Origin of the sequence: Wocania arenilitoris (assembly GCF_021728535.1) — a bacterium.
GTDB classification, from domain to species: Bacteria; Bacteroidota; Bacteroidia; order Flavobacteriales; family Flavobacteriaceae; genus Wocania_A; species Wocania_A arenilitoris.
On sequence record NZ_JAKKDU010000002.1, the window covers coordinates 57,672 to 173,014 of the forward strand.

Consider the following 115,343-nt stretch of genomic DNA (forward strand, 5'->3'; position numbering starts at 1 on the left):
CGTTAAGTTTTATTGAAAACAATAAAACGGACCCTTTCTTTTTGTATCTGTCTTATACTTTACCACATGCAAACAATGAAGCTTGGTATTTAAATGAAATAGGAATGGAAGTGCCAGAGTTAATGGGGTACGATACTTCTCTTTCTGAAATGAAACCAGTTCAGCAGGCATTTGCAGCTTCAGTATCTTATCTAGATCGCGATGTGGGGAAAATAATTTCTAAACTAAAAGAGCTTGGAATAGACAATAATACGTTGGTAATATTTGCTTCAGATAATGGACCCCATGAAGAAGGAGGTGTAGATTCCAAAATATTTAAAAGTTCAGGATCTCTTAGGGGTATTAAAAGAGACCTTTATGAAGGAGGTATTCGTGTGCCAATGATAGCTTATTGGCCAGGTAAAATTGCTCAAGGCTCTCTGTCTATGCATGCCTCAGCATTTTGGGACTTCCTACCTACAGCATGTAATATAGCTGGAGTAGAGCCTCCTAAATGGACTGATGGAATTTCCTATTACAACGAATTGCTTGGTAAGCCCCAGAAAAAACACGAATTTCTCTATTGGGAGTGGTCTTCTGAAGGAGGCAAACAAGCCGTAAGACTTGGCAACTGGAAAGGTGTGCGTTTAAACGCCTCAAAAGGTTCCGATGCACCAATTGAACTTTACAATCTCTCAAAAGATATTGGTGAGTTAAAAAATATAGCAGAAGAATATCCCTTAGAGGTAAGTAAAATCTCAGAAATAATGAAAAGGGAGCATACTTACTCTAAAGACTTTAATTTTGATTATGAGATTGATTAAAGAAACTAGAAATTTATGTTCCAATTTCTGTTAATTTGTCTTTTATTAACTCAAAGATTAAATCTGTGGCTTCACCTATTGAAAGATGCTCGTTAATTTCAATATCTGAATGTGTTGGTGCTTCATAAGGCGAAGAAATGCCAGTCATATTTTTTATTTCTCCAGCTCTAGCTTTTTTGTATAAACCTTTAGCATCTCTTTTTTCGCAAGTTTCTATACTGGTATTTACATAAACTTCTATATAGTTATTTGAAGAAACAATGGTTTTAATAATATCTCTATCTTTTTTATAAGGTGCTATAATAGCAGCTAAAACAACTACACCTGCATCAATAAACAATTTTGAAGTTTCTGCTACCCGTCTATTATTTTCAGATCTGTCCTCTGGACTAAAATCTAAGTCCTGATTAATCCCTTTTCTAATACTATCTCCATCTAAGGTATAGGTATTAATGTTTTTTTTAAAAAGTAAATGCTCTAAACTATTTGCTAAGGTTGATTTACCAGCACCAGATAAGCCAGTAAATAAAATAAGAAATGAATTATGACCATTAATGTTTAAGCGTTCTTTTCTAGTTATTTTATAAGCGTATGTTTTTAAATTGTCATCCATTCTTTTTTAAATATTACAGTATCATTGTAAACTATAAATTCATTGTTTAACAAGTTGGGTTTATTGTATGCTAAATCTTTAAATGTATTTTTAGATATAACTCGAATACCAACAGCCTCACAAATGGCTTGACCTGCAGCTGTATCCCATTCCATGGTAGGAGCAAATCGAGGATAAATATCTGCTTTGCCTTCTGCTATTAAACAAAATTTAATAGAACTGCCTTTTGATACAATATCTATTGAAGCATAATTGTTATGTAATTTTTTTATGAATTGTTTTGTTTTATCATTCATATGAGATCTACTTCCAACCACCTTTATTATTGATTTGTTTGTATTTTTTGGCAATAACCTATATGCATCATCAAACCAATTTTTAATACTGTTAAACTCTTTGTCTAGAGTTATTTTATAAGCTTTTTTATCTCCAACATTACCATAATAAAGCTCTTTTGACGTGGGAATAAAAATAACCCCAAGAATAGGTTTATTATTTTCAATCAAAGCAATATTAACTGTATACTCTCCATTCTTTTTTATAAACTCTTTTGTTCCATCTAGTGGGTCAACAATCCAACATTTTTTCCAATGTTTTCTTTCATTATATATAACTTCTTTATTTTCTTCACTTATTATTGGAATTGAAGTCGATTTTAACAATGTGTTTATTATGTTGTTTGATGCCTTATCAGCTTTAGTTAAAGGGCTATTATTGTTTTTAATTTCTAATTCAAAATCATCATTTTTATAAATATCTTCAATTACAATTCCAGCTTTAATAGAGGCTTTAATAGCAAGTTTTAATAGTTCTTTCATATTAGCATCTAATATAAAACATTCTTATAAAAGGGTGTTTTTAAATGTTACACTTTATAATTGAGCTTAAGCATGTAAAGTAGAATAATTTTATTTATAAGTAATTTAATTAGTTAAGCTTATAAGGGTCATTTGTTCTTATTAACCAATCCGATAAAACGGTTTTAAGACTATCTACTAACTTGGGATTTTGATAAGCAATATTCTTCATTTGGTAAGGGTCCTTATGGTTATCAAAGAGTAGTAAGCTATCTGGAATATGTATTGGAGGATTATTATTGACAACGAATGTGTATCTTTTGGTTCTTACTCCCCTTAGTCCTGTGTTAGTTCTTTCTCCAACCCAAATATACAATTGAGATTGGGGAATCTCTCCTTCTCCTTTAAAAAGATAATTAGTAAAATTAGTGCCGCTTACTGCTTGTGGGATATCATTTTCAAATCCCATAAGCCCCATTAAGGTAGGGTAAATATCGGGTATTGATAACATTAAATCTTCTTTCCTAGGGCTAAGTTTTTCTGGATATTTAATAATTAATGGAATACGCATAGCTTCTTCGTATGGGAGGTCTTTTCCTCGCTTATTATGGCTCCCCATCAATTCACCATGATCGGATACTACCAAAACTATGGTATTCTTGTCTAGCTTTTGTTGTTTTAAAGTTTCTAGTATTTTCCCTATTTGATCATCAACTCCAGTGACCATTGTGAAATAATCTTTCATGTGCCCTGTAACCCAATCAGACCATTCTCCATTTTTTAATTTGGCATTGGGGCGATTTGCCAGTTCTGTATATGTCTTGTCTTTATAATATTTTTGATATTTCTTGGGATATGCCTTATAGTCTCCAACACCATCATCATGAGGAGGATTCATGGCCACTACCAAAGCAAAGGGTTTAGAAGAATCTCTATAGTTATTATCCTTATTTTCTAGATATTTTATAGCTTTGTCGGCTTCCTCAATTGGGCTCCATCGATCTACATAATGAAATTCATTTCTTTTTGCATCTGTGGACCAATATAGCGGATTCATATGGTAATCATAAGTATTGTAAGCATACCAATAATCGAAACCATGTCTATTATTGGGAGGTGTCCATTCATTCCATTTATTTCCTTCTTTATCATTATTGTTTAAGCAATCTATGTAAGGTTTTTTGGGTTTACTTAAATGCCATTTTCCAATGTATCCCAAATTATATCCTTTTTGTTTTAGAATGTCAGACCAACAGATTTCTTCTTGCTTGAGTTCCATGTTTTCTTGGTAGATTGGTTGTCCTTCATATTCCATACAATTATTGATAACTCCATTCTCAAAAGGATATTTACCAGTCATAAGCATGGCTCTCATAGGGCTACAAACAGGATAGTTGGCAACTGCATTAGTAAATACAATACCCTCGCTTGCAAGTTTATCTAAATTAGGTGTAATTACGGGGTCTTGATTCATGAATCCCATGGCATGTGCTCTCCATTGATCGGGAAAGAAAATGACTAAATTTGGAGGATTCTCCCTTTCTGTTTTCTTTTGCTTAGAATAACAACTAGTAAGTAGTATGATGGAAAATAAGATTATAATATTTAGCTTTTTCATTGTTATAGATATTTTATTATTTGGACAACATAAAATCTTCTTTGAATATTTTAGTTAAATAGAGAATTAATTCTTCAGCATTTTCTTGAGTAAAAATAATAGGAGGCTTTATTTTTAACACATTATGGTCTGGTCCATCGGTACTCATTAAAATACCATAATCTTTCATGCGGTTTGCTAAATAATCCGTTTGAGCGGCTAACGGGTTTAAGTTGGCGTCAACTAATTCAATACCTAAAAATAAACCTTGCCCTCTAACATCTCCAATTATAGGAAATTCTTTCGCAAGTTTTTTAAATTCTGCTTTTAAAAATTCACCAAGATTCAAGGCGTTTTGTTGTAGGTTGTCTCGCTTTACTGTTTTTAAAACTTCTGCTCCAATAGCACAAGAAACGGGATTACCTCCAAAAGTATTGAAGTATTCCATACCATTTGCAAATTTATTAGCAACTTCTTGGGTGCAAGCTACTGCGGCAAGGGGATGCCCATTACCTAATGGTTTTCCAATGGTAACAATATCTGGAGTTACATTATGAAGCTGAAAGCCCCAAAAGGTTTTTCCTAAACGACCACATCCTACTTGTACTTCATCAGAAATGCATAAACCTCCAGCAGCTCTTACTTTTTTATAGGCCTTAGCCAAAAAGCCTTCAGGTAATTCTACTTGTCCGCCGCAACTAATAATAGGTTCTATAATAAAGGCTCCAACACCTCGTCCTTTTTTATGTACAATGTCTATTTGCTTTTGTACTTCTTCTGCATATTTATCGGCAGTATTTTCACCGCGGTACTTACCTCTAAAAGCATCAGGTAGCGGAAAAATATGAGTGTGCTCTGGAGCACCTTTACCACCTTTACCGTCAAATTTATATGAAGACATATCAATACACATATTGGAGTTTCCGTGATACCCTATTTCTGAGGCAATAATGTCGCGTTCACCAGTTGCTGCTTTAACCATTCTAATAGCCAATTCGTTAGCTTCGCTTCCTGAATTCACAAAATGTAAAACATTTAGTTCGGGTGGTAAGGTTTCAATAAGTTCTTTTGCTAGCGCATTGATGTTTTCATGCAAATAACGCGAGTTGGTATTTAAAAGAGCCATTTGTTGTTGTCCAGCTTTAACAACATTGTAATTTTCGTGCCCTACATGAGCCACATTGTTTACTGTGTCTAAATATTTTTTCCCATATTGGTCTATGAGGTATTGGCCGTTACCACGTACCATTTTTATGGGTATTTTATACTGTAGGCTTAAACTTTTTCCTAAGTGTTCCTTTCGGTAGTTAATTAGGTCACTATTCGAGATCGTGTTTTTAGGTTTAAGTGGTTTTAATTTAAATAATAAATTTGGATCTGGACAAATACTTTTCCAAACCTCTAACTGACTGAAATAGGCAACCCCAGGGAAATCGGTTTCATAATCTAGTAGTGATAACATGATTTGAAAATGCAAATGAGGCACCCAATTGCCATTTTCTGGATAACTACCTAATTTACCAATAATTTCTCCTTTTTTAATGTGGTCTCCAATTTTATGCTGGGTAGCACTTTCAACATCTAAATGTCCGTAAAGCGAATAAAAAGTTAAGCTTTCTGTATAATGCTCTAATATTACTAAACCACCATATTCTTTATCACCATTATTATTAATAGCCATGGCTATTTTTCCATCCAATACTGCACAAACAGGAGTGTTATAAGGCAACCAGAAATCTATTCCTAAGTGAATGTTACGATTTTCTGTTCCTCTGTTTCCTACTTTGTTATAGGCTTGAGAGGTATAAAGTATCCTAGGCTCTAAATAACCACCTGCAATGATACGGTTGGGAACCGTTTTTTGAAGTCGATTAATTTTAAATTCAAATAATTCTAAATCGTTGAAATCTTCTTGATGACCTATCCATTTGCTTGAAACGCTTAAATCGATAGCTTGTATTTCATTTATTCCAATGCTAGGGAATAAGTCAGATAATTTAAAAGAAGTATTTTTTGCGAAATTTTTAAATTTATTTTCATTGGGGTGTGCAATAAAACCACAAGCCTTCCTAAAACTATAGCCTGCATATTCATCAGAGATTAAATGCCATTTTTTTAATACTTCCCATGCGGATTTTTCACTAATAAGCAAATACTTATTGTCTGGTTCTTTAATTTTATTTATTGCAGATTTAGTTACCGAAATAACCAATCTCATAGCGATGGCGATATGCAAATGGTCCAACTCTTTTTCCTGTAATGGAAAAGTACTATGATAGCCCTTTACAATGGGTAGAGACGCCTCTAGAGGGTCATTATGTTTCATTATTGCGTAAGCACATGCAATAGCTAGATCATTTATAATTTGGGTGTGAATAGCGTCTCCATAGTCTATAGCTGCCTTTACCACTGGATTTAATAAGTCTTCAGAAACAATAACATTGTTGTCGTTTGCATCGTTATGAACAACACATTTTCTTAGTTTGGAATAGGCATTTAGCTTGTCTTCAAATTTATTTTGAAATGCAGAAAGAATCTTTTTTTCTTTACCATTAAATAAATTAATATATTGATTAGTCCAAAGAGATTGAGCAATATCCCATTCAAATTCGCGATGGGCTTCTTTATGGTTAAAACCTTGTAAAGTTTTAGTTAAAAGCCCACATTGTTCTCCTAGGCTATACCGTAAATTATCTAATTGCGGATTGACATTGCTCCAAACTCTACCAGAAACCCATGATAGTAATCGCACTTTACGTTTGTTTCCATAGTCATCAATTATTTCAGAAATGGCATTTCCGTTTATATCTGCAACAACTTTTGGTGCTATAAGATTGTTTCCTTGGGCTTCACAATATTGTAATAGTTTCTGTTGAAAATCGAGGTAGTTTTCGTTTTCGTCTGGTCGTGATATCTTTAAAATATAACCTTCTTCATGAGCTATCTTAATTCTAAAATTAAAATCTACTTCACCAGGAAGTGCAGAAGCATGTCCTTTAATATTAAAAAGATTGAAAAGAATATTTTCAGCTTGTTGGGTATTTATTTGTAATTCACAATAGTTAATCATTCTTAAACCGTTTTTGTCATTTAATTTATTCAATACCATAATTCTCTAAGAATTTCAGGCTCTTTTATTTTGGTATTTCGGTTCGAGTTTCATTATTTTTTTGGTAGCAACATTTATAAAATCATTTAAAACCAACAATTTAATATTTCTTAAAATATATTTTTAAGTTTTAGGGATTAATGTAATAAAAATATATTAGAAATTAAAAACAATTCCTTGGGCTAAATGTGCTTCTTTTCCATAATTAACTGTACAGGTTTGTCTTCTCATATAAGCTTTCCATGCATCAGAACCACTTTCTCTACCACCTCCAGTTTCTTTTTCGCCTCCAAAAGCACCTCCTATTTCAGCGCCAGAGGTTCCAATATTGACATTGGCAATACCACAGTCAGAACCAGAATACGATAAGAATTCTTCACTCTCTCTAATATTAAGTGTAAATATTGAAGATGATAAGCCTTGAGGTACAGAGTTTTGAATTTTTATAGCCTCAGTAAAATTAGTATATGTCATGACATATAAAATTGGAGCAAAGGTTTCGTGCTTTACAATGGTCATGTTAACATTAGCTTCAATAATAGTTGGTTTTACATAACAGCCTGATAAATATTGTTCGCCAGCTAATACTTTATTCCCAGCAAGAACTTTACCGCCTTGTTCTATTGCTTTCTGAATAGTGTTTTTATATTCTTCTACTGCTTGTGTATCAATAAGAGGGCCTACATGATTAGATTCATCTAAAGGATTTCCAATATGAAGTTGTTCATATGCTTTTACTAATTGATTAACCAAATTATCATATTGACTCTTATGAATAATTAATCGTCTTGTTGATGTGCATCGCTGACCTGCTGTTCCTACGGCACCAAAAACTATAGAAGGGATTGCATGCTTTAAATCAGCGTTCTCTGTAACAATAATAGCATTATTTCCTCCAAGTTCTAGTATAGACTTACCTAATCTTCTAGCGACTGTTTCTGCTACACTTTTGCCCATTCGTGTGGATCCTGTTGCAGAAACTAATGCAATATCAGGATGCGAAGCCATCTCTTGTCCTATGTCTCTTCCTCCTATTATTAGATTACTTATACCTTCTGGTAAGTCATTATCTAATAACACTTTCTTTATTATTTGTTGACAAGCTAAAGCAGTAAAAGGAGTTTTTTCTGAAGGTTTCCACACACAAACATTACCACATATCCATGCTAAAGCTGTATTCCACGCCCATACTGCAACAGGGAAATTAAAAGCAGAGATAATACCAACAACACCTAAAGGATGCCATTGCTCCATCATTCTATGTCCTGGTCTTTCAGAATGCATTTGTAATCCGTAAAGCTGACGAGACAATCCAACAGCAAAATCACAGATGTCAATCATTTCTTGTACTTCGCCATAACCTTCTTGAAGACTCTTACCCATTTCGTAACTAACTAAAGCTCCTAAGTCTTCTTTATTTTGTCTAAGGGCTTCTCCAAATTGTCTTACTATTTCTCCTCTTTGGGGAGCTGGTATCGTTCTCCAAATTTTAAAAGCTTCTTTAGATTGATTCATTACATTATCGAAATCTGAAATGGTTCCTCCTTGTACATGACCAATTTCTAGACCATCTACAGGGGAATTTATTTTAAATGTGTCTCCATTTCCTTCCCAACAAGTTTCTCCTGTACTTACACTGTAATAAGGAGTCTCTAAATTAAATTTTTTAAGTATACTTTTCATGTGTTTATATTTATTGTTATTCAACGGTCACATGTAACATCCTAAATAATCATTTGGTTGTGTGATTAAATATTAATCATGGATGTTTCATTACTATATCTTTTCTAATACTATAGAAATTCCTTGCCCTACTCCAATACACATTGTGCAAAGAGCTTTTTTTGCTTTAGAATTTTCCATTTGGTACAATGCGCTTGTAACAATTCTTGCTCCACTCATACCAAGGGGGTGTCCAAGTGCAATAGCTCCTCCAAGAGGGTTTACTCTAGGGTCGTCATCTTTTAAATTTAAAGCTCTTAAACAAGCTAAGGATTGTGCAGCAAATGCCTCGTTAAGTTCTATGATATCTATGTCATTTAGAGTTAAATTAAGCTTTTCTAATACCTTTATTGTTGCAGGGACTGGCCCCATGCCCATAATTCTAGGTAAAACTCCAGCTGTAGCCATTCCTAATATTTTTGCTTTTGGAGTCAGATTAAATTTCTTCACTGCTTCTCCTGATGCCAAAAGTAAAGCAGCTGCCCCATCATTTATTCCCGAAGCATTGCCAGCTGTAATACTACCATGTTCTCCACTAATAGATTTTAAACTATTTAGTTTTTCTAATGAAGTTAAGCGTAAATGTTCATCGTCTAAAAACTCTGTTGAATATTTCTGTTTGCTTTGTTTAGGTATAAAAACTGGAGTTATTTCTCTAGAAAGATTGCCGTTTTTTTTTGCTTTATCAGCTTTCTCTTGGCTGCGCTGTGCAAATGCATCTTGATCTTCTCTACTAATATTAAAATCTGTTGCAATATTTTGAGCTGTTTGAATCATTCCCTCTGTTCCATACATTTTGTTAAGTTTTTCATTAACAAAACGCCAACCAATTGTTGTATCGTAGGTTTTACTTTCTCTTGAAAAGGCCTGAGTTGATTTTCCTGTAACAAATGGAGCTCTTGACATGCTTTCTACACCACCTGCTATCATAATTTCTGTTTCACCAGATTTAATAGCTCTAGCAGCTGTACCTATTGCATCCAAACCTGAACCGCATAACCTATTTACCGTTGAGCCACTAATGGTTTCTGAAAACCCAGCTAATAATAATGCCATTCGAGCGACGTTTCGATTATCTTCTCCTGCTTGATTAGCGCATCCTATAACAATATCATCTATAGCATTCCAATCCATATCAGGGTTTCTATCCATTAATGCTTTTAAAGGAACAGCACATAAATCATCTGCCCTAACTAAAGATAATGAGCCTCCGTAACGGCCTATTGGTGTTCTAATCGCATCACAAATAAATACTTCCTTCATGTTTTTCATTACGTAATTGCCTTTTATATTATCTTAATAGTTTTGGTTTGATTAATCTAAATCCATTTAATAAAGCTTGCGATAAACGATCAATTTCTTTTTGTTCGAGTGTAGTTGCGAACATGCAAGCACAGGTGTTAATCATTATAATATGTTCTTTTAAAAACATGTAATCTAAAAGTTCTGTTACTATATTTTTAATTTGCTTTGGTTGATAGGCCTCTCTATATAATCTTGGAGCGGTTTCTGTAAAGTGCAATCTAAACATTGAACCATCTCCTGTTATAGAAATTGGTACATCGGCTATTTTAATTGATTCTTTAATTTGATAAATCGCTTTTTTTGTTAATTCATTTAATCTTAAAATTGCATTTTCATCAAACATCTCCATAGCTATTCTTCCTGCAGTAGTAGAAATTGGATTTGCTGAAAAAGTTCCTGAATGTGGATGCTTTAATATGGCTTGCCTAGGGTTTAAAACCTGCATTATTTCTGATTTCCCAGCTAATGCTCCAATAGGAAATCCGCCTCCAATTATTTTTCCCATAGCTGTTAAATCTGGTACTACCGAATAATTATCTTGAGCCCCCCCATAATTAACCCGAAATGTCACAACTTCATCGAATGCAAGTATTGCATTATTTTTACGAGTCCACTTATAAATAGCTTCAATAAATTGATTACTGGCAGGAAATAACCCAATACGATGCGGAACAGGGTCTATAAGCACACAGGCTATTTTATCAGCATTTTGATCTAATATGTTTAAGGTTCGTTCAATATCATTAAATGGAAAAATAACAACATCATCCACCACACCTTGAGGAGTTCCATCTACTAGGGGGACGGTATTTGGTTTATTAATGTCTCCCCAATTACTTGGGTTAGCTGTTTGACTCATCTCTGCATAATCATAGGTTCCATGATATGCACCTTCTGCTTTAGCTATTTTAGGTTTACCAGTATATGCTCTTGAAGCTTTTATCATGGTCATTACTGCTTCTGTTCCAGAATTAACAAATCTAATTTTTTCAAACCCAACAGATCTATTAATCAACAATTCAGCAAAATCTACTTCAGATTCGGTTCCCATTGTATAGGCTGTTCCTTTTTTTAATTGTTTGGTTACAGCGTTTGTAATATTTGGATGGGCATGCCCATGAATTAAGGATGCCATATTGTTAGCAAAATCAATACGCTCAACACCTTTAATATCAGTGATATAACTTCCTTTTGCGTGCGACACATAATACGGGTGAGGCTCTCTAAAAATGGTGTTTCTACTTACCCCTCCAGTAATAACTTTACAAGCACGACTATAAATAGCAGTGTTCTCTTTTCCTGTTTTATTTTTTGTTAAACTTTTAGATTCCATAATGAAAGTAAAAAAAGTAAATTTTCTAGTATTGTTTTAATTTTGGTTCTGTACGTTCTTTAACGTAATCTAAAGTTACATTTGGGCCTAATTCTTTAACAAACAACCCATTCTTTGTTACATCAATTATTGCCAAGTCTGTGTAAATTCTTTTTACAACTTGTTTACCTGTAATTGGAAATGTACATTTTTTAAGAATTTTTGGTGCTCCATGTTTTGTAACATGTTGAGTAATTACAAAAATTTTTTTTACGCCTGCCACTAAATCCATAGCTCCACCTACTGCTGGAATAGCATCTTTTGCACCTGTTGACCAGTTTGCCAAATCACCATTTTTAGAAACTTGCATAGCCCCTAAAACACATATGTCTATATGGCCTCCTCGAATCATCGCAAAACTATCTGCATGATGAAAATAACTAGCTCCCGGAATAGCTGTAACACATTTTTTACCTGCATTAATTAGTTCTTTGTCTTCATCTCCCTGATTAGGTGCTTTCCCCATTCCTAACAATCCATTTTCAGTTTGATATATTACTTCTCTCCCTTTTGGGACAAAATCAGCTATCATTTCTGGAATTCCAATGCCTAGATTTACATAGGATCCATTAGGAATATCAAGGGCAACTTTCTGTGCCATTTCTGCACGATTCCAACCTATTTTTTTACCTGTTGTTACCATGGGTATTTTTTTTCTTGCTCTACTAAACTAGATTCATGAGCTGGATTATTTACTTCTATTACTCTATTAACAAAAATTCCTGGAGTAATCACTTCTTCTGGATTTATATTACCAGCATCAACAATGGTCTTTGCTTGAACAATAGTAACGGTTGCAGCTGTGCACATAATAGGTCCAAAATTTCTAGCTGTTGCATGATATGTTAAATTTCCATATCTATCAGCTTTATCACATTTCACAAGAGAAAAGTCAGCTTTTATTCCATACTCTAAAACAAATTTTTGATTGTTGAAGTCTCGGGATTCCTTACCTTCTGCTAATAAAGTGCTTACTGAAGTAGCTGTGTAAAATGCAGGAATTCCTGCGCCTCCTGCTCTTATTCGTTCTGCTAACGTTCCTTGAGGAACTAATTCTAATTCAATATTTCCAGCTCGATACAATTCTGGAAAAACCATAGAATTTGCGGTTCTTGGAAATGAACAAATCATTTTTTTTACTTGCTTGTTTTCAATTAGAGCGGCAAGTCCAACATGACCACTTCCAGTATTATTACTAATCACAGTTAGGTTTTTTGCTCCGTGATCTATTAATGCATGAATTAATTCAATAGGGCTACCTGCCTCACCAAACCCACCAACCATAACTGTTGCTCCATCGAATATATCTACTACTGCTTCGGATAATGAACTAGCTTGTTTATTAATCATTTTTTGTAATTTATATTAGCTATCGCTCCAAATAGTTCAATTTTCCTTCTATGCCGTCCCATTTATCGGCATCAGGTAAAGCTTCCTTAACTTCTGTTATTTGAGGCCAGATATCTGAGAGTTCAGCATTTATATCTAAAAAATGTTCTTGATCTTCAGGGAGGTCATCTTCAGAATATATAGCACCAATTGGACATGCAGGAACACACTCTTCACAGTCAATACATTCATCGGGATTAATAACCAAAAAATTAGGTCCTTCGTAAAAACAATTTACGGGGCATACTTCAACACAACTTGTGTGTTTACAATTAATACAATTTTCTCCAACTACAAAAGCCATAATATATATTTATTTAGAATTCTTGATAGTTCACCAAATGGTGGTGTAATCTTTAATTTTTACTACCTCTTAACTAACACTACTAGTTTCCTTCATAGATTCTGTAAATAATCCAGCTTCATCAATAATCACTCTGTCTTCGTATCCACTAAACCATATCGCTTCTGGGTTTCTGCCTACAATAGCCACTTGACCTTTGTTTTTTGCATCAGCAGTTCCACGCAACAATTTAAAAATCACTACACCGTTTTCGGTACCTGGTATACCTGGTATTGGCTCATTTGTTACTGCTACTACCTCTGTTTTACCTAAGTAATGTGTAATTGACAATCGGGCACTAGCTTCAACACCAGACAATCCCTTTTGCGAGTCATTTAATAATTTCCATGCATCTTCAATGGTGAGGTTAAATGCTTTGTGACCAATAATATCGCGTCCACAGAAAAAATAATGATTGTTAATTCTATTTCTTTTTAACTCACGTTGCATAATTCTTATATCATTAGGATCTTCATTAATTCCTTTTATAAACGGTGCTTGATTCTCAATTATAATAAATTTTCTATCAGCTAATTCTTTAACGGCATGTTTCGTGTTTTCAATCCAAAGTAGTCCGCCTTCTGGATTTTCTATATAATTTCCATTATCATCCTTTTGTAAAAACTCATCTGGATGATTAAAATGAACCATAACTCTTAATTGCACTTCAGGGTATGCGGCATGAAAATCATCTACCATGTTAAAAAAAGTACGATCAAATCGATCTGGATAAAAGGCAAGCTCTTTAGTTCCTAATCTTATACTTTCAATACCTGCATCAGCTAGTGCAGAAAACCATTCTGCCAAGTTTTTGTTACCAAGAACCATAGCATCTCCACCAGACATTAAAATTTCTCTTAATTTTTCTCTATTTGTTTCAGGGTGCTTTCCTCCGTTTTCTTCAACTAGTTTATTATGTTCTTGAATATAATTAACTAGTTCTGGGATCTTTGCTAAACCTTTTGAGGCAACTGTGCCATCTTCTCTAAGAATTTCTTTTTTAGCTATTAGCTCTTCTCTATAGCAAAATCGACAATGCGCCGAACAGGTATTAATCACATATATAAGCCCTAATTCATATTTATGAATTAAACCTTCTATAGGGCTATATGACATCTGATTTCCAGGGTCTGGAGCGCCTTCAAGGTCAAATGTTTCTTTAGGACTAGCCTTAACTAACGTTTGTACAGCTTTACTATTTTTTGCTATTTGATAATAATGATTAGTTATTTTTACTGGCATACGCGCTTCAACGTCTCGGTCCGTGTTTTTCATATCAATTAATACTTGCAATTCTTCTTCCGAGTAGAAATCTTGCATGTCTTCAGATACCTTTTTATCTATATACTTTTTAAGCCCAGTTATAATTCCACGATCATATTTAGCATTTTCAACTTTGGCTAAAAAGGCTTGTGCTTTCTCTGTAGGTTGATATTTTCTTTGAGTTGGCATAGTGTTTTGTTTATTTTTTTATTAAAAAATTTTTATTTCAGCAAATATAGAAGTAAGTTTGAGTAGCTTTAATTTTTATTTAGTATCAAATGTTAAGTAAAACAAATCAATTAGAAATTCGCCATATTCGTTATTTTTTAATTTTAGCAGACACATTACATTTTAGAAAGGCAGCGGAAAAAATATTTATATCGCAATCTGCATTAAGTCAACAAATAAATTTATTAGAAACTATATTAAATGTAAAATTGTTTGAAAGGACGAATAGAAGAGTGTCATTAAGTGTTGCGGGGGTTCTTTTTTTAGAGGAAGCAAAAGGGATTATGAATTATTTTGATACTTCATTGAAGCGATGGCAACAATCACTAGATGGCAATAATGGACAACTAAAAATAAGTTTTGTAGGCTCGGCAATGAAGAATTATTTGCCCCCAATTATAAAACAGTTTACAAACGATTTTTCTAATGTTAGATTGTCTTTAGAAGAACTCACTAATTCAGATCAATTAAGAGGTTTAGAGCAAGACAATATCGATATCGGTTTTATGCGATCAAACAAAGTTTTACCTCATATGAATATTAAACCTGTTTATATTGAGAATTTTTCTTTAGTGCTACCACAAGACCACCCAATAAATGGAAAGAACTTTAATAATATAGGTCAATGCGCTAATGAATCTTTTATTTTGTATCCAAACGAAAGTAGCCCAATGTATTTTCAGCAAATCCTTAACTTATGTTCTAAGCATAATTTTAGTCCAAAAATTTCTCATAGAGCTATACACGGAGGAACAATATTTAAATTAGTGGAGAATGGAATGGGTTTGTCAATTATTCCTAATTCATTAAAAGACGAAAATAATTATAAAATACGTTTTATAGAATTAAATAATTCTGAATTAAAAACAGAATTATTTGCTGTTTGGAAAAAAGATTACAAGAACCCCGTATTAAAGTCCTTTTTAAAGCGTATTTAAAAAGAATAAATTGGGTATAAGATAATAGTTAAATGTTTTACGGTTAAAATAGTTGTGTTATGAAATTAAAATTAATAATAATGTTTTTTTTTATTGGTTCAATAGCTTATTCACAAACTAACATTTGGGACGAAAATCCAAACGATTCACAATTTGAAATGGACAGTCTATTAACTATTTTGCCTAAATCAATAGGTAAAGACAAAATACCTTTATTAAACAGGGTTTCTGAAATATATTGGTTAATAAATCCAGATAAAACTATTGAATATGCTACAGAAGCATTACAATTAGCAAAACAATATAATGATAAAAAACAAGAGGGTTTAGCTCTTATTAATCTGTGCCAAGGTTATTTGTTTAACGATTTTTACGATAAGGCCTTAAGTTATGGCTTAAAATCTCTAGAGATAAGGAAAGATATTGGGAATGATTTTGATTTGGCTTTTACATTACGAACACTAGGGTGGCTATATTATGACATAGGTTATTTTGATAAAGCTTTAGAATATCATAAAGAAGTACTTGAAATACATGAAAAAATAAATGATAAACAAAGAATTGCATACAGTTTAAATAGTATCGGTTTAATTCATGCTAAAAATGATGACTGTAATTTAGCACTGTCTTTTTTTAGAAAATCATTAGAGTTAAAGAAGTCATTTAATAATAAAGACAGGATTTCTGAAACCATGAAAAACATGGCAATTTGTTATCGTAAAATTAATGAGTTAGACTCTGCTAAAGAACTATTGGAGACCTCACTTGAGATGGTAAATGAAATTAAAGATGAGCAAAATAAGGTTGAAATATTAAACGAACTTGCCTTAGTAAATTTAAAACTATTAAATTTTGATAAAGCCTACCAACTTTTAAATGAGTCCAGATTAATTATGGAAAGGCTAAAAGATAATATAGAATGGATTGTAGAAAATTATAGAATAAGATCTGATTATTTTTTGGCGTTAGGAAACTATGAAGAAGCTTATAATAATCATAAAAAATATGATGAACTTAAAAGTAGTATTTTTTCAAATGATAAAAGTCAGAAATTAGCCGAAATGAGAATATTATATGAAGCAGAACGGAGAGAGTCTGAAATTAAATTATTGGAACAACAACGAAATATAGAAGCTCAAAAAAAGCGAGGTATTTTGATTGCTTCCATTTTATCATCAATAATTGCTCTTTTGATTATAGCATCACTTTGGAATAATATTAAAAAGAAGAAAGCTATTTTTAGGCAAAGCGAAAAACTATCAGAAGAGCGCGAAAAAACACAGTTGCTTTTAAGAGAAAATCTAGAGCATAAATTAGAATTTAGGATGAAAGAATTAACTAATTTAGCGTTGTTTATCTCGCAAAGATCTTCTTTGTATAAAGAGCTAACAAGATCTTTTAAAAGTATAGAGTTTAAAGATGTTAATGAGATTAAAAAAAGAGTAGCGTCGTTAATAAAAGAATATACATTTAAACTAGATTTAAATGAGGATATCCAAAAGTTTCATGCAAGTGTTGAAACATTGCAAAACGACTTTTTATTCAAACTAAAAGAAAAACATCCTAATCTTACAGAGAAAGAAGTGCAATTAGCAGTGCAAGTTAAACTTAAACTGAGTTCTAAAGAAATTGCAAATATTAATAATATTTCTGTAAATTCAGTTGAAATAGGAAGACATCGGTTAAGAAAAAAATTAAAATTAGATAGTAAAGAAAATCTTGTTGCCTTTTTAGAAAACATTTAAAATTATAATCCCGTAACCAATTTAAGTTGAACTGATTTAAACTTTTTTAGCTTTATAAAAACACTTATTTGGATGAATCTCTAACTATTAATTCTGCATCAAGAATTATTTTATTTAAAGTTTGTTTAATTTCAGGATTTGAGACACGTTCTAAAAAAGTTTCTGCAGTAAGACGACCAATATCATTGCTATGCTGGTTAACACTCGAAATAGTTGGTGAAATTAAAGAAGTAAACGGCTCGTTGCCAAAACCAACTAAACGAATTTCATTTGGTACATCAATATTGTTTTCATTTAAAACTTGCAGTGCTCCAAGAGCAGCATAATCTCCTGCAACATATACAGCATCAGGTCTGTTCTCAAAATTTAACATCTTTGCCATTTTTTTTCTTCCATCATTAAGTGTTAAATCACTTTCAATAATCAAGTTATCATCTATAGGTAAATTGTTTTTTTTAATAGCATCTATATAACCACGAATTCTATTATTAAAAATTCGGGTTCTTCTGTAGCCACCAATATGGGCTATTCTTTTACAGCCCTTAGCAATTAAATGTTCAACAATTAAATGGCTGCTATGGTAATCATTAATACCCACGTAATCTACATTTAAATCGTTTTCACCTCTATCAAACAAAATTAAAGGAATTCCTTTAGACTTTATTTTTTCATAATGTGATAAGTCTACAGTTTCATTAGCCATAGATGCTATAATTCCGTCTACTTGTGTAAATAAAAGCGTGTCGATGTTTTTACATTCTTTTTCAAAAGATTCGTTAGACTGTGTAATTATAATATTGTAACCAGCTTTGTTGAGAACAGTTTCCATACTTTCTATTACAGAAGAAAAGAAATTGCTATTGGTTTTAGGTACTATAACACCTACTAAATTACTTTTGCCGCGCCTTAAAGCACTTGCTAAATGATTAGGTTGGTAGTTTAAATTTTTTGCAACTTGCTTAACAGCTTTTTTAGTTTTTTCACTAATTCTTGAGTCATTATGCAAAGCTTTAGATACCGCCGCGGCAGAAATATTTAGTACATTGGCAATGTCTTTTATGGTAGTTTTGTTTTTTTTAGACAAATTTTTATACCTTTGCTTAATCGTTTAAACAAAGATACTATTTGAAGTAGAATAATCAAAACAAATTGTGAAATATAGGTTTTGATTTTATTTTTAATTCTAGCTTAAACGTTTAACCAATAATTAATTAAAGTAATATTTTATAAAAATGGGTAAAGTAGTAACATTTGGAGAAATTATGTTAAGATTGGCTCCACAAGGATTTTTAAGATTTTCGCAGGCTAACAATTTTGATGTTGTTTATGGCGGTGGTGAATCAAACGTAGCTGTTTCACTTGCAAATTATGGTGTAGATGTTGATTTTGTAACACGTTTGCCAAAAAATGACATTGGTGAGTGTGCCATGATGGAAATGAGAAAACGTGGTGTTGGAGTTGATAAAGTTGTTTGGGGTGGAGACCGTTTAGGAATCTATTTTTTAGAAACAGGAGCTGTGTCTAGAGGATCTAAAGTGGTTTACGATAGAGCACATTCTGCAATTTCTGAAATAGAATCTGGAATGATTGATTGGGATGCTGTTTTTGATGGCGTTGAATGGTTTCATTGGACTGGAATTACACCTGCTATTTCTCAAGGTGCTGCAGATGTTTGTTTAGAAGCGGTAAAAACTGCAAGCGCAAAAGGGGTTATTATCTCAACAGATTTAAATTATAGAGCTAAACTTTGGAAATACTGCAATGACGCTCATAGAGAAAAAATAATGACTGAAATTACTTCGTATTGCGATATCATTTTAGGAAATGAAGAAGATGCAGAAAAGCATTTTGGAATTCATCCTGAAGGATTAGATGTTCATAAGCATGGGCACGATGTAAAAGCAGAAGCTTTCTTGTCTGTTTGTAAACAAATGATGGAAAAATTCCCTAGAGCTAAAAAAGTAATTACTACTTTAAGAGGTTCTATATCAGCTTCTCACAATACTTGGGCAGGCGTTTTATATGATGGAAATAAAATGTACGAAACGCGCCAATATCAAATTACAGATATAGTTGATAGAGTTGGTGGAGGAGATTCTTTTATGGGAGGTTTAATTTACGGATTATTAAAATACCCAGAAGATGATCAAAACGCATTGGATTTTGCTGTTGCAGCATCCTGTTTAAAGCACACAATTAAAGGTGACGCAAACTTAGTTACTGTTGCTGAGGTTGAAAAATTAATGGGTGGAGATGCTTCTGGTAGAGTAGCAAGATAATAAAAGTGTTTATACGTTTATCTGTTGAGTTGTCTATTCAATTTAACAGATAAATATTTAAGCGATTTAACAAATAAACATTAGAAAAAATGGCACAATATTCAAGATTAGAAGTAGCACAAGTCATGAAGGATACAGGATTAGTTCCTTTATTTTTCAATAGTGATATAGAAAAAAGTAAAAAAGTTTTAAAAGCCTGCTATGATGGTGGGGCAAGATTATTAGAGTTTACGGCACGTGGAGATTTCGCTTTAGACGTATTTTCAGAGTTAACAAAATACGCCATTGCAGAATTACCAGGTATGATTATGGGTGTGGGTTCTGTAACAGATGCTGCTGCGGCATCATTGTATATGCAAAATGGAGCTAATTTTATTGTAACTCCTGTGTTAAGGGAAGATATTGCAATTGTTTGTAATAGGCGTAAAGTGTTATGGTCTCCAGGTTGTGGGTCGTTAACCGAAATAGCAAGAGCCGAAGAGTTAGGTTGCGAAATTGTAAAATTGTTCCCTGGTGGAATTTACGGACCAGATTTTGTAAAAGCTATAAAAGGCCCTTGCCAATGGACAAGTATTATGCCTACTGGTGGTGTGTCGCCAACAAGAGAAAATCTTGCAGGGTGGTTTAATGCAGGAGTTACTTGCGTAGGAATGGGCTCTAAATTAATAGCCAAAGATGCAAATGGTAACTTTGATTATGAAAAAATTGAAAGCATGACAAGAGAAGCATTAAGCATTATTAAAGATTTAAGAAAATAATATTATAAAATTGAAAAGGATGACTTACTTAATTTAATCTATTGAATAAAACCATTAAGTATATGATAATTAGTGCTTTCGCATTTACATTTATGAATGTTTTTGTAAAAGCATTAGATAGTTTTAGTGTATATCAAATTGTTTTTTTTAGATCTTTAGGAACGTTGTTTTTTACAGTGCCGTTTTTACTAAAAAATCAAATTTCTTTATTAGGAAACAAAAGAGGGTTATTGGTTTTAAGAAGTGGTTTTGGTCTTATTTCAATGTTGTTATTCTTTTTATCATTAAAATTTATAACTTTAGGAATTGCAGTATCGTTACGATATATAGCTCCTATTTTTGCTGCTTTTTTTGCATTGATATTACTTAAAGAAAAAATAAAACCTATACAATGGTTGTTTTTTGCAATTGCTTTTTCTGGAGTTATTGTTTTAAAGGGATTAGGTGCAGAATTAAACTTAAAAGGTGTAGTTTTTGCTCTGGTATCTGCATTATTTGCAGGCTTAGTTTATATATCGATTAGAAAAATAGGCGGTAAAGATCATCCAGTAGTAGTTGTAAATTATTTTATGGTTATTTCTGCAATTATTGGAGGTTTACTATCAATAAACAATTGGATAAACCCTAAAGGAACAGAATGGTTAGTACTACTTAGCTTAGGGGTGTTTGGTTATTTTGCTCAATTGTATATGACAAAAGCTATGCAGTTAGGAGAAACTAATCAGGTAGCTCCATTAAAGTATTTAGAAGTTATTTTTACTATAATATTAGGCTTACTTTGGTTTGAAGAAATTTATACCCTTTGGAGTTTGATAGGAATATTACTAATAATTATAGGCTTAACGCTGAATGTATTTACTAAGAAAAAGAGTTTAGCGCTATAAAATCGCTTTTGCTTTTTTTAATCAAGCTTTTTGAACCCTAATATTGAAAACTAAAACAATAAGCTAAAAATAATCAAAAAGAAAATCGCCTAAAAATTACTTTTTAGACGACTTCTTTTATAAACTTTAATGACTTTTAGTTGCCACCTGTAGTTTCTTTTACTTTGTCTTTTGCAGCTTCGGCAGCTTTATCAACTGCTTCACTTGCTTTATTAGCAGCGTCGTCAACAGCTTCTCCAGCAGCATCAACCGCTTTGTCAACTGCTTCTCCAGCAGCATCAACAACTTTTTCAACAGCGTCACCTGCAGCTTCTGTAGCTTCTTTAACAGCGTCACCTGCAGCTTCAGCAGCTTCTTCTGTTGCTTCAATAGCATTTTCTACTGCATCTTCTGATTTTTTTGTATCTCGACAAGATGTAAATGATAAGCCTAATACTAATAATAAAGTGGTACTTACTAATAATTTTTTCATTGGTTTTTGTTTTTAGTGTTTATTTGTAAAATTTAGATTAAGAATTTAATCATTTCATATTAAATTCAATTATTAATATGTTAAAAATTTTAACATATATATTAAAATCATCTTATATACGTATGTAATTAAGTATTTGGATTACCGCACCTCTATTTTCTTTGATGAATTCTAAATTATTAGACCCAGACTTATCTCTAAAGTCACTATTACTAATTAATTTGTTTAATATATCATCAAATTCTTTTTGATTGGAAATAGAAAACATGCCTTTTATATCTATCATAGATTTGGCTTCATTAAATTTAGAATGATTACTACCTATAATAATAGGGACACCAAAAGTTGCTGGCTCTAGTGTGTTGTGCAGCCCTGTAGTTCCCATGGCGCCTCCAACATAAGCTATATCAGCATAGTTGTATATTTTAGATAATAAGCCGATGGTGTCTATAATAAAAACATTTGCCTCAGTTAAGTTTTGGTTAGCCATTTCACTATACAAAACAACATGAGTATTTAACCTTTGCTTTAAATTATTTATTTGTGAAGGTTTAATATTATGAGGCGCAATAATAAATTTAACATGATTTGTAGTGTTATTATTAATATAGTTTATAAATAAGTTTTCGTCTGGTAACCAAGTGCTTCCAGCTACTACACATAGGCTTTTACCTTTAAAAGATTCAATAAAATTTAACTGATTATTTTCATTTAATTGACTGTAAACGCGATCAAAACGTGTGTCGCCAGAAACGGTTACATTATTATAGTTAATAGACTGTAATAAGGTTTTTGTGGTAGTATTTTGAGTGAAAATATGTTCAAAAGAAAATAAAGCACTTTGTAGTGTTTTGCCATAGAATTTAAAAAAGGATTGATTTTTCCTAAAGGCTGCCGAAATTAAGATAGCTCTTAAATTGTTCTGTTTTAATTCATTTAAAAAGTTTGGCCAAATATCATATTTAACAAAAATGGTAAGTTCTGGTTTTACAAGGCTTATAAAAGTTTTTGCATTCTTTTTTGTGTCTAACGGTAAATAAACTACAACATCTGCGATTGGCGAGTTTTTACGGATTTGATAACCAGAAGGCGAAAAAAAAGTAAGTACTATTTTATGCGATTTATAATGTGTGCGTAAAGCCTGAAAAACAGGGAGACCTTGCTCATATTCACCTAAAGAAGCACAATGAAACCAAAGTGTTTTATCATGTTTGTTTAGAGTGTTTTTTAAAATAGTAAAAGTTTTAGAGCGTCCTTTTACACCTAAATTTAATTTTTTATTAAAAGGAGCAACGCATTTTAAGCCAAAATCTACTATAGATATTAATAAATTATAAATTAAACTCAATTTTATTTCTTTTAATGCTAAAATACATTTCTTTAAAATAAATTCATTGTTTAGGGCATACGAATTTTGTAATTTTGCATCATTAAAAATACCCAATAGCGTATTTATTAAAATAAAGCTTATTTGTTTTTTTTAAGCAATAGGTTTAAATTTTTTTTAGATGAGGAAAATTCAAATGGTAGACCTTAAAGGTCAATACAGTCAAATAAAAGATGTTGTAAACCCTTCAATTCAAGAAGTTATTGATACAGCATCATTTATAAACGGGTCTAAAGTTCATGAGTTTCAAAAGAATTTAGAGCAGTATTTAGCCGTAAAACACGTTATTCCTTGTGCTAATGGAACCGATGCTTTACAAATTGCAATGATGAGTTTAGGGTTAAAGCCAGGAGATGAGGTTATTACTGCAGATTTTACTTTTGCTGCAACTGTAGAGGTTATAGCATTGCTTAATTTAACACCAGTTTTAGTAGATGTTAATCCAGACGATTTTAATATAAATATTGAAGCCATTAAAAAGGCTATTACTCCAAAAACAAAAGCTATTGTACCAGTCCATTTATTTGGTCAATGTGCAAATATGGAGGCTATTATGGAAATAGCAAACAAGCATAATTTATTTGTTATTGAAGACAATGCACAAGCTATTGGAGCTGCTTATACTTATAATAATGGAAAAAAAGCAAAAGCCGGAACTATTGGGCATGTATCTTCTACTTCATTTTTTCCTTCAAAAAATTTAGGATGCTACGGAGATGGTGGCGCTATTTTTACTAACGATGATGATTTAGCACATACTATAAGAGGTATTGTTAATCATGGTATGTACAGGCGTTATCATCATGATGTTGTTGGTGTAAATTCTCGTTTAGATAGTATTCAAGCAGCAGTTTTAGATGCAAAATTACCACATTTAGATGCTTATAATAAAGCAAGACAAGATGCTGCAAAAAAATACAATAAAGCATTTAGCGGTATTGATGCGATTACTACTCCTAAAGTATTAAATGGATGTACAGATATTTGTGATACTTGCGATTGCCATGTGTTTCATCAATATACTTTAAAAGTAGCAGGTGTTGATAGAGATGCTTTAGTAAAGCATTTAAACGAAAATGATATTCCTTGTGGTGTGTATTATCCAATTCCGTTACATAAACAAAAAGCGTATCAAGATTCTCGATATAACGAGGCAGATTTTACAGTTACCAACGAATTAGTTAAAAACGTTATTTCGTTACCAATGCATACAGAATTGGATGACGAGCAAATTGAATATATTACATCAACTCTTATAAATTTTATAAATGGATAAAATATTAGTTACAGGTGGTTTAGGCTTTATTGGCTCGCACACAGTTGTAGAGTTACAAAACGAAGGATATGAAGTTGTTATTATTGACGATTTATCAAATTCTACTGAAAAAGTTTTAGATGGTATTACATCTATTACTGGTAAAAAACCATTGTTTGAAAAATTAGATTTAAAAGAAAGAGATAAAGTTGAACGTTTTTTTGAAAAGCATAGCGATATAAAAGGTGTTATTCATTTTGCTGCAAGTAAAGCGGTTGGAGAAAGCGTTCAAGAACCATTATTGTATTACGAAAACAATATTTCTACACTCGTTTATATTTTAAAAGAATTAAAAAAGTTAGCATCGGTAGGGTTTATTTTTAGCTCGTCTTGTACGGTTTATGGGCAAGCAGATGAATTGCCAATAACAGAAAATGCACCTGTAAAACAAGCCGAATCTCCATACGGAAATACTAAGCAAATAGGAGAAGAAATTATTAGTGACACTTGTAAAGTAACTCCGAATTTAAAAGCTATTGCTTTGAGATATTTTAATCCTGTAGGCTCACACGAGTCGGCTAAAATTGGAGAATTACCAATTGGTGTTCCACAAAATTTAGTGCCTTTTATTACGCAAACGGCTATTGGAATTAGAGAACAGTTATCTGTTTTTGGAGATGATTACCCAACACCAGATGGCACTTGTATTAGAGATTATATTCATGTAGTAGATTTGGCAAAGGCTCATGTGGTAGCGTTAAATCGCTTATTAAAAAACAAAAATAAAACAAATTACGAGACATTTAATTTAGGAACAGGAACTGGCAGCTCTGTTTTAGAAGTTGTGAAAGCTTTTGAAAAAGTTTCTGGGCAAAAACTTAATTATAAAATTGTTGGAAGACGCGAAGGAGATATTATTTCTGCATATGCCGATACTACTAAAGCTAATAATGAGTTGGGTTGGAAAACTCAATTAACTCTTGATGATGCAATGCGCTCTGCTTGGAAATGGGAGCAGAAAGTTAGAGAATTATAGAGGTTATACCATTTCTTATTAGTAGCTTACTAAAAAGAAAACCGCCTAAAAATTACTTTTCAGCCCCCTTTTTTTATTTTCAGGATGATAAATATAATATTTTGAGATAGAGTAGTAATGATAACTCTATAATTTATGATACTTTCTTTTTTTTAAAACTAACACATACTAATATAATCATTCCAGTAGTTACAAAAAGATCGGCAACATTGAAAATACCAGTTCTAAATACACCTCCTAAATCGATGTGCCAAAAATCGGTTACAGAACCATAAACAAAACGATCAAAAACATTAGCAATTCCTCCGCCAATAATACTAGCAAAGGAAAAAAGAGACCAATTGCTTAAGGTTTTATCTTTAAAAATATAGCGTAGCACAAAGGCTAAAATTAAAACGGGTAAAATAAGTAGCAATAGTATTCTAAGGGAGTCACTTAATTCACTACCCATACCTAAAAAAGCCCCTTTGTTTTCTACGTTGTGAAGTGTGAAATAATGTCCGATAATTTCAGATTGACTTCCAGCTATTACTTTTGCCCTAACCCAAACTTTTGATATTTGATCTAAAGCAATAGTTAAAATAATAATTAGTAAAATAAAAATGGAGCGCCTAGATAATTTCATATGTTTATATGTATTGTTTTTCAAAGAACTACATGCAACATTCATGTAGTTATCTCTTTGTATATCGAAAGTTTAGTTAAAAATGCTTCATTTAGCTATTTCTTTCAAAAGTTGCAGAAGCAGTTTCAGATGCTCTGTTTATCTTTTTTACTAAGCCTTGTAAAACTTTACCTGGACCTACTTCGGTAAATAAAGTAGCTCCATCAGCAATCATTTGCTGTACAGATTGCGTCCATTTTACTGGAGCTGTTAATTGGGAGATTAAATTTGCTTTAATTTCATTTTCATCAACAACCGCTCTAGCTGTTACATTTTGGTAAATAGGGCAATTAGGTTTGCTAAATGTTGTGTTTTCAATAGCAGCAGCAAGTTCTTCGCGAGCAGGCTTCATCATAGGAGAATGAAATGCACCTCCAACGGGTAGTACTAATGCGCGTCGTGCCCCTTCTTTTTTTAAAGCTTCACAAGCATTATTTATGGCTTCAATTTCGCCAGAAATAACTAATTGTCCAGGGCAGTTATAATTTGCTGCTACTACAATACCTTTTGTTGTTGCGCATATTTTTTCAACAATATCATCATCTAAACCTAAAACAGCCGCCATGGTACTTGGTTTAATTTCGCAAGCTTTTTGCATGGCTAAAGCACGTTGAGATACAAGTTTTAAGCCATCTTCAAAATTTAAACTTCCGTTTGCTACTAAAGCCGAAAACTCACCTAAAGAATGACCTGCAACCATATCGGGTTTAAAATTATCACCTAATGTTTTAGCTAAAATTACTGAGTGCAAAAATATAGCAGGTTGTGTTACTTTAGTTTCTTTAAGGGCTTCTGGAGTACCTTCAAACATGATGTCAGTAATATTGAAGCCTAAAATATTGTTTGCTGTTTCAAATAATTCTTGAGCTAAGGCTGAGTTTTCATATAAGTCTAAACCCATTCCTGAGAATTGTGCGCCTTGACCTGGGAATATATATGCTTTCATATAATTTTAAAATTTAGTGCTGCAAAAATAGGAATATTTTTTTTAGATATTAGACCGCTTCGCCGATAGATATTAGAATCTAAACTTGTTTTTAAATTATTGAGTGTTTAGCCCTTTTACAATCCAGTACTAGCTGCTTCAGCACAACGTTCGCCATCCATAGCAGCTGAGATAATACCACCAGCATAACCACCACCCTCTCCGCACGGAAATAAACCTTCAATTTCTGGGTGTTCAAAATTGTCTTTTCGAGGAATACTTACTGGAGATGACGTTCTAGATTCTACACCAACAATGTTTGCTTCTTCAGTATAATAACCTTTCATTTTTTGTCCAAAAGCTTCAAAACCTTTTCTTAATCTGCTGCCTATTAATTTGGGTAATAATGAATGTAAGGGTGCTGGTTTTAATCCCGGTTGATATGATGTATTATTTAAACTAATTGACAGGCGACCTTCAACAAAATCAGTTAATCGTTGCGCTGGTGCTACTTGACTTCTTCCGCCAGAGGTAAAAGCTAATTTTTCTAAATTTTTCTGATATTCTAATCCTTTTAAAACGCCAAATTGCTCATATTTATGTAAATCTTGTTCAGCGTTAATTTCAACAACAATACCCGAATTTGCATAAAGATTATTACGTTTAGAAGGCGACATACCATTAACAACAACTTCGCCATTTGCCGTAGCTGCAGGAACTATAAACCCACCAGGACACATGCAAAATGAATAGACACCTCTTTTATTTACTTGTTGGACTAAACTATAGGATGCTGCAGGAAGTAGTTCGTGTCGGTTACCAGAGCAATGATACTGAATGCTGTCAATAATATGCTGAGGATGCTCTACACGAACACCCATGGCAAACGATTTTGTTTTTAATACTATTTGCTTTTTATGAAGTAAATAATATACATCTCGAGCCGAATGTCCTGTTGCTAAAATGACTCTGTTTACTGCCATTTCATTACCATTTAGTAATTGAATGGCTTGTATTTTGTTGTTTTTTACAGTAAAATTGACAACACGCGTTTCAAAATAAATATCGCCACCATAATTTAAAATCGTTTCACGAATATTCTGTACCACTTTAGGTAACTTATTGGTGCCAATATGCGGATGTGCATCGACTAAAATCTGATCGGTTGCGCCATGAAGCACTAAATTTTCAAAAATACGTCGTACATCGCCGCGTTTTAAACTCCTAGTATATAATTTACCATCACTATAAGTACCTGCTCCACCTTCACCAAAACAATAATTGGAGTCTTCGTTTACAAAATGGTCTTGATTTATAGCTTTTAAATCTCTACGACGGTCTTTTACATTTTTACCACGTTCTAAAACAATGGGCTTAAAACCAAGTTCTATACAACGTAAAGCGGCGTACATGCCAGCAGGCCCAAAGCCAATAATATGAATGGGCTTTGCTTTTGAGACATTTTTATAGTTAAAAGTGTATTCTAAATTTTTTGGTAAATCTTCATTAATATAAACGGCAAGTTTATAATTAAAAATTATTGTTGGTTTTCTGGCATCAATCGATTTACGCAATACTTTTATTCCTGTAATTTCCGCTTTATTAATGTTTAAATAACTAGCAGACTTTATAATAAGTATATTGCTAAATTCTTCTTCTTTAAGTGAAACACGAAGTTGAATTTCTTTTATCATGTAGCGAATTTAGCGAAATTAGAACAACTCACTTAGTTAAGTATTCTTTTACTCCAAACTCTGGACTAGAATATATTTTTTCCGAAATTTTTTTAAATAATCTTTACTTCCTTCCATAGAAGCTTGAGCTAAAAATATAACTTCAACATCACTTTCAATACTTTCAATTTTTTTAGCTATTGATTTTGCGTAATTTTTTAAGTCATTATTTTCATAGTATTTCCATGAAGATGAACAATCACAATTCACAATTTGAATGCTTTTATTATTGTTTTTTGCCATTTTTAAGATTAGATTCTTGCTTACTTTTTTTGTTGAATTTGCGGTATAAGCCAAACCTATTTTTGTAAAGTTTGAAACTAAAAACTTAGCAATGGGTTCATCAATTCTTTCTATATCTTTGGTTTTGTCGCATTCTTCACCGTAAGTTGAGCAGGTGCATATTATTAAATCGGGTTGTTCTTTTTTGATTTTAAAAACTTCCTCCTGAAAACTTTTACTATCTGTTTTTCCTTTTTTAAGGGCATAGCTTAAAATGTCTGCATTAACAAAATGTTTTATTTCAATATCTGAATTAAACTTCCTTACTAATTTTTCAAATTTATCAATATGAATATTTGATGTGTGTAGAAATGCTATCATAGTTTTTAAAATTATATAAACTTTAGCTATTTCCTTAGGTAAGTAATAAACGAAAACTCATACTCATGATTTTTATCTTTTTTATTAAAGGTGTTTGCTGTTTCTTTCCAAATAGATGAGTCAATTTTCGGAAAAAATGTATCCGCTTCAAAATCCTCGTGTACACGTGTTAATTCAATCTTATCTGCTAAAAGCATAGCTTGTTTGTAGATTTCACCACCACCTATTATAAAAGGTTGCGAATCGTTTTTTGCAGCATCAATAGCATCTTCTAAAGAGTTTACTAAAATAACACCATGAGGTATTTTGTAATCTTTTTGTCTAGAAATAACTATATGCTTTCTGTTAGGTAATGGTTTAGGAAAGCTCTCAAAAGTTTTACGCCCCATGATGATATGATGGCCACTAGTTAAACTTTTAAAGCGTTTTAAATCATCGCTTAAATGCCAGATAAGTTTATTTCCTTTACCAATAGCATCATTTTTTGCAGCGGCAACAATTATTGTTAATTCACTTTTGGATTTTGGGTTTTGGGTTTTGGGCGTTGTTTCGTTATAAAGATCGCTTTGCGCTATTAATGTTTCCTCTTTTACAAAGCCAGCTTTAAGTTTATCAATACGCTCTTGTTGTTTTGCAACCAATTTTTCTAATTGTTGTTTTTCCCAAGCTTTACCCATGAATTTGTGGGTTACAAACACATTAAATAAATGATATAAAAACAAGAACAGCCATATTAAAATGGCATAAACGAACCAGTTAACACCTGCTATAGTAAAATCTTTACCAATTCCTAAAACTGTGTTAGCAATAATTAGAAGCACACAGCCAATTAAAAACAATACAAAATGTACATATAAGCGTTTTTTTTGTTTGATACGTCTTTGTGCGTTTTCAATAAGCTCTAACTGATCTTTATCTATTTGCGGTTTTTGTTTTTTCTTTCCAAACATTTTAATAAAATAATGTTCGTAAAGTTAAAGCTTTTAGAAATAAAAAAGTGAATTTTAAAACGAAAACGTTTTCGAAAAATAGGTTATAAGGTTAAGTATTAAAAACGATTGATTTTCTTTAACATTTTGATAATTTATTAGTTAAAATAAATTAATCTTTTAAATTGATGTAAGAGCATATTATTAAATTGATAATTCTTTGATGTAAAGCGTTTTAAATGATTGAATACATATTATTGTTTTATAAATTTGCTGCTTAAAATAGAATTTAATCTTAAAAAAATAAATTATGGCTATTACAAAACAATATTTAAAAAGTAAACCAATATGTAAAGTTACTTTTTCTGTTCCTGCTGAGGAAGCAAAAGAAGTAGCAGTAGTAGGAAGTTTTAACGCTTGGGATACAAAAGCAACAGCGTTAAAAAAATTAAAGAATGGTACTTTTAAAGGAACATTAAACTTAGAAAAAGATAACTCTTATGAGTTTAGATACCTTGTTGATGGTGCTTATATTAATGATGAGCAAGCTGATGCTTATGCTTGGAGTGATTATGCTGCAGCAGAAAATGGTGTGCTAAACGTTTAGTTAAATCCGAAAAATTAAACTAAAAGTGCTTTCAATTTAATTGAAAGCGCTTTTTTTATACAGCAACAACTCCTTTTATATGTGGATGCGGATTGTAATCTATTAAAGTAAAATCGTCAAAAGTAAAGTCAAAAATATTTCTAACTTCTGGATTTAAAATCATTTTTGGTAATGGGCGAATATCTCTAGATAGTTGCAATTCGAGTTGCTCGTAATGATTACTATAAATATGTGCATCGCCAAAAGTGTGAATAAATTCTCCTGCTTGGTAACCACAAACCTGAGCCACCATCATAGTAAACAATGCATAACTTGCAATATTGAAAGGGACACCTAAAAATATGTCCGCACTTCGTTGATATAACTGACACGATAATTTTCCGTCTGCTACATAAAATTGAAAAAAGGCATGACAAGGTGGTAAAGCTGCTTTACCATTTGCAACATTTTCGCTAAAACTTTTTGAGGTATCTGGCAAAACTGAAGGATTCCAAGCAGATACTAACATCCTCCTGCTGTTCGGGTTATTTTTCAGGGTATTAATAACGTCTTTTATTTGATCAATTTCATCGCTGTTCCAGTTACGCCATTGGTGGCCATAAACAGGTCCTAAATCGCCATTTTCATTTGCCCATTCATTCCAAATTCTAACACCGTTTTCTGTTAAATAGTTAATATTGGTGTCTCCTTTTAAAAACCAAAGTAATTCGTAAACAATAGATTTTAAGTGTAATTTTTTTGTGGTAACCATTGGAAAACCTTCACTTAAATCAAAGCGCATTTGATGTCCAAAAACACTTTTAGTTCCAGTTCCTGTTCTATCTCCTTTTTCGTTTCCGCTTTCTAAAACGTGCTTTACTAAATCGTGATATTGCTTCATGTAAATTCTTTTTTCTGCGGAAATAAAAATATAAAAAAGCATAAAAGTTTATGCTTAAAGATTAAGATATTATAATAAAGTTATTAACCAATAATCATACCCGCAATGGTAGCAGAAATTAAAGAAGCAATCGTACCCCCAATTAAAGCTTTCATCCCAAATTTAGATAAGATTTTACGTTGCCCTGGAGCTAATGAGCCAATACCACCAATTTGAATACCTATAGACGCAAAATTTGCAAAACCACAAAGCATGTAGGTGGCCATAACTATTGATTTTTGGTAATTTAAGTGTAGAGAATTAGATATATTTTTAAGTTCTACTAATTGCATATAGCCAATAAACTCACTTGCGGCTAGTTTAATCCCTATAAGTTGCCCCATCATCATAGTGTCATTTTTGGAGACGCCAATAAGCCACATTAAAGGAGCAAAAATTGTTCCTAAAATTGATTCTAACGAAAGGCTGCTATATGGGCTATTACTAGCAACCCATTCATTAATTCCACCAACATTTCCTAGTTTTAACAAACCATAATTTATCATAGCAATAAATGCTACAAATACCAATAACATAGCTGCAACATTAGCAGCTAGTTTTAAGCCTTCAGTTGTTCCATTAGCAATGGCATCTAATAAATTTGAACCTATTTTTTCTTGAGAAACACTTACATCAGTATTAATTTCTTCTGTTTGAGGATATAATATTTTTGAAATAACAATGGCTCCAGGTGCAGCCATCACAGAAGCTGCTAATAAATGGCTTGCAAAAAATTCTCTCAGCTCAACATTATCTCCGCCTAAAAATTGAATATAAACTGCTAAAACTCCACCAGCTACAGTTGCCATGCCTCCAATCATTACTAAAAGCATTTCAGATTTATTCATTTTTTCTAAGTAGGCTTTAATCATTAAAGGCGCTTCTGTTTGTCCCAAAAAAATATTTCCTGCTACACTTAAGCTTTCTGCTCCAGAAATACCTAATATTTTTGTTAGTAACCATGCGAGTACTTTAACAACTTTTTGTATAACACCTAAGTAAAATAAAACTGAAGTTAAAGCAGAAAAGAAGATGATAGTTGGTAATATAAAGAAGATGATAGTTGGTAATATTGAAACTGCAAAATTTACTAAGGGGCTTTCTATAGTTCCAGAAACAAAAGAACTAAACAGAAACTCTGTGCCAGCTTCGGTAAAAGTTAGGATTTTATTAAATGATTTTCCTAAATATTTAAAAACTGCTTTTATAAATGGGATTTTTAATACTCCAATAGCTATTAATATTTGAAAAACTAAACCAATACCTACAGTTTTCCAATTAATAGCTCTACGTTTACTACTAAATAAAAAAGCAATAAAAACTAAAGTAACCATTCCTAAAACACCACGCCAAAGACTAGTTATTGAAAAGCCTTGATTTGGTATTATAGTATTTTTAGCTTCTTTTGAATTTGAAATTTCAGAATTGTTTTCAATTTCTGATTCAGTTAAACTAACGGTTGTTGAATCTATTAAAACAGTATCAGTTTGAGATACATTTTCAATAGTATTAGTAAGTTTTGTTTTGTCTTCTTGAGCTATTAATACTGAAGTTGAAAATAAAAAAACAGTAAGTAGCGACAAAAAAAACGATTTCATATAACTAGGTGATTGATTAACGTTTAGAAATTTCGTCTCTAATATGTGCCGCAGTTTCGTAATCCTCATTTGAAACAGCTTCATCTAATAATTTATGAAGCTCTTCAAGTGTTTTTCCTCTGTAATTCTCTCTAGGGGCATTAGGTTCTAATTCGTTTGCTAATAAATCATCAACCAAAATACTGTCTTGAAGTTCTTCTTCTTTTTTAGGATTCACTTTTAAGTAAATACCTGCTTTGTCAAGAATGTTTTTATAAGTAAAAATGGGAGCATCAAAACGAAGTGCTAATGCAATAGCGTCACTTGTTCGGGCATCAATAATTTCTTCAATTTTATCGCGTTCGCAGATTAAACTGGAGTAAAATACACCATCAACTAATTTATGTATGATGACTTGCTTAACAACAATATCAAACCTATCTGCAAAATTTTTGAATAAATCGTGAGTTAAAGGTCGTGGTGGGCGAATTTCCTTTTCTAAAGCTATGGCAATAGATTGGGCTTCAAAAGCACCAATTACAATAGGTAGTTTACGATCACCATCTATTTCATTTAAAATAAGGGCATATGCACCATTTTGGGTTTGACTGTAGGAAATTCCTTTAATATTTAATTTTACTAAACTCATAATTTACTCGATAAACGAGATTTAATTTTTAGAGCGTTACCTCTTAATAAAAGCATGTCTTAAATACCAGGTGTGTTTTTACCAAGGTAGTTTATTAAGCACAAAGAACTGTTTAAATTAGGACTTTACCAACTGCCAAAGGCAGAATTACGATAACATGCTAATTTAATCAGTTCTATAAAAACAATACAATTTATAAAAAATAATTTATTGTTGCGCTTTAAAAGCTTTTAATTTTTCGATGAGTTGCGGAACAACCTCAAAAGCATCACCTACAACACCATAGTCGGCTGCTTTAAAGAAAGGTGCTTCAGCATCGGTATTGATGACTACTTTTACTTTTGATGCATTAATACCAGCTAAATGTTGAATGGCACCAGAAATGCCAATGGCTATGTACAGATTTGATGCTACTGGTTTTCCAGTTTGTCCAACGTGTTCGCTATGTGGTCTCCAACCTAAATCTGAAACAGGTTTAGAACATGCTGTTGCAGCACCTAAAACCTCTGCTAGCTCCTCAATCATACCCCAATTTTCGGGCCCTTTAAGTCCGCGACCACCAGAAACCACTATTTCTGCATCGGCAATAGTAACTTTGTCTGCTGCTTTATCAACGGATTCTACATGAACGCTAAATTCTGGAATTGAAGGCGAAAAATCTTCCGCAGAAGCATTTCCGCTAGCTTCAACCAATCCAAAAGCATTATTAGAAACCGCAATTAATTTAACATCGGTATTAATTGTTGTGGCGTTAAAAGCTTTATTTGTGAAGGCTGTACGCTTAACTGTAAAAGGCGATGTGCTTGATGGTGCTTCTACAACATTAGATGCAAAACCAGCATTTAAGCCAACAGCCAAAAGAGGTGCTAAATATTTACTGTCTGCACTAGAACTAACAATAACAACTTTTGCATTTTCTTTTTCTGCAGCTTGCTTTAAAACATTGGCATATGCTTTAGCATTAAAGGTTTCTAATTGCGGGTTGCTTACATTTAAAACTTTATCAACACCATATTTTCCTAATTCTGAAGTATCATTAGCATTAATCGCTACCGCAGTTACTGTAGTCCCTATTTGGTTTGCTACTGCTTTGGCGTATGATGCTACTTCTAAAGACACTTTTTTAAATGCTCCTTTTTCTGATTCTGTATATACTAAAACTGACATAATTTATAATCTTTTATTTGTCATTCCCGTGAAGACGAGAATCTTATTTAATTTTACGTAAACTTGAAAAGATCCTGAAATAAATTCAGGATGATTAAGTTTAAACTAAATCACCTTAGCTTCATTATGAAGTAAGTTTACTAATTCATCTAAATTATCTGGCGATACTAAAGTAACGGCTCCTTTTGGCGCAGGCTTTTCAAATTTAATTGTCGAAGTTTCAGCAGCTACATCAACAGGTTCAACAACGGTTAAAGGTTTTTTTCGAGCCATCATAATACCTCGCATGTTAGGAATGCGTAAATCACTTTCTTCAACCAAACCTTTTTGGCCACCAACAACTAAAGGTAATGATGTTGATACGGTTTCTTTACCGCCATCTATTTCTCGGATTGCGGTAGCATTTGTGCCATTAACTTCAAGATTAATACAGTTATTTACAAAATTAGCATCAGTTAAACCTGCTAACATACCCGGAACCATACCACCATTATAATCAATTGATTCTCTTCCAGCAATTACCAAATCATAACCGCCATCTTGTACTACTTTTGCTAATTGTTTGGCTACTTGAAATCCATCTAATGCTTCAGTATTTACACGAATGGCACTATCTGCACCAATAGCTAGAGCTTTACGAAGTGTAGGTTCAGTTTCGGCACCACCAACATTTACAACATCTACACTTGCACCTTGCTTTTCTTTAAACCACATGGCACGAGTTAAACCAAATTCATCATTCGGATTTATAACAAATTGCACACCATTGGTATCAAATTTTGAGTCATCATCAGTAAAATTAATTTTTGATGTAGTGTCTGGAACATGACTTATACATACTAAAATTTTCATATTTATTGTAATTAAATTAAGACTTGATTATTTAAGAAGTTATATACTAAAAACGTTAATACTAATAGTACATTAAAAACCTAAAATTTAGGTAGCGAAGTTAAATATTTTATTTTGAATATTTGCTATGCATGCATAATAAATTTTACATAATTCTTTTAAACAAAGTATTCTATTTATTGTTATTTTTGCAATTCGATTTAAAAATGTACTTAATGAAGACAATCCAATTTAGAGAAGCTATTTGCGAAGCCATGAGTGAAGAAATGCGTAGAGACAAAAGTATTTACTTAATGGGTGAGGAAGTGGCAGAGTATAATGGAGCTTATAAAGCTTCAAAAGGGATGTTAGATGAATTTGGACCAAAACGTGTTATAGATACGCCTATTGCAGAGTTAGGTTTTGCAGGAATAGCTATTGGATCTACTATGACAGGAAACAGACCAATTGTTGAATATATGACATTTAACTTCTCGTTAGTAGGAATTGATCAAATTATAAATAATGCCGCAAAGATTAGACAAATGTCTGGTGGACAGTTTAAATGTCCGATTGTTTTTCGAGGCCCTACAGCGTCTGCTGGTCAATTAGGAGCAACACACTCACAAGCTTTTGAAAATTGGTTTGCAAATACTCCAGGTTTAAAAGTAGTTGTGCCATCTAATCCGTACGATGCTAAAGGATTATTAAAAGCATCTATTCGCGATGATGATCCAGTTATTTTTATGGAAAGTGAGCAAATGTATGGTGATAAAGGTGAAGTGCCAGAAGGTGAATATGTTATACCACTAGGGCTTGCAGATATTAAACGTAAAGGAACAGATGTTACCATTGTATCTTTCGGTAAAATTATAAAAGAAGCCTATAAAGCTGCTGATGAATTAGAAAAAGAAGGTATTTCTTGTGAAATTATAGATTTACGTACGGTACGACCAATGGATAGAAAAGCGATTGTTGAGTCGGTTAAAAAAACCAATCGATTAGTAATTTTAGAAGAAGCATGGCCTTTTGGTAATGTAGCAACAGAAATTACTTATTTAGTACAATCTGAAGCTTTTGATTATTTAGATGCGCCTATTGTAAAAATTAACACAGCCGATACACCAGCTCCTTACTCATCAGTTTTATTAGAAGAATGGTTGCCAAATAGTGAGGATGTAATTAAAGCAGTAAAAAAAGTTTTATATAAATAAATTATAAATTTTTACGTTATATAAACTTCATTAGCATGATTGTTGATGAAGTTTTTTTATACTATGAGCATACGACCACTTTTTATAATTTTCTTCTTAGGTGTTTTTTCTGCAATAGCCCAAACTAAAGTTAGTGGTTATGTGTTTGATGAATTTAACGAACCAGTTTCGTTTGCTAATGTTATATTCAAAGGTTCTACTGAAGGTACAATAACCGATGAAAATGGAAAGTTTTATTTAGAATCTGCCGAAACTTGGAAAGCTTTAATCATCTCATTTATAGGTTACGAAACACTTGAGATTCCTTTAACTCAAAAAGTAAATTATAACCTAAAGTTTACATTAAAAGAGGAAGCAGCAAAATTAGATGCAGTTGTTATTGTTTCAGGAAAGCAATCAAAAAAGAATAACCCTGCTATCGATTTACTCCGGAAAATTTGGGAGCATAAACGTAGAAATGGACTAAACCTTTACAAACAATACGAGTATGATAAGTACGAAAAAGTAGAATTCGATATTAATACTATTGACAGCGCACTTATAAAAAGTAAACTATTTAGAGGTATGGAATTTGTTTTTAAAGAAGTAGATACCTCCCGTGTTACCGGTAAAACCTATTTACCCATGTTTATTAACGAAGCGGTTTCCACAGTTTATGGTGATAACTTAATTAATAAAGAAAAAGAAGTTTTAAAAGGAAATAAAAACTCAGGTTTTAGTGATAACCAAGTGGTTATTGATTTTGTCGACGATTTATATTCCGATTATAATATATACGATAATTACCTAAAATTTTTTGATAAAAGTTTTGTAAGTCCATTATCAAAAACAGGTATCAATACTTATAATTATGTGCTTTCTGATAGTACATATATCGATAACAAATGGTGCTACAATATTATATATTATCCACGAAGAAAAAACGAGCTAACATTTAAAGGTGATTTTTGGGTAGCAGACTCAACTTACGCCATTAAAGAAATAAACCTTCAAGCCTCAAAAAGTGCCAATATAAATTGGGTAAAAGACATATATATTGAGCAAGAATTTGAAGTGTTAAACGATTCACTTTTTCTTGTAAAGCGGGACTATATGATGTCTGATTTTGCATTGAGCAAAAAAGAAAAATCGCGTGGTGTATATGGTAAACGAACCACCTTATTTAATAATTATAAATTCGATAAGCCCTTAGATAAAAAATTCTACGATCAAGAAGTTTATAATTACGATAAAGATGTTTATGATAGGAGTGATGCATTTTGGGCAGAGAACCGTTTAGAAGAATTAAATAAAGATGAAAAAGGCGTTTACAAAATGTTAGACACTTTAAAAACCGTAAAAAAGTTTAAACGACTTTATAATTTAGGAAGCATTTTATCATCTGGTTATATTGAATTTAATACATTGCCGTTAGATTACGGACCTATTTTTTCAACCTTTGGGTTTAACGAAGTTGAAGGGTTGCGTTTACGTACTGGTGGTCGAACCTATTTTGGCAGGAACGATTTATGGCGATTAGAAGGTTTTTTAGCGTACGGATTTAGAGACGATAAGTTTAAATATGGTATTTCTGGTAAATGGCTGATAGATAAAAAAAACCGACTAATTATTTCTGGTGGAAATCGGCGCGATGTCGAGCAAATAGGAGCAAGTTTAACTACAAGTACTGATGTTTTAGGGCGTAGTTTGGCATCTTCAGCTGTTGTTGGTACTAGTACTAACGATAAGTTAACCTCAATTAATTTAACAAGTTTAGCGGTAGAGTTAGAGCCTTTGCGTAACCTTATTTTTAGACTTGGTGCAAACTACCGTACTTTAGAGTCGGCATCACCAACCTTTAGTTTAGATTATGTCGATGCGAGTTCACCAACAGGTTTTTCGTCTGAAATAAAACAATTTGAAACCTCACTTTCATTATCCTATTTTCCAAAACGAAAAATGACGGGTTTTGGCGTAGAACGACGTACAGCAAACGATGGTTTTGCAAGTATTTTTGCGCAAGTAAGTCGTGGCGATAAAAGCATGTTTAATAGCAGTTTCGATTATACCAAACTACAACTATCTTACATTCAGCCTTGGCAAGTTGGTGGGTTTGGTAGGCTATCCACTACTGTTGAGGTTGGTAAAACTTTTGGTGAAGTTCCATTAGGTTTACTTAGTGTTATTCCAGGAAATCAATCGTATTTTTCAATTTATAATACCTTTTCTCAGTTAGATTTTTACGAGTTTGTAAGCGATACGTATGCATCGTTTCATTTACAACATAATTTTAACGGGCGCTTCTTCTCTAGAATTCCGTTTTTACGTAAATTAAATCTACGAGAAATAATAAGTATTCGCGGTGTTTGGGGTGGTATTTCGCAAGAAAATATAGACTTAAATACAACCAATAACCCTAATAGTATCATGCTAGTTGCACCAAGTAGTAAGCCCTATTACGAGTACAGTTTAGGTATTGGTAATATTTTTAAAGTGTTTAGAATAGACTTTAATTTTAGGGGCAATTATAAAGACGACTTATTATACCCTAATGCACGTAAATTTGGTGTAACCGGTACTTTTGGGTTTAATTTTTAAAAGTATTCTTTGGGCATTAACCTTTGGGTCACTTTTCTCTTCAATCTTTTTGTTTATGCCTCACAAACAGGGTGAAGTTTATCCTGAGCGAAGTCGAAGGGTTTGAATCGCTTACGCAGAAATTTAGGAGTTCGTTTAACGTTGAGTGTATGAGTAGTGCCTAATTTCGAAGCTCTTCCATATAAAATCGTCATAAACTTTGATGCGAGAATCAAAGTTAAATTATTGGCAGAACTCGGTATTAGTTATACAAAATGTTGTGTGTAGTTTATTCTTATCATTATGAATATCCAATTCAAGTCTCTAATTTTTATCTTATCTGTATACTAACTTCTCTTTTATATTGCTCTCTACTTTTGTTTAATTCAACAGATTGAGTACTACACTTTGTACGCAATCTATTCAGCAATTCACTTCCTTCACATTCTTCAATTAAATTGTTTTTCTCTCGGGGATCATCTATCAAGTTAAAAAGTTGCTCAAATTCTGGCTTTTTATCTAAAAAATCAATGTCATTCTCTTTGTATTTGGCAACTCCATTAAACATCCTGATATACTTCCAGTCACCTTCCCTTATTCCTTCACAAAAAGGATTGTCTCTCACGGTAAATAAGCTCTCTAAAAACAGTTCTTTTCTCCAATTCTGACTTTGTCCTTTAGTTAATGGTATAAGACTTGCGCCTTGCATATTTGCCGGGGCTTCAACTCCAGCATAATCCAAAATAGTTGTAGTGAGATCAAGACTTGAAACCAGTTCATCAATAGTCTTTCCCCGATGTTTTTTAGGAAGTCTTGGGTCATAAATAAAACATGGAATTTTTGAGACTAAATCATAAAGCAATCCTTTTCCTCCCATGCCGTATTCGCCCATTAGCAATCCGTGATCACTGGCAAAAACAATTATTGTATTATCTACTAGCCCTCTTTCTTCAAGACTGGTTATCATATCACCAATTATTTTATCCATTCCAGTAATGGTTTGATAATAACGGATATGTTGCTCTTTACATCTTTCTTTATCGTAATTATATTCATATGTCTTTTCTCTACCTTTTGATTGATCCATTATGTGTTGCGGGATCCATTTATAGGGATCTGTTGCCGTTTCATCTGGAATTTGAATGTCAATATCACGATAAAGTTGGTCGTATATTGGATGGCCTTTTAGTTGAGGATTTTCATTGGCTTGTTGTGACATACTGTGCCAATTTTCATAACCATCGTACATACTTGTGGTTTGAGTGCCATGAGGAACGTTAATGCTAACTGAAAGACAAAATGGTTTTTCCTCCGATCTTTTATTAAGAAAATCTTCAATTGCTTCTCCCATTATTGGGGTGATAATTGTATTTTTTGCTTTATGATATGGCGTTGTGCTATTTGAAGTATCATCTTTTGGGAAAAACTTAGTCCAACCATCGTGTCCCCACCAATAATCAAACTTCTCTGCAGCTTTCCCCTTAAAGGTATAATGTTCAACACCAAACTTTCCAATAAACCCTGTAAAGTATCCATTTTGACGTAATAGTTCAGGATAACTTTTACTCCATTGTTCTTCTGTCAATTGATACGAGGAGGAAAATCCAACTCCGTGCATTCTTTCATGCATCCCGGTAAACAGGGAAACGCGGCTCGGAGCACAAACTGGTTCGGCGATGTAGGTGTTACTAAAACGAATCCCGTCCTTGATCAGCTTATCAGCATTCGGGGTTTTAATAAAGGGATGTCCCATAGCACTAAAAGTATTGTCGCGTTGATCATCAGTAAGTAGGAAAATGATATTAGGCTTCTTATTTGTGTGTTTCTTGCTGGTGCAATGCAATAAGCTGATAGCGATTAATATCAAACATATACTACGTCTCATAATTCAATTGATTTTTTATTGGTTATTTATCTCTAGGTTTAAATAATTAGTGTTTATTTCCATGTTTTTTAAAATTACATATAATGCATAGATAAGGTTCTGTTTACAATGGTCTTTATCGGTTGTTACTGAAATAAGTTCAGCGAAAGTAAACAAATTTAGTTAATTTTCTGATAAAGTTAAGTAGTGCACAGTTAAGAGTATATGTCTTTTTTTGAATATGGGTATTAAAATTAAGAATGAGATTAAATCAAATTAATTTTTCTTAAGCCAATCAGTAGCATCCATTATTTTATTAAAAATCTCGGTATTTTCATAAATACCATTAAAAGCTTCTGCTCCTGGACCATAAGCAAATACAGGTATTAAGGTTGCCGAATGCCCATTGGTAGAAAAGGTTCCTGTAATTTCGGTATAATCGCTATATGTTCTGCCTTCTTCGGTTTTCTTTTGTGTCGAAGCCAAGGTAAATCCTCCAGTTTCATGGTCGGCAGTAACAATTACTAAGGTGTTACCATCTTTTTCTGCGAAATCTAGAGCTTTTCCAATAGCATCATCAAAATCAATAAGCTCAGAGATAAGATAATCGGCATCATTTGCATGTCCGCCCCAATCTACTTGCGAGCCTTCAACCATCAAGAAAAAACTAGAATTATCAGTATCTTTATTAAGAAATTGAATGCCTAATTCAGTCGCTTTAGGTAAATAATCTCCACGACCTTTTGCCACAGGTTCCAAATGGTTTTCTGCTAATATATAAGCCATTTTTTCATGCTCCTTAATCTCAGCAATGTTTCCTAAGGCATTAGTATCTATAACGAATCCTTTAGTGCTTAATTCTTTTAATAAGTCTTTTCCGTCTTTTCGTCTGTTAAAAAACTTTATACCACCACCAGCAAAAAAATCAACGTCTGATGTCACCATATCCACAGTAATATCTTCGTACATGCCTCTATTTATAACGTGTGCATAAAAACTTGCTGGTGTAGCGTGTTGTATGGATGATGTAGAGATTAATCCTGTTTTAATATTTTGAGGTGATATAATTTCAATTATGTTTTTAACATGTGTAGAATCATCGGCAATCCCAACAGCACCATTGTAGGTTTTTTCTCCTGACGAAAAAGCTGTTGCACCTGCTGCAGAATCAGTAATGTCTTGTCTTGATGATGAGGTTTTAATTAGTCCTATAGACTTAAAACGCGCATAATTTGGCATGGTATCTTTAAAATAAAACGCCGATGATATTTGTGATAAACCAGTTCCATCTCCAATTAAAAGAATGACATTTTTTGCCTTTTTAGAGGCTTCTTCTTTAACTGTTTTTGGTTTACAAGAAAACACTGTTACTAATAAAATTAGAATGATTATGCTTTTGTTAGTCATGAGTTTATGATTAAAATATGGACTATTTAAGTTTACTAATAATTGTTAAGCGAAGTTAATTTATTTTCTGATAAAGTCAATTAATAATCTATTTAGGAAACTTAGATTTAATATTGTCTAAACATAAATTATGAATGCTTCCAATATGAGAATGTTTTTTACTCATATCTGGTTTGTAAGTTCCAGCTTGTACTTGCCCTCCAATTTGTTGGTAAGCTTCTCTAAAACTCATACCATCAACCACTAAATTGTTAATATTATCAACAGTAAATAAGTACTTGTATTTATTGTCGTTTAAATCAATATCTTTTACAATGATTTGCTGAATAGCGTAATTAAAAATATCTAAAATGGTTTTTAACTCTTCAAAGGCTGCAATAGTGTTTTCTTTTAATAACTGAAAATCTCTGTGATAACCACTAGGTAAATTGTTGGTAATTAGCACCATTTCGGTTTGTAAAGCTTGTATTTTATTACACTTGCCTCTTATTAATTCAAATACATCAGGATTCTTTTTGTGCGGCATAATACTACTGCCTGTTGTTAGCTCGTCTGGAAAAGTGATGAACCCAAAATTCTGGCTCATATATAAACACACATCCATAGCAAAACGACTCATCGTATTGGCTAAACTGCCTAAAGTAGCAGCAATAGTCCTTTCGCTTTTGCCTCGACTCATTTGAGCTGCTACTACATTGTATTTTAAGGTTTTAAAACCCATTTCTTGAGTCGTAATATCCCTATCGATAGGGAAAGAGCTACCGTAACCTGCAGCAGACCCTAAGGGATTTTGATCTACTGTTTTTATAGCTGCATTAAGTAAATATACATCGTCAATTAACAATTCTGCATAAGCAGAAAACCATAGCCCAAATGATGATGGCATTGCTACTTGCAAGTGCGTGTAACCTGGTAATAATTTGTTTTTATGCGTTTTAGCAAGTTGTAATAACGTGTCGAAAAAGGTTTTTGTTTTAGCTTTAACGTCTAATAAATTGTCTTTAAAATATAAATGAAGTGCTACTAAAACTTGATCGTTTCTTGAACGCGCCGTATGAATTTTTTTGCCAACTTCTCCCAGTTGTTTGGTGAGTTCAAATTCTATTTTAGAGTGTACATCTTCAAACTGTTCATCAATCACAAATGTTCCGTTTTCAACCTGTTCTTCTAAAACTTTTAATCCGCTTAATAGTTCAACTAACTCTTCAACAGTTATAATGCCTATTTTTTGAAGCATTTTGGCATGCGCTTTTGAGGCAATCACATCATATTTTGCAATGTGGATATCTATTTCTCTGTCGTTACCAACAGTAAATTGCTCAATTTGTTTGTCTATTGTAAATCCTTTATCCCAGAGTTTCATTTTAGTAAATTTTAATTTTTAAAATTTAGAATCAAGAAAAAAGACCGCTTCGCTTTTAGAAAAAAGACTGATAGCGTAATAAATTTTGGTCTTGTTTCTTGAATCTATATTCTTGTTTCTTTTTAATACTTTTTTAAAATTGATTAAACGATTACTCGATTTAACAATTCAACATATATTTTAATACCTTCTTCTATTTCGTTTATATAAATAAATTCATCTGCAGTATGTGAACGCGTGCTATCACCAGGGCCTAATTTTAACGACGGACAAGTTAATACAGCTTGATCTGATAATGTTGGCGAACCGTAGGTTTCTCTTCCCATGTCAATTCCAGCTTTTACCAATTCGTGGTCTACAGGAATTGAAGATGAGTTTAATCTTAAACTTCTTGGGGTAATCTTATCGCAAGGTGAATTAGCAATTAGTAAATCGGCTACTTCTTGATTGGTGTATTTATCATTTACGCGAACATCAATAACCAATTTTACGTCTGCTGGAATAGCATTATGTTGCTTTCCTGCGTTGATTTGAGTAACAGTCATTTTTACATCACCCAAAGCTTGTGATGTTTTACTAAACTTAAAATCTTTAAACCATTTTAACACGTCAATCGTGTTATAAATGGCATTGTTATTATTTGGATGTGCGGCATGACTTGCTGTTCCGTGTACTTCGGCATCAAAAACCACTAAGCCTTTTTCGGCTACCGCTAAATTCATCAAAGTGGGTTCGCCAACTATGGCAACATCAACTTTAGGAATAATAGATAACATACTATTTAAGCCATCTGGTCCGCTACTTTCTTCTTCCGCGGAAGCGACAATAATCAAGTTGTATTTTAAGTTTTCGGTTTCGTAAAAATACGTAAATGTTGCAATTAGCGATACTAAACATCCTCCGGCATCATTACTTCCTAAACCGTATAATTTTCCGTCTTCAACAATGGCTTTAAAAGGGTTTTTGGTATAGCCAGAATTTGGTTTTACAGTATCGTGATGCGAGTTTAGTAATAGTGTTGGCTTACCATTATCAAAATGTTTATTGACTGCCCAAACATTATTTTTTGTTCGGTTGTATTTAATGTTACTTGCTATAAACCACGTTTCTAGAAGTGCTGCTGTTTGATCTTCTTCTGATGAAAAAGATTGTGTTTCTATTAACTTTTTTAATAGTGAAATAGCGTTTGCTGTTAATTCCTCTAGTCCCATTTACAAGGTTATTTTTGTGAAATTATCATTCTCTTGGGTTAACATGGATGTATTACCCATATTTATATTGTTAACACCACCACGTAAGGCATCAAAACAGTTTTCTAGTTTTGGCAACATGCCATCTGTAATAATACCTTTATCTAATAAATTTTTATAGATATTAGAATTGATATGTTTAATTACTGAGTTTTTGTCGTCAATATCTTCTAAAACGCCATTTAATTCAAAACAATAATAAATTGAAGTTTCGTATAAGTGACTCATGCCTATTGCTACTTGCGAGGCAATAGTATCTGCATTGGTGTTTAATAATTGTCCGCTACCATCATGTGTAATAGCACAAAATACTGGTGTAAAATCAGCTTGAATTAGTTTGTTAATGGAATTATTAGCAACTTCTTTAACATCACCTACAAATCCAAAATCGACTTCTTTTACTGGTCTTTTATCAGATTTAATACTATTTATATCGGCACCAGTTAACCCAATGGCGTTAGTGTTTAAAGCTTGTAATTTTGCAACTATATTTTTGTTTACCAAACCACCGTAAACCATTGTTATTACTTCTAAGGTATCTGCATCGGTAATTCTTCTGCCATTTATCATTTTAGATTCTATACCCAATTTCGTGGCTATATGGGTGGCTCGTTTTCCACCACCATGAACTAAGATTTTATTTCCTTTTAAATTTGAAAATAATTTTAGAAATGCATTTAAAGCGTCATCATCTTCAATAATGTTGCCTCCTATTTTTACTATGGATAATTTTTCCATTTTTTTAGCTTTTAGCTTTTAACTTTTAGCTTTTAGCAGCAAACTGCCAATTGCAAAAGGCTAACAGCCAATTATAAATCTTCTAATAGTTTCTTAAGCACTAATTGAGCAGCGTATGTTCTGTTATTGGCTTGCTCTATAACTAATGAGCTATCGCTATCTAGAACAGCGTCTTCAACTACTACATTTCTTCTTACTGGTAAACAATGCATAAATTTAGCACCACCAAGTTTAGCTTTAGTTATCATCCAGTTAGAATCAGTTTTATTCACTTTTCCATAATCTTCATAAGAACTCCAGTTTTTTGCATATACAAAATCAGCATTTTTAAAAGCTTCTTCTTGATTATGATAGATTGGCGTGTTTTTAGTGATTTCAGGATTTAAATCATAACCTTCAGGATTAGTAATAACAAATTCCACATCCATTTTTTGCATGGCTTGGATAAAGCTATTAGCCACGGCATGTGGCAGCGCTTTTATATGTGGTGCCCAACTTAATACGACTTTTGGTTTAGTAACTTTAGCATACTCAGAAATTGTGAGCGCATCGGTTAAGCCTTGTAGTGGATGACCAGTAGCACTCTCCATATTTACAATAGGTACAGACGCATATTTTTTAAAGGCATTCATTACCTGCTCACTTTCATCTTTAGCTTTATTTTTTAAGGTTGGAAATGCCCTCACTGCAATAACATCGCAATATTGAGACACTACGGCAGCAGCTTCTTTAATATGTTCTGCGGTACTCCCGTTCATAACTGTTCCATCTCCAAATTCAATTCCCCAAGCATCACCAGAAACATTCATTACAATAGGATTCATTCCCAAATTTAAAGCTGCTTTTTGAGTGCTTAAACGTGTACGCAAACTGGAATTAAAAAATAATAATCCTAGTGTTTTATTTTTTCCTAATTGTATATGCTTAAACGGATTAGTTTTTATTGCTTTAGCTTCTTCAATCCAAGAATTAATGTTGTCGATATCGTATATGGATGTGTAATGTTTCATTTTTTACTACTTTATTTTGGTAAACGGTACTTTGTTATTCATTGCATTTACTATAAAATTATCATTTAAACCATTTACTATCCATGTTTCTATATTAGCTGTTTTGGTTACCTCTGCTGCTTCAATTTTGCTTTGCATGCCACCGCTACCGTGAGAGGATTTTGAACTTACTACCTGTGCCTTTAACGCATCAAAATCTTCTACTAATTTTATAGTTTCTAGGGTTTTATCTGTCATTGATGCTTTGGTGTAAATACCATTAGTGTTGGTTGCAATAATACATAAATCAACTTCTAAAAGCGATGCGGTTAAGGCTGCTAGTTTATCGTTGTCTCCAAACTTAATTTCATCAGTGGCAACAGTATCATTTTCATTAATGATAGGGATATAATTGTTATTTACTAACACATTAATAGTATTCATGATATTGGTTCTGCTTTGTTCTTTTTCAAAATCTGAATAAGACAATAAGCATTGCGAACTTAATAAGCCATATTCTCTAAAAATCTCCTGATAAATTCGGATTAAATGAGGTTGACCGATAGATGCTAATGCTTGTTTTACAAATACATCTTGTTGCTTACTCTCAAGTTTTACAAACTGTTTTGCCACAGCAATGGCACCAGAACTTACAATAATAAATTCATAGGAATCTTGAAGTTGCGCAATTTGATTTGCGATATCTTCAATCTTACCTCTTGAGATATTATCAGTTTCTTTTGTGAGTGTATTAGATCCTATTTTTAGTAATATGCGTTTTTTCTTCATCCTGTTTTACAAGCTGCTCATTCTTAAATGCCCATTATGGGCTTATCGTATTTGTCCGTTACCATGAATGTACCATTTATTGGTCACCAAATGTTGTAAACCTATTGGTCCTCGTTGGTGTAATTTATCTGTGCTAATGGCTAATTCGCCACCTAAACCTAATTGTCCGCCATCTGTAAAGCGCGTTGATGCATTATGGTATACTGCTGCTGTATCAACGTTTTCCATGAACAGTTTCGCTTCATCTTCATTAGTTGTAATAATAGATGATGAATGTCCGCCAGAATATTTATTAATCATAGCAATAGTCTCTTGATTTGATGCAATTTCACCAATTAATATTTTATAATCTAAAAACTCTTCATACCAAATATCATCAGATGAGATGGTTTTAAGACTATTGTCTTTTGAAATGATTTTGTCTCCTAACACTTCAATTTTAAAAGCCTTTAATTTTGAAACCAATGTGTTTACAAACTCATGTTTATTCGGAAGATTTCTATCTATTAAAACCTTATCAACAGCATTACACGCTGATATTTTAGACTTCCCATTCATAATAATATCAATAGCAATATCTAAATCAGCTTCTTTATGAACATACACAAAATTATTACCTCGACCACTAATAATAACAGGGCAAGTAGCATGTTGTTTTACAAAAGCTATTAAGCGTTCGCCACCACGAGGTACAATTAAATCAACCTTTTGTGTTGGTTTTTCAAGAAATGCTTGTGTTTCTATTCTATTAAATTGTAAATACTCTACCCAATCAGTTGAAGTATTTTCTTCCTCTAATGCTTGGTGCCAAAGCTCAACAATTTTTAAATTAGAACGCAAGGACTCTTTTCCGCCTTTTAATAAAATCTTATTCCCCGATTTAAAAGCAATACCAGCAGCTTCAACGGTTACATCTGGTCGCGATTCATAAATAATCAACACTGTACCAAAAGAGGCTGTTTTATTATACACCTGCATGCCATTATCGTGCTTAAAGCTAAAACGTTTTACACCAACAGGGTCGTCTTGAGATGCTAAATGCGTTACCGCTTTAATCATTTCATCTACTTTAGCATCGTTAACTTTTAAACGATCGAACATGGAAATATCAGCGCCAGAATAATTATCTAAATCAACTTTATTAATAGCAATTATAGCTTGTCGTTCTTGTTCTAAAAGTACTGCCATTTTTAATAAAACAGCATTTCTTTTTTCTATGGATAGTAGGGTGTTCATTTCTTTTAAACTTCTAATGTTTTACTTTTAATATCAGCTAGGGCTTTTTTTAAAGCCTCAAAAAACACATCAATATGTTGTTTTTTAATGTTTAAAGGTGGTAGTATTCTTAATAGTTTTTTGTTAGCTGCACCACCTGTAAATATTTTGTATTTATAAATTAAATCTTTGCGTAGGTCGCTTACTTCAAAATTAAACTCTAAACCTAACATTAAACCTCTTCCTTTTATGTTTTTTATCTGTGGAATGGTTTTGGCAACAGAAATAAAATATGCAGACATTTCATTTACGTTTGCTATCAAATCTTCTTCTTCAATGGTATTTAAAACAGCTAAACCAGCGGCACATGCTAAATGATTTCCTCCAAAGGTGGTTCCTAACATACCATATTTAGATTCGATATTTGGATGAATTAAAATTCCTCCAATAGGAAAACCATTTCCCATACCTTTAGCTAAAGAAATAATGTCTGGTGTTACATTATAATGTTGAAAAGCAAAGAATTTACCAGAACGTGCATATCCGCACTGTATTTCATCAGCAATAAACATGGTGTTATTAGCTTTACATAGCTTATCTATTTCTTCAAAGAATTTTTTTGTGCCTTGATTTAATCCACCAATACCTTGAATAAACTCGATAATAACTGCACAAACATCCCCTTTTTTAAGTTCGATTTTCACACCCTCAATATCATTTAAAGGTAAAATAGTTACTTCTTGTTGTGCGTTAATTGGGGCTATTATGTTTTTATTATCGGTAACTGCTACAGCTGCAGATGTACGCCCGTGAAACCCTTTACTAAAAGCAATAACACGTTTTTTGCCAGTTTTAAATGATGCCAATTTTAATGCATTTTCGTTGGCTTCGGCTCCAGAATTACATAAAAACAATTCATAATCAGTACAGCCTGATAAGTCTTCTAACTTATTTGCTAACTCTTTTTGTAACGGATTTTGAATAGCATTAGAATAAAATCCTAATCTTTCAACCTGGCGCGTTACAGCTTGCACGTAATTAGGGTGTGCATGCCCAATAGAGATTACAGCATGCCCGCCATAAAGGTCTAAATATTCCTCTCCTTTATCATCATAAACATGAATGCCTTTTCCAGAAACTGGAGTTACATTGTATAGTGGATAAACATCAAATAATGGCATGATTAACTTTTTTTAATTTGATTAATTTTTTCAAACGATGCAGTAATACCCTTTATTAAAGACGAACTTAAACCTTGATGTTCCATTTCGTTTAAACCTTCAATTGTACAGCCGCTTGGTGTAGTTACTCTGTCTATTTCAGCTTCTGGATGCCTGCCCGATTCTTTCAATAAACTCGCTGCACCATAGCAAGTTTGTAAAGCTAGTTGGTGTGCTTCTTCAGCCTCAAAACCCAATTGAATGGCGCCTTGAGTTGTGGCACGTACCAATCGCATCCAAAAGGCTATACCACTAGCGCAAATCACAGTAGCTGCTTGTATTTGTTCTTCTGGAATTACCATTGTTGTGCCTAATTGATTAAATATTTTTTTAGCCAATTCAATTTTACTTTGCCCTTGGTTGTTAGCCGAAAGGCAGGTCATAGATTTTCCAATCGAAATCGCTGTATTTGGCATAATACGAATTATATTTTTATCCTTTCCAAGGATACTTTCAATTCTAGAAATTTCAAACCCAGCAGCAACAGACATAACCACATGATAACTTGTAATACTAGAAGAAACACTTTGTAAAACTTTATCAATATGGCGCGGTTGTAAAGCAAAAATCAATATATCAGATTCTTTAACTGCTAATTCGTTATCATGTGTCACGGTTACATAATCTTCATCACTAAACACACTAACTGCAGCCGTATTTTTATCACTTAAATACAATGATGTAAACGACTTATTCTTTATTAGTCCCTTCGCAATCGAACTTCCTAAATTTCCTGTTCCTATAATAGCTATTTTCATAATTTCTTTATTTTATTTTTTTATGGCGTTACCCCAAGGGGTCGGGCTTTCACTACTCGCTCCCTCATACTTCGGGGAGCTCAAACATACCGTTCAATCCCTAACGCACCACTGTTATGTGCTCACTCAAACTTTTAAAAATACGTCCCTTTTAATTCTAATCCAGTCGATTCTTCCAAACCAAACATTAAATTCATATTCTGGACTGCTTGTCCAGAAGCACCTTTTAATAAATTATCAATGGTACTTGTAATTAATAATTTATTATTGTGTTTATGCAAATGTACCAAACACTTATTGGTGTTTACAACTTGCTTCATATGCAAAAAATCGTCTGACACAAATGTGAATTTAGCATCCTTGTAAAAGGGTTTATAGATAGCTTTTGCATCCTCAACAGTACCTTCAAAGTCGGTATAAATTGTTGCAAAAATACCTCTAGAAAAATTACCTCTATTTGGCATAAAAATAATTTCAGAAGAAAAATCGTTTTGCAATTGATTCACAGATTGATTAATCTCACCTAAATGCTGATGCGTAAACGGCTTGTAATACGAAAAATTATTGTCTCTCCATGTATAATGGGTTGTTGCGGATAAAGATGTTCCTGCCCCAGTAGCGCCAGTAACCGCATTTACATGTACATCATTATTAATTAAACCAGCATTTGCCAATGGCAATAGCCCCAACTGAATTGCTGTTGCAAAACAACCTGGGTTTGCAATATAATTTGCGTTTACAATAGCGCCTTTATTTAATTCGGGTAAACCATAGACAAAAGTCTTTATTTGGGTTGAGCCTGTCGAAGTAAATACTTTGTTGGATTCTAGTCTAAAATCGTTTCCTAAATCTATGATTTTAGTGGTGTCTGAAAATGTGTTTGCAGATAAAAATTTCACCGAATTTCCATGGCCTAAGCATAAAAATAAGACATCTACATTAGGGTTTACAGTGTCTGTAAATTTCAATTCTAAAGATCCTACCAAATCTTGGTGTATTTTAGTAATGTTATTTCCAGCATTACTTGTGCTAAATACAAAATCAATCTCTACTTCTGGATGATTAATTAGTAATCTAATTAACTCTCCAGCTGTGTATCCTGCTCCTCCAATAATTCCAACATTAATCATAGCTTAAGAGTTTACTTGTTGATATATTTTGTTTTGATTTCCTAGAATTTTAATAAATCCTTTAGCATCATCAGCAGTCCAAGCTTTATTCTCTTCACCGTAACTACCAAACTTAGCACTCATTAAATCGTGTTTAGAAACAATTCCATCTAAAGAAAAATGGTAAGGTTGTAGCGTTACAGTTACATTACCTGAAACCATATCTTGACTACTTTGTAAAAAGGCTTCAATGTTTCGCATTACAGGGTCTAAATATTGCCCCTCGTGTAAATGCATGCCATAAAAACTAGATAAATATTCTTTATGCTGTAATTGCCATTTGGTTAATGTATGCTTTTCTAACAGATGATGTGCTTTTACTATAATTAAAGCTGCAGCAGCTTCAAAACCAACTCTACCTTTAATTCCAACAATGGTATCGCCAACATGAATATCTCTTCCAATAGCATATGCAGAAGCGATATTGTTTAGTTTTTCAATATTAACTTCGGGTGCATTTTCTTTATCGTTTAAAGCGATAAACTCACCATTTTTAAAAGTTAAGGTTACTTTTTCTTCTCCTTCTTTTTCTAATTGCGATGGATAAGCTTCACTTGGTAGTGCTTTTTCTGAAGTTAACGTTTCTTCGCCACCAACACTTGTTCCCCAAAGGCCTTTATTTATGGAGTACTTTGCTTTTTCCCAAGACGCTTCAATACCATTGTCTTTTAAATAATCAATCTCTTCTTGTCTTGTTAATTTCTGATCTCTTATTGGGGTAATAATTTTAATATCAGGGGCTAACGTTTGAAAAATCATATCAAACCTAACTTGGTCATTCCCTGCTCCAGTACTGCCATGAGCTATATATTCTGCATTAATGCTTTTAGCATATTCAATAATTTCAATAGCTTGAATAATACGTTCTGCACTTACCGAAAGGGGATAGGTATTGTTTTTTAATACATTACCAAATATTAAATACTTTACTACTTTTTGGTAAAAAGTAGAAACTGCATCAATATTCTTATAAGTAGAAACGCCCATTTTATAAGCGTTACTTTCAATATGTTTAATTTCTTCTTGTGTAAAACCGCCTGTATTTACACTTACTGCATGCACATCATATTTTTTTGAGAGACTTACTGCGCAATACGAGGTGTCTAATCCTCCACTATATGCTATTACTAATTTTTTCATGTGTTTATATTTATTGTTATTCAACGGTCACATGTAACATCCTAAATAATCATTTGATTGTGTGATTAAATATTAATCATGGATGTTTCATTTTACTTTTTATCTTTTCTTAAAAACAATACTTGTTTTATTCTTTTTAATCGTTTGAAAACTTTTTCTTTTATTGGTTTAGACTTTTCTTGGTCTTTTGTGCTCTTGTTAGGATCGTATAACATGCCTGTGCATAAGCACATTTTTCTATTAGTTCTTGTTAAAACATCATAATTTTTACAAGTTTGGCAACCATCCCAAAAGGATTGATCATCTGTAAGTTCTGAAAAAGTTACTGGCTTATAGCCTAAATCGCTATTCATTTTCATAACTGCTAAACCTGTAGTAATGCTAAATACTTTAGAATTGGGAAATTTATTTCTTGAATGTTCAAAAACCTTCTTTTTAATTTGTTTAGCTAGCCCTTTTCCTCTATAATTTGGGTGAACAATTAAACCCGAATTAGCAACAAATTTACCATGTCCCCAGGCTTCTATATAACAAAATCCTGCAAAATTATTTCTATCTAGAGCTATTACTGCATTGCCATTTTCCATTTTTGTGGTAATGTATTCTGGAGTACGTCTAGCTATACCTGTGCCTCTTACGTTTGCAGATTCTGCAATGGTATCGCAAATTTCTTGTGCGTATTTGCTATGTGATTTATTAGCAATAATGATTTTCATTAGTTATTTCTTATTGTTTTTCTTTTTTTTGAAATATTCTTTTTTTTTAAAGCTGAACAGGACTCACCTTAGTTCTAATAATTTATTAAGTACCCTTACGGGCGGCGCACAAAAATACGATGTACAAAACTTATACTCTTTAAAGGAAAAGTAACTAATTGAAGTTGAAAATTTGAATTTGATGCAAACATGATAAAAAAATAAAATTAAACGTAACTAGTATGGGCTAAATAGAAGAATTAGCGACGGCGGTTGCGCAAGCGCAAACCGGGAGAAAACGTACGTATTTTATTTTTCTTTGAATTCATTGGTGTAAAACTAAAAATTTAATTTTATTATCAGCTATATTTTCTTATTATTTTAATAATAATTATCAAATTTTATTCAAATCATGCTTTTTGTTTTTAATTATTCATTTGTAAGTGGTTATAATTAAAATATCTTTTTTACGGATTATTACAAGATATAATCTGTGCTTATGAAATTTGAGGTTTTTTTGTTTAAAAGTTCTTCTAAAATAGCATTATTGTAGGCATTATCTTTTGAGGCAACAAACGTTCTTATTGAAAATGAACGTAGTGCATCATGAACACTTAATGTGCCAAATGCTGAATCTTTTCTGCCAGTAAAGGGATATACATCGGGTCCGCGTTGGCAAGAACTATTCAAGTTTACTCTGCATACTAAATTAACCAAAGTGTCAATTAACGGAGAGAGCTTATCAATGTCTTTGCCAAATAGACTTACTTGTTGTCCGTAATTTGATTCTGCCATAGCATCTAAAGGTTTTTCAATATCGATAAAAGGCACAATCGGAATTACAGGTCCAAATTGCTCTTCTTTAAAGACTCGCATATTTTTTGTAACAGGATATAATACTGCAGGGAATATAAAATTATCGGATGTTTCACCGCCTTTTTTGTTTAGCTTTTTTGCTCCTTTTTCTAAGGCGTCATCTATTAGTTCTCGAATATAAGCTGGTTTATCAACCTCTGGAAGTGGTGTTAATTTAGCTCCTGGTTGCTAAGGGTTGCCAAAACTAAGTGCATCTACTTTTTCTGAAAAAAGCGTATTAAATTCATCAACTATAGATTCGTGAACATATAAAACTTTTAATGCCGTACAGCGTTGCCCGTTAAAGGATAATGTTCCAGAAATACATTCTTCAACTGCTAAATCTAAATCGGCATCAGGTAAAACAATGGCAGGGTTTTTTGCTTCCAAACCTAAAACCATACGTAATCTATTTCCTTTTGGGTGTTGTGATTGTAAAGCATTAGCAGATTTGCTGTTTCCAATTAAAGCCAATACATCTATTTTACCAGATTGCATAATTGGGGTTGCCAAAACACGGCCACGGCCATTAGGATATTTACAATGCCTTTAGGAAAACTGCTTTGAAACGCTTCTAATAGAGGCGAAATTAGTAAAACACCAATTTTAGCAGGTTTAAAAATTACTGGATTCCCCATGATTAAAGCAGGAATAAGTAAGGTGAATGTTTCATTTAAAGGGTAGTTATATGGGCCTAAACACAAAACAACACCTAAAGGACCTCTACGAATATGTGCATAAACACCAGAGTTTTTCTCAAACTTTGCAGAGTCTCTATCAATTTGTTTATAGGCTTCAATGGTATCTAAATATAATCTACAGTTCTGTCAAATTCCTTTTCAGAATCAGGAAGATTTTTACCTATTTCCCACATTAAAAGTTTAACGACTTCCTCACGTTTAGTTTTCATTTGTTTAACAAATTTCTCCATACATGCTATTCTATCTACTACTTTCATTGTTGGCCATAGTCCTTGGCCTTTTCCATAAGCTGAACAAGCTGAATTTAAAGCATCTAAAGCTTCTTTTTCGCCTAATTGAGGTATAGTTCCTAGTAATGTTGGTTTGTAATCTTTAGTTAAAGAGATGGTAGAGTATACCTTGGCAGTATCGCCTTGCCAATGCATTAATTTGCCATTAATTAAATAGGTTTTTTGATGTGTAAGTGAGTTGATTTTATAAGCTTCTGGAATTTCTAAAAAAGTCGTTTTCATATCTAAAAATTAGTTTTAAACTATAGCTAATGTATTTAAATTTAAGCTCAAAATTCTTTGAAAATATAAGTTTGTTTGAACAAATATGATATTCTCAACAGTTTAATTACTACATAGTAAAATGTTAATGAATCAAACGTTTTCGGTTATTGATTTTACTTAAGGTTTGTCGATTCTGTTTTGTTGTTTGTCGTTTTAATTCAGTTGTCTATATAATATAGTATTTATAGCAGAAGTTTAGCTTATCTTTTCATATATTAGCAACGTTTTTTATTAAAAAATTACTTCATTAAAATACACATAATTTATTTTTAACATAATGAAACATTTAATTTCACTTTTAGCAATCAGTATTTTACTCTTCTCTTGTAAATTAGATAAAAAAACAGAACCAATTGTAACAGACCAAAAACAAGAAACCAAAACAGAAACAAACGTAGATGAATGGATTTATCTTTTTGATGGTTCTAGTTTAGATGGTTGGCGAGCCTATAATGGAGATACAATGCCTCCTGGATGGATTATAAAAGATAGTATTTTGACATTTGATACTAAATTAGGTTTAGAACAAGATTATAAAGGAGGAAAAGATATTATTTATGGTGCAGAAGAGTTTGATAATTTTGAACTTTACTTAGAATGGAAACTTCCTCCAGGAGGGAATAGTGGCATTTTTTATCATGTAAAAGAAGGTCATAAAAGTATTCCTCAAATTGCACCAGAATATCAGCTTATTGATGATTTAGGTTACGCAAAAATGCACGACCTTACAGAGTATAATAAAAGTTTAGGTTACACTGAAACCCCAGAAGAATTAAAGCCTTTACAAAAAACAGGGTCAGATTATGCTATGCATCCTGCCGATCAATCTCAAAAAGTTCTTAACCCAATAGGTGAGTGGAACTCATCTAGAATAATGTTTACACCCGAAAAGGTAGAACACTGGCTAAACGGAAAAAAGTTATTATCATTTGTACCATGGGATGAGGCTTGGTATAAAAAAAAGAATTCTGATAAATGGAAAAACAGTAAAGATTACGGAAAATATAAAACAGGATATATTGGCTTACAAGATCATTCAAGCCCAATATGGTTTAGAAATATAAAAATAAAAAAACTCTAATTAAAACATAAAGGATGAATAAAAGAGATTTCTTAAAAAAGAGTGGATTAGGAGTTGCAGGTATAACCTTGGCTCCATCGATAATAATGTGTAAACCTGAAACTAAAATTACACGTCTTAGAACAGCTCATATAGGTGTTGGCAATATGGGGTTTGCAGACCTTACAGATATATCGTCTCATCCATTGGTTGATGTTACAGCATTGTGCGATGTAGATTCTAATAATTTAGCTAAAGCAAAAGAACTGCATCCTAACGCAAAAACTTTTTCAGATTATAGAGTGATGTTAAAAGAAATGAAAAACAGTATTGATGCTGTTATAGTTTCTACGCCAGATCATACTCATGCTCCAGCATCAATGCTAGCTATGAATATGAATAAGCCGGTATATTGTCAAAAACCATTAACTCATCATGTCTCTGAGGCTAGAGCAATGAAAAAACTTGCTGAAAAGAAAAATCTTGTTACGCAGATGGGTATTCAAGTGCATTCTTTTTATGATTATAAATTAGCAACATTATTAATACAATCTGGTATCATAGGAAAAGTGCATACGGTGCATGCATGGTCTCCAAAAAACTGGGGTTATGATGGTGAAGCACCAGAGGGCAGCGACCCGATTCCTGAAACTTTAGATTGGAATTTATGGTTAGGAACTTCAGCAAAACGCCCATATAAAAAAGACGTATATCATCCTGAGAATTGGCGTAAATTAATGGATTATGGATGTGGTACATTAGGCGATATGGGCGTTCATATTTTTGATACACCTTATAATGCACTTAATCTAGATGTTCCTAAAACTATAAAAAATGAGTGTCGCCAACCAACGGGTTTTGGTTATCCAGAAAAAAATGTTGTAACCTACGAGTTTCCACAAACTGAATATACCACTGAAACTTTAAAATGGATATGGTACGACGGATCAGGTGCTCCAAATGAACACGAAGATTTAATTTTACCCGGAGCAATTAAAAAAGAAGCATCTTCAACAACACAAGAGAAATCATTAGAAGATAAAATGTCTCTCGAAACAAAAACAGCTGCTGCAGGGACTTTGCCGAATCAAGGCGCTATGTTTGTTGGAGAAAAAGGGCGCTTACTCTTACCGCATTTTATGCAATTACCTCAAAAAATTGTTGATGGCAAGTATGTTGATATATCTTCTGAAATTAATGCCATTAGTAAAGCAAATAATATGGGAGTTCCTGTTCGCGATTATGCATCAGAAGGACCTAAGCATTACCATCAGTTTGTTGATGCTTGTTTGGGTAAAGGAGCGTGCAGTGCACCATTTTCTTATGCATCTAGATTAACAGAGACTATACTTTTAGGTGTTATTGCTGGTCGTTTTCCAAACCAAACTTTGCATTGGGATAGCGAAAAAGCTAAATTCTCTGAAGAAGAAGCTAATCAATATTTAGAAGGTGATTATAGAGAGTTTTAAAAATCAAAAGGAGATACTTAAACTCATTTTATTTATAATTTCTTTTGTTTTTATAGGCTGTGAAAAGCCCATAGTAAACACAAAGGATATGTATTCTGTTGTGCCATATCCAGAAAGTTTAGTTGTTAAAAACGGTCAATTCAAATTAAATAAAAACACAAAATTTATAATTATAAATAATACGGATGTATTAAAAGAAAGTAGTACTGTTTTTCGGAACTTAATAAAGCAAAAACTGGGATTTGATTTAAATATTGAAACACAAAAACCTAAAAATAAAAATTACATTTCAATAGAAATAAATTCAAGCTCAAATTCTGAAGAAGCTTATACTTTATCGGTATCGGAAAAATCAATTCATCTTATAGGTAATTCTGAAAAAGGCGTTTTTAATGGATTGCAAACGTTGAGGCAATTACTAAAAATAGATTTACTAAATGACCATAAAAAAATTGATGAAATAACAATACCAAATGTTGAAATTACTGATTCACCTCGTTATAATTGGAGAGGTGTAATGGTTGATGAATCGCGACATTTTTTTGGAAAAGCCAAAATTAAACAACTGTTAGAGCTCATGTCGCTTCAAAAATTGAATAAGTTTCATTGGCATTTAACTGATGCCCCAGGTTGGCGTTTAGAGATAAAAAAATATCCTAAACTTACTAGCATAGGAGCTATTGGTAATTATAGCAATCCTAACACAAAACCTCAATTTTATACCCAAGATGATATAAAAGAGATTGTTCAATTTGCAACTCAAAGGCATATTGAAATTATTCCAGAAATAGATATGCCAGGGCACGCATCTGCAGCAATTAGGGCATATCCAGAGTTATCGGGTGGTGGTACTAAAAAGCATCCGCATTTTACATTTCATCCTGCGCGTACTTCAACCTATCAATTTTTAACTGATGTTTTAAAAGAGGTTAGTAGTTTATTTCCATCAAAATACATTCATATTGGTGCAGATGAAGTAAGCTTTGGAAACCAACATTGGCAAAATGACAAAGAAGTTATTACTTTAATGAAGCGGAATAATCTTGATAATATTAAACAAGTTGAAACATACTTTATTAATAGAATAAGAGATACTATTATATCATTAAAAAAAGAAGTTATTGGTTGGGATGAAGTTGTTGAAAATAACATGAATAACGAAAAAACCATTGCCATGTGGTGGAGGCATGATAAACCTGAGATTTTAAACAAAGGATTAGCTAATAATTACAACATGATACTATGCCCGCGGAAGCCTATGTATTTTGATTTTGTACAACATGAAAGTCATAGTTTTGGTCGCAGATGGGATGGCTTTGGTGCTGTAAATGATGTATATAATTTTCCAGATGCTTTAAGTAATATTAATGTGTCTAACCCTAAAATTTTAGGAATTCAGGGTAATTTATGGACTGAACAAATTAATACTGAAAAAAGATTTGATTTTATGCTTTACACAAGAATGTCTGCTTTATCAGAAGCAGCTTGGACAAGCAAAACCAATAAATCTTTTGAAAATTTTGAAAATCGATTAAAATATATTTTTAGCATTTATAAAACTAAAAACATACACTATTTTAATTATTTTGTACCAGAAAACACTAAAGAACCAGGAGCCATTTTAAAACCAAAGTGGACTCAAAACTTTAGTACTTTTAAAAATTGAAAACTAAAGCCCAAATTATAAATTCCTTTTTTTGTTTTTTCAAAAGTCAGTATTTAAGAAAATCTATGTTAAATTCAATAGTAATAAAATCAAAAAACAACATATTTTTTTTATTGGTACTCGTACTCATTATTATTGGATGTAACCCTGTTTCTTTTAATGAACCTAGAATTTCTTTAGAGCAATATCAAATTGAAAAAGGATTTAAATTAGAAGTAGTGGCTTCAGAGCCATTTATTGAAGCTCCTGTATCGATGGATTTTGATAATAGTGGCAGAATTTGGGTGGTTGAAATGAAAGGTTACATGCAAAATCTTGAAGGTACTGGTCAAGATATGCCTAATGGTACAATTACTATTCTTGAGGATTTAGATGACGATGGAGTTGCAGATCATTCAAAAATATTTATCGATAGTTTGGTGCTTCCAAGAGCAATAGCTCATGTTTATGGAGGATTATTATATGCTGAACCGCCAAACTTATGGTTTGTAAACATAGAAAATGATAAGCCAACAAATAAAGTTTTAGTCGATTCTCTATATTCTGATGGAGGAAATGTTGAGCATCAACCCAATGGATTAATGATGCATATTGATAATTGGATATATAATGCCAAATCTAATTTTCGTTATCAAATGAAAAGCGGAAAATGGATTAAAGAAGTAGCATCGTTACGAGGTCAGTGGGGGATAACAAAAGACAATTTTGGTAGATTGTATTATAATAATAATTCCACACAATTAATAGGCGATTATGTGTTGCCAAACGTTTCTATTAAGAACCCGTATTATAAACCCAATGCGACATTAAATAAAATTTTAACACCAGATCAGCGTGTATATCCATTACATCCAACTTCAGTAAATCGTGGTTATCAAAAAGGCGTTTTAGATAAAGATAGTCTTTTAATTAATGTTACTTCGGCTTGTGGTCCATTGGTTTATAGAGGTAATCAATTTCCTGTTTTATATAATGAAAATGCATTTGTTTGTGCGCCAGAAGCTAATGTTGTTAAGCGGCATATTTTAACTTTTAATAACAATACTGTAAAGGCAAAACAGGCTATTCCAAATAAAGAATTTATTGCATCAACTGATGAAGGCTTTCGTCCTGTAAATCTGTTCAACGGACCCGATGGCAATATGTATATTGTAGATATGCATCGAGGCATAATACAAGACAAAGCTTTTTTGTCGCCGTATTTACAAAAGCATTATGCTAATAAAAAGCTCGATACCATTATAGGAATGGGGCGTATTTTAAAAGTAAGCAGTCAAAATAACGGCTTAAAAGAAACTGTTAAAATAGAAAAATTAAGGACTAAGGAATTAGTTAATTTGCTTAATAGCCCAAACGGATGGTTAAGAGATAGAGCGCAACAGTTACTTATTTTTAAAAATGATAAAACAGCAGTTCCTTTTTTAAATGAAGTGATTAGTGATGTAAATAATCCCATAGCTCAAATTCATGCTATACACACTTTAAATGGATTAAGTACTCTTGATTTTAAACTATTACAAAATATACTGTCTTCTAATAGTAAAAGTAGTGTTAAAAGTCATGCTCTAGTATTGCTTGAGGAATTTTCATCTTCAAATAATTTAGAATTAGCACACAAACTTATAACTGATTTGCTTCAAAAAAATAACGAAGAAATTGATTTGTATATCGCTTATGGATTAGGAAAGTGGGTTCAGCTGTCATCTGAAAAGTTTTTTCCAATAGTATCAAAGCTGTCAAATAAATATAAAAACAATAAAGCTTATCAAGAAGCTATAATAAATAGTTTAAGAGGTGTTGAAAATGAGTTTTTAGTTTTTTTAAATCAATTTAAAAATGATTCTTCTGATGACATATTATATGAATTATTAAACCAAACTTTAGATAATAAAAGTAAAGGTTTAAAGAATTCTATTTACACAAGTACATCTGTAGGTACTGATACTAGAACTGCAGGGTTTAAACTATTTAGAAATATGTGTGCCACTTGTCATGGTATAGATGGTGACGGTATTGACGGTCTTGCACCACCATTAAAAAACTCAGAATACATAAAATATTCAATTGAAAGATTAGCTCTAGTTGTTTTACACGGTTTATCTGGTCCAATTCATGTTAACGGTAAATTGTATGATACTAATGTTGTTATGCCAGGGTTAGCAAATAACCCAGATTTTACAGATAAAGATTTACAAGATATTATTAATTATGTAAATAATGCTTTTTCAAATAAATATGAATACATCAGTATTGAAAAAATAAAATCGCTTAGAGAAGAAAAACCAAAAGATGGAGGTGCTTTTACTGAGAAAGAACTCCTCGAATTAAAGTATTGAGCTAATAAATTTAGATTTTTAAACTAAAAACTGAAACAAATCTGGTTTGTCATTTAAATAGTCACCATAAAAGTTGTGCTGCTTCATTTTAGTAATTAACGGTTCTAAATCTGAAGATGATTTTAATTGAATTCCAACAACTGCAGAACCGTTTTCTCTGTTTGTTTTTTTTGCATACTGAAAATAGGTGATATCATCATTGTTACCTAAAATATCAACTACAAATTCTTTTAAAGCTCCAGCTCTTTGAGGAAATTTTACAATAAAATAGTGTTTTAATTTGCCATATAATAAAGCTCGTTCTTTAATTTCAGAGGTTCTGGTTATATCATTATTACTACCACTTACCACACACACAACATTTTTGCCTTTAAGTTTTTCAGTATAAAAATCTAAAGCCGAAATACTTAAGGCTCCTGCTGGTTCAACTACAATAGCATCCTTATTGTATAAATCTAAAATGGTTTGACAAATTTTGCCCTCTGGAACAGTAATCATATCAAACAAATTCTGCTTACAGATAGGGAAAGTTAAATCGCCCACACGCTTTACAGCAGCACCGTCAACAAACTTTTCAATATTAGTTAGGGTTGTATTTTTATTGTTTTTTATTGATGTAGTCATTGATGGTGCGCCTTCTGGCTCCACGCCAATAATTTTGGTTTTTGGTGATAGTTGCTTAAAAACAGTTGATAAACCAGCAGCTAAACCACCACCGCCAACAGCGACAAAAACATAGTCGATAGGCTGGTTAGCCTGTTCTAGAATTTCTAAAGCAATGGTTGCTTGTCCTTCAATTACTTTTTTGTCATTAAAAGGATGGATAAAGGTTTTATGCAACTGCTCACATTCGGCTTTTGCTAAATGATAGGCATCATCAAAAGTGTCACCTTCTAGAATAATATCAACAGAATCTCCTCCAAACATTTTAACTTGTTCTACCTTTTGATTTGGTGTTGGAGCTGGCATAAAAATGGTGCCTTTTATTTGCAACAGTTTACAAGATAAAGCAACACCTTGAGCATGATTTCCGGCACTGGCACAAACTACACCGTTTTTGGCTTCATATTTTGATAAGGAACTTATCTTATTATAAGCACCTCTAATTTTATACGATCTAACTTGTTGTAAGTCTTCTCGTTTTAAAAGGATATTACCATTATAATAATTTGAAAGTCTTAAACTGGGGCTTAAAGGCGTAACTGCCGATACTTTTTTAATAGTACCGGCAGCTTGCTTTATATTCTCAATACTGGGGAAATATGTAGATTTCTCCTTTTGCATAATTTAGTTTATACTATGGGCTTCATAGCTGTCATAGATGCTCTTAAAAAGGCACCAACTTTTTCAACTGGATGATTTCTTAATGCTGCATTAACTTCAATTAATCTAGCATTATCAACACCATCACCATTATCGGCTGCATAAGTATTACCAATAATATCTGTATCAACAGTTTTCATAAAATCTGCTAATAATGGTTTACAAGCGTGGTCGAATAAGTAACAGCCGTATTCAGCAGTATCAGAAATTACACTGTTCATTTCGTACAATTTCTTTCTTGCGATAGTGTTTGCAATAAGTGGTGTTTCGTGTAACGACTCGTAGTAAGCAGATGCATCAATAATTCCAGAATCTGTCATAGCTTCAAAAGCTAATTCAACTCCAGCTCTAACCATAGCTACCATTAGCACTCCATTGTCGTAATACTCTTGCTCAGAAATCTCAACATCTCCAGCAGGTGTTTTTTCAAAAGCGGTTTCTGCAGTTGCAGCTCTCCAACCTAATAAGTCTTTATCATCGTTAGCCCAGTCTGCCATCATACCTGCAGAAAAACGACCTTCAATAATATCATCCATATGTTTTTGGAATAACGGACGCATAATGTCTTTCAATTCTTCTGATAATTCAAAAGCTTTAATTTTTGCAGGGTTAGAAAGTCTATCCATCATGTTAGTAATACCTCCGTATTTTAACCCTTCAGTAATAGTTTCCCATCCATATTGAATTAGTTTTGAAGCATAACCAGCGTCAATTCCTTTTTCAATCATTTTGTCAAAGCAAAGAATAGAACCTGTTTGCAATAAACCACATAAAATGGTTTGCTCACCCATCAAATCACTCTTTACCTCAGCAATAAAAGAAGATGCTAGAACACCTGCTCTATCTCCGCCAGTTGCCACTGCATATGCTTTGGCTTGTGCCCAACCTTTTCCTTCTGGATCGTTTTCATCATGTACCGCAATTAAAGTTGGTACACCAAAACCTCTTTTGTATTCTTCTCTAACCTCAGTACCAGGGCACTTTGGTGCTACCATAATAACAGTAAGGTCTTTTCGAATTTGCATGCCTTCTTCAACAATATTAAAACCGTGAGAATACGATAAAGTTGCACCTTGTTTCATTAAAGGCATAACAGCATTTACAACACTTGTGTGTTGTTTGTCTGGTGTTAAGTTTAGCACCAAATCTGCCGTAGGGATTAACTCTTGGTAAGTGCCTACGTTAAAACCATTTTCTGTTGCATTAATATAAGACGCACGTTTTTCTGCAATGGCAGCATCACGCAACGCATATGAGATGTCTAAACCAGAATCTCTCATGTTTAATCCTTGGTTTAAACCCTGTGCGCCACAGCCTACAATTATTATTTTTTTACCTTTTAAAGCGTTTACGCCATCTTCAAACTCTGAAGAATCCATAAATCTACACTTTGCTAATTGGTTTAATTTGTCTCTTAATGAAAGGGTGTTAAAATAATTTCCCATTTTAGTTTTATTGTTAATTATTGGTTATTGAATGCTTCTAGCAATTCTGTTATTTTCATTTCTTCTTTTGTAACAGCTATACGTCCAGAACGCACAAACTGCATAATACCAAAGGCGTTTAATTCGCGTCGTAATAATTCTATTTCTTGTCGTCTTCCCGATTTTTCGAGCACAAAAAATTCTTTGTTTACAGTTACAATTCTGGAATTACTTTCTTTAATTATATTTTGAATTTGAGGTTCTTCAAACAATAAATCAGATTTGATTTTAAACATACCCGATTCTTGATATATGGTTTCTTCCTCAGTATGATAATAAGCACGAATAACTTCAATTTGTTTTTCAAACTGACCGATAATCTTTTTTGCTTGAGATTCGGTAATATTTACAACAATTACAAATCTATTAACGCCTTCAATTTCAGATTGTGATGTAGTTAAGCTTTCTATATTGATATGTCTGCGTTGAAAAATGGCAGATATTCGATTTAGTAAACCTATGTTATTTTCGGTGTAAATCGAAATTGTGAATGTTTTTAATTCTTCGTTCATTTCTTCTAAATTTAGCTTAATCTAATATCTGAAACTGAGGCTCCTGAAGGAATCATAGGAAATACATTGTCTTCTTTTTCAACACAAACTTCTAAGAAATATGAATCTTTTGAAGCTATCATTTCTTTAACTGCATCTGCTAGCTCTTCACGTTTTGTAACACGCTTTGCTTCAATATAATATCCTTTAGCAATGGTTACGAAATCAGGGTTAGTCATTTCGGTAGAAGCATAGCGTTTATCAAAAAACAACTGTTGCCACTGGCGTACCATTCCTAAAAATTCATTATTTAATACCACAATTTTTACGGGTATTTTTTGCTGAAAAATAGTGCCTAATTCTTGAATATTCATTTGGTAACCGCCATCTCCAATAATAGCAACTACTTCGCGTTCTGGTGCTGCCATTTTTGCACCCATGGCTGCTGGTAATGCAAACCCCATGGTGCCTAAACCACCAGATGTAATGTTGCTTTTAGTTTTGTTGAATTCTGAATAACGACAAGCAATCATTTGATGCTGTCCTACATCTGATACTATTGCAGCATTTCCTTCACTTTGTATATTTATTTCTTTTAAAACTTCACCCATTGTTAAACCTTCTTTGGTTGGATGAATATCATTTTTTATAACTTTTTCGAATTCAATAGCATATAAATCTTTAAATTCTTGAAGCCATGAATCATGTGAGTTTTCATTTAATAATGGTAATAATTGTGCGAGACTATCTTTAGAATCTCCCAAAACAGCAACATCTGCATGAACATTTTTATTAACTTCTGCAGGATCTATTTCAAAATGAATCACTTTGGCTTGTTTGGCATAAGTATTTAAACTACCTGTTACACGATCATCAAAGCGCATCCCTATAGCAATTAACACATCACATTCGTTTGTTAATTTGTTGGGGGCATAATTACCATGCATACCAACCATACCAATATTTAATGGATGTGATGTTGGTAAAGCAGAAGCGCCCATAATGGTCCATGCTGCAGGAATGCCTGCTTTTTCTATTACTGCTTTTAACTCAGCCTCAGCTTCGCCTAAAATAACACCTTGCCCCCAAACAATCATTGGTTTTTTAGCAGCATTAATTAATGCTGCTGCTGCTTTTACAGATTCAGAATTAATTTTAGGAACAGGAATGTAACTGCGTACTCCTGTACATTTTTCATATTTAAAATCTAGTTCTCCAAATTGAGCATCTTTGGTAACATCTATAAGAACAGGTCCTGGACGACCGCTTTTAGCTATGTAAAAGGCTTTTGCTAAAACCTCAGGAATTTCCGAAGCTTTAGTTATTTGGTGGTTCCATTTTGTAACAGGGGTTGAAATACCAACAATATCAGTTTCTTGAAATGCATCACTACCTAACAAATGAGATGGTACCTGTCCAGTAATACAAACTAATGGTGTAGAGTCTATTTGAGCATCTGCGATACCTGTAATCAAGTTAGTTGCTCCTGGCCCAGAAGTAGCCATAGCAACACCAACACGACCAGAAATTCTAGCAAATCCTTGAGCTGCGTGTGCTGCACCTTGCTCGTGGCGTGTTAACACATGATGAATTTCGTTTCTGTATTTAAACAATTCATCATAGACAGGCATAATCGCACCACCAGGGTATCCGTAAAGTATATCGACTCCTTCGGCAATTAAACTCCTAACTATAGCTTCGCAACCTGTAATGCGCTCACTAGGTTGCTCTAAATATTTAGCTTTTGTCGTGGTTTTAGGTTCCATAAATTTTAATTAAAACGCATCAGTTACACAGCCTTTAGATGCTGATGCTACTGTTTTAGCGTATTTATATAATATTCCTTTTTTGTGTTTTAACTCAGGGGCAACCCAATTAGCTTTTCTTTTTGCTAATTCTTCATCAGAAATAAGTACGTTTATTGAATTGTCTTTAGCACTAATTCTAATTTTATCGCCTGTTTCAATTATTCCAATAGTTCCACCAGATTGTGCTTCGGGAGTAATGTGCCCCACAACAAAACCATGTGTTCCTCCAGAAAATCGACCATCTGTAATTAGCGCAACCGATTTTCCTAAACCAGCTCCCATAATTAAAGATGTTGGTTTTAGCATTTCTGGCATACCTGGACCACCTTTTGGACCAACATATCGGATAACAACTACATCTCCTTTTTCTACTTCTCCATTAGAAATTCCTGTATTTGCAGCCTGCTCTCCATTATAAACCACTGCTTTTCCCTCAAAAAGCAATCCTTCATTACCGCTAATTTTTGCAACAGCACCTTCAGTGGCTAAATTTCCATAAAGAATTTGTAAATTTCCTGAAGATTTTAAGGCTTTATCGGTAGGGTAAACCACATCTTGATCTTCAAACTCGATAGCCTCAACATCTGCTAAGTTCTCAGCTAGTGTTTTACCTGTAACAGTTAAGCAATCACCATGTAAATACCCATTATCTAATAAGTATTTCATGATTGCTGGTGTACCACCAATACCATGAACATCCTCCATTAAATATTTACCACTCGGTTTTAAATCTGCAATTAAAGGTGTTCTGTCACTAACACGTTGAAAATCTTCTAAAGTAAAATCGATGTCGGCTGCATGGGCAATGGCTAAAAAGTGCAGTACTGCATTTGTAGAACCACCTAGAGCATTAACCAATGCAATGGCATTTTCAATGGATTTTTTAGAAATGATATCTAATGGTTTTAAGTCCAATTCTAATACATTTTTAATAGCTCTTGCATGTCTTTCAGCTTCCGATAATTTATTCGGATTTTCAGCGGGAATAGATGAGTTGTAAGGCAATGCAAACCCCATGCACTCAATAGCTGAAGCCATGGTATTTGCTGTGTACATACCGCCACAAGCACCTGCACCAGGGATAGCTCTTTTTATAATTTCTTTATATTCGGCTTCGTCAATTTCTCCTGCAACTTTTTGCCCTAGAGCCTCAAAGGCTGAAACAATATTTAATTTTCTTCCTTTAAAGTTTCCTGAAGCGATTGTACCACCATACATCATTATAGATGGACGATTTAAACGTAGCATAGAAATAACAGCTCCGGGCATATTCTTATCACAACCAACAATAGCAACTAACGCATCATAACTTTGAGCATTCATTACAGTTTCAATAGAATCTGCAATAATATCTCGAGACACCAACGAATAGTTCATCCCAGAGGTTCCCATAGAAATACCATCACTAACACCTATAGTGTTAAAGCCTAAACCAACTAATCCTGCAATATTGCACTCAATTTTAACTTCATCTTTTAAGGCGTTTAAATGCATGTTACATGGGTTGCCATCGTACCCGGTGCTTGCAATCCCTATTTGGGCTTTCTGCATGTCATCATCTGTCAATCCTACTGCATATAACATGGCTTGAGATGCTGGCTGAGATTTATCCTGTGTTAATCTGCTACTATGTTTGTTAAGTTTATTCATATTTTCTGAAAACCTTTTTGCTAAATCTATATTTTAGTAAATATTTTCTTGTTATTTAAGATTTTGTTTAAAAAATCAATAATATTTTTAAAATAGATACGAAATTAAATTATTACATTTTTAAATCTTTTTTTTACCATTTTTAGTGGTTAAATTCAGTGCTATTTAAATTTATTTAAATAATTGATATTCAATTGTTTGTAATTCGTTTTTTATGACGCCCAAACCGCTTAAAATATTCAATAAAAAAAACCTTCCGTTTTAGGAAGGCTTTTAAAGTTTATTTTAAGTTTTTAAATATGCCATTCCTATCCTTGTAAAATAATTACAATGACAATAATTGAAAGGCTGTTTAAAATTTGTTTTTTCATGTGTTGCACAAATATTATAAATAATTTTCACAAAGCAATTATTTTTTTTAAAAAAAGAAAAATTAACACGCATTTTCTTTTATTTTTTTACTTTTGCCAACACAAATAATAGAGGAAAGATTTGACTGATTGCAACCTCTTTGTTTTTCGTTTTCGAGAAACAGGTTCTGAAATAAATTCAGGGTTTAAAAATGCTAAAGGCAGTGTAAACTTCCTTTGACGCTATTCGTCAAATCTTTAAATAAAATTTAAAATATGGCTTATTTATTTACTTCAGAAAGTGTTTCTGAAGGACATCCTGATAAGGTAGCAGATCAAATTAGTGATGCTTTAATTGATAATTTTTTAGCATTTGATAAAGATTCTAAAGTAGCTTGTGAAACTTTAGTTACAACAGGGCAAGTTGTTTTGGCTGGTGAGGTAAAATCGACCACTTATTTAGATGTTCAAAAAATAGCACGAGAAACCATTAATAAAATAGGTTATACTAAAGGTGAATATATGTTTGATGGTAATTCTTGTGGAGTTTTATCGGCAATACACGAACAGTCAGACGATATTAATCGTGGTGTAGATAGAGCTAATAAAGAAGAGCAAGGCGCTGGAGACCAAGGGATGATGTTTGGTTATGCAACACGCGAAACCGAAAACTATATGCCATTAGCGTTAGATTTATCGCACAGAATTTTAAAGGAACTTGCAAAGTTAAGAAGAGAAAATAAAGACATTACCTATTTAAGACCAGATTCTAAAAGTCAAGTAACTATTGAGTATAGCGATGATAATATTCCACAACGTATTGATGCTATTGTGATATCGACACAGCATGACGATTTTGATGAAGACGAAGCAATGCTTGCTAAAATAAGAAAAGATATTGTTGAGATTTTAATACCGCGTGTTGTTGCTAAATTGTCAGAACAAACACAAGCGTTATTTAATGATTCTATTACTTATCATATAAACCCAACAGGGAAATTTGTTATAGGTGGTCCACATGGCGATACAGGATTAACAGGACGTAAAATTATTGTAGATACTTACGGTGGTAAAGGCGCGCACGGTGGTGGTGCGTTTTCTGGTAAAGACCCAAGTAAGGTAGATAGAAGTGCAGCATATGCAACACGCCACATAGCTAAAAATTTGGTAGCTGCAGGTGTTGCCGATGAGGTTTTAGTGCAAGTAAGTTACGCTATTGGTGTTGTAGAACCTATGGGTGTTTTTGTTGATACTTATGGTACTTGCCCATTTAATATGACTGATGGAGAAATAGCAAAAAAGGTTTCAGAGTTATTTGATATGCGACCATTTGCTGTTGAGGAGCGATTAAAATTACGTTCGCCAATGTATAGCGAAACTGCTGCTTACGGGCATATGGGTAGAAAGAATGAAACTGTTACAAAAACATTTACTCAACCAAATGGAGAAGCTATAACACTTGATGTAGAGTTGTTTACTTGGGAAAAACTTGATTACGTAGAGAAAGTAAAAACTGCTTTTAGGTTGTAAAATCTAAACACTTAAATAATTAATTTAGCTTTGTAAAATTTTACAGGGCTTTTTTTTGTTTTACTGTGTATTTTGAATTTGTGAAAGTATTGAGTTTAAATAATAGTCGATTGCCCTAAATGAATATTTTTAAAATTCAAATTGGTTTCTTCTGGGTTGTTTATAAAATCTTCAATAAAATCGCCCACTTTAGTCGTGCTAATATTGTCGTATTTCATATTTAAATCGGGTGTAGTAATATGAAGTTTTAACGATTTGTCTACTGCTTTTCGTACTAAAGCAGCTTCAATATCTAATCCAAAATGATCGAGTAACATTGCTGCCGATAAAATAGATGCTATAGGATTAGCAACACCTTTATTTTTAAATTCATCATTAGCGCCATGAATAGGCTCAAACATAGCGTGTTTATCGTTTATTGAGGCTGATCCTAGTAAACCAATGGAGCCAACAATAACACTGGCTTCTTCTGATAAAATATCTCCAAACATATTTTCGGTTAAAATAACATCAAACTGCCTTGGGTTTATAATAAGTTCTCTAGCAGCATTATCAATGTACATAAAATTTAATTTAACATTTGGGTACTGTGTAGCCAATTCTTTAACTACTTTACGCCATAAACGAGAGCTTGCTAGAGCGTTGGCTTTATCAACTAAAGTGAGTTTGCCTTTTCTAGATTGCGCTGCCTTAAAAGCTAAATGTGCAATACGTTCAATTTCGAAGCGGGAGTATTCGCAAATATCTGAAGCGTTATCATTAGTTAGTTTTTTTTCTCCAAAATAGAGGCCACCATTAAGTTCGCGGTAAATTAAAATATTGGTGTCTCGTATTTGTTTAATTTTTAAAGAAGACATATTTAGTAAATCCTCATAAGCAATAACGGGTCTTATATTTGCAAACAAATCGAGCGATTTTCTGAGTCCTAAAAGCCCTTGCTCAGGTCTTATTTTTGCATCAGGATCCATATCATATTTAGCACTACCAATAGCACCAAATAAAATAGCATCTGCTTTTTCGCAAATGCTAATGGTTTCTTCTGGTAATGGGTTACCTGTTTTATCAATTGCCGAAGCGCCAACAAGTGCTTTGTTAAAAGTAAATACATGACCAAACTCCATGGCTATAGCCTTTAAAACCTTAACGGCTTGAGCAGTAACCTCTGGTCCTATACCATCGCCAGGTAAAACAGCTATATTTAATTTCATCAATTTAACTTTTATAATTCTCGCCTTTCGACTATCTCTTATGATAAACTGCGGTAAGAATCTATTTTAATTTAAGCTGAAATAATTTCATTATAAACTTTACTGTTTTCTATAATTTGATGAATATCTTTATCATCAACTTCTTTCTTTTTATCAGCAAAATCTAAAAAGTTAGTATAAATTTCATCTAACTGAAGCTTTGTTAATTCGTAACCAATATTTTTTGCTCTGTATGCCAAAGCTGCTCTTCCACTTCTTGCTGTTAAAACAATGGCAGATTCTGTTACGCCAACATCTTTGGGGTCTATAATTTCGTAAGTTTCACGATTTTTAATTACACCATCTTGATGAATTCCAGAGCTATGAGCAAAAGCATTAGCACCAACAATAGCTTTATTTGGTTGCGTGTAAATACCCATGCTATCTGAAACTAATTGGCTAATGCCGTAAAGCATCTCCGTTTGAATTTTAGTATCTAAGTTTAGGTAAGGATGCTGCTTTAAAATCATTACAACCTCTTCTAAAGCTGTGTTTCCTGCACGTTCGCCAATACCGTTTATAGTGCATTCAATTTGTCTTGCACCATTAATTACACCTTCAATGGAATTTGCAGTAGCTAATCCTAAATCGTTGTGACAATGACAAGATAATCTAGCTTTTTCAATGCCTTTTACATTTTCTTTTAAGTATTTAATTTTAGCACCATATTCGTGTGGCAAACAATATCCAGTTGTATCTGGAATATTTAAAACTGTAGCTCCTGCTTTTATAACAGCTTCACAAACACGAGCTAAATATTCGTTATCTGTTCTGCCAGCATCTTCAGCATAAAATTCAACATCTTCAACAAAAGATTTTGCATAACTAACGGCTTTAACTGCACGTTCAATAATATTTTCTCGAGTCGATTTGAATTTGTGTTTTATATGAGAATCAGAAGTACCAATACCCGTATGAATTCGTGCCGTTTTAGCAAGTTTTAAAGCTTCGGCTGCTACTTTTATATCGTTTTCAACAGATCGTGTTAATCCACAAACGGTTGCATTTTTTACAATTTTAGATATTTCTTCAACAGATTTAAAATCTCCAGGACTTGATACAGGAAATCCAGCTTCAATAATATCTACCCCTAAAATATCAAGCTGTTCTGCTATAATTAATTTTTGCTCAGTATTAAGCTTACAACCAGGAACTTGCTCGCCATCACGAAGTGTTGTGTCAAAAATTTGGACGTTATTATTAGACATTTATTAGAATATATTTTTGTATTGTATTACGAATGTATATTTTGGTTTCTTAAAATGGGAATTCAACATACAATTTTTACGATGTTTAAACATGATTTTTGATGTTTAATGTATTAAAAATAAGTGTTTTAGATATGTTTTATTAATTATGACAAAAGAGCAAAAAGATAATTTGTTTGTACTGGTAAAGTCGCTGTCTAAATCTGAAAAAAGACAATTTAAGCTTTATGTAGGTAGATTAGGTGTTAATGAGGACTCCAAATTTTTAATGCTTTTTAATATTCTAGATAAGCTTTCTGTATACAATGAAGCTGCTATTTTAAAAAAAGGCATTGTTAAAAAACAGCAGCTATCTAACTTAAAAGCACATTTGTATAAACAAATTCTTATTAGTTTAAGGTTAAACCCGTCGCATCAAAATGTTAGAATACAAATACGCGAACAACTCGATTTTGCTACTATTTTATACCATAAAGGCTTATATAAACAAAGTCTTAAAATTTTAGATAAAGCCAAAGCTTTAGCCATAAATAATGAAGAAAAAAATATAGCTTATGAAATTGTTGAACTTGAAAAAATAATTGAATCTCAATATATAACGAGGAGTTTAAGTAACAGAGCAGACGAGTTAACTATTCAAGCAAAAGAACTTAGTTTGCAAAATGTTTTAGCAAGTAAATTGTCTAATTTATCACTTCAGCTATATGGCTTATTTTTAAAAACTGGTTATATAAAAAATGATTTAGAACACCAACGCATAACAAAGTATTTTAATAGCAGGTTACCAAATTACGAGATTACCAAATTAGGTTTTAGAGAAAAATTATGGCTCTATAAAGCTTATTTGTGGTATAGCTTTTTAACCCTAGATTTTTTATCCTGTTATAAATATGCCGCTAAATGGGTTAATCTTTTTTATGAAAATAAAGATATGATTGTATTAAATCCGGTCTTTTTTTTAAGAGGCAATCATTACTTGTTAGAAGCTTTATTTTATTTAAGACATTATAAAAAATTTAAAGAAACCCTGAGGAAACTTGAAGAAATTACTAAAGAAAAATGGTTTCCTTTAGACGACAATAACGAAAGTTTAGCTTTTTTATACATTTATAACAATAAATTTAATTTACATTTTATTGAAGGTAGTTTTACTGAAGGATTGCCCTTAATTGATGACGTTTTAGAACAATTAAAAAAGTACAAAAATCGTATTGACGAGCATCACGTTATGGTGTTTTATTATAAAATAGCAAGCATGTATTTTGGTGCAGGTGAAACTAAAAAATGCATTACATATTTGAGTAAAATTATAAGCAATAAATCGTTGCAAATGCGCGAAGATTTGTTGTGTTTTTCTAGAATATTAAACTTGGTAGCACATTACGAAGCTGGATTAGATTATAATTTAGATGTACTTATAAAAAGTACGTATAAATTTTTAATTAAAATGGAAGATTTGTACGAAGTGCAGAAAGAATTCATAAAGTTTTTGAGAGGGTTAGGCGATATATACCCTCAAGATGTTAAGTCAGAATTTATTAAACTGCACAAAAAATTAAAGCAATTTGAAGATGATCCGTATCAAAGTAGAGCATTTTTGTATTTAGACATAATTTCTTGGTTAGAATCTAAAATTGAAAACAAGCCTGTAGGCTTAATAATTAGTAATAAATTTGAAGCTCAAATTTTAAAGAATCCATAATTTTTTTAAAAAAAAGCATAAAAAATTTGGTTTATAACTTTTTCTGAACGAATATTTGTATTCAGAAAGTTCAATAACTTATTGAAATGTTATCAAGAAAGGTGGAGGGATTAGACCCGGTGAAACCTTAGCAACCCTTTATACATAAAGAAGGTGCTAAATTCTACTAAAACTACTAATTATTTAGTGTTTCAGATAGATAACCCAAAAATTACTTTCAGTAATTTTAATAGTTTCTTTTTAACATTTTTCTATTAAGTATACCTTTTAAGGGTGCATTTGACTTTTGATTTAATCTATTTATTAACTCAAAAAAAATTAGAAAAATGAGTACACAAAAATTAGCAACAAACGCATTACATGCTGGACACGACGTAACTGCCAATGCAGGAACTAGAGCAGTGCCAATTTACCAAACTACATCGTATGTTTTTAATAATTCAGACCATGCAGCAAATCTATTTTCTTTGCAAGAATTGGGTTTTATTTACACGCGTTTAAACAATCCAACCAATCAAATTTTACAAGACCGTTTAGCTGCTTTAGAAGGAGGTGTTGGCGCCGTAGTTTTTGCTTCAGGAACATCGGCAATTTCAACCGGATTATTAACATTATTAAAGGCTGGAGACCATATAGTAGCATCTAGTAGTTTGTATGGTGGAACCTACAATTTATTAAGTGTTACCTTGCCAAGATTAGGTATTACAACAACATTTGTTGATGCATCTAATCCAGAAAATTTTGCAAATGCAGTACAAGATAATACAAGAGCATTTTTTGCAGAGTCTTTAGGAAATCCTAAGTTAGATGTATTGGATTTAGAAGCAATTTCTGCACACTCAAAAGCAGCTGACGTGCCTTTTATTGTTGATAATACAGTAGCAACTCCTGCATTATTAAACCCTTTAAAGCATGGGGCTAACATAGTAATTCATTCTTTAACTAAATATATTGGCGGTCAAGGTACATCTATTGGAGGTGCTATTATTGATGGTGGTACTTTTGACTGGTCTAACGGAAAATTCCCAGAATTCACAGAGCCATCAGCTGGTTACCATGGATTAAAATATTACGAAACTTTAGGTGCAGCATCATATACTTTTAAATTAATTTTAGAAGGTTTAAGAGATTTTGGAGGAGCATTAAGCCCAACAAATGCATTTAATATTATTCAAGGATTAGAAACGTTATCTGTAAGAATAAAACAACATTCAGAAAATGCATTGGCATTGGCTAAATGGTTAGAACAACAAGACGAAGTTGCTTGGGTAAACTACCCCGGTTTAGAGTCTAGCAAGTATAAAAAACTTGCTGATAAATATTTGCCTAAGGGGCAAAGTGGTATTGTAACCTTTGGACATAAAGGAGGTTTTGATGCGGCTAAAAAAATAGCTGATAACACCAAATTATTTTCTTTACTTGCTAATATTGGAGATACGAAATCGCTAATTATTCATCCAGCAAGTACCACGCATCAACAATTAGATGAGGCTGAACAAGCATCTGCGGGTGTATCTTCAGATTTAATCAGATTATCAGTAGGTATTGAAGATATTGATGATTTAAAAGATGATTTAATAGCCGCTTTTAAAACTATTTAGTAATACGTTTTCAATTGAAAAATTCGCTATCACATATTAATATTTCAAGCTTTATAACCGAAAGTAAAGTTAGTATTCCTGAAATAAACTTAAGCTATCAAGTATTTGGTAAGCCATTGGGTTCAGCACCAATAGTTTTAGTAAATCATGCTTTAACAGGGAATAGTAATGTTACTGGGAAAGATGGTTGGTGGAAAGATTTAATAGGTGATAACAAAGTAATCGATACAAAATTATATTCTGTTTTAGCATTTAATATTCCAGGGAATGGGTTTGATGGTTATACTATTGAAAATTATAAAGATTTTGTAGCAAGAGATGTCGCAAATCTGTTTTTGTTGGGCCTAGAAAGCTTACATATAGAAAAACTGTTTGCAGTAATTGGAGGTTCTTTAGGCGGTGGTATTGCTTGGGAAATGGCAGCCATTAAACCAGATTTTACGGAACATTTAATACCTGTAGCAACCGATTGGAAATCGACAGATTGGTTAATTGCAAATTGTCAAATTCAGGAGCAATTTTTGTTAAATTCTAAAAATCCAGTACACGATGCTAGAATGCACGCCATGTTGTGTTACCGTACTCCAGAATCTTTTAAGGAACGTTTCCATCGTTCAAAAAATGACGATTTAGAAATTTTTAATGTCGAAAGTTGGTTGCTGCATCATGGTAACAAATTGCAAAAGCGTTTTCAACTTTCGGCTTATAAGTTGATGAATCAGTTGCTTAAAACAATTGATGTTACAAAAAACAGAAAAAACGATTTTAATGTTTTAGAAAACATAAAAGCGAATATTCATATTATTGGTGTCGATTCCGATTTGTTTTTTACTGCCGAAGAAAACAGGCAAACTCATAAACAGCTTGCAGTTACCCACCCTAATGTAACGTATAATGAAATAAACTCGGTACATGGGCACGATGCATTTTTAATTGAATATGAACAATTAGAAAAAATAATAGAAGGCATTTTTGTGCCAAATTCTAAAAAAAGGAAAATGAAAGTATTAAAGTTTGGAGGGAAATCTTTAGCAAACGGAGAAGGATTAAATAGAGTGCTTTCCATCATTGAAAATAAAGTAAAAGCTAACGAAAATATTGCTGTTGTGGTTTCAGCAAGAGGCAATGCTACAGATGATTTAGAAACTATTTTAAATAAAACCTTAAAAGGTGAAGATTATAAGGGATTATTACAAATATTTAAAGAGTATCAAAAAGCGCCTTTAAAAACTATTGATTTTTCTGAAGAATTTTTAATTCTTGACAAACTATTTGAAGGTGTAAGTTTGTTACGAGATTATAGTAAAAAAACCAAGGACGAAATTTTAGCACAAGGCGAATTACTATCGGCTAAATTAGTGGCAGCTTTATTAAAAGAAAGAGATGTAAAAGCCAAAGTAACAGATTCAAGAAAATTAATAAAAACCGATGATAATTTTGGTAACGCACAACCAATCTCTCAACAAACAAAAGATAACGTTAGAAATTATTTTAAACAAAATGATGGGAATACGGTTAATATAGTAACAGGTTTTATCGCTTCAAACTCTAAAGGAGAAACCACAACTTTAGGCAGAAATGGCAGTAATTATTCGGCAGCCTTATTAGCAAATCATTTAGACGCAGACGAACTTCAAAACTATACCCATGTAAGCGGTATTTATACGGCAAACCCAGATTTGGTTGCCGATGCTCAAAAAATTAGAGCATTGTCATTTAGTGAGGCAAACGAATTGGCAAACTTTGGCACCACTGTTTTACACGCCAAAACCATCATTCCTTTAGTCGAAAAAAACATCAGCCTTCGTATTTTAAATACCTTTAATTCGGATGATGAAGGTACTTTAATTACTGCAAAACCAAGCTCTAAGGAAGTTACGTCGTTATCAGTTTTAGATAATGTAGCGTTGTTAAACTTAGAAGGTCGCGGATTATTGGGTAAAATTGGTGTCGATGCAAGAATTTTTAGAGCATTAAGCGATCATGGTATTAGTGTAAGTATCATTTCTCAAGGTTCTTCAGAAAGAGGTATTGGGTTAATCATAGATGCAGAAAAAGCAACCCAAGCCGTAATTGCTTTAGAACGGGAATTCGAAAATGATTTTTACTCACAAGACGTTAATAAAATTGAAGTGATTGATGACGTATCAGTTATTTCTATAATTGGTATTGCCTTAAGTTCGTTTCATAAACCATTTAATGCCCTAATTAAAAACCAAATTACACCGTTGTTATTTAACAATACGGTTACTGGTAGAAATGTGAGTTTGGTGGTTAAAAAAGACCAGTTGCACAAAGCTGTTAATGTAATTCATGGTGAGGTTTTTGGAATTTCAAAAAAGATAAACATAGCCATTTTTGGTCATGGAGGTGTTGGTGGTGCTTTGATAAATCAGATTTTAAAGTCTAAAGACGAGATTGAAAAACGCAAGGGCATTAATCTAAATGTGTTTGCTATTGCAAATTCTAGAAAACTAATTTTAAATAAAAATGGAGTTGATGAGAATTGGGAAGATGATTTAGAAACAGCGTTACAAGAAAGTTCAATTGAATCAATTATCGCTTTCGCAGAAACACATCATTTAGAAAATTTAATTGCGGTTGATAATACAGCAAGTTCAGATTTTTATCAAAATTACATAGCCCTAGTTGAAGCAGGATTCGATTTGGTTTCTTCAAACAAAATAGCCAATACCATTTCTCACGATTTTTATACCAGTTTAAGAGATTATTTAAAAGAGCACAATAAGCAGTATTTATACGAAACAACTGTTGGTGCGGGCTTACCCTTAATTGATACCATTAAATTATTGCACGAATCTGGAGAAAACATTACTAGAATTAGAGGTGTGTTTTCGGGTACGTTGAGTTATTTGTTTAATAACTTTTCTGTTGAAGATAAACCGTTTAGTAAAATCATTCAAGAAACCATAGATAAAGGTTTTACCGAACCAGACCCAAGAGAAGATTTTTCAGGAAATGATGTGGCAAGAAAGTTATTGATCTTGGCTAGAGAATTAGATTTACAAAATGAATTTGAAGATGTTATGGTACAAAATTTAATACCAGAAACGTATCAAAATATTTCTGTGAAATCCTTTTTAAATCAATTGGATGTTTTAGATGAACAATATCAAAAGATAAAAGAAGAACAAGCTGAAGGATACGTATTGCGATATGTTGGTGACTTATCGGGCGATTTATCGCAAGACAAAGGCAACCTTGAAGTTAAATTAGTATCTATTCCAGAAGATAGTACGCTAGGACATGTTAAAGGAAGTGATGCCATTTTTGAGATTTTTACAGAATCTTATGGCGAGCAACCCATAGTTATTCAAGGCGCAGGTGCAGGAGCAGAAGTAACTGCACGTGGTGTTTTTGGTGATATTTTGAGATTATCAAAACATATTAATTAAAAATAAAGCATAAAGCCAGTTTGGTTTGAGAAAATAGAATGAACAAGAATAAAAAACAATTTGAGACAGAAGCTATTCGTACACAAATAAATCGTACAGAATTTTTAGAACATACCAGTCCGTTATACTTAACCTCTAGTTTTGTGTTTGAAGACGCAGAAGATATGCGAGCTTCCTTTAATGAAGAAAAAGAACGTAATATATATAGCCGTTTTACCAACCCTAATACCTCTGAATTTGTAGATAAAATATGTAAAATGGAAGGTGCAGAAAGTGGTTATGCTTTTGCAACAGGAATGGCAGCAGTGTTTTCAACTTTTGCTGCGTTGTTAAATAGTGGCGATCATGTTGTTTCGGCACGTTCTATATTTGGTTCTACACATACATTGTTTACAAAGTATTTACCAAAATGGAATATTGAAACTAGTTATTTTAATATTAACGAGCCAGAAACTATTGAAGATTTAATTACGCCCAAAACAAGAATTTTATATGCCGAATCGCCAACCAATCCAGCAATCGATATTATAGATTTAGAGCTGTTAGGAAACATTGCCCAAAAGCACAATTTAATTTTAATTATTGATAATTGTTTTGCAACTCCATATTTACAGCAGCCTATAAAGTTTGGAGCACATTTGGTTATTCATTCAGCTACTAAGTTAATTGACGGTCAAGGGCGTGTTTTAGGAGGTGTTACTGTTGGAAATGCAGATTTAATTCGAGAAATTTATTTATTTGCCAGAAATACAGGGCCTGCATTATCACCTTTTAATGCATGGACATTGTCTAAAAGTCTAGAAACGCTTTCTGTTAGAGTAGATAAACATTGTGAAAACGCATTAAAAGTGGCTGAATTTTTAGAAAATCATCCTAAAGTGAATTGGGTAAAATATCCGTTTTTAAAATCTCATCCACAGTACAAAGTTGCTAAAAAACAAATGAAACTTGGTGGAAACATTGTAGCTTTTGAAGTTAAAGAGGGTATTGAAGCAGGGCGTAAATTTTTAAACGCCATTAAAATGTGTTCGCTATCTGCAAATTTAGGAGATACTAGAACTATTGTAACACATCCAGCATCTACTACACACAGCAGTTTGGCAGAAGAAGATAGATTAGTAACAAATATTACTGATGGTTTAGTTCGCGTTTCTGTTGGTTTGGAGCATGTTGATGATATTATTGCAGATTTGGAGCAGGCTTTGAGCTAAGAATATCTTTTAGTTTAATTCCATCTAATATCTACCTCTTTTTTGCTTTTTAATTGCAACTAAAAATAATTCCAATAAGAAGTAGAAATTAAATTTTAATTCAAATTAAATACAATTTTACTCCTCAACTAAAATACGTATTGACCACTAATTTTTTCAATATATAAATAATTTTTCCTGAAATACCTATATTAGCACTATGCTATCTAAAAAAACAAAATACGGTTTAAAAGCACTTACTTATATTGCTAGAAAAAAAGGCGATGCTCCTGTTCGTGTTTCGGAGATTGCCGAAAGCGAAAATATACCGCCTAAATTTTTAGAAAGCATTTTACTTACCCTTAGAAAATCTGGTGTTTTAGGTTCAAAAAAAGGAAAACATGGCGGTTATTATTTAAGGCAGGATTCAACCGAAGTTAAAATGACGGATGTTATGCGCGTTCTTGAGGGCCCCATTGCAATGGTACCTTGTGTGAGCCTAAATTTTTATGAAAAGTGTGATGATTGTCCAGATGAAAACCTTTGTAGTGTCAATAAACTTATGATACAAGTAAGAGATAATACACTTAAAGTCTTTAGAAGTACAACACTAGCCGATTTATCTGCCACATAAAAGTTGAGTATTTCTTAAAATAAATAGATTTTTAATTTATTTTCTTCAGTTTATCTATAAAATGTTCCATTATTCTAAAAAGTTGTTAATTATCTTTTTTATGTTATAAAATGTTTTACATTTGTAATCCCTACTAAATCGATAGGATTAATATAATACAACGACAAATGATAGCGCAAATGTTATTAAAAAATAAAGAAAAGTCTACATATAAAGAGGATAGTGTTGGTGAAAAACCAATCAGAAGCGTAGCAAAAGCACTTAGTTGGAGAGTAGTAGGAACCTTAGACACCTTAGCTGTTTCTTTCGTTTTAGCACAAGATATTACACTCGCTGCTTCTATAGCTTCTGTAGATTTTATAACAAAATTGATTTTGTATTTTTTCCATGAGCGCGCTTGGAATATTGTTAAATGGGGTAAATAAGATATAGAAAAAAGATGTTTACAGAAAATAAAATAGAAGAATTAAATAAAAGCTTTGAAAAAGCGTCACCTTCAGAAATTATTCAGAAAGCGTTCGAACTTAGCAATGAAGCGGTAGTCACTACAAATTTTAGACCTTACGAAGCAGCAATTTTACATGCTGTTAATTCTGTAAAAGCTAAAACAACTGTAATTTGGTGCGATACAGGTTATAATACGCCACAAACATATAGACATGCAGAACAAGTTATTAAAGATTTAGACTTGAATGTGTTTTTATATGTGCCAAAACAAACATCGTCTCATAGAGATGTAGTTATGGGAATTCCAAGTGTAGATGCTCCAGAACACGCTTTGTTTACAGAACAAGTAAAGTTAGAGCCTTTTAAACGTGCTATGGATGAGCATAAACCTAAAGTTTGGTTCACAAATTTACGCCAAGGACAAACAGCTTTTAGAAATAGTATTGGTATTTTTAGCCTGAGTAAAGATGGCGTTTTAAAAGTAAGTCCGTTTTACTTTTGGGCAGATGAAAAACTTGATGCATATTTAGAAGAAAACAACTTGCCAAACGAGTTTAAATATTTCGATCCAACAAAAGCATTAGAGAATAGAGAGTGTGGATTACACGCTTAAAAGAATATAATAAAGAAAACTGTTTTCGCTTTCGCGGAAATTAAAATAAGATTATGAAGAAAGATACATCACATATAAATTCGCTTGAAAACGAAGCTATATACATTATGAGAGAGGTTGCAGCACAGTTTGAAAAACCAGTGTTGTTGTTTTCAGGAGGAAAAGACTCCATAACTTTGGTAAGATTAGCAGTTAAAGCATTCTATCCAGCAAAAGTGCCTTTTCCATTAATGCATATTGATACAGGGCATAATTTCCCGGAAACGATTGAGTTCAGAGATCGTTTGGTTAAAGAATTAGGTTTAGAATTAATTGTTCGTAATGTTCAAGATTCTATTGATGAAGGAAAAGTAAAAGAAGAATCGGGACGGTACGCAAGTAGAAACATGTTGCAAACTACGACGCTTTTAGATGCCTTAGAAGAGTTTAAGTTCGATGCAGCTATTGGTGGTGCACGACGTGATGAAGAAAAAGCGAGAGCTAAAGAAAGAGTGTTTTCTGTTCGAGATGATTTTGGTCAGTGGGATGAAAAAAATCAAAGACCAGAACTGTTTGATATGTTAAATGGAGATATTGATCATGGACAGAACGTACGTGTATTTCCCATTTCAAACTGGACAGAATTAGATGTTTGGTCTTATATAGAGCGAGAAAATATCGAAATTCCTTCAATTTATTTTGCGCACAAACGAAAAGTGTTTTTAAGAGATGGCATGATTTGGTCTGCCGAAGATGGCATTGTTTATAGAGATGAGAATGAAGAAGTACTTGAAGAAATGGTTCGTTTTAGAACTGTAGGAGATATGAGTTGTACGGCGGCTGTTTTATCGGATGCTTCAACTATATCTAAAGTAGTAGAAGAGATTAGAGATTCTACTATTTCAGAACGTGGTGCACGTATAGATGATAAACGATCTGAGGCAGCCATGGAAAAACGTAAACAACAAGGGTATTTCTAAAATACCATTTTTTTATTATTTCCGCGAAAGTGGAAATCTTTTAAAAATTAATTAAAAATTAGGCTGCAGCCAAAAGCTAAAAGCCAACAGCATAAAAAATATGGAAGTATTAAAAATTGCAACTGCAGGAAGTGTAGATGATGGGAAAAGTACGTTAATAGGACGTATACTTTACGATACAAAATCATTAACTACAGATAAGTTAGAAGCTATCGAAAAAACAAGTAAACAACGTGGATATGATTACTTAGATTTTTCTTTAGCAACAGATGGTTTGGTTGCCGAAAGAGAACAAGGCATTACTATTGATGTAGCACACATTTATTTTTCAACAAAAAAGAAAAGTTACATTATTGCAGATACACCGGGTCATGTAGAATATACACGTAACATGGTTACAGGAGCTTCAACATCGCAAGCGTCTATCATTTTAATTGATGCTAGAAAAGGTGTGATTGAGCAAACTAACCGTCACTTCTTTATCAATAATTTATTGAGAATTAAAGATGTTGTTGTTGCCATTAATAAAATGGATTTAGTTCATTATTCAGAAGAAACTTATAATAAAATTAAGGCTGATTTTTCTGAATTAATGAGCAAAAGAGATTATCAAGATCAAAAAATAACATTCATTCCTGTAAGTGCATTAAAAGGAGATAATGTTGTAAACAAAACTGATAAAATGCCTTGGTACAAAGGTCAAGCTTTATTAGAGCATTTAGAGCAATTGGATAAAGCAGATATTTTTAATGTAGGTACACCGCGTTTTCCTGTGCAATATGTTATTCGTCCAAAAACTGAAGATTTTCATGATTTTAGAGGATACGCTGGAAAAGTTTATGGCGGGAATTTAAGTGTTGGTGATAATATTATGGTGTTACCATCAAAAACAAGATCTAAAATTAAAGATATCTTTTTCTATGATGAAAAGTATGAAACGGCATCTAGACGTTCTTCAGTAACAATCACATTAAAGGATGATATTAACGTGAGTCGTGGAGATATGATTGTTAAAGAAGGTGATTTGCCAACTATCGATAAACAATTTACGGCGAATGTATGTTGGATGGATTCAGAGAATTTAACCGTTGGTGGTAAATACATTGTGCAGCATGGTGTTAATAAAGTGTTGGCAAAAGTTGATAGAATTAATCATAAAATTCATCCAGATTATTCTGGTATAGATTCAGAAGCGACCTCATTAGGGGTTAATGATATAGCATCAGTATCATTCAAGTTAAATAAACCTATTTTTTACGATCAATTTAAAAATCATAGAACTAATGGTTCTTTCATTTTAATCGATCCACAATCAAATAATACGGTTGGAGCAGGTTTTATTCAGTAAAAAAATAATTAAAATTTCTTTTCTAATAAAGAGAAGGTCAGGTATATTATGCAAAGTTTTGAAACAGAAATAGAAAATCCAATTGTTCAAAAGGATATCATAGAATTAGCAAATAAAATTGAGCTATTTCATAATGGTAAAATTGACGAGGAAAAATTTAGAAGTCTACGTTTAGCTCGAGGTGTTTACGGTCAGCGTCAAGAAGGCGTGCAAATGATTCGGATTAAAATACCTTACGGAAAATTAAAGAGTAACCAATTACGTAGAATTTCTGAAGTGTCTGATGAGTATTCTCGTGGTCGTTTACACATTACAACCCGTCAAGATATTCAAATTCACTATGTAGATTTAGATAGAACTCCAGAACTTTGGTCTGAATTAGAAAAGGATGATGTTACCTTGCGTGAAGCCTGTGGTAATACTGTGCGTAATGTTACAGCGAGCGAAACAGCTGGTATCGATGTAAACGAACCATTCGATGTATCGCCGTATTCAGATGCACTTTTTAAGTTCTTTTTGCGTAACCCTATATGTCAAGAAATGGGACGTAAATTTAAAGTGTCTTTCTCGTCGTCTGATGAAGATACGGGACTTTCGTACATGCACGATTTAGGTTTTATTGCTAAAATCAAAAATGGCATTCGTGGATTTAAGGTAATGATAGGTGGCGGTTTAGGTTCTCAACCAAGACATGCCGATGTGCTTTATGATTTTTTAGAAACCGATAAAATCATTCCGGTAATGGAAGGGGTTTTAAGAGTTTTCGATCGTTATGGCGAACGTAAAAGTCGTGCTAAAGCGCGTATGAAATTCTTATTAAAAGACATTGGTTTAGATGCTTTTAAGGCTTTAGTTGAAGAAGAACAAAATGCGATTGAGTTTAAATCTGTAGCTATTGATGCAGATGCTTACGAGTATTCAAAACCTGTTGAAGTTAAAGATATTCCTAAAGTTGAAATAAAAAACCAACAAACTTTTAAAACTTGGAAATCAACAAATCTAATTCCTCAAAAACAAGAGGGATATGTGGCTATTGGAATAAAAGTTTTATTAGGTGATTTTTACACAGATAAAGCACGTTTATTAGCAGATTTAGTTGAAAATTATGCTGCTGGCGAATTACGATTAACGTTACGTCAAAATATTGTTATTCCGTTTGTAAAACAAGAGCTGGTTCCATTTTTTTATACCGAATTAGAAAAATTAGGATTTGTTGAAGTTGGCTATAACAAAGCCGTAGATATTACTGCATGTCCAGGGACAGATACGTGTAATTTAGGAATCGCAAGTAGTACGGGAATTGCTGAAGAATTGGAGCGTGTTATTAAGGCAGAATATCCTCAATATTTAAAAAACGAAGATCTTGTTATAAAGATTAGTGGTTGTATGAATGCTTGTGGACAACACAATATGGCAAACATTGGTTTTCAAGGGATGTCAGTTCGTACACCAGAGAAATTAGTAGCACCTGCATTACAAGTTCTTTTAGGTGGAGGTAATTTAGGAGATGGAAACGCTGCCTTTGCTGATAAGGTTGTAAAAGTTCCTAGTAAAAGAGGTCCAGAAGCTTTAAGACTTATTTTAAATGATTTTGAAGCGAATGCTAAAGGGAAACCATTTGTTGAGTATTATAAAGAAAAAGGAGAGAAGTATTTTTACGATTTCTTAAACGATTTACAAGACGTAACTAATTTAACTCAAGAAGATTTTATCGATTGGGGCGAAGAAGAAAAATACGTTAAGGAAATAGGGATTGGAGAATGTGCTGGTGTTGTTATCGATTTGATTGCAACTTTATTTTTTGAAAGTGAAGAAAAAATTGAAAACGCTAAAGAAGCCTTTGAAAATGGCGTGTATTCAGGAGCTATTTATTATGCTTATCAATCGTTAGTTAATTCCGCGAAAGCGTTATTATTAGCAGAAAATAAAAAGACCAATACACATGCTGGAATTATTACTCAGTTTGATGAACTTTTTGTTGAAGGAGGGAAAATTGATTTAGGAACGTCGTTTTCAGAATTGATTTATCAAATTAATAAAAATGCACCAACTAAAGATTTTGCTGTGAACTATATTGATAGTGCAAAAAAGTTTTTAGCTGCAGTTAGAACTTACAGAGAAGTAGAGCAAAATAAGCTAGTATAAGTAAGTTAAAAAACAAGAATGAGTTTAAAAAACACATTAACAGTAGTAGGAGCAGGGCCAGGAGATATCGATTTAATTACGCTTAAAGCAATTAAAGCAATTAAGTCTGCCAATGTGGTGCTTTACGATGCGCTTATTAATGAAGCCTTGTTAGAGTATGTTAATAATGATGCAGAATTAATATTTGTGGGTAAACGAAAAGGGTGTTATGCTTTTCAGCAAGATCAGATAAACGAGCTTATTGTTTTTAAAGCAAAAGAAAAAGGACATGTGGTACGTTTGAAAGGTGGAGATCCTTTCATTTTTGGACGAGGAGCAGAAGAGATTGACTATGCTAGACAATTTGGACTTGAAACTTATGTTGTTCCTGGAATAACATCAGCAATTGCTGTTCCAGCATATCAAGGTATTCCACTTACAAAACGTGGTGCTTCAGAAAGTTTTTGGGTAATTACAGGAACAACCAAACAACATAAATTATCAACCGATGTAGCATTAGCTGCGACATCAACGGCAACTGTTGTTATTTTAATGGGAATGGGGAAACTTGCGGAAATTGTAAAGATTTTTTCTTCGCAAAATAAGCAAGATACGGCTATTGCCATCATTCAAAATGGAACAAGAGTAGATGAAAATGTTGGTATAGGAACCATTAGCACCATTGAAAAAATTGTGGAAGAAAAACAATTGGCGAATCCGGCGATTATTGTTATTGGTGATGTGGTTAAGGAAAGAGCAATATTGAGCTCAATTTTCACTAAAGTAGCCGAGGGTTAAATTATGGATAGAAATAATTTATATCCTATTTTTTTGAAAGCACGAAGCTTGAATATATTGATTGTTGGTGGAGGCAATGTTGCTGAGGAGAAATTAATGTTCTTGTTAAAATCGAGCCCTGACGCACATGTAACCATAGTGTCTCCCATGTTTCGTGAGGGCACTAAAGCGCTAGCCGAAAAAGGCTGTGTAAGATTGATTGAGGACAAATACAAAAAAAAGTATTTAAAAGGAAAGCATATAGTGGTTGCAACGACCGATGTATCTGAAGTTAACGTTAAGGTGTATAAACATTGCAGAAAGCGGAGTATTTTAGTAAATGTAGCCGATAATCCACCATATTGCGATTTTTATATGGGAGGTATTGTTACAAAAGGCAATGTGAAAGTAGCTATTAGTACAAACGGAAAGTCGCCAACAACAGCCAAACGATTACGTCAGTTTTTCGAGGATGTTATTCCAGAGAATGTAGACGATTTGGTTAAGAATTTAAACGAATATAGAAAAACAATAAAAGGTGATTTCGAACAAAAAGTGGAAACGCTAAATGAATTTACCAAAGGATTAATAAAAAAAAAATAAGTTATTAAAAGAATAGCAGAAATGATTAAAACAGATATAATAATAATTGGTGCGGGACCAACAGGATTATTTACAGTATTCGAAGCTGGATTATTAAAGCTTAAATGTCATTTAATTGATGCATTACCACAACCTGGTGGACAATGTTCAGAGTTATATCCTAAAAAACCTATTTATGATATTCCTGGTTTTCCAGAAATATTAGCAGGCGATTTAACTAAGAATTTATTAGAGCAGGGTAAACAGTTTGAACCTGGGTTTACCTTAGGTGAGCGTGCAGAAACTGTTGAAAAACAAGAAGACGGTACTTTTATAGTAACCACAAATAAGGGTACGCAGCATCAGGCGCCTGTAGTAGCTATTGCTAGCGGTTTAGGTAGTTTTGAGCCTAGAAAGCCACAGCTTGAAAATCTTGCTAAATACGAGGATAAGGGTGTAGAGTATATGATAAAAGAGCCAGAAATATATCGTGGTAAAGATGTTGTAATTGCTGGTGGTGGTGATTCTGCATTAGATTGGAGTATCTTTTTATCAGATGTAGCAAAAAGTGTTACACTTATCCATAGACGTAACGAGTTTAGAGGGCATTTAGATTCTGTTGAGAAAGTACAGGAACTAAAAAATTCAGGAAAAATTAATTTAATTACACCTGCTGAAGTTACAGATATTATAGGTAATGGCAAGGTTGAGGCTATTGAAATCAAGAAAAAAGATGAAGATCCTATTGTTTTAAAAACAGATCATTTTATTCCATTATTTGGGTTGTCTCCTAAATTAGGGCCTATTGCTAATTGGGGACTAGAAATTGAAAAAAATGCTATAAAGGTTAATAATGCATTAGATTATCAAACTAATATTCCAGGAATATTTGCAATTGGAGATGGTAATTTTTATCCAGGTAAATTAAAGTTAATTCTTTGTGGTTTTCATGAAGCTACAATAATGTGTCAAGCAGCTTATCAAATTATTAATCCAGGAAAAAAATACGTTTTAAAATATACAACTGTTAGTGGTATTGATGGTTTTGATGGTTCTCGTAAAGAAGCACCTAAAGCAGTTGTTCAAGCTATTAGTTAAGGATTAGCATAAATAAACGACTTAAGAAGTACAATCCTGCAAGGTTTTAAAACCTTGTAGGATTTAATATTTAATAAAAGTTGAATTTACAAGGATATGTTTTACTTTTATAAATCAAATTTCATAACAAATTATAAAGATGAAAAGTTATAATGTTTGTTTAAAGGATACGGTTAAAACATTTACTAAAAAATTGTTTTATTCTTTGTTCGATTGTGAGCAAGAAGAAGTGCATAAAGAATATTTAGAAAAAACATTTCTTAAAATAGTCTCTAAGCTAGAGATAGAAAACGGAAAAGCAATCTGGGAGAGCTTTAAAACGGAGCTTCCTGAGATTAGACGTCAATTAGATCTCGATGCTATTGCATTTGAAAAAAACGATCCAGCTTCGCACTCTTTAGCTGAGATTTATATGGCATATCCTGGTTTTTATGCTATTTCAATTTATAGATTAAGTCATGCACTTTATAATTTAGGTGTTCATATTCTACCAAGAATGATGAGTGAGTACATTCATGGAATTACAGGTATAGATATTCATCCTGGAGCTACTATTGGCGAATCATTTTATATAGATCATGGTACAGGTATTGTTATTGGTGAAACTTCAATTATTGGAGAACACGTTAAAATATATCAAGGGGTAACTTTAGGAGGTATTTCGGTAGCTAAAAGTTTGGCATCTACAAAACGACACCCTACTATAGAAGATAATGTATGTATATATGCAAATGCTACTATTTTAGGTGGCGATATTGTTATTGGAGCCAATAGCATTATTGGAGCCAATGTTTGGATTACTCAATCGGTTCCAGAAAATTCGTTGGTAACCTATCAAACTGAAATTAAAATTAGACCAAAAAAGAATGGTATACGGTAAAACAATACTTGATCAAATAGGTAATACACCTATTGTTGAAGCAAGTCATATTTTAAATAAAAAAGAGGTTCGGTTATTTTTGAAGCTTGAAGGCGATAACCCTGGAGGTAGTGTGAAAGATCGTGCAGCTTTTAACATGATAAACGAAGCTTTGAAAAGAGGAGATATAAAAAAGGGAGGAACTCTTGTTGAAGCTACCAGCGGTAATACTGGAATTGCTTTAGCATTTATTGCAAAACTTTTAGGATTAAATATGGTGCTTGTAATGCCTGAGAACTCTACCGTAGAACGCGTGAAAACCATGCGAGCTTATGGGGCTGAGGTTATATTAACTTCTGCCGATGTTGGTATTGAAGGCTCTAGAGATTTGGCTTTTAAATTACGAGACGAAAAAGGGTATATCTTGTTGAATCAGTTTGAAAATGACGATAACTGGAAAGCGCATTATAAAACCACTGGCCCTGAAATATGGAGAGATACAGAAGGTGAAGTAACACATTTTGTATCGGCTATGGGAACTACAGGAACCATTATGGGAACTTCTACCTTTTTAAAAGAAAAAAATAAAGGCATTACCATTGTTGGGGCTCAACCTGCTGATGGTGCGAGAATTCCTGGCATAAGAAAATGGTCGCCAGATTATTTGCCTAAGTTTTTCAATCGCTCTAAAGTAGATGTTGTTGTTGATGTAACTGAAGAAGATGCTAGAAAAACTACACAGCGTTTAGCAAAAGAAGAAGGTGTTTTTGCAGGTATGAGTAGCGGTGGATCTGTGTTTTGTGCTTTAGAAATAGCAAAGTCAATAGAGAAAGGTATTATAGTCGCCATTATTTGCGATAGAGGCGATCGGTATTTATCATCTTCTTTATTCGAATAGATTTCAAATTAGATAATCCTGCAAGTAAAAAAGACCTTGTAGAATAAGGAAAACAAAAATATAGTTAGTATTTTTGTTCGCTAGTTCATAAACGTATTAATAATGTTATCAAGAAAGGTAGAGGGACTAGACCCGTTGAAACCTTGGCAACCCTTTATCTTGTAAAGAAGGTGCTAAATTCTACTAATAATTTAATTGGTTATTGGAAAGATAACGAAAAGTGTTTCTTTTACTTTTCTTGACGACATACAGATATAAATTATCAAAAAAATGTCAAACATACAACAGGCTTTAAAAAAACGAATTTTAGTGTTAGATGGCGCAATGGGTACCATGTTACAAGCCTATAAATTCACTGAAGAAGATTTTAGGGGAGAACGCTTTAAAGACTATCCAACACCTTTACAGGGTAACAACGATTTGTTATCTATTACACAGCCAGAAGCTATAAAAACCATCCACGGAAAATATTTTGAAGCTGGAGCAGATATTGTTGAAACCAATACATTTTCTGGAACAACAATTGCTATGGCAGATTATCAAATGGAAGATTTGGTATATGAATTAAACTACAAGTCGGCTAAAATAGCAAAAGAAGTTGCTGTTGAGTTTACAAAAAAAGAACCGCATAAACCCAGATTTGTAGCAGGTTCTATTGGGCCAACAAACCGTACAGCCAGTATGTCGCCAGATGTAAACGACCCAGGGTATAGAGCCGTAACTTTTGATGAATTACGTATTGCATACAAACAACAAGTAGAAGCTTTAGTCGATGGAGGTGTAGATTTATTATTAGTTGAAACTGTATTTGATACACTTAATGCAAAAGCAGCTTTATTTGCTATAGAAGAAGTTAAAGAAGAAAGAAACATAGATATTCCAATCATGCTAAGTGGTACAATTACAGATGCATCAGGTAGAACCTTGTCAGGGCAAACAGCCGAAGCATTTTTAATTTCGGTATCGCATATACCATTATTATCAATAGGGTTTAATTGTGCTTTAGGAGCTAATTTATTGCAACCACATTTAGAAGCTATTGCCAATAAAACAGATTTTGCTATTTCTGCACATCCAAATGCAGGTTTACCAAATGCGTTTGGCGAATACGACGAAACTCCAGAAGAAATGGGTGAGCAAATTGAAGAATATTTAAAGAAAAATTTAATAAATATTATTGGTGGTTGTTGTGGTACAAGTCCAAAACATATAAAAGTTATTGCAGATATAGCGACTAAATACAAACCAAGAAATCATACTAGACCTGTTTCTGCATTACATTAAAATTTATGATACTAGAAGTTGCCATATTAAACATAAAAGAAGGATTATCTCAAGCTTTTGAATTGAGTTTTCAAAAAGCAGAAAAAATCATTTCATCAATTGAAGGATATGTTTCTCATAAACTAAAGAAATGTATCGAGCAAGAAGATAAATATATTTTATTAGTCAATTGGGAAACATTAGAAGATCATGAAAAAGGATTTAGAAAATCTAAAGAATATCAAGAATGGAAAAAGTTATTGCATCATTTTTACGAACCTTTTCCAGTTGTGGAGCATTATAAATAATGAAAATAAAACAAGAAAAATATATGCGTTTGTCTGGTTTAGAGCCTTTGGTTTTAAACGAAAACAGTAATTTTATTAATGTTGGAGAACGCACCAATGTTGCCGGTTCTCGAAAATTTTTACGTCTTGTTAAAGAAGAAAAATTTGATGAGGCTCTCGATATTGCACGTCATCAAGTAGACGGCGGTGCACAAATTATAGACATTAATATGGACGATGGTCTAATTGATGGAAAAGAAGCAATGGTACGCTTCTTAAATTTAATTGCAGCAGAGCCAGATATTTGTCGAGTACCTATTATGATTGACTCTTCAAAATGGGAAATCATTGAAGCTGGTCTTAAAGTAGTACAAGGAAAATGTATTGTAAATTCAATTTCTCTTAAAGAAGGCGAAGACAAATTTATTTTTGAAGCTAAACAAATTAAGAGATACGGAGCAGCAGTTATTGTAATGGCATTTGATGAAGTTGGACAAGCCGATAATTATGAAAGACGCATTGAAATAGCAAAACGCTCTTATGATATTTTGGTGAATAGAGTAGGCTTTCCATCAGAAGATATTATTTTCGATTTAAACATTTTTCCTGTTGCTACAGGTATGGAAGAACATCGTAAAAATGCCATCGATTTTATTGAAGCAACACGTTGGGTTCGCGAAAATTTAGTGAATGTTTCGGTAAGTGGAGGCGTAAGTAATGTGTCATTTTCATTTAGAGGAAATAACGGTGTTCGCGAAGCAATGCATTCTGTGTTTTTATACCACGCTATTCAAAATGGTATGAATATGGGAATTGTAAATCCTGCAATGTTGGAGGTTTATGATGATATTCCTAAAGATTTATTAGAACATGTAGAAGACGTTATTTTAGACAGACGCGATGATGCTACTGAGCGCTTATTAGATTTTGCTGAAACTGTTAAAGGATCTAAAGTTGGTAAAACAGTCGATTTATCTTGGCGAGAAAATCCGTTGCAAGACAGAATTACACACGCTTTAGTAAAAGGTATTGATGCCTTTATTATTGAGGATATTGAACAAGCAAGACAGGAAGCAGAAAAACCAATTGAAGTTATTGAAGGGCATTTGATGATAGGTATGAATGTGGTTGGCGATTTATTTGGAGCAGGTAAAATGTTCTTACCACAAGTGGTAAAATCGGCTCGAGTGATGAAAAAGGCAGTAGCGTATTTGAATCCGTTTATTGAAGCTGAAAAATCAGATAAATCAGAACCTGTTGGTAAAATATTAATGGCAACAGTTAAAGGAGATGTACATGATATAGGCAAAAATATTGTAAGTGTTGTTTTAGCATGTAATAACTACGAAATAGTTGATTTAGGTGTTATGGTGCCGCCAGAAAAAATTATTGAAACAGCTATTAATGAGCGTGTTGATGCTATTGGACTATCTGGATTAATTACACCATCGCTAGATGAAATGGTATATTTGGCAAAAGAAATGCAACGACAAAATTTTGAGTTGCCATTACTAATTGGAGGTGCAACTACCTCAAAAGCACATACGGCTGTTAAAATTGATACACAATATGAAAATGCAGTGGTACATGTAAATGATGCATCGCGTGCTGTAACTGTGGTTGGCGATTTATTAAATAAAAAATCTGCACACATATACACTGCTAAGTTAAAAGCTGATTATGATGAATTTAGAACCAAGTTTTTAAAACGAGGAAAAGAAAAATCATATATAACAATTAAAGAAGCTAGAAAAAGAAAATATAAAATTGATTGGGAAACGTCTAAAATTATGAAACCTAGAGAATTAGGAATTCAAGTTTTAAAACAATTAAGCTTAAAAAAATTAGTGCCTTTTATAGATTGGAGTCCGTTTTTTAGAAGTTGGGATTTACATGGTAAATATCCAGATATTTTAAAAGATGAGATAGTAGGAGAGCAAGCCACACAATTGTTTGAAGATGCTCAAGAAATGATTCAGAAAGTACTAGCCAAACAATCATTAAAACCTAAAGCAGTTTTTGGTCTGTTTGAAGCAAACGCAGTAAATGACGATGATATTTCTGTTCAAAAAAAAGGCAAAGAAATAGCTGTTTTTAGAACGTTACGCCAACAATTAAAAAAACGAGAAGGGATTCCAAACCACGCCTTAGCAGATTTTATTGCACCAATAGAAACAGGTAAAACCGATTATATGGGTGCATTTTGCGTTGGTATTTTTGGAGCTCAAGAATTAGCAGATAGTTATAAAGCAAAAGATGATGATTATAATGCGATAATGGCACAAGCTATTGCAGATCGTTTTGCTGAAGCTTTCGCAGAATACCTACACAAACAAGTGAGAACAAAGCATTGGGCCTATTCGGAAGATGAAGATTTAACCAACGATGATTTAATAAAAGAAAGTTATAAAGGTATTCGTCCGGCACCAGGCTACCCAGCTTGCCCTGACCATTTGGAAAAGGAAACTATTTGGGAGCTCTTAGATGTTGAAAAGCTAATAGGTGTAAAACTAACCGAAAGTCTAGCTATGTGGCCCGCAGCCGCAGTTTCGGGCTATTATTTTGCAAATAAAGAAGCAAAATATTTTGGTTTAGGAAAGATTACAGACGACCAAGTAACTGACTATGCAACAAGAAAAGGAATAACAAAAGATAAGGCAAGAAAGTGGTTGCATCCAAATTTAGTGGAGTAAATAGCTCCGCCTTACCTCCCTAAAGGAGAGAGTATAGAAATGAAAATAAAGAATATTAAAATATAAAAACCAATTTAAGCCCTTCTTTTCGAGGGGTTGAGGAGGCTTATGAAAGTAACAGAACACATTAAAAAAGCAAAAGGGAAGACTTTGTTTTCTTTTGAAATTATTCCACCAAAAAAAGGTAAAAGCATTAAAGAATTATATGATAATATAGATCCGTTAATGGAATTTAATCCACCTTTTATAGATGTAACAACTTCGCGAGAAGAATTTATATACATTGAAAAAGAAGGACTTTTTGATAGGAAAATTACCAGAATGCGCCCAGGAACATTGGGTATATGTGCAGCTATAAAGCACAAATATAATGTAGATACGGTACCCCATGTATTGTGTGGAGGATTCACCAAAGAAGAAACAGAGTATTTGTTGGTAGATTGTCACTATTTAGGTATTAACAATGTTATGGCCTTACGAGGTGATGCCATGAAAGGCGAACAATATTTTAAAGCGACCAAAGGCGGGCATACTTACGCTACTCAATTGGTAAATCAAATTCAGAACTTAAATACGGGGAAGTATTTGCATGGTACTTTAGATGTTGATGATAAAGCCGATTTTTGTATTGGTGTTGCTGGTTACCCTGAAAAACACTTGGAAGCACCATCAATAAAAAGTGATTTAAAGCGCTTAAAAGAAAAGGTTGATGCTGGTGCAGACTATGTGGTAACCCAAATGTTTTTTGATAACAATAAGTATTTTGAGTTTGTTGAAGCGGCTAAAAAAGAAGGAATTACAGTGCCTATTATTCCTGGAATTAAACCCATTGCAGTCAATAGGCATTTACAATTATTGCCACAGGTTTTTAAAATAGACTTACCAGAAACTTTAATTGCTGAAGTTGATAAATGTGCAGACAACAAACAAGTACGTCAAGTTGGAGTTGAGTGGTGTATACAGCAGTCTAAAGAATTGTTAAATGCAGGGGTACCTGTACTACACTATTATTCTATGGGCAAAAGTGATAATATAAAAGCCATTGCTTCTGCGTTGTTTTAATAATTACCTTATTTTTACTGCATAAATCTTATTTATGCGTCAACTATTTTTATGTGTTTTTTATATAGCTTTTAGCTTTTCTTTTTCTCAAGATAAGACACATACATCTTATGTTGATATAAGTTATTTTAAAGGTAATATTGCGCTACACAATAGTGATATTCTTCACTTAATAAAAGGACACCCCGAAGGTTTTATTTTAAGTTGGAATAAAAAAACGTACGGTTTTAACAATTGGGAACAACGTTATAATTATCCAGACTATGGTATATCGTTTGCGTATCAAAATTTAAAAAATGATGTTTTAGGCAATGTATCATCGTTGTATGCTCATTATAATTTCTATTTTTTAAAGCGCAATATCATGTTGCGTATTGGTCAAGGTATAGCCTACACAGAAAATCCGTACCACAAAGAAAATAATTTTAGAAACATCGCTTTTGGCTCAAAACTAATGAGCAGTACGTATGTAATGATTAATTATAAAAAGGAACGTATTATTGATAGGTTTGGATTGCAGGCTGGTTTTTCGCTAATTCATTATTCTAACGCTAATGTAAAAGCACCAAATACGAGTATTAATTCGTTAACTTTTAACTTAGGTGTTACTTATAGTTTAGATGATGAAGCACTCGAGTATCAAAATACATTAGATGAAAATCATGAAAAATTTACCCAACCTATAAAGTATAATATTGCCTTTAGAAGTGGTGTTAATCAAAGCGATGTAGTTGGTAGCGGTCAGTTTCCATTTTATATTTTTTCTGCTTATGCTGATAAAAGAATACACCATAAAAGCGCATTACAGTTTGGAGCAGATGTGTTCTTTTCAAACTTTTTAAAAGAGCTTATATATTATAAAAGTGTCGCGTTTCCAGAAGAAAATGTTGATGGAGACGAAGATTATAAACGTATTGGTGTTTTTACAGGACACGAGTTATTTATTAATAAAACGTCATTAATAACCCAATTAGGATATTATGTGTATTATCCGTTTGATTTTGAGGGAAGAACCTATTTTAGAGTTGGTTTAAAACGCTATTTTAATGATCAGTGGTTTGGAGCTTTAACTTTAAAATCACACGGCGCAAAAGCGGAAGCAGTAGAATTTGGAATAGGTATAAGATTGTAAAAAGAATACTGTCATTCCTGCGAAGGCAGGAATCTTTTAAGTTGAATCTAAAATATAAAAGTGGATTCCTGCTTTCGCAGGAATGACAAAAAAATGAAAAAATTAATTCATATATCAGTTTTATTTTTGTTTTTTGCTTGCGATAGCGAAAATGCAAGTGATTGTTTCCAAAAAACAGGACGCCTTATTCAACAAGAAATACCTGTTGATACCTTTGATAAAATATTTGTTAATAGAGATATTGAATTAATAATTAAAGACGGCGACATCCAAAAAGTAATTATAGAAACTGGAGAAAATTTATTAAATGATATTACTGCTATTGTTGTAGATGGTAAATTAACACTTACTGATAATAACAGTTGTAATTATGTACGCGATTATGGTATAACCAAAGTACATGTAACATCTCCAAATATAACAGAAATAAGAAGTTCAACACAATATGATGTTAAATCGGATGGTGTTTTAACCTATCCAAGTTTAACCATTTTGTCAGAAGATTTTAATGCACCAGATACTTTTACCAACGGAAATTTTAGACTTCAAATAGACAATAACGCCTTCGCATTAGTTTTTAATAATTTATCGAATTGCTTTATTTCGGGTAAAACGAACAACTTGAATATTACATTTGCGGCAGGAACATCGCGATTTGAAGGACGAGATTTAGTGGTACAAAATATTCAGTTATGGAATAGAAGTTCTAACGATATGATTGTAAATCCACAACAAGCAATAAGAGGAAAAATATCAGGTACGGGCAATGTCATTGCGGTAAATAAACCTGCTGTTGTTGAAGTTGAAGAAGTTTACAAAGGGCGTTTAATTTTTGAATAAATTTACCGATTGCTTTGCAATTTCTAATTCTTCATTTGTTGGAATAACCAATACTTTAACTTTAGATTGCTCAGTATTTATAGCTTTTAAATTTTTCGGATTAATGTTGTTCTTTTCAGTATCTAACTCTATACCTAAAAAATCTAAATTTTCGCAAACTTTTTGTCTAATAAGTTTAGAGTTTTCACCAATGCCTGCTGTAAATACAATAGCATCTAATCCGTTTAAAATAGCGGCGTAACTTCCAATGTATTTTTTTACACGATATACATTCATTTCTAATGCTAATTGGCAAGCTTTATTGCCTTTTTCAGCTTCAGCTTCAATATCTCTTAAATCACTATATCCCGTTAAACCTAGCATACCACTTTTTTTTTGTAGTAGTGTATTAATTTCCGTTAAACTATAGTTATATTTTTCAGCTAAATAAAAAATAATTGAAGGGTCAATATCTCCAGATCGTGTACCCATAATTAATCCGCTAACTGGTGAAAAACCTAAAGAATGGTCAATGCTTTTTCCGTTTTTTATGGCGGTCATACTACACCCATTTCCTAAATGAATGGTTATAATTTTTGAATGGGTTTTTCCTAAATATTCAATCGCTTTTTCTGAAACATATTTATGACTTGTGCCATGAAATCCATAAACTCGAATGTTATGTTTTTCCGAAAAATCAGTTGGAATAGCATATTTATAAGCATACTCTGGAATGCTTTGATGGAATGCCGTATCGAAAACTGCTACTTGTTTAGCTTTAGGGAAAATAGTTTCAGCAACTTCTATACCTTCTAAATTTGGAGGATTATGTAACGGTGCTAAAGATGATAGTGCTTTTATTTTATCTTTTACAGCTTGGGTAATTTCGGTGGTATTGCTAAAATGTTTTCCACCATGAACCACGCGATGTCCAACTATATTAATAGCATCAGTAGATTGAATAATACCAGTGTTTTTATGTAAAAGTTGTTTAGCCAATAATTCTAAACCTACTTTATGATTGGGAATATCTTCAGTAATCTCAATAGTGTTATTATTGGTTTTAAATTTGAATTTGGCATCGGTAAACCCAATACGCTCAATTAAACCAGAGCACAAAATAGTTTCTTCTGGCATAGAGAATAATTGAAATTTTAACGAAGAACTTCCAGAATTTAAAACTAATACTTGCATAAATTAAAGGTCTTGGGCTTGTATAGCGGTTATTATAACGGTGCTATAAATATCGTCGGCAGTACAACCACGACTTAAATCGTTTACAGGTTTATTAAGACCTTGTAGCATGGGACCAATAGCCAATGCACCAGTTTCTCGTTGTACCGCTTTATACGTATTATTTCCAGTGTTTAAATCAGGGAAAATAAACACAGTTGCTTGTCCTGCAACATCAGAATTTGGTAGCTTACTTTTTCCAATGCGCATATCTACAGCCGCATCGTATTGAATTGGTCCTTCAATTTTTAAATCAGGTACTTGCGCTTTAGCAATTTCGGTGGCTTTTCTAACTTTATCAACATCTTCACCTTTGCCAGAGGCTCCAGAAGAATACGATAGCATAGCTACTTTTGGCTCAACTCCAAAATTTTGAGCTGTTTTTGCTGATGAAATAGCAATTTCTGCTAATTGTTCTGCATTTGGGTTTGGGTTAATAGCACAATCGCCAAAAATAGATACACGATCTTCTAAACACATAAAGAAAACAGAAGATACGATGTTAACATCAGGCTTTGTTTTTATAAACTGTAAAGCAGGACGTAAAGTGTGGGCTGTAGTATGTACTGCGCCAGAAACCATACCGTCTGCATGGCCTTTGTAAATCATCATGGTAGCAAAATACGAAACATCAGTCATCGCATCTTTTGCTATATCTAAGGTGATGTTTTTATGTTTTCTAAGCTCATAAAATGTGTTTACATAATCCTCAAAATGAGGAGATTTAATAGGGGAAACAATGTTTATGTCATCAATATTTAAAGCAATATCAAATTTTTCTAAACGCTCTTTTATTTTTTCTTTTTCACCAATTAAAGTAATATCAACCACATGAGCATCAATTAGTCTTGCTGTGGCACGCAGCACACGTTCATCATAACCTTCAGGCAGTACAATGTGTTTTTTATCTTTTAAGGCACGTTGTAATAAATTGTACTGAAACATTCTTGGAGTAAAAATATCTGATTTAAAAGTAATTAAGTCATTTGATAATTTATCAGTGTCTACATGCTTTTCAAAGGCTGCTATTGATGATGTAATTTTGTCAACATTTTCAGCATATATTTTAGGTTTTATTTTGCCAATAGTATTTGTTACTTGAAATGTACCTTCTTTAACGCTAATTATTGGTACAACACTAGACAATCCTTCTATTAATTTTAAAATAGAATCTTCTGGAATTAATCCACCAGTTAAAATAATTCCAGATATTTTTGGGTAATTTTTAGAAATATTGGCTTGTAATGCTCCTAAAATAATATCGGCTCTATCACCAGGAGTAATTACTAAAGCATTTTCTTTTAAATGTGTTAGGTAATTACGCAATTGCATTGCACCAACACTAAAATTGTCTATTTGATTGTTAATTAGGTCTTTACAAAAAAGCACGTTGCCGTCTAATATTTTAAGAACTTCTTTTAATGTAGGGTTTGCTAAACTTTTTATTTTAGGAATAACACTAATATCTGTACCACTGTTAATACGGGTTTTTAATTGAGTTTTTAATTTGGTAATATAGTCTGGATTAATTTTGTTGGTAATTATTGATAACACATCAACTTCTTCTTTAAAAGTATCGTATGATAATTGAACATTATCAACAATTTCGTTTACTTCCTTTTTATCGCCTTGCGATACAATAATAACAGGTAAGCCTAAGTTTTTAGAAATTAAAATATTAATATCTAACTCTAAACTAGAATTTTCATGAGAGAAATCGGTGCCTTCAACAAGTATAATATCAAATTTTTCTTCCAGATATTTATATTTTTTAATAATTTCATCAATAACATCGCCAGATTTTCCTTGGTTGTATAAATCGAGTACTTGGTTACGAGTGTAAGCGAAAGTTTTTTTGTAGTTGATATCGATATCAAAATGCGACATCACAGTATTAATATGATTATCCATTTCGCCATCTTCGATATCTTCAATTATAGGTCTAAAATAACCTACTTTTGCAGTTTTTCCTAAAAGCATACGCATTAACCCAAGTACAACAACAGATTTTCCACTGTTAGGCTCAATTGTAGCTACATAAATTCCTTTACTCATTTATTGATTAATTTTTGCGTTACAAAGATAGAGTATTGCTTGCTTTTGTAAAGATGATATTTGTCATGGTTTCGCAATATTATACCATTTCTTATTTGAAATAATCGTAATAAAGCACCCTTTTTTTATTTCTACCTCAATAGAAAAAGAAACCATAAGGCTATGCTTTATGTTTTGTGTAACTCTTAAATCTAATCTGAAGTTAACTCCCTAAATAAACTCTCTAAACTCGCATTCTTTTGATTGAGTTGAAGAATTTTTAATTGATTGTCGTGTGCAAAATCAAAGACATAAGACCGCATGTCTTCAGTGGTTTTAAACGTAATTTCGTAAACAAAATCATGCGTATTTACAACCTTCTCTACTTTAGTGAGTTTTAATAAAAAGGCATCTTCAACACGGTAATCAAACTCCACAATAACAGTTTGTTCTGTACCTTCACGTAGTTCTTTTAGCTTTTTATCGGCAACAATTTTACCTTTATTAATAATAATAACGCGGTCGCACATAGCTTCAACTTCTTGCATAATGTGTGTAGATAAAAACACGGTTTTTGTTTTGCCAATATTTTTAATAAGATTTCTAATATCTATGAGCTGATTGGGGTCTAAACCTGTTGTGGGTTCGTCTAAAATTAAAACATCAGGATTGTGCAGTAATGCATTGGCTAAGCCTACCCGTTGTCTATACCCTTTTGAGAGTTGCCCAATTCTTTTATGTGCCTCGGGCGTTAAACCAGTAAGTTTAATAACTTTTTCAATACGTGTTTTGGGTGTTTTGTAAATATTTGCGTTAAAGTTTAAATATTCTTTTACATACATATCTAAATACAAGGGGTTGTGTTCTGGCAAATAGCCAACACTTTGTTGTACGTTTTTCAGGTTCTCATTTACATCAAATCCATTTACCTTAGCAACACCATTTGTAGCATTAATACAAGTGGTTAAAATTTTCATCATAGTCGATTTTCCAGCACCATTAGGTCCTAGAAAACCAACAATTTCTGGTTTTTCAACTTTAAAAGAAATATTCTTTAATACTTTTTGATTTCCGTAAAGCTTCGAAATTCCTTCAACTTCAATAGACATATTTAAAATAGTTTCTTCAAAAATAATAATTATATAATGTAAAGCTTAGTTTGCTATAAATTCTTTAAAACTATTAATAAAATTTAAAAAAACATTATTTAGTATTTTGATTTCTTGAAATATTATTTAATTTAGCCACTTAATTATGACAATGACAGTATTTTATACATATTTTAACAATTGGTTTTATTTCTTTTTTAGTAAAAGAAACGAGGCGTTGTATGTATAATTTATAACTATAAATTTTAATATGAGTCTCGATGAAAATCGGGACTTTTTTTATATATGATTAAAACAGTAGCAATACAAGGTGTTAAAGGATCGTTCCACCACATTGTTTCTCAAGAGTTTTTTGAGAGGCATGTTAATGCTATTGAATGTTTAACTTTTGATAGAGTAGTAGATTCTTTAATTTTAAAAGAATGTGATGCCGCGATTATGGCTTTAGAGAATTCTATAGCAGGCTCCATTATTCCTAACTATGCGTTAATTGATAATAAGGATTTGCATATAGTTGGTGAGCATTATTTAGATATTCAGCACAATTTAATGGCACTTAAAAACCAAAGTATTAAAGCTGTTAAAGAAGTATATTCGCACCCCATGGCACTGCTGCAGTGTAAAGAGTTTTTTAAGAAACATCCACATATAAAATTAATTGAAGACAAAGATACTGCTGAGGTCGCACAGCGTATAAACGAAAAACAATTAAAAGGTGTTGGTGCCATAGCTAGTGTTATGGCTGCTGAAATTTTCGAACTAGATATTTTAGCACATAGCATACAAACTATTAAACACAACGAAACAAGGTTTGCTATTGTTAAACGAACAAATTCTGAAGTGCCAGAAAATGAAATTAATAAAGCCTCAATAAAATTTGAAGCTAACCATAAACGTGGCAGTTTAGCAACTATTTTAAATGTGATGAGTGATTGTAAGTTGAATTTAACAAAAATTCAATCCTTACCAATTATTGAAACACCATGGAAATATGCCTTTTTTGTTGATGTTACTTTTGAGGATTTATCAAATTTTAAAAAAGCAAAGGCATTAATAGAAATTATGGCTGATAATTTTAAAGTTTTAGGCGAATATAAAAATGCAAAGTTATGATTGAAGTTGCTAAACGATTGCATAGCGTTGAAGAATACTACTTCTCAAAAAAATTAAGAGAGGTTAATAAACTTATTGCAAGTGGTAAGCCTATTATTAACTTAGCTATTGGTAGCCCTGATTTGCAACCACCTCAAAAAGTAATTAAAGCTTTAACTGATGGGTTACAAAAACCTAACGCACATAAATATCAAAGCTATCAAGGGCTTCCTGAATTAAGAGAAGCTATTACTAGCTTTTATAAAATGCATTTTTCGGTTAACTTAAATGCTAATACAGAGGTGCTTCCGTTAATGGGAAGTAAGGAGGGGATTATGCATATTTCTATGACCTACTTAAATGAAGGTGATGAGGTTTTAATACCAAACCCAGGATATCCAACTTACCAATCGGTTACAAAATTAGTTGGTGCAAACCCTCTTTTTTACGAGTTAGACGCCGCCAATAATTGGTTGCCAGATTTAAAAAGTTTAGAGAAAACAGATTTAACTAAAGTAAAATTGATGTGGATAAATTATCCGCACATGCCAACTGGTGCGAAGTCAACTAAATATTTATTTGAAGAATTAGTAGTCTTTGCAAAACGCCATAATATTTTAATTGTAAATGATAATCCGTATAGTTTTATACTAAACGATTCACCTCAAAGCATATTAAGTGTAAAAGGGGCAAAAGAGGTGTGTTTAGAGCTTAACTCGTTAAGTAAAACGTTTAATATGGCAGGTTGGCGTGTAGGTATGGTACTTGGAGATGGCATACATATTAATAATATTTTAAAGGTTAAAACTAATATGGATTCTGGGATGTTTTATGGTATTCAAAGAGGGGCTATTGAAGCTTTAAAATGTTCAAAAATGTGGTTTAGTACACTAAATAGTGTTTACCAGCAACGTAGAAAATTAGTTTGGCAATTGGCAGATGCTTTAAATTGTACTTACAATAAAAATGCTACAGGACTTTTTGTTTGGGCAAAATTACCAGCTAATGTTACATCCGAAGAGTTTATAGATTTAATATTAAAAGAGAATCATATTTTTATTACCCCAGGCACTATTTTTGGTAGTCAAGGCGAAGGTTATATTAGGTTTTCTTTATGTGCATCAAATGAGGTTTTAGAAGAAGCCATAACAAGATTGAGATAGTATTCAGTTTGCAGTCTCAGTCGCGGTAAGCAGTTATATAAAGAATAAAAAGAATAATATTAGATAATTTTTGAAAGTCCTCTCCAAAGGAGAGGATTGAGAAAGGCTTATGAAAAATATATACATAATAGGTGTTGGTTTAATTGGTGGTAGTCTTGCTATTGATATTAAAAAGAATAATCCAGATGTTGTTATTCATGGTATTAGCAGAAAAGATACAACATTAAACCAGGCATTATCACTTAATTTAATTGATAAAAAAGCCACTTTAGATGATATTGAAAATGCAGATTTGGTTATTGTTTCAATTCCAGTTGATGCCACAGTAAAATTATTACCATCTATTCTAGATAAAATTTCAGATAATGGATTGGTTGTAGATGCAGGATCAACCAAAGTAGATATTTGTAAAGCAGTTGAAAATCATCCAAAAAGAAGAAATTTTTTAGCAATGCATCCTATTGCAGGTACAGAGCATTCTGGACCAAGTGCAGCAATTCCAAATTTATTTATTGGTAAAACAAATATTATATGCGAAGTTGAAAAAACAGCTTTTAAACTTCAAGAAAAAGCATTAAAACTGTTTGCCGATGTTGGTATGCGTATGCGCTACATGAATCCAGAAGCACACGATAAACATATTGCTTATATGTCGCATTTATCACATATTAGTTCATTTATGTTAGGCAAAACGGTTATAGAAAAAGAAAAAAACGAGCGCGATATTTTTGATATGGCTGGTAGTGGATTTGAATCAACCGTTCGTTTAGCCAAAAGCTCTCCAGAAATGTGGACGCCTATTTTTAAGCAAAATAAAACCAATGTTATAGAAACATTAGAAGAATATATTTCAAATCTCACACAATTTAAAGAGTTAATGAAACAAGATAATTTTGATGCAGTTTTTAAAGAAATGAAAGATACCAATCACATAAAAGACATTTTAAAAGGAATAAATTAAAACAACAATAATTAAATACCAAATTCCAAGGTATTTCTAGAGCTTCCAATTTTGGAATTTGGAATTTGATTTTTGAATTTTTTTAAACATTATGGAAAACAAAAAAGAAATGAGAGCGTGGTTAGATGCTATGAATTTAGATCACCCATTAGTAGTAGCAGGACCATGTAGTGCTGAAACAGAAGAACAAGTTTTAAAAATAGCACACGAGTTAAAAGATACCGATGTAAGCTATTTTAGAGCTGGTATATGGAAACCAAGAACGCGTCCTGGGAATTTTGAAGGTGTTGGTGCCTTAGGACTTAAATGGTTACAGAAAGTTAAGGAAGAAACAGGCATGAAAGTATGTACTGAAGTTGCCAATGCAGCGCATGTAAAGTTAGCTTTAGAACATGATATTGATATGCTTTGGATTGGAGCGCGATCAACAGTTTCTCCTTTTATAATGCAAGAAATTGCAGATGCCTTACAAGGTACAGACAAGCCAGTTTTAATTAAAAACCCAGTAAATCCAGATTTATCATTATGGCTGGGTGGTATTGAAAGAATTTACAGTTCTGGAGTTAAAAATATAGGTGCTATTCATAGAGGATTTTCAACTTACGAAAAAACAAAATACAGAAACAAACCAAAATGGCAAATGGCAATTGAGTTTCAAAACAGATTTCCAGATATTCCATTAATTAATGATCCGTCGCATATTACTGGAAACAGAGATATGATTTTTGATGTATCTCAAACTGCACTGGATTTAAATTTTGATGGATTAATGATTGAAACACATACAGATCCAGATAAAGCATGGAGCGATGCTGCGCAACAGGTAACACCATCTACTTTGATTCAGATTATGAGAGATTTAAAGATTAGAAAAGAAACTGATGCCGAAGCGGAGTACCAAACAGCATTAAATAATTTAAGAGCTAAAATAGATGTTATAGATAATCAAATTATAGGATTGCTAGGTAATCGTATGCTTGCATCAGATGGAATAGGCGCTCTTAAAAAGAAAAAAAATGTTGCCGTTTTACAAAGCAAGCGTTGGAATGAAATTTTAGGTAAAATGGTTTTAGAAGGTCAAGAACATGGATTAAGTGAAGAATTTATTTTAAAAATGTTTAAAGCTATTCACCAAGAATCCATTAATCATCAAGAAAAGATAATTAATGGATAATTATAAAAAAATGAGGCTGTCTGAAAAGAAGCCACTGAAAAAGTAGCTTTTTTTTATTTAAGCCTAAAAAAAGACTGCCTTTTCAGATGGCCTCGTTTACTTTATCTTGATTTAGCTATACATATCAAATCATATTGTATTACTTTTCTTATACGTATCGCTACTGTGTATTTTCAAAAGCTTTGGCCTCAAAAAAAGAATCAATACATACAGAATTTAAATACATTTATATAACAAATCGTTTATTAAATTAAATCTCTTAATCTATCGGCTGCTTGTTCAGCTGTTATATCACGTTGTGGTGAACCAAACATTTCATATCCTACCATAAATTTTTTAACTGTTGCATTTCTCAATAGTGGTGGGTAAAAACTCATGTGCCAGTGCCAATGTTTATTTTTATTACCATCAGTCGGTGCTTGGTGAATACCGCTTGAATATGGAAATGATGTATTAAATAATTTGTCGTAAACTTTTGTAATTTTAGAAATGGCTTCGGCATATTGTAAAACTTCATGATTATTAATATCTAAAATGTTAGACATTTGTCTTTTGGGCGCAATCATAGCTTCAAAAGGCCAAACAGCCCAAAAGGGTATTAAAACAATAAAGCTGTCATTTTCAAAAATAATACGTTCTTGTTTTTTCAATTCTTGTTTTAGATAATCGCCTAAAAGACTACTGTTGTTTTTGTTATAATAACTTAATTGTTGTGTGTTTTTTTTATCAACTTCGTTGGGAAGTGTAGACTGACTCCAAATTTGCCCATGTGGATGCGGATTGCTACAACCCATTACAGCTCCTTTGTTTTCAAAAATCTGTACATAGTTAATTAGTTCGCTTGCTCCTAATTCTTTATATTCTTTTTGCCAAGCTTTAATAACTTTTTCTATATCATTAACAGCCATATCTGCTAAACTCTTTGAATGATCTGGACTAAAGCAAATTACTTTACATATGCCCTGTTCACTTTCAGCTTTAAATAAACCTTCGTTTACTGTAAATTTTGGTGATGTGGTTTGTAAAGCAGCAAAATCGTTAGTAAAAACAAACACATCTGTATATTTTGGATTTACCTCTCCGTTAATTCTAGTATTACCCGCGCATAAGTAGCATTTTTCATCATATGTTAGTCTCTTTTTATTAGAAACCGCTTCATTTTGTCCTTGCCACGGTCTTTTTGCTCGGTGTGGAGACACTAAAACCCACTCGCCAGTTAAAATATTATAACGTTTATGTGAATAATCCTGTAAGTTTGTATTCTTCATTTTTATAATTTAGTAATAATTGATTATTTAACTAAGTGTGTGCCTTGAGAAAGCTTAATAAAATATATAGAGCAATCTCTATTAAACTTTTCTTTGTATGCTTTGGCTATTGTTTTAGCAAAAGGTTTAGCTTCGTTCTTTGCTATTAAATTTATAGTGCATCCACCAAAGCCACCGCCCATCATTCTAGCACCTAAAACGTGCTTATTTTTCTTGGCATGTTCTACAAGAAAATCTAATTCGTTACAGCTTACTTTGTATTGATGTTGTAATCCTTTGTGTGATTGAAAAATTAAAGATCCAAGAGTTTCTAAATCATTATCTTCAATGGCTTTAGATGCCATAATTACTCTATTATTTTCTTGTATTACATAAAGTGCTTTTTGAAAATTTTCAAGAGTTACTTTATCTTTTATAGATTCTATATCTATTATGGTTGCATCTCTTAACGCCTTTACACCTAACAGTTCTGCAATATTTTCGCAAGCAGATCGTCTATCGTTATAGGCACTGTCTGATAGGCTATGCTTAACATTAGTATTTATAAGCATGAGTTGATGATCTTTAAAATCAATTTCGTATGGTTTAGATTCTATGGTTCTGCAATCTAAAAGAAGTGCGTTATTTTTAATACCAAACATACTGGCGTATTGATCCATGATACCACATTTAACACCTACATAATTATGTTCTGCTTTTTGGGAAATTAATATCATGTCGTGTTTTGTAAGTCCTAAATTAAAAAGTTCATTTAAGCCAAAAACCACACTGTTTTCTAATGCTGCAGATGATGACATTCCAGCACCTTTTGGGATATTACCTTTAAAAACAATATTAAAGTTACCAATTACTTTGTTTTTGTTTTTAATTTCTGCAACAACTCCACACACATAGTTTTCCCAGCTACCTTCAGCTAAAGGCTTTAACTTATCTAAATCAAATTCAACTTTACTATCCATATCTAAGGCATAGGCTGTAGAAATATTTGCGTCTGTTTTTTGAATAGCCGCTACTATTCCTTTGTTAACAGCAGCAGGAAATACAAAGCCATCATTGTAATCGGTATGTTCGCCAATAATATTAATTCTTCCTGGGGAAAAAATAAGAATTGGTTTAGTTTTAAAAATGCTGATGAAAGTATTCTTTACTTCATTTATTAATTTAGCTCTCATACTTATTTGTTTTTTAGCTCGGTATTATAATGAGTTTCTTAATATTAAATTATTTGGGTTTTCTATCTGAAGCGTTTCTTTATTTAAAATCATTTTAGCTAAGCGACTACCCATAACATTAAAATCTGTAGAAATAGTTGTAATACCACCTTCTACAATCTCTTTAAGCAAGGTGTCGTTATACGATATTATTCCTATGTCTTTAGATAAAATAAAATTTTTTTGTTTCATTTTCTTTATAATTTGTAGTAAGGTTTTATCATCGGGCATAATAAATAGTTCACCTTTATTTAAATGGCTGCTTTTAAAAGCGTTTATAACTTCAAAAGGAGTATTGATTTCTTCACAAAAGCGGATAAAACCTTTTAAAATTCCTTGTGGCTGCTTGTCTTTAGGAAAAATTAAAATTAACTTTTTGTATTTTTTTATTAAATGATGTGCTTTCTTTAGATTGTTATAAAGGGCTTTTTCAAAATTTTGATATACAGCTGGGTATTGCGATAAATCGTTATGAATTTGATCTAAAATATATACTTTTTCAGGAGGCAATTTTTGTATGTCTTCAATGGTATTACTTATGTTAGCAGGCATTATTACGTAGTAATTGTATGCTCCTAAATTGTTGTCAATTAATTTTTTGAAAATGGTTTTATTAAAATGGTGGAAATAAATATCAACTTGAGCATTATCTCCCAAACTTTCTAAAAACGAATTGTATAAATCTTCTTTAAAGGAGTTAAGTTCATCAAAAAGTAGGAACACCTTTTTTGTAATGGTAATATTTTCACTTGAAATATAATAGCCTTTACCAACAACTGATTGTATAATACCTCTGTTTTTTAATTCATTAAATGCCATTATCACGGTATCTCTAGAAAGCGTATGGTCTTTTTTAATTTTATTAATAGAAGGTATTTGATCGCCTTTTTTTAAAGTGCCAGAAGCAATTAGCTCTTCAATCGAATTAACAATTTGCTTATATTTAGGAATGCCTGTATTTTTTTTTATTTGTATCATAAAAATGGATTGCAAATATATAAAAATTAATAAAAACCTACTAGACCCTACTAGTTTTGTTTTTTGAAAAAAGTGATTTTTTTGAATATGATTTTAGAAAAAAATCAATTTAAAGTTTCTAACTTGTTAAAAAAAATGTTGCTTAAAATGATGAATTTATTCTTTTTCCTTTTCGGGATAAGTTGGAGTAATCATAATATGAGCTCTGTGGGTTCCTGGGTTCATTATCCAAGCATGTCCTCCTGCTCTTGGTTTAGTAGGTAAACCTGTAGATTCTGTGGTTGCAAATGGGGTGTAAACCACGTACCTTACTTTTTCATTTTCTATTTGTTTTGTTTCTTCATTAACATCGCCTCTAAGAATAATTAGCGTAGACCCATACGGTATTTTAAGTTTACCACTTTTAACTTCTTCTTCTCTGGTATCAAAAATTTCTTTAAAGTTTTTTCCTTGTTTTTTTAATTCACGACCGCGAGCCATAAATTCATCTAAATCTTTATGGTAAGCAGCAACATGAAAACCGTCTTTTTTAGGATCGTCTGCAAGACAGATATATTGATTGTTTCCTTCTCTTAAAACCACAAAATCGCCATTTGCATTATATCCATAAACTTTTGCTTCGGATCTAAAAGCTTCTTCTAACGCTAAAATAGCGGTGTTAATTTGCCATTCGTTAGTAGGGATATTGTCTTGAGCCATTAATGAAGTGCAAAGTAAAAGGGAAAACAGTAATAGTTTTATTTTCATGGTATTTATTTTACGTAAAAAGCTTTATAATATTTTAATTGTGTTAGAAATTAAGATATTTTTCTTTAAATCAATTCATTTGATTGTAGCTTTATCTCAAGTTCATTACATTATTCGATAAAAATCTTCTTTAAATAAAAGCATCCTACTTTTAAAAACTAAATTCATTAAAACCTATAAGTTTTTTATACTTTTAACGTCTATTACAAAGCGTTTAAAAATTTTGTAATATAAACAGATGAAACCGACATGTATAAAATAATCTTTAAGCATACAAAAAAATGATTATAATCATTAAAGGCTACATGTAATTAATAAAAAATAGTATAAACAAGCACATGAAAAAATTAATTTTAATTTTAGCATTAGCAATTGGGTTCAATGCATTTTCCCAAATACTAGAGCCAGTAAAATGGACAACATCTGTTGAAAAAATTTCTGAACAGGAGTTTTATTTAATAATGAAAGCCACAATTGAAGAGAATTGGCATGTTTACTCTCAATATACAGCTGAAGGTGGCTCATTACCAATAGAAATCACTAAAGCGAAAGATACTGATGATTACGAATTGCAAGGCAAAGCTTTAGAAAGTGAGACCATTAAAAAGTTTAATGAAGTTTTTGAGGTTACCGAAACCTTTTTTGATAATGAAGCCATTTTAAAGCAAAAAATAAAATTAAACAAACCCGACGTTTCAAAAGTTACATTGAGTTTAACAGGGCAAGTTTGTAAAGAAGTTTGTTTGCAAATTGATGAGGTTTTTACTTTTTTTTTGAATGAGGATGACCAAAACGCAAACCCTGAAAACAAAGCAATCGTTGATAATACCATTGTAAATAATAAGTTATATGGTATTACAACAGATGATTTAAGTGTTTCCAGTATTAAGTGTGAAGGTGAAGTGGCTAATAAAGCTTCTGAAGTGCAAAGCGGAGGTAAATCGTTATGGAGTATTTTCGGTTTAGGTTTCTTAGGGGGGTTGCTGGCATTATTAACGCCTTGTGTATTCCCAATGATACCACTTACAGTAAGCTTTTTTACCAAAAAGAGTGGGCAAGATAAAAGCGAAGGAATATCTAAAGCATTGCTTTATGGGTTTTTTATATTTGCTGTGTATATTATTTTGAGCTTGCCTTTTCATTTGCTCGACTCTGTAAATCCAGATATTTTAAATGAAATTTCAACCAATGTATGGTTAAACGTTATTTTCTTTGCTATATTTTTGTTTTTTGCCTTTTCATTTTTTGGGTATTACGAATTAACATTACCATCAAGTTGGACAGATAAAACGACACAGGGTGAAAGTTCTGGAGGTTTTATTGGCATTTTCTTTATGGCTTTAACATTGGCCATTGTATCGTTTTCTTGTACTGGTCCAATTTTAGGATCACTGTTAGCAGGCTCGTTAACCGCTGATGGTGGCGCGTGGCAACTTACATCAGGTATGGCAGGTTTTGGGGTGTCTTTAGGCTTACCTTTTGCCCTATTTGCTATGTTTCCGAATATGATGAATGCTCTACCAAAATCTGGTGGTTGGTTAAATACAACCAAAGTCATTTTAGGGTTTTTAGAATTGGCATTAGCCTTCAAATTTTTATCGAATGCCGATTTGGTTGCGCATTGGAGTATTTTAAAGATTGAACCATTTTTAATTATCTGGATTATCATTTTTGCAGGATTAGCTTTATATCTCTTTGGTAAAATTAAGTTTCCGCATGATTCTCCAATTAAAAAATTATCGTTTTCAAGAATATCTGGCGGCATATTAGTAGCGGCATTTACCATTTATTTGGTTTCAGGATTTAGAGTAAAAAAAGAAACAAATACATTTACACCCTTAACATTATTAAGTGGTTTGGCGCCTCCTGTAGGGTATAGTTTTTTATATCCGAATGAATGCCCTAATAATTTAGAATGCTTTAAAGATTTAAAAACAGGTATAGCTTATGCTAAAAAAGTAAATAAACCTATTATGCTAGATTTTACAGGCTATGCATGTGTAAACTGTAGAAAAATGGAAGAGCATATCTGGCCATTAGAAAAAATCAACAATTATTTACTGAACGATTTTGTTCTTATTTCACTTTATGTAGATGATAAAAAAGCATTGCCCGAAGAGGAGCAGTTAAATGTTAATCGTGTAAATGGAGGGACAAGAAAGCTTGAAAATTATGGACATAAATGGGCAAATTTTCAAACGCAATTTTTTCAAACTAATTCACAGCCATATTATGTCTTACTAAGTGCGGATGGTACAACAATTTTGAATCAACCCGTTAGTTATACGCCCGATGAAGAAGACTACGCTAAGTTTTTAGAATGCGGTTTAAGTGTTTTTAAAAAGTTAGAAGAGTAGAAACTTTTAAGCTAAACCTATGACATAATTCTAGTTAAATGAAAAAACTTCTTATAGTTTTCAGGTATTTTTTCAATATCTAAAAGTGCACCTTCTTCCATGTAAGGGTAGATTTCTTCGTAAGTCTGTATATTATATAAACCGACTCTTTTACTAATATGATTTCTAGTTAATTCACTTGGAGCATTAAGTCCAGCTGCAGCAACAAGCTCCAAAAAACTATGTATGGTAGCTTCGTGATATTTCTTAGCGCGTGGTGCTTTATCATCTACAACTAACCCTTTAACTAAAGAGGCATTTTGAGTAGCAACACCAACAGGACAGGTGTTGTTATTACACTGTAAGGCTTGAATGCAACCAATAGAAAGCATCATAGCACGAGCACTGTTACAACCATCTGCACCTAAAGCAATGGCTCTGGCCATATGAAAACCCGAAATAATTTTACCAGCTACAATAACTTTTATGTCTTTTCTCAAACCAAAACCTACTAAAGTATCATGTACAAATATTA

Annotated in this window: 94 protein-coding genes, 1 pseudogene and 2 riboswitches (2 of these 97 cut by a window edge); of the genes and pseudogenes, 42 read left to right on the forward strand and 53 right to left on the reverse strand. The window is 32.5% G+C overall.

Translation table 11 applies throughout. The features are described from left to right. On the forward strand, positions 1–803 hold the 3' portion of the coding sequence (locus L3X37_RS01640; protein WP_237238431.1) for an arylsulfatase. It extends 628 nt beyond the left edge of the window; the window shows 803 of its 1,431 coding nt (coding positions 629–1,431); its start codon lies beyond the left edge, outside the window; the stop codon is at positions 801–803. Positions 804–816: 13 nt separating this feature from the next. Here the strand turns inward: L3X37_RS01640 and cysC are convergent, their stop codons facing one another. The 11 genes from cysC to L3X37_RS01695 form a co-directional block, all read right to left on the reverse strand. Next, positions 817–1,416 (reverse strand): adenylyl-sulfate kinase, encoded by a 600-nt coding sequence (gene cysC / locus L3X37_RS01645; RefSeq protein ID WP_237238432.1) that lies wholly within the window; start codon positions 1,414–1,416, stop codon positions 817–819. Further along, positions 1,401–2,234 (reverse strand): 3'(2'),5'-bisphosphate nucleotidase CysQ, encoded by an 834-nt coding sequence (cysQ, locus tag L3X37_RS01650; protein WP_237238433.1) that lies wholly within the window; start codon positions 2,232–2,234, stop codon positions 1,401–1,403. The genes cysC and cysQ overlap by 16 nt, the downstream gene beginning before the upstream one ends. Positions 2,235–2,343: 109 nt before the next feature. Next, a complete protein-coding gene (locus tag L3X37_RS01655) occupies positions 2,344–3,831 on the reverse strand; it encodes a sulfatase family protein (protein ID WP_237238434.1) in 1,488 nt (495 codons plus the stop codon). A 16-nt stretch (positions 3,832–3,847) separates the two neighbouring features. Then, positions 3,848–6,880, reverse strand: coding sequence for an aminotransferase class III-fold pyridoxal phosphate-dependent enzyme (locus L3X37_RS01660; RefSeq protein WP_237238435.1), 3,033 nt, complete (start codon positions 6,878–6,880; stop codon positions 3,848–3,850). Between the two features lie 195 nt (positions 6,881–7,075). Continuing rightward, positions 7,076–8,602 carry an L-piperidine-6-carboxylate dehydrogenase gene (gene amaB, locus L3X37_RS01665; protein ID WP_237238436.1) on the reverse strand — a complete coding sequence of 509 codons (1,527 nt, stop codon included), beginning with the start codon at positions 8,600–8,602 and terminating at the stop codon, positions 7,076–7,078. A 93-nt stretch (positions 8,603–8,695) separates the two neighbouring features. Beyond that, on the reverse strand, positions 8,696–9,904 hold the full coding sequence (pcaF, locus tag L3X37_RS01670; protein ID WP_237238437.1) for a 3-oxoadipyl-CoA thiolase: 1,209 nt from the start codon (positions 9,902–9,904) through the stop codon (positions 8,696–8,698). A gap of 28 nt (positions 9,905–9,932) precedes the next feature. After that, positions 9,933–11,279 carry an aspartate aminotransferase family protein gene (locus L3X37_RS01675; protein WP_237238438.1) on the reverse strand — a complete coding sequence of 449 codons (1,347 nt, stop codon included), beginning with the start codon at positions 11,277–11,279 and terminating at the stop codon, positions 9,933–9,935. A 25-nt stretch (positions 11,280–11,304) separates the two neighbouring features. Next, on the reverse strand, positions 11,305–11,961 hold the full coding sequence (locus L3X37_RS01680; protein ID WP_237238439.1) for a 3-oxoacid CoA-transferase subunit B: 657 nt from the start codon (positions 11,959–11,961) through the stop codon (positions 11,305–11,307). After that, positions 11,955–12,668 carry a 3-oxoacid CoA-transferase subunit A gene (locus L3X37_RS01685; RefSeq protein ID WP_237238440.1) on the reverse strand — a complete coding sequence of 238 codons (714 nt, stop codon included), beginning with the start codon at positions 12,666–12,668 and terminating at the stop codon, positions 11,955–11,957. The genes L3X37_RS01680 and L3X37_RS01685 overlap by 7 nt, the downstream gene beginning before the upstream one ends. 19 nt (positions 12,669–12,687) lie before the next feature. Beyond that, a complete protein-coding gene (gene fdxA, locus L3X37_RS01690; RefSeq protein WP_237238441.1) occupies positions 12,688–13,011 on the reverse strand; it encodes a ferredoxin FdxA in 324 nt (107 codons plus the stop codon). Positions 13,012–13,080: 69 nt separating this feature from the next. Then, positions 13,081–14,502: a hypothetical protein gene (locus tag L3X37_RS01695; protein WP_237238442.1), complete on the reverse strand. Its 1,422-nt coding sequence runs from the start codon at positions 14,500–14,502 to the stop codon at positions 13,081–13,083. An 89-nt stretch (positions 14,503–14,591) separates the two neighbouring features. Between L3X37_RS01695 and L3X37_RS01700 the strand changes: the two genes are divergently transcribed. Both L3X37_RS01700 and L3X37_RS01705 read left to right on the forward strand, forming a co-directional pair. Continuing rightward, a complete protein-coding gene (locus L3X37_RS01700) occupies positions 14,592–15,479 on the forward strand; it encodes a LysR family transcriptional regulator (protein WP_237238443.1) in 888 nt (295 codons plus the stop codon). Between the two features lie 59 nt (positions 15,480–15,538). Beyond that, positions 15,539–17,224, forward strand: coding sequence for a tetratricopeptide repeat protein (locus L3X37_RS01705; protein WP_237238444.1), 1,686 nt, complete (start codon positions 15,539–15,541; stop codon positions 17,222–17,224). A gap of 64 nt (positions 17,225–17,288) precedes the next feature. On the opposite strand, the gene L3X37_RS01710 is transcribed toward L3X37_RS01705, so the two are convergent. Next, on the reverse strand, positions 17,289–18,308 hold the full coding sequence (locus L3X37_RS01710; RefSeq protein WP_237238445.1) for a LacI family DNA-binding transcriptional regulator: 1,020 nt from the start codon (positions 18,306–18,308) through the stop codon (positions 17,289–17,291). A 148-nt stretch (positions 18,309–18,456) separates the two neighbouring features. On the opposite strand from L3X37_RS01710, the gene L3X37_RS01715 reads away from it, so the two are divergent. The 3 genes from L3X37_RS01715 (at position 18,457) to L3X37_RS01725 (ending at position 21,145) form a co-directional block, all read left to right on the forward strand. Further along, complete coding sequence (locus L3X37_RS01715; RefSeq protein WP_237238446.1) at positions 18,457–19,503, forward strand: sugar kinase; 1,047 nt, start codon at positions 18,457–18,459, stop codon at positions 19,501–19,503. An 89-nt stretch (positions 19,504–19,592) separates the two neighbouring features. Continuing rightward, complete coding sequence (locus tag L3X37_RS01720) at positions 19,593–20,261, forward strand: bifunctional 4-hydroxy-2-oxoglutarate aldolase/2-dehydro-3-deoxy-phosphogluconate aldolase (RefSeq protein WP_237238447.1); 669 nt, start codon at positions 19,593–19,595, stop codon at positions 20,259–20,261. Positions 20,262–20,323: 62 nt separating this feature from the next. Beyond that, on the forward strand, positions 20,324–21,145 hold the full coding sequence (locus L3X37_RS01725; RefSeq protein WP_237238448.1) for a DMT family transporter: 822 nt from the start codon (positions 20,324–20,326) through the stop codon (positions 21,143–21,145). A gap of 136 nt (positions 21,146–21,281) precedes the next feature. On the opposite strand, the gene L3X37_RS01730 is transcribed toward L3X37_RS01725, so the two are convergent. Together L3X37_RS01730 and L3X37_RS01735 are read right to left on the reverse strand one after the other, a co-directional pair. After that, positions 21,282–21,617: a hypothetical protein gene (locus tag L3X37_RS01730; protein ID WP_237238449.1), complete on the reverse strand. Its 336-nt coding sequence runs from the start codon at positions 21,615–21,617 to the stop codon at positions 21,282–21,284. A 112-nt stretch (positions 21,618–21,729) separates the two neighbouring features. Next, positions 21,730–22,965: a 3-deoxy-D-manno-octulosonic acid transferase gene (locus L3X37_RS01735; protein WP_237238450.1), complete on the reverse strand. Its 1,236-nt coding sequence runs from the start codon at positions 22,963–22,965 to the stop codon at positions 21,730–21,732. A gap of 160 nt (positions 22,966–23,125) precedes the next feature. On the opposite strand from L3X37_RS01735, the gene L3X37_RS01740 reads away from it, so the two are divergent. Continuing rightward, positions 23,126–24,280, forward strand: coding sequence for a DegT/DnrJ/EryC1/StrS family aminotransferase (locus L3X37_RS01740; protein ID WP_237238451.1), 1,155 nt, complete (start codon positions 23,126–23,128; stop codon positions 24,278–24,280). Continuing rightward, positions 24,273–25,295, forward strand: a complete 1,023-nt coding sequence (galE, locus tag L3X37_RS01745) for a UDP-glucose 4-epimerase GalE (RefSeq protein ID WP_237238452.1) — start codon at positions 24,273–24,275, stop codon at positions 25,293–25,295. Before L3X37_RS01740 ends, galE begins: the two co-directional genes overlap by 8 nt. Positions 25,296–25,428: 133 nt before the next feature. Here the strand turns inward: galE and lspA are convergent, their stop codons facing one another. The 5 genes from lspA to L3X37_RS01770 form a co-directional block, all read right to left on the reverse strand. Beyond that, complete coding sequence (gene lspA, locus L3X37_RS01750; protein ID WP_237238453.1) at positions 25,429–25,920, reverse strand: signal peptidase II; 492 nt, start codon at positions 25,918–25,920, stop codon at positions 25,429–25,431. A 91-nt stretch (positions 25,921–26,011) separates the two neighbouring features. Next, complete coding sequence (gene fabD / locus L3X37_RS01755; RefSeq protein WP_237238454.1) at positions 26,012–26,905, reverse strand: ACP S-malonyltransferase; 894 nt, start codon at positions 26,903–26,905, stop codon at positions 26,012–26,014. 116 nt (positions 26,906–27,021) lie between these two features. Further along, a complete protein-coding gene (locus L3X37_RS01760) occupies positions 27,022–28,578 on the reverse strand; it encodes an NAD(P)/FAD-dependent oxidoreductase (protein WP_237238455.1) in 1,557 nt (518 codons plus the stop codon). A 48-nt stretch (positions 28,579–28,626) separates the two neighbouring features. Then, positions 28,627–29,220, reverse strand: a complete 594-nt coding sequence (locus tag L3X37_RS01765) for a hypothetical protein (RefSeq protein ID WP_237238456.1) — start codon at positions 29,218–29,220, stop codon at positions 28,627–28,629. A gap of 26 nt (positions 29,221–29,246) precedes the next feature. Beyond that, positions 29,247–30,170, reverse strand: coding sequence for a dihydrofolate reductase (locus L3X37_RS01770; protein WP_237238457.1), 924 nt, complete (start codon positions 30,168–30,170; stop codon positions 29,247–29,249). A gap of 289 nt (positions 30,171–30,459) precedes the next feature. Here L3X37_RS01770 and L3X37_RS01775 point away from each other — a divergent pair, with 289 nt between their 5' ends. Then, on the forward strand, positions 30,460–30,756 hold the full coding sequence (locus L3X37_RS01775) for an isoamylase early set domain-containing protein (RefSeq protein WP_237238458.1): 297 nt from the start codon (positions 30,460–30,462) through the stop codon (positions 30,754–30,756). A 55-nt stretch (positions 30,757–30,811) separates the two neighbouring features. Here L3X37_RS01775 and L3X37_RS01780 read toward each other — a convergent pair whose 3' ends face one another. The 5 genes from L3X37_RS01780 to L3X37_RS01800 all read right to left on the reverse strand — a co-directional run bounded on the left by L3X37_RS01780 (position 30,812) and on the right by L3X37_RS01800 (position 35,920). Further along, positions 30,812–31,636: a thymidylate synthase gene (locus L3X37_RS01780; protein ID WP_237238459.1), complete on the reverse strand. Its 825-nt coding sequence runs from the start codon at positions 31,634–31,636 to the stop codon at positions 30,812–30,814. An 83-nt stretch (positions 31,637–31,719) separates the two neighbouring features. Beyond that, positions 31,720–33,273, reverse strand: a complete 1,554-nt coding sequence (locus tag L3X37_RS01785; protein WP_237238460.1) for a NupC/NupG family nucleoside CNT transporter — start codon at positions 33,271–33,273, stop codon at positions 31,720–31,722. Between the two features lie 16 nt (positions 33,274–33,289). Then, on the reverse strand, positions 33,290–33,901 hold the full coding sequence (locus tag L3X37_RS01790; RefSeq protein ID WP_237238461.1) for a bifunctional nuclease family protein: 612 nt from the start codon (positions 33,899–33,901) through the stop codon (positions 33,290–33,292). 207 nt (positions 33,902–34,108) lie between these two features. Next, complete coding sequence (locus tag L3X37_RS01795; protein WP_237238462.1) at positions 34,109–35,068, reverse strand: electron transfer flavoprotein subunit alpha/FixB family protein; 960 nt, start codon at positions 35,066–35,068, stop codon at positions 34,109–34,111. A 105-nt stretch (positions 35,069–35,173) separates the two neighbouring features. Beyond that, complete coding sequence (locus L3X37_RS01800; RefSeq protein WP_237238463.1) at positions 35,174–35,920, reverse strand: electron transfer flavoprotein subunit beta/FixA family protein; 747 nt, start codon at positions 35,918–35,920, stop codon at positions 35,174–35,176. Positions 35,921–36,135: 215 nt separating this feature from the next. Between L3X37_RS01800 and L3X37_RS01805 the strand changes: the two genes are divergently transcribed. Continuing rightward, entirely contained in the window at positions 36,136–37,113 is a 978-nt protein-coding gene (locus L3X37_RS01805; protein WP_237238464.1) for a pyruvate dehydrogenase complex E1 component subunit beta, read from the forward strand. Between the two features lie 63 nt (positions 37,114–37,176). After that, positions 37,177–39,690: a DUF5686 family protein gene (locus L3X37_RS01810; RefSeq protein ID WP_237238465.1), complete on the forward strand. Its 2,514-nt coding sequence runs from the start codon at positions 37,177–37,179 to the stop codon at positions 39,688–39,690. A 310-nt stretch (positions 39,691–40,000) separates the two neighbouring features. Here L3X37_RS01810 and L3X37_RS01815 read toward each other — a convergent pair whose 3' ends face one another. The 14 genes and pseudogenes from L3X37_RS01815 to L3X37_RS01880 all read right to left on the reverse strand — a co-directional run bounded on the left by L3X37_RS01815 (position 40,001) and on the right by L3X37_RS01880 (position 56,334). Continuing rightward, a complete protein-coding gene (locus L3X37_RS01815; RefSeq protein ID WP_237238466.1) occupies positions 40,001–41,554 on the reverse strand; it encodes a sulfatase-like hydrolase/transferase in 1,554 nt (517 codons plus the stop codon). A 255-nt stretch (positions 41,555–41,809) separates the two neighbouring features. Then, on the reverse strand, positions 41,810–42,940 hold the full coding sequence (locus L3X37_RS01820; RefSeq protein ID WP_237238467.1) for an alkaline phosphatase: 1,131 nt from the start codon (positions 42,938–42,940) through the stop codon (positions 41,810–41,812). An 88-nt stretch (positions 42,941–43,028) separates the two neighbouring features. Then, the gene (gene argH, locus L3X37_RS01825; RefSeq protein WP_237238468.1) at positions 43,029–44,303 is read right to left on the reverse strand and encodes an argininosuccinate lyase; all 1,275 of its coding nucleotides are present in this window, start codon (positions 44,301–44,303) and stop codon (positions 43,029–43,031) included. A gap of 143 nt (positions 44,304–44,446) precedes the next feature. Then, on the reverse strand, positions 44,447–45,514 hold the full coding sequence (locus L3X37_RS01830; protein ID WP_237238469.1) for a M20 family metallo-hydrolase: 1,068 nt from the start codon (positions 45,512–45,514) through the stop codon (positions 44,447–44,449). Then, positions 45,515–46,291: an acetylglutamate kinase gene (argB, locus tag L3X37_RS01835; RefSeq protein ID WP_237238470.1), complete on the reverse strand. Its 777-nt coding sequence runs from the start codon at positions 46,289–46,291 to the stop codon at positions 45,515–45,517. A gap of 71 nt (positions 46,292–46,362) precedes the next feature. Next, positions 46,363–47,301 (reverse strand): N-acetylornithine carbamoyltransferase, encoded by a 939-nt coding sequence (locus tag L3X37_RS01840; RefSeq protein ID WP_237238471.1) that lies wholly within the window; start codon positions 47,299–47,301, stop codon positions 46,363–46,365. 6 nt (positions 47,302–47,307) lie between these two features. Continuing rightward, complete coding sequence (proB, locus tag L3X37_RS01845) at positions 47,308–48,069, reverse strand: glutamate 5-kinase (protein WP_237238472.1); 762 nt, start codon at positions 48,067–48,069, stop codon at positions 47,308–47,310. 42 nt (positions 48,070–48,111) lie between these two features. Further along, positions 48,112–49,305 (reverse strand): glutamate-5-semialdehyde dehydrogenase, encoded by a 1,194-nt coding sequence (locus L3X37_RS01850; protein ID WP_237238473.1) that lies wholly within the window; start codon positions 49,303–49,305, stop codon positions 48,112–48,114. Between the two features lie 5 nt (positions 49,306–49,310). Next, positions 49,311–50,465 (reverse strand): aspartate aminotransferase family protein, encoded by a 1,155-nt coding sequence (locus tag L3X37_RS01855; protein WP_237238474.1) that lies wholly within the window; start codon positions 50,463–50,465, stop codon positions 49,311–49,313. A 2-nt stretch (positions 50,466–50,467) separates the two neighbouring features. After that, on the reverse strand, positions 50,468–51,262 hold the full coding sequence (gene proC / locus L3X37_RS01860) for a pyrroline-5-carboxylate reductase (protein WP_237238475.1): 795 nt from the start codon (positions 51,260–51,262) through the stop codon (positions 50,468–50,470). Between the two features lie 134 nt (positions 51,263–51,396). Beyond that, positions 51,397–52,392 (reverse strand): N-acetyl-gamma-glutamyl-phosphate reductase, encoded by a 996-nt coding sequence (gene argC / locus L3X37_RS01865; protein ID WP_237238476.1) that lies wholly within the window; start codon positions 52,390–52,392, stop codon positions 51,397–51,399. A 3-nt stretch (positions 52,393–52,395) separates the two neighbouring features. After that, positions 52,396–53,571, reverse strand: coding sequence for an argininosuccinate synthase (locus L3X37_RS01870; RefSeq protein ID WP_237238477.1), 1,176 nt, complete (start codon positions 53,569–53,571; stop codon positions 52,396–52,398). Between the two features lie 92 nt (positions 53,572–53,663). Beyond that, on the reverse strand, positions 53,664–54,287 hold the full coding sequence (locus L3X37_RS01875) for a GNAT family N-acetyltransferase (protein WP_237238478.1): 624 nt from the start codon (positions 54,285–54,287) through the stop codon (positions 53,664–53,666). Positions 54,288–54,743: 456 nt separating this feature from the next. Continuing rightward, positions 54,744–56,334, reverse strand: a pseudogene (locus tag L3X37_RS01880) (NADP-dependent glyceraldehyde-3-phosphate dehydrogenase). A 319-nt stretch (positions 56,335–56,653) separates the two neighbouring features. Between L3X37_RS01880 and L3X37_RS01885 the strand changes: the two are divergent. The 4 genes from L3X37_RS01885 to L3X37_RS01900 all read left to right on the forward strand — a co-directional run bounded on the left by L3X37_RS01885 (position 56,654) and on the right by L3X37_RS01900 (position 62,907). Beyond that, complete coding sequence (locus L3X37_RS01885; protein ID WP_237238479.1) at positions 56,654–57,457, forward strand: 3-keto-disaccharide hydrolase; 804 nt, start codon at positions 56,654–56,656, stop codon at positions 57,455–57,457. 14 nt (positions 57,458–57,471) lie between these two features. After that, positions 57,472–58,905 (forward strand): Gfo/Idh/MocA family protein, encoded by a 1,434-nt coding sequence (locus L3X37_RS01890; RefSeq protein WP_237238480.1) that lies wholly within the window; start codon positions 57,472–57,474, stop codon positions 58,903–58,905. Further along, positions 58,886–60,571 (forward strand): beta-N-acetylhexosaminidase, encoded by a 1,686-nt coding sequence (locus tag L3X37_RS01895; RefSeq protein WP_237238481.1) that lies wholly within the window; start codon positions 58,886–58,888, stop codon positions 60,569–60,571. Before L3X37_RS01890 ends, L3X37_RS01895 begins: the two co-directional genes overlap by 20 nt. A gap of 65 nt (positions 60,572–60,636) precedes the next feature. Beyond that, complete coding sequence (locus L3X37_RS01900) at positions 60,637–62,907, forward strand: DUF7133 domain-containing protein (protein WP_237238482.1); 2,271 nt, start codon at positions 60,637–60,639, stop codon at positions 62,905–62,907. Positions 62,908–62,925: 18 nt separating this feature from the next. Here the strand turns inward: L3X37_RS01900 and ilvA are convergent, their stop codons facing one another. The 5 genes from ilvA to ilvD are packed head-to-tail and all read right to left on the reverse strand — an operon-like array spanning position 62,926 to position 69,663. Beyond that, positions 62,926–64,191, reverse strand: a complete 1,266-nt coding sequence (gene ilvA, locus L3X37_RS01905; protein ID WP_237238483.1) for a threonine ammonia-lyase IlvA — start codon at positions 64,189–64,191, stop codon at positions 62,926–62,928. A gap of 8 nt (positions 64,192–64,199) precedes the next feature. Next, the gene (gene ilvC / locus L3X37_RS01910) at positions 64,200–65,675 is read right to left on the reverse strand and encodes a ketol-acid reductoisomerase (RefSeq protein WP_237238484.1); all 1,476 of its coding nucleotides are present in this window, start codon (positions 65,673–65,675) and stop codon (positions 64,200–64,202) included. 17 nt (positions 65,676–65,692) lie between these two features. Next, entirely contained in the window at positions 65,693–66,226 is a 534-nt protein-coding gene (ilvN, locus tag L3X37_RS01915) for an acetolactate synthase small subunit (protein ID WP_237238485.1), read from the reverse strand. Positions 66,227–66,237: 11 nt separating this feature from the next. After that, positions 66,238–67,971, reverse strand: coding sequence for a biosynthetic-type acetolactate synthase large subunit (gene ilvB / locus L3X37_RS01920; RefSeq protein ID WP_237238486.1), 1,734 nt, complete (start codon positions 67,969–67,971; stop codon positions 66,238–66,240). A gap of 9 nt (positions 67,972–67,980) precedes the next feature. Continuing rightward, on the reverse strand, positions 67,981–69,663 hold the full coding sequence (ilvD, locus tag L3X37_RS01925; RefSeq protein ID WP_237238487.1) for a dihydroxy-acid dehydratase: 1,683 nt from the start codon (positions 69,661–69,663) through the stop codon (positions 67,981–67,983). Between the two features lie 626 nt (positions 69,664–70,289). On the opposite strand from ilvD, the gene metK reads away from it, so the two are divergent. Beyond that, positions 70,290–71,543 carry a methionine adenosyltransferase gene (gene metK / locus L3X37_RS01930; protein WP_237238488.1) on the forward strand — a complete coding sequence of 418 codons (1,254 nt, stop codon included), beginning with the start codon at positions 70,290–70,292 and terminating at the stop codon, positions 71,541–71,543. Between the two features lie 95 nt (positions 71,544–71,638). Here the strand turns inward: metK and leuB are convergent, their stop codons facing one another. Continuing rightward, positions 71,639–72,751, reverse strand: a complete 1,113-nt coding sequence (leuB, locus tag L3X37_RS01935; RefSeq protein ID WP_237238489.1) for a 3-isopropylmalate dehydrogenase — start codon at positions 72,749–72,751, stop codon at positions 71,639–71,641. Between the two features lie 71 nt (positions 72,752–72,822). Continuing rightward, positions 72,823–73,998, reverse strand: a complete 1,176-nt coding sequence (locus L3X37_RS01940; protein ID WP_237238490.1) for a 2-isopropylmalate synthase — start codon at positions 73,996–73,998, stop codon at positions 72,823–72,825. A gap of 148 nt (positions 73,999–74,146) precedes the next feature. Between L3X37_RS01940 and L3X37_RS01945 the strand changes: the two genes are divergently transcribed. From L3X37_RS01945 to L3X37_RS02045, 21 genes are all read left to right on the forward strand, one after another. Then, positions 74,147–75,700, forward strand: a complete 1,554-nt coding sequence (locus L3X37_RS01945) for a hypothetical protein (protein WP_237238491.1) — start codon at positions 74,147–74,149, stop codon at positions 75,698–75,700. Positions 75,701–75,786: 86 nt separating this feature from the next. Next, positions 75,787–75,906: riboswitch (SAM riboswitch) on the forward strand. Positions 75,907–76,026: 120 nt separating this feature from the next. Next, a complete protein-coding gene (locus L3X37_RS01950; RefSeq protein WP_237238492.1) occupies positions 76,027–77,301 on the forward strand; it encodes an O-acetylhomoserine aminocarboxypropyltransferase/cysteine synthase family protein in 1,275 nt (424 codons plus the stop codon). A gap of 14 nt (positions 77,302–77,315) precedes the next feature. Beyond that, positions 77,316–80,717: a bifunctional aspartate kinase/homoserine dehydrogenase I gene (gene thrA / locus L3X37_RS01955; RefSeq protein ID WP_237238493.1), complete on the forward strand. Its 3,402-nt coding sequence runs from the start codon at positions 77,316–77,318 to the stop codon at positions 80,715–80,717. Between the two features lie 38 nt (positions 80,718–80,755). Further along, the gene (locus L3X37_RS01960; RefSeq protein ID WP_237238494.1) at positions 80,756–81,928 is read left to right on the forward strand and encodes a trans-sulfuration enzyme family protein; all 1,173 of its coding nucleotides are present in this window, start codon (positions 80,756–80,758) and stop codon (positions 81,926–81,928) included. Between the two features lie 199 nt (positions 81,929–82,127). Next, positions 82,128–82,541: an RrF2 family transcriptional regulator gene (locus L3X37_RS01965; RefSeq protein WP_237238495.1), complete on the forward strand. Its 414-nt coding sequence runs from the start codon at positions 82,128–82,130 to the stop codon at positions 82,539–82,541. Between the two features lie 167 nt (positions 82,542–82,708). Next, positions 82,709–82,966: a DUF2061 domain-containing protein gene (locus L3X37_RS01970; RefSeq protein ID WP_237238496.1), complete on the forward strand. Its 258-nt coding sequence runs from the start codon at positions 82,709–82,711 to the stop codon at positions 82,964–82,966. Positions 82,967–82,980: 14 nt separating this feature from the next. Continuing rightward, positions 82,981–83,601, forward strand: a complete 621-nt coding sequence (locus tag L3X37_RS01975) for a phosphoadenosine phosphosulfate reductase domain-containing protein (RefSeq protein ID WP_237238497.1) — start codon at positions 82,981–82,983, stop codon at positions 83,599–83,601. A 53-nt stretch (positions 83,602–83,654) separates the two neighbouring features. Continuing rightward, the gene (gene cysD / locus L3X37_RS01980) at positions 83,655–84,560 is read left to right on the forward strand and encodes a sulfate adenylyltransferase subunit CysD (protein ID WP_237238498.1); all 906 of its coding nucleotides are present in this window, start codon (positions 83,655–83,657) and stop codon (positions 84,558–84,560) included. A gap of 100 nt (positions 84,561–84,660) precedes the next feature. Then, positions 84,661–85,908 carry a sulfate adenylyltransferase subunit 1 gene (locus L3X37_RS01985; protein ID WP_237238499.1) on the forward strand — a complete coding sequence of 416 codons (1,248 nt, stop codon included), beginning with the start codon at positions 84,661–84,663 and terminating at the stop codon, positions 85,906–85,908. A 48-nt stretch (positions 85,909–85,956) separates the two neighbouring features. Beyond that, positions 85,957–88,053, forward strand: a complete 2,097-nt coding sequence (locus L3X37_RS01990; protein ID WP_237238500.1) for a ferredoxin-like domain-containing protein — start codon at positions 85,957–85,959, stop codon at positions 88,051–88,053. A gap of 18 nt (positions 88,054–88,071) precedes the next feature. Further along, positions 88,072–88,830 carry a uroporphyrinogen-III C-methyltransferase gene (cobA, locus tag L3X37_RS01995; protein WP_237238501.1) on the forward strand — a complete coding sequence of 253 codons (759 nt, stop codon included), beginning with the start codon at positions 88,072–88,074 and terminating at the stop codon, positions 88,828–88,830. Positions 88,831–88,833: 3 nt separating this feature from the next. Then, on the forward strand, positions 88,834–89,412 hold the full coding sequence (locus L3X37_RS02000; RefSeq protein ID WP_237238502.1) for a precorrin-2 dehydrogenase/sirohydrochlorin ferrochelatase family protein: 579 nt from the start codon (positions 88,834–88,836) through the stop codon (positions 89,410–89,412). 21 nt (positions 89,413–89,433) lie between these two features. Then, entirely contained in the window at positions 89,434–90,489 is a 1,056-nt protein-coding gene (locus tag L3X37_RS02005) for an NAD(P)/FAD-dependent oxidoreductase (RefSeq protein ID WP_237238503.1), read from the forward strand. 139 nt (positions 90,490–90,628) lie between these two features. Further along, the gene (gene epsC, locus L3X37_RS02010; RefSeq protein ID WP_237238504.1) at positions 90,629–91,369 is read left to right on the forward strand and encodes a serine O-acetyltransferase EpsC; all 741 of its coding nucleotides are present in this window, start codon (positions 90,629–90,631) and stop codon (positions 91,367–91,369) included. Continuing rightward, a complete protein-coding gene (cysM, locus tag L3X37_RS02015) occupies positions 91,356–92,246 on the forward strand; it encodes a cysteine synthase CysM (RefSeq protein WP_237238505.1) in 891 nt (296 codons plus the stop codon). The genes epsC and cysM overlap by 14 nt, the downstream gene beginning before the upstream one ends. A 102-nt stretch (positions 92,247–92,348) precedes the next feature. Further along, positions 92,349–92,463: riboswitch (SAM riboswitch) on the forward strand. A 53-nt stretch (positions 92,464–92,516) separates the two neighbouring features. After that, positions 92,517–93,530 carry a homocysteine S-methyltransferase family protein gene (locus tag L3X37_RS02020; protein ID WP_237238506.1) on the forward strand — a complete coding sequence of 338 codons (1,014 nt, stop codon included), beginning with the start codon at positions 92,517–92,519 and terminating at the stop codon, positions 93,528–93,530. Positions 93,531–93,535: 5 nt separating this feature from the next. Then, positions 93,536–93,817 (forward strand): antibiotic biosynthesis monooxygenase family protein, encoded by a 282-nt coding sequence (locus tag L3X37_RS02025; protein WP_237238507.1) that lies wholly within the window; start codon positions 93,536–93,538, stop codon positions 93,815–93,817. Further along, positions 93,817–96,489: a methionine synthase gene (gene metH, locus L3X37_RS02030; protein WP_237238508.1), complete on the forward strand. Its 2,673-nt coding sequence runs from the start codon at positions 93,817–93,819 to the stop codon at positions 96,487–96,489. The genes L3X37_RS02025 and metH overlap by 1 nt, the downstream gene beginning before the upstream one ends. Before the next feature lie 108 nt (positions 96,490–96,597). After that, positions 96,598–97,551: a methylenetetrahydrofolate reductase [NAD(P)H] gene (gene metF, locus L3X37_RS02035; RefSeq protein ID WP_237238509.1), complete on the forward strand. Its 954-nt coding sequence runs from the start codon at positions 96,598–96,600 to the stop codon at positions 97,549–97,551. A 34-nt stretch (positions 97,552–97,585) separates the two neighbouring features. Beyond that, entirely contained in the window at positions 97,586–98,683 is a 1,098-nt protein-coding gene (locus tag L3X37_RS02040; RefSeq protein ID WP_237238510.1) for an acyloxyacyl hydrolase, read from the forward strand. 93 nt (positions 98,684–98,776) lie between these two features. Further along, positions 98,777–99,523, forward strand: coding sequence for a head GIN domain-containing protein (locus L3X37_RS02045; protein WP_237238511.1), 747 nt, complete (start codon positions 98,777–98,779; stop codon positions 99,521–99,523). Here L3X37_RS02045 and L3X37_RS02050 read toward each other — a convergent pair. The 3 genes from L3X37_RS02050 to gldA all read right to left on the reverse strand — a co-directional run bounded on the left by L3X37_RS02050 (position 99,509) and on the right by gldA (position 103,878). Beyond that, positions 99,509–100,696: an acetate/propionate family kinase gene (locus L3X37_RS02050; RefSeq protein WP_237238512.1), complete on the reverse strand. Its 1,188-nt coding sequence runs from the start codon at positions 100,694–100,696 to the stop codon at positions 99,509–99,511. The genes L3X37_RS02045 and L3X37_RS02050 overlap by 15 nt on opposite strands. A gap of 3 nt (positions 100,697–100,699) precedes the next feature. After that, entirely contained in the window at positions 100,700–102,790 is a 2,091-nt protein-coding gene (gene pta / locus L3X37_RS02055) for a phosphate acetyltransferase (RefSeq protein ID WP_237238513.1), read from the reverse strand. Between the two features lie 191 nt (positions 102,791–102,981). Beyond that, positions 102,982–103,878, reverse strand: a complete 897-nt coding sequence (gene gldA, locus L3X37_RS02060) for a gliding motility-associated ABC transporter ATP-binding subunit GldA (RefSeq protein ID WP_237238514.1) — start codon at positions 103,876–103,878, stop codon at positions 102,982–102,984. Between the two features lie 285 nt (positions 103,879–104,163). On the opposite strand from gldA, the gene L3X37_RS02065 reads away from it, so the two are divergent. The 4 genes from L3X37_RS02065 to L3X37_RS02080 all read left to right on the forward strand — a co-directional run bounded on the left by L3X37_RS02065 (position 104,164) and on the right by L3X37_RS02080 (position 108,268). Continuing rightward, positions 104,164–104,991: a prephenate dehydratase gene (locus L3X37_RS02065; protein ID WP_237238515.1), complete on the forward strand. Its 828-nt coding sequence runs from the start codon at positions 104,164–104,166 to the stop codon at positions 104,989–104,991. Continuing rightward, positions 104,988–106,133, forward strand: coding sequence for a pyridoxal phosphate-dependent aminotransferase (locus L3X37_RS02070; RefSeq protein WP_237238516.1), 1,146 nt, complete (start codon positions 104,988–104,990; stop codon positions 106,131–106,133). The genes L3X37_RS02065 and L3X37_RS02070 overlap by 4 nt, the downstream gene beginning before the upstream one ends. A gap of 109 nt (positions 106,134–106,242) precedes the next feature. After that, positions 106,243–107,094 (forward strand): prephenate dehydrogenase, encoded by an 852-nt coding sequence (locus L3X37_RS02075; RefSeq protein WP_237238517.1) that lies wholly within the window; start codon positions 106,243–106,245, stop codon positions 107,092–107,094. A 91-nt stretch (positions 107,095–107,185) separates the two neighbouring features. Further along, a complete protein-coding gene (locus L3X37_RS02080) occupies positions 107,186–108,268 on the forward strand; it encodes a bifunctional 3-deoxy-7-phosphoheptulonate synthase/chorismate mutase type II (RefSeq protein WP_237238518.1) in 1,083 nt (360 codons plus the stop codon). 245 nt (positions 108,269–108,513) lie between these two features. Here the strand turns inward: L3X37_RS02080 and L3X37_RS02085 are convergent, their stop codons facing one another. The 4 genes from L3X37_RS02085 to L3X37_RS02100 form a co-directional block, all read right to left on the reverse strand. Continuing rightward, positions 108,514–109,536 carry a UDP-glucose--hexose-1-phosphate uridylyltransferase gene (locus L3X37_RS02085; protein ID WP_237238519.1) on the reverse strand — a complete coding sequence of 341 codons (1,023 nt, stop codon included), beginning with the start codon at positions 109,534–109,536 and terminating at the stop codon, positions 108,514–108,516. A gap of 23 nt (positions 109,537–109,559) precedes the next feature. Continuing rightward, positions 109,560–110,708, reverse strand: coding sequence for a galactokinase (galK, locus tag L3X37_RS02090; protein WP_237238520.1), 1,149 nt, complete (start codon positions 110,706–110,708; stop codon positions 109,560–109,562). Positions 110,709–110,732: 24 nt separating this feature from the next. Further along, positions 110,733–111,725 carry a GntR family transcriptional regulator gene (locus L3X37_RS02095; RefSeq protein ID WP_262910767.1) on the reverse strand — a complete coding sequence of 331 codons (993 nt, stop codon included), beginning with the start codon at positions 111,723–111,725 and terminating at the stop codon, positions 110,733–110,735. 156 nt (positions 111,726–111,881) lie between these two features. Then, positions 111,882–112,472: a hypothetical protein gene (locus L3X37_RS02100; RefSeq protein WP_237238521.1), complete on the reverse strand. Its 591-nt coding sequence runs from the start codon at positions 112,470–112,472 to the stop codon at positions 111,882–111,884. A 338-nt stretch (positions 112,473–112,810) separates the two neighbouring features. Here L3X37_RS02100 and L3X37_RS02105 point away from each other — a divergent pair, with 338 nt between their 5' ends. Beyond that, positions 112,811–114,829 (forward strand): protein-disulfide reductase DsbD family protein, encoded by a 2,019-nt coding sequence (locus L3X37_RS02105; RefSeq protein WP_237238522.1) that lies wholly within the window; start codon positions 112,811–112,813, stop codon positions 114,827–114,829. Between the two features lie 17 nt (positions 114,830–114,846). On the opposite strand, the gene L3X37_RS02110 is transcribed toward L3X37_RS02105, so the two are convergent. Next, positions 114,847–115,343 carry the end of an FMN-binding glutamate synthase family protein gene (locus L3X37_RS02110; protein WP_237238523.1) on the reverse strand. Its footprint extends 1,093 nt past the window's final position, so 497 of the gene's 1,590 nt are visible here — the last part of the coding sequence; its start codon lies beyond the right edge, outside the window — the gene reads right to left on this strand; the stop codon is at positions 114,847–114,849.

Coding starts and splice junctions, on each gene's coding strand:
- L3X37_RS01715 (WP_237238446.1), top strand. CDS start 18,457: ATGGGTAAAGTAGTAACATTTGGAGAAATTATGTTAAGATTGGCTCCA.
- L3X37_RS02005 (WP_237238503.1), top strand. CDS start 89,434: ATGATTAAAACAGATATAATAATAATTGGTGCGGGACCAACAGGATTA.
- galK (WP_237238520.1), bottom strand. CDS start 110,708: ATGAGAGCTAAATTAATAAATGAAGTAAAGAATACTTTCATCAGCATT.
- L3X37_RS01960 (WP_237238494.1), top strand. CDS start 80,756: ATGAACAAGAATAAAAAACAATTTGAGACAGAAGCTATTCGTACACAA.
- L3X37_RS02050 (WP_237238512.1), bottom strand. CDS start 100,696: ATGCAAGTATTAGTTTTAAATTCTGGAAGTTCTTCGTTAAAATTTCAA.
- L3X37_RS01720 (WP_237238447.1), top strand. CDS start 19,593: ATGGCACAATATTCAAGATTAGAAGTAGCACAAGTCATGAAGGATACA.
- L3X37_RS01830 (WP_237238469.1), bottom strand. CDS start 45,514: ATGGGACTAGAGGAATTAACAGCAAACGCTATTTCACTATTAAAAAAG.
- L3X37_RS01770 (WP_237238457.1), bottom strand. CDS start 30,170: ATGTTTGGAAAGAAAAAACAAAAACCGCAAATAGATAAAGATCAGTTA.
- epsC (WP_237238504.1), top strand. CDS start 90,629: ATGAAAAGTTATAATGTTTGTTTAAAGGATACGGTTAAAACATTTACT.
- metH (WP_237238508.1), top strand. CDS start 93,817: ATGAAAATAAAACAAGAAAAATATATGCGTTTGTCTGGTTTAGAGCCT.
- pta (WP_237238513.1), bottom strand. CDS start 102,790: ATGAGTAAAGGAATTTATGTAGCTACAATTGAGCCTAACAGTGGAAAA.
- ilvN (WP_237238485.1), bottom strand. CDS start 66,226: ATGAACGAAGAATTAAAAACATTCACAATTTCGATTTACACCGAAAAT.
- lspA (WP_237238453.1), bottom strand. CDS start 25,920: ATGAAATTATCTAGGCGCTCCATTTTTATTTTACTAATTATTATTTTA.
- L3X37_RS02045 (WP_237238511.1), top strand. CDS start 98,777: ATGAAAAAATTAATTCATATATCAGTTTTATTTTTGTTTTTTGCTTGC.
- L3X37_RS01760 (WP_237238455.1), bottom strand. CDS start 28,578: ATGATAAAAGAAATTCAACTTCGTGTTTCACTTAAAGAAGAAGAATTT.
- proC (WP_237238475.1), bottom strand. CDS start 51,262: ATGAAAATAGCTATTATAGGAACAGGAAATTTAGGAAGTTCGATTGCG.
- L3X37_RS01740 (WP_237238451.1), top strand. CDS start 23,126: ATGAGGAAAATTCAAATGGTAGACCTTAAAGGTCAATACAGTCAAATA.
- L3X37_RS01990 (WP_237238500.1), top strand. CDS start 85,957: ATGCAAAGTTTTGAAACAGAAATAGAAAATCCAATTGTTCAAAAGGAT.
- L3X37_RS02025 (WP_237238507.1), top strand. CDS start 93,536: ATGATACTAGAAGTTGCCATATTAAACATAAAAGAAGGATTATCTCAA.
- L3X37_RS01705 (WP_237238444.1), top strand. CDS start 15,539: ATGAAATTAAAATTAATAATAATGTTTTTTTTTATTGGTTCAATAGCT.
- L3X37_RS01790 (WP_237238461.1), bottom strand. CDS start 33,901: ATGAGTTTAGTAAAATTAAATATTAAAGGAATTTCCTACAGTCAAACC.
- L3X37_RS01950 (WP_237238492.1), top strand. CDS start 76,027: ATGAGTACACAAAAATTAGCAACAAACGCATTACATGCTGGACACGAC.
- L3X37_RS01970 (WP_237238496.1), top strand. CDS start 82,709: ATGATAGCGCAAATGTTATTAAAAAATAAAGAAAAGTCTACATATAAA.
- L3X37_RS01885 (WP_237238479.1), top strand. CDS start 56,654: ATGAAACATTTAATTTCACTTTTAGCAATCAGTATTTTACTCTTCTCT.
- pcaF (WP_237238437.1), bottom strand. CDS start 9,904: ATGAAGGAAGTATTTATTTGTGATGCGATTAGAACACCAATAGGCCGT.
- L3X37_RS01780 (WP_237238459.1), bottom strand. CDS start 31,636: ATGAAGCAATATCACGATTTAGTAAAGCACGTTTTAGAAAGCGGAAAC.
- leuB (WP_237238489.1), bottom strand. CDS start 72,751: ATGAAATTAAATATAGCTGTTTTACCTGGCGATGGTATAGGACCAGAG.
- L3X37_RS01810 (WP_237238465.1), top strand. CDS start 37,177: ATGAGCATACGACCACTTTTTATAATTTTCTTCTTAGGTGTTTTTTCT.
- amaB (WP_237238436.1), bottom strand. CDS start 8,602: ATGAAAAGTATACTTAAAAAATTTAATTTAGAGACTCCTTATTACAGT.
- fabD (WP_237238454.1), bottom strand. CDS start 26,905: ATGAAAGCATATATATTCCCAGGTCAAGGCGCACAATTCTCAGGAATG.
- L3X37_RS01820 (WP_237238467.1), bottom strand. CDS start 42,940: ATGACTAACAAAAGCATAATCATTCTAATTTTATTAGTAACAGTGTTT.
- cysQ (WP_237238433.1), bottom strand. CDS start 2,234: ATGAAAGAACTATTAAAACTTGCTATTAAAGCCTCTATTAAAGCTGGA.
- proB (WP_237238472.1), bottom strand. CDS start 48,069: ATGAAGAAAAAACGCATATTACTAAAAATAGGATCTAATACACTCACA.
- L3X37_RS01775 (WP_237238458.1), top strand. CDS start 30,460: ATGGCTATTACAAAACAATATTTAAAAAGTAAACCAATATGTAAAGTT.
- metF (WP_237238509.1), top strand. CDS start 96,598: ATGAAAGTAACAGAACACATTAAAAAAGCAAAAGGGAAGACTTTGTTT.
- L3X37_RS01675 (WP_237238438.1), bottom strand. CDS start 11,279: ATGGAATCTAAAAGTTTAACAAAAAATAAAACAGGAAAAGAGAACACT.
- L3X37_RS02040 (WP_237238510.1), top strand. CDS start 97,586: ATGCGTCAACTATTTTTATGTGTTTTTTATATAGCTTTTAGCTTTTCT.
- fdxA (WP_237238441.1), bottom strand. CDS start 13,011: ATGGCTTTTGTAGTTGGAGAAAATTGTATTAATTGTAAACACACAAGT.
- L3X37_RS02080 (WP_237238518.1), top strand. CDS start 107,186: ATGGAAAACAAAAAAGAAATGAGAGCGTGGTTAGATGCTATGAATTTA.
- L3X37_RS01655 (WP_237238434.1), bottom strand. CDS start 3,831: ATGAAAAAGCTAAATATTATAATCTTATTTTCCATCATACTACTTACT.
- cysM (WP_237238505.1), top strand. CDS start 91,356: ATGGTATACGGTAAAACAATACTTGATCAAATAGGTAATACACCTATT.
- L3X37_RS01900 (WP_237238482.1), top strand. CDS start 60,637: ATGTTAAATTCAATAGTAATAAAATCAAAAAACAACATATTTTTTTTA.
- ilvB (WP_237238486.1), bottom strand. CDS start 67,971: ATGGAACCTAAAACCACGACAAAAGCTAAATATTTAGAGCAACCTAGT.
- L3X37_RS01875 (WP_237238478.1), bottom strand. CDS start 54,287: ATGAAAATCATTATTGCTAATAAATCACATAGCAAATACGCACAAGAA.
- argC (WP_237238476.1), bottom strand. CDS start 52,392: ATGATTAATGTTGGAATTATTGGAGGAGCAGGATACACAGCTGGAGAG.
- L3X37_RS01965 (WP_237238495.1), top strand. CDS start 82,128: ATGCTATCTAAAAAAACAAAATACGGTTTAAAAGCACTTACTTATATT.
- L3X37_RS01660 (WP_237238435.1), bottom strand. CDS start 6,880: ATGATTAACTATTGTGAATTACAAATAAATACCCAACAAGCTGAAAAT.
- L3X37_RS02095 (WP_262910767.1), bottom strand. CDS start 111,725: ATGATACAAATAAAAAAAAATACAGGCATTCCTAAATATAAGCAAATT.
- ilvA (WP_237238483.1), bottom strand. CDS start 64,191: ATGCAAAAGGAGAAATCTACATATTTCCCCAGTATTGAGAATATAAAG.
- L3X37_RS01870 (WP_237238477.1), bottom strand. CDS start 53,571: ATGAAAAAATTAGTAATAGCATATAGTGGAGGATTAGACACCTCGTAT.
- argB (WP_237238470.1), bottom strand. CDS start 46,291: ATGGAAAAATTATCCATAGTAAAAATAGGAGGCAACATTATTGAAGAT.
- L3X37_RS01795 (WP_237238462.1), bottom strand. CDS start 35,068: ATGTCAGTTTTAGTATATACAGAATCAGAAAAAGGAGCATTTAAAAAA.
- L3X37_RS01850 (WP_237238473.1), bottom strand. CDS start 49,305: ATGAACACCCTACTATCCATAGAAAAAAGAAATGCTGTTTTATTAAAA.
- argH (WP_237238468.1), bottom strand. CDS start 44,303: ATGAAACTCTGGGATAAAGGATTTACAATAGACAAACAAATTGAGCAA.
- galE (WP_237238452.1), top strand. CDS start 24,273: ATGGATAAAATATTAGTTACAGGTGGTTTAGGCTTTATTGGCTCGCAC.
- L3X37_RS02070 (WP_237238516.1), top strand. CDS start 104,988: ATGATTGAAGTTGCTAAACGATTGCATAGCGTTGAAGAATACTACTTC.
- L3X37_RS01940 (WP_237238490.1), bottom strand. CDS start 73,998: ATGTCTAATAATAACGTCCAAATTTTTGACACAACACTTCGTGATGGC.
- cysC (WP_237238432.1), bottom strand. CDS start 1,416: ATGGATGACAATTTAAAAACATACGCTTATAAAATAACTAGAAAAGAA.
- L3X37_RS02085 (WP_237238519.1), bottom strand. CDS start 109,536: ATGAAGAATACAAACTTACAGGATTATTCACATAAACGTTATAATATT.
- L3X37_RS01700 (WP_237238443.1), top strand. CDS start 14,592: ATGTTAAGTAAAACAAATCAATTAGAAATTCGCCATATTCGTTATTTT.
- L3X37_RS02105 (WP_237238522.1), top strand. CDS start 112,811: ATGAAAAAATTAATTTTAATTTTAGCATTAGCAATTGGGTTCAATGCA.
- gldA (WP_237238514.1), bottom strand. CDS start 103,878: ATGTCTATTGAAGTTGAAGGAATTTCGAAGCTTTACGGAAATCAAAAA.
- L3X37_RS01765 (WP_237238456.1), bottom strand. CDS start 29,220: ATGATAGCATTTCTACACACATCAAATATTCATATTGATAAATTTGAA.
- L3X37_RS01890 (WP_237238480.1), top strand. CDS start 57,472: ATGAATAAAAGAGATTTCTTAAAAAAGAGTGGATTAGGAGTTGCAGGT.
- ilvC (WP_237238484.1), bottom strand. CDS start 65,675: ATGGGAAATTATTTTAACACCCTTTCATTAAGAGACAAATTAAACCAA.
- L3X37_RS01985 (WP_237238499.1), top strand. CDS start 84,661: ATGGAAGTATTAAAAATTGCAACTGCAGGAAGTGTAGATGATGGGAAA.
- L3X37_RS01855 (WP_237238474.1), bottom strand. CDS start 50,465: ATGCCATTATTTGATGTTTATCCACTATACAATGTAACTCCAGTTTCT.
- L3X37_RS01840 (WP_237238471.1), bottom strand. CDS start 47,301: ATGAAACATTACACATCCATATACGATATCGACAACATTAATTCTTGG.
- L3X37_RS02065 (WP_237238515.1), top strand. CDS start 104,164: ATGATTAAAACAGTAGCAATACAAGGTGTTAAAGGATCGTTCCACCAC.
- L3X37_RS01975 (WP_237238497.1), top strand. CDS start 82,981: ATGTTTACAGAAAATAAAATAGAAGAATTAAATAAAAGCTTTGAAAAA.
- L3X37_RS01815 (WP_237238466.1), bottom strand. CDS start 41,554: ATGAGACGTAGTATATGTTTGATATTAATCGCTATCAGCTTATTGCAT.
- L3X37_RS02075 (WP_237238517.1), top strand. CDS start 106,243: ATGAAAAATATATACATAATAGGTGTTGGTTTAATTGGTGGTAGTCTT.
- L3X37_RS01685 (WP_237238440.1), bottom strand. CDS start 12,668: ATGATTAATAAACAAGCTAGTTCATTATCCGAAGCAGTAGTAGATATA.
- L3X37_RS02020 (WP_237238506.1), top strand. CDS start 92,517: ATGTCAAACATACAACAGGCTTTAAAAAAACGAATTTTAGTGTTAGAT.
- L3X37_RS02100 (WP_237238521.1), bottom strand. CDS start 112,472: ATGAAAATAAAACTATTACTGTTTTCCCTTTTACTTTGCACTTCATTA.
- L3X37_RS02000 (WP_237238502.1), top strand. CDS start 88,834: ATGGATAGAAATAATTTATATCCTATTTTTTTGAAAGCACGAAGCTTG.
- L3X37_RS01730 (WP_237238449.1), bottom strand. CDS start 21,617: ATGAAAAAATTATTAGTAAGTACCACTTTATTATTAGTATTAGGCTTA.
- L3X37_RS01695 (WP_237238442.1), bottom strand. CDS start 14,502: ATGCCAACTCAAAGAAAATATCAACCTACAGAGAAAGCACAAGCCTTT.
- cobA (WP_237238501.1), top strand. CDS start 88,072: ATGAGTTTAAAAAACACATTAACAGTAGTAGGAGCAGGGCCAGGAGAT.
- L3X37_RS01945 (WP_237238491.1), top strand. CDS start 74,147: ATGACAAAAGAGCAAAAAGATAATTTGTTTGTACTGGTAAAGTCGCTG.
- L3X37_RS01785 (WP_237238460.1), bottom strand. CDS start 33,273: ATGAAATCGTTTTTTTTGTCGCTACTTACTGTTTTTTTATTTTCAACT.
- cysD (WP_237238498.1), top strand. CDS start 83,655: ATGAAGAAAGATACATCACATATAAATTCGCTTGAAAACGAAGCTATA.
- metK (WP_237238488.1), top strand. CDS start 70,290: ATGGCTTATTTATTTACTTCAGAAAGTGTTTCTGAAGGACATCCTGAT.
- L3X37_RS01725 (WP_237238448.1), top strand. CDS start 20,324: ATGATAATTAGTGCTTTCGCATTTACATTTATGAATGTTTTTGTAAAA.
- L3X37_RS01800 (WP_237238463.1), bottom strand. CDS start 35,920: ATGAAAATTTTAGTATGTATAAGTCATGTTCCAGACACTACATCAAAA.
- L3X37_RS01805 (WP_237238464.1), top strand. CDS start 36,136: ATGAAGACAATCCAATTTAGAGAAGCTATTTGCGAAGCCATGAGTGAA.
- ilvD (WP_237238487.1), bottom strand. CDS start 69,663: ATGAATAAACTTAACAAACATAGTAGCAGATTAACACAGGATAAATCT.
- L3X37_RS01680 (WP_237238439.1), bottom strand. CDS start 11,961: ATGGTAACAACAGGTAAAAAAATAGGTTGGAATCGTGCAGAAATGGCA.